82 protein-coding genes (2 of these 82 cut by a window edge) are annotated in these 115,343 nt (G+C 44.6%); 35 read left to right on the top strand and 47 right to left on the bottom strand.

Translation table 11 applies throughout. The annotated features are described in order from the left end of the window. Together GKS34_RS20390 and fucP are read left to right on the top strand one after the other, a co-directional pair. Positions 1 to 780, top strand: partial view of an aldo/keto reductase gene (locus tag GKS34_RS20390; protein WP_163386830.1) — the 3' portion only. It extends 264 nt beyond the left edge of the window; 780 of the gene's 1,044 nt are visible here — the last part of the coding sequence; its start codon lies beyond the left edge, outside the window; its stop codon occupies positions 778 to 780. Between the two features lie 21 nt (positions 781 to 801). Then, positions 802 to 2,103 (top strand): L-fucose:H+ symporter permease, encoded by a 1,302-nt coding sequence (gene fucP, locus GKS34_RS20385; protein WP_163386829.1) that lies wholly within the window; start codon positions 802 to 804, stop codon positions 2,101 to 2,103. A 72-nt stretch (positions 2,104 to 2,175) separates the two neighbouring features. On the opposite strand, the gene uxaC is transcribed toward fucP, so the two are convergent. Further along, complete coding sequence (uxaC, locus tag GKS34_RS20380; protein WP_163386828.1) at positions 2,176 to 3,612, bottom strand: glucuronate isomerase; 1,437 nt, start codon at positions 3,610 to 3,612, stop codon at positions 2,176 to 2,178. A gap of 248 nt (positions 3,613 to 3,860) precedes the next feature. On the opposite strand from uxaC, the gene GKS34_RS20375 reads away from it, so the two are divergent. Continuing rightward, the gene (locus tag GKS34_RS20375; protein ID WP_163386827.1) at positions 3,861 to 4,757 is read left to right on the top strand and encodes a sugar phosphate isomerase/epimerase family protein; all 897 of its coding nucleotides are present in this window, start codon (positions 3,861 to 3,863) and stop codon (positions 4,755 to 4,757) included. An 86-nt stretch (positions 4,758 to 4,843) separates the two neighbouring features. Here the strand turns inward: GKS34_RS20375 and GKS34_RS20370 are convergent, their stop codons facing one another. Then, positions 4,844 to 6,229 (bottom strand): 3-keto-disaccharide hydrolase, encoded by a 1,386-nt coding sequence (locus tag GKS34_RS20370; RefSeq protein ID WP_163386826.1) that lies wholly within the window; start codon positions 6,227 to 6,229, stop codon positions 4,844 to 4,846. A gap of 321 nt (positions 6,230 to 6,550) precedes the next feature. Between GKS34_RS20370 and GKS34_RS20365 the strand changes: the two genes are divergently transcribed. Continuing rightward, the gene (locus tag GKS34_RS20365; RefSeq protein ID WP_163386825.1) at positions 6,551 to 8,200 is read left to right on the top strand and encodes a Na/Pi cotransporter family protein; all 1,650 of its coding nucleotides are present in this window, start codon (positions 6,551 to 6,553) and stop codon (positions 8,198 to 8,200) included. A 610-nt stretch (positions 8,201 to 8,810) separates the two neighbouring features. Continuing rightward, positions 8,811 to 9,275, top strand: a complete 465-nt coding sequence (locus GKS34_RS20360) for a hypothetical protein (protein WP_163386824.1) — start codon at positions 8,811 to 8,813, stop codon at positions 9,273 to 9,275. A 251-nt stretch (positions 9,276 to 9,526) separates the two neighbouring features. Here GKS34_RS20360 and GKS34_RS20355 read toward each other — a convergent pair whose 3' ends face one another. From GKS34_RS20355 to ppgK, 4 genes are all read right to left on the bottom strand, one after another. After that, complete coding sequence (locus GKS34_RS20355; RefSeq protein ID WP_163386823.1) at positions 9,527 to 10,354, bottom strand: universal stress protein; 828 nt, start codon at positions 10,352 to 10,354, stop codon at positions 9,527 to 9,529. Positions 10,355 to 10,565: 211 nt separating this feature from the next. Then, positions 10,566 to 11,168, bottom strand: a complete 603-nt coding sequence (locus GKS34_RS20350; RefSeq protein WP_240459388.1) for a 3-keto-disaccharide hydrolase — start codon at positions 11,166 to 11,168, stop codon at positions 10,566 to 10,568. Positions 11,169 to 11,434: 266 nt separating this feature from the next. Beyond that, positions 11,435 to 12,451, bottom strand: a complete 1,017-nt coding sequence (locus GKS34_RS20345; RefSeq protein WP_163386822.1) for a phosphotriesterase family protein — start codon at positions 12,449 to 12,451, stop codon at positions 11,435 to 11,437. After that, entirely contained in the window at positions 12,448 to 13,203 is a 756-nt protein-coding gene (ppgK, locus tag GKS34_RS20340) for a polyphosphate--glucose phosphotransferase (protein WP_163386821.1), read from the bottom strand. The genes GKS34_RS20345 and ppgK overlap by 4 nt, the downstream gene beginning before the upstream one ends. A 192-nt stretch (positions 13,204 to 13,395) precedes the next feature. Here ppgK and GKS34_RS20335 point away from each other — a divergent pair, with 192 nt between their 5' ends. Continuing rightward, the gene (locus GKS34_RS20335; protein ID WP_240459387.1) at positions 13,396 to 14,265 is read left to right on the top strand and encodes a sugar phosphate isomerase/epimerase family protein; all 870 of its coding nucleotides are present in this window, start codon (positions 13,396 to 13,398) and stop codon (positions 14,263 to 14,265) included. A 42-nt stretch (positions 14,266 to 14,307) separates the two neighbouring features. Here the strand turns inward: GKS34_RS20335 and GKS34_RS20330 are convergent, their stop codons facing one another. Continuing rightward, complete coding sequence (locus tag GKS34_RS20330) at positions 14,308 to 15,321, bottom strand: pirin family protein (protein WP_163386820.1); 1,014 nt, start codon at positions 15,319 to 15,321, stop codon at positions 14,308 to 14,310. Positions 15,322 to 15,398: 77 nt separating this feature from the next. Beyond that, positions 15,399 to 16,118, bottom strand: coding sequence for an outer membrane beta-barrel protein (locus tag GKS34_RS20325; RefSeq protein ID WP_163386819.1), 720 nt, complete (start codon positions 16,116 to 16,118; stop codon positions 15,399 to 15,401). A 440-nt stretch (positions 16,119 to 16,558) separates the two neighbouring features. On the opposite strand from GKS34_RS20325, the gene rfbA reads away from it, so the two are divergent. After that, positions 16,559 to 17,434 carry a glucose-1-phosphate thymidylyltransferase RfbA gene (gene rfbA, locus GKS34_RS20320; protein ID WP_163386818.1) on the top strand — a complete coding sequence of 292 codons (876 nt, stop codon included), beginning with the start codon at positions 16,559 to 16,561 and terminating at the stop codon, positions 17,432 to 17,434. A 185-nt stretch (positions 17,435 to 17,619) separates the two neighbouring features. After that, positions 17,620 to 17,979 carry a response regulator gene (locus GKS34_RS20315; protein WP_163386817.1) on the top strand — a complete coding sequence of 120 codons (360 nt, stop codon included), beginning with the start codon at positions 17,620 to 17,622 and terminating at the stop codon, positions 17,977 to 17,979. A 292-nt stretch (positions 17,980 to 18,271) separates the two neighbouring features. Here GKS34_RS20315 and GKS34_RS20310 read toward each other — a convergent pair whose 3' ends face one another. Further along, positions 18,272 to 19,066, bottom strand: a complete 795-nt coding sequence (locus GKS34_RS20310; protein WP_163386816.1) for a helix-turn-helix domain-containing protein — start codon at positions 19,064 to 19,066, stop codon at positions 18,272 to 18,274. Between the two features lie 269 nt (positions 19,067 to 19,335). Between GKS34_RS20310 and GKS34_RS20305 the strand changes: the two genes are divergently transcribed. From GKS34_RS20305 to GKS34_RS20290, 4 genes are read left to right on the top strand one after another with little or no spacing between them, the layout of a single operon-like run. Continuing rightward, positions 19,336 to 19,914, top strand: a complete 579-nt coding sequence (locus GKS34_RS20305; protein WP_163386815.1) for a TetR/AcrR family transcriptional regulator — start codon at positions 19,336 to 19,338, stop codon at positions 19,912 to 19,914. A 24-nt stretch (positions 19,915 to 19,938) separates the two neighbouring features. Next, entirely contained in the window at positions 19,939 to 21,276 is a 1,338-nt protein-coding gene (locus GKS34_RS20300; RefSeq protein ID WP_163386814.1) for a TolC family protein, read from the top strand. A 7-nt stretch (positions 21,277 to 21,283) separates the two neighbouring features. After that, on the top strand, positions 21,284 to 22,390 hold the full coding sequence (locus GKS34_RS20295; protein ID WP_163386813.1) for an efflux RND transporter periplasmic adaptor subunit: 1,107 nt from the start codon (positions 21,284 to 21,286) through the stop codon (positions 22,388 to 22,390). 34 nt (positions 22,391 to 22,424) lie between these two features. Then, entirely contained in the window at positions 22,425 to 25,601 is a 3,177-nt protein-coding gene (locus GKS34_RS20290) for an efflux RND transporter permease subunit (RefSeq protein WP_163386812.1), read from the top strand. Positions 25,602 to 25,685: 84 nt separating this feature from the next. Here GKS34_RS20290 and GKS34_RS20285 read toward each other — a convergent pair whose 3' ends face one another. The 4 genes from GKS34_RS20285 to GKS34_RS20275 form a co-directional block, all read right to left on the bottom strand. Then, positions 25,686 to 26,603 (bottom strand): sulfatase-like hydrolase/transferase, encoded by a 918-nt coding sequence (locus GKS34_RS20285; RefSeq protein WP_205602118.1) that lies wholly within the window; start codon positions 26,601 to 26,603, stop codon positions 25,686 to 25,688. After that, on the bottom strand, positions 26,587 to 27,084 hold the full coding sequence (locus GKS34_RS23655) for a sulfatase-like hydrolase/transferase (RefSeq protein ID WP_205602117.1): 498 nt from the start codon (positions 27,082 to 27,084) through the stop codon (positions 26,587 to 26,589). The genes GKS34_RS20285 and GKS34_RS23655 overlap by 17 nt, the downstream gene beginning before the upstream one ends. 292 nt (positions 27,085 to 27,376) lie before the next feature. After that, complete coding sequence (locus tag GKS34_RS20280) at positions 27,377 to 29,344, bottom strand: hypothetical protein (RefSeq protein WP_163386811.1); 1,968 nt, start codon at positions 29,342 to 29,344, stop codon at positions 27,377 to 27,379. Beyond that, entirely contained in the window at positions 29,341 to 31,248 is a 1,908-nt protein-coding gene (locus GKS34_RS20275; protein ID WP_163386810.1) for a receptor L domain-containing protein, read from the bottom strand. Before GKS34_RS20275 ends, GKS34_RS20280 begins: the two co-directional genes overlap by 4 nt. A 454-nt stretch (positions 31,249 to 31,702) precedes the next feature. On the opposite strand from GKS34_RS20275, the gene katG reads away from it, so the two are divergent. From katG to GKS34_RS20245, 6 genes are all read left to right on the top strand, one after another. Continuing rightward, entirely contained in the window at positions 31,703 to 33,973 is a 2,271-nt protein-coding gene (katG, locus tag GKS34_RS20270; RefSeq protein ID WP_163386809.1) for a catalase/peroxidase HPI, read from the top strand. Between the two features lie 351 nt (positions 33,974 to 34,324). Then, positions 34,325 to 35,473: a hypothetical protein gene (locus GKS34_RS20265; RefSeq protein ID WP_163386808.1), complete on the top strand. Its 1,149-nt coding sequence runs from the start codon at positions 34,325 to 34,327 to the stop codon at positions 35,471 to 35,473. 81 nt (positions 35,474 to 35,554) lie between these two features. Next, positions 35,555 to 36,658 carry an imelysin family protein gene (locus GKS34_RS20260; protein ID WP_163386807.1) on the top strand — a complete coding sequence of 368 codons (1,104 nt, stop codon included), beginning with the start codon at positions 35,555 to 35,557 and terminating at the stop codon, positions 36,656 to 36,658. Between the two features lie 34 nt (positions 36,659 to 36,692). Beyond that, positions 36,693 to 38,039, top strand: coding sequence for an HTTM domain-containing protein (locus GKS34_RS20255; RefSeq protein WP_240459386.1), 1,347 nt, complete (start codon positions 36,693 to 36,695; stop codon positions 38,037 to 38,039). Next, positions 38,029 to 40,506, top strand: a complete 2,478-nt coding sequence (locus tag GKS34_RS20250; RefSeq protein ID WP_240459385.1) for a TonB-dependent receptor domain-containing protein — start codon at positions 38,029 to 38,031, stop codon at positions 40,504 to 40,506. The genes GKS34_RS20255 and GKS34_RS20250 overlap by 11 nt, the downstream gene beginning before the upstream one ends. A gap of 713 nt (positions 40,507 to 41,219) precedes the next feature. Further along, positions 41,220 to 41,756, top strand: a complete 537-nt coding sequence (locus GKS34_RS20245) for an MFS transporter (protein WP_240459384.1) — start codon at positions 41,220 to 41,222, stop codon at positions 41,754 to 41,756. Positions 41,757 to 42,344: 588 nt separating this feature from the next. Here the strand turns inward: GKS34_RS20245 and GKS34_RS20240 are convergent. Beyond that, positions 42,345 to 43,856 (bottom strand): ArnT family glycosyltransferase, encoded by a 1,512-nt coding sequence (locus GKS34_RS20240; RefSeq protein WP_163386806.1) that lies wholly within the window; start codon positions 43,854 to 43,856, stop codon positions 42,345 to 42,347. 259 nt (positions 43,857 to 44,115) lie between these two features. Between GKS34_RS20240 and GKS34_RS20235 the strand changes: the two genes are divergently transcribed. Continuing rightward, entirely contained in the window at positions 44,116 to 44,616 is a 501-nt protein-coding gene (locus GKS34_RS20235) for a LolA-like protein (RefSeq protein WP_163386805.1), read from the top strand. A 171-nt stretch (positions 44,617 to 44,787) separates the two neighbouring features. After that, positions 44,788 to 46,443 (top strand): glycoside hydrolase family 140 protein, encoded by a 1,656-nt coding sequence (locus GKS34_RS20230; protein ID WP_163386804.1) that lies wholly within the window; start codon positions 44,788 to 44,790, stop codon positions 46,441 to 46,443. Positions 46,444 to 46,639: 196 nt separating this feature from the next. Here the strand turns inward: GKS34_RS20230 and GKS34_RS20225 are convergent, their stop codons facing one another. After that, on the bottom strand, positions 46,640 to 47,701 hold the full coding sequence (locus GKS34_RS20225; protein WP_163386803.1) for a carbon-nitrogen hydrolase family protein: 1,062 nt from the start codon (positions 47,699 to 47,701) through the stop codon (positions 46,640 to 46,642). Positions 47,702 to 48,064: 363 nt separating this feature from the next. Here GKS34_RS20225 and GKS34_RS20220 point away from each other — a divergent pair, with 363 nt between their 5' ends. The 9 genes from GKS34_RS20220 (at position 48,065) to GKS34_RS20180 (ending at position 59,186) form a co-directional block, all read left to right on the top strand. Continuing rightward, entirely contained in the window at positions 48,065 to 48,838 is a 774-nt protein-coding gene (locus GKS34_RS20220; RefSeq protein ID WP_163386802.1) for a GntR family transcriptional regulator, read from the top strand. A gap of 309 nt (positions 48,839 to 49,147) precedes the next feature. Then, on the top strand, positions 49,148 to 50,401 hold the full coding sequence (locus GKS34_RS20215) for an MFS transporter (protein WP_163386801.1): 1,254 nt from the start codon (positions 49,148 to 49,150) through the stop codon (positions 50,399 to 50,401). Positions 50,402 to 50,447: 46 nt separating this feature from the next. Then, entirely contained in the window at positions 50,448 to 51,941 is a 1,494-nt protein-coding gene (locus GKS34_RS20210) for an L-fucose/L-arabinose isomerase family protein (RefSeq protein WP_163386800.1), read from the top strand. Between the two features lie 29 nt (positions 51,942 to 51,970). Then, the gene (locus GKS34_RS20205; protein ID WP_163386799.1) at positions 51,971 to 53,503 is read left to right on the top strand and encodes a sulfatase family protein; all 1,533 of its coding nucleotides are present in this window, start codon (positions 51,971 to 51,973) and stop codon (positions 53,501 to 53,503) included. A gap of 32 nt (positions 53,504 to 53,535) precedes the next feature. Next, positions 53,536 to 56,502 (top strand): glycosyl hydrolase, encoded by a 2,967-nt coding sequence (locus GKS34_RS20200; protein ID WP_163386798.1) that lies wholly within the window; start codon positions 53,536 to 53,538, stop codon positions 56,500 to 56,502. Between the two features lie 175 nt (positions 56,503 to 56,677). After that, positions 56,678 to 57,235, top strand: coding sequence for a Uma2 family endonuclease (locus GKS34_RS20195; RefSeq protein ID WP_163386797.1), 558 nt, complete (start codon positions 56,678 to 56,680; stop codon positions 57,233 to 57,235). 85 nt (positions 57,236 to 57,320) lie between these two features. Beyond that, the gene (locus GKS34_RS20190) at positions 57,321 to 58,337 is read left to right on the top strand and encodes a glycoside hydrolase family 43 protein (protein WP_163386796.1); all 1,017 of its coding nucleotides are present in this window, start codon (positions 57,321 to 57,323) and stop codon (positions 58,335 to 58,337) included. A 194-nt stretch (positions 58,338 to 58,531) separates the two neighbouring features. Continuing rightward, entirely contained in the window at positions 58,532 to 58,852 is a 321-nt protein-coding gene (locus GKS34_RS20185) for a DUF4847 domain-containing protein (RefSeq protein ID WP_163386795.1), read from the top strand. Between the two features lie 130 nt (positions 58,853 to 58,982). After that, the gene (locus GKS34_RS20180; RefSeq protein WP_163386794.1) at positions 58,983 to 59,186 is read left to right on the top strand and encodes a dodecin family protein; all 204 of its coding nucleotides are present in this window, start codon (positions 58,983 to 58,985) and stop codon (positions 59,184 to 59,186) included. Between the two features lie 49 nt (positions 59,187 to 59,235). On the opposite strand, the gene GKS34_RS20175 is transcribed toward GKS34_RS20180, so the two are convergent. From GKS34_RS20175 to GKS34_RS20165, 3 genes are all read right to left on the bottom strand, one after another. Continuing rightward, positions 59,236 to 61,605: an ABC transporter permease gene (locus GKS34_RS20175; protein WP_163386793.1), complete on the bottom strand. Its 2,370-nt coding sequence runs from the start codon at positions 61,603 to 61,605 to the stop codon at positions 59,236 to 59,238. A 12-nt stretch (positions 61,606 to 61,617) separates the two neighbouring features. Next, positions 61,618 to 62,316, bottom strand: coding sequence for an ABC transporter ATP-binding protein (locus tag GKS34_RS20170; RefSeq protein ID WP_163386792.1), 699 nt, complete (start codon positions 62,314 to 62,316; stop codon positions 61,618 to 61,620). Between the two features lie 89 nt (positions 62,317 to 62,405). After that, the gene (locus GKS34_RS20165) at positions 62,406 to 63,659 is read right to left on the bottom strand and encodes an efflux RND transporter periplasmic adaptor subunit (protein WP_163386791.1); all 1,254 of its coding nucleotides are present in this window, start codon (positions 63,657 to 63,659) and stop codon (positions 62,406 to 62,408) included. 320 nt (positions 63,660 to 63,979) lie between these two features. Between GKS34_RS20165 and GKS34_RS20160 the strand changes: the two genes are divergently transcribed. Together GKS34_RS20160 and GKS34_RS20155 are read left to right on the top strand one after the other, a co-directional pair. After that, entirely contained in the window at positions 63,980 to 65,368 is a 1,389-nt protein-coding gene (locus GKS34_RS20160; RefSeq protein ID WP_163386790.1) for a sigma-54-dependent transcriptional regulator, read from the top strand. Further along, entirely contained in the window at positions 65,358 to 66,728 is a 1,371-nt protein-coding gene (locus GKS34_RS20155) for a sensor histidine kinase (RefSeq protein ID WP_163386789.1), read from the top strand. The genes GKS34_RS20160 and GKS34_RS20155 overlap by 11 nt, the downstream gene beginning before the upstream one ends. A gap of 73 nt (positions 66,729 to 66,801) precedes the next feature. Here GKS34_RS20155 and GKS34_RS20150 read toward each other — a convergent pair whose 3' ends face one another. The 5 genes from GKS34_RS20150 to GKS34_RS20130 form a co-directional block, all read right to left on the bottom strand. Further along, complete coding sequence (locus GKS34_RS20150) at positions 66,802 to 68,139, bottom strand: TolC family protein (protein ID WP_163386788.1); 1,338 nt, start codon at positions 68,137 to 68,139, stop codon at positions 66,802 to 66,804. 1 nt (position 68,140) lies between these two features. Beyond that, complete coding sequence (locus GKS34_RS20145) at positions 68,141 to 68,815, bottom strand: ABC transporter ATP-binding protein (protein ID WP_163386787.1); 675 nt, start codon at positions 68,813 to 68,815, stop codon at positions 68,141 to 68,143. A 404-nt stretch (positions 68,816 to 69,219) separates the two neighbouring features. After that, positions 69,220 to 69,507, bottom strand: a complete 288-nt coding sequence (locus GKS34_RS20140; RefSeq protein ID WP_163386786.1) for a hypothetical protein — start codon at positions 69,505 to 69,507, stop codon at positions 69,220 to 69,222. Between the two features lie 213 nt (positions 69,508 to 69,720). Further along, entirely contained in the window at positions 69,721 to 72,147 is a 2,427-nt protein-coding gene (locus tag GKS34_RS20135; RefSeq protein WP_163386785.1) for an ABC transporter permease, read from the bottom strand. Between the two features lie 104 nt (positions 72,148 to 72,251). Further along, positions 72,252 to 74,678: an ABC transporter permease gene (locus tag GKS34_RS20130; RefSeq protein WP_163386784.1), complete on the bottom strand. Its 2,427-nt coding sequence runs from the start codon at positions 74,676 to 74,678 to the stop codon at positions 72,252 to 72,254. Between the two features lie 704 nt (positions 74,679 to 75,382). Here GKS34_RS20130 and GKS34_RS20125 point away from each other — a divergent pair. Both GKS34_RS20125 and GKS34_RS20120 read left to right on the top strand, forming a co-directional pair. After that, entirely contained in the window at positions 75,383 to 76,189 is an 807-nt protein-coding gene (locus GKS34_RS20125; protein ID WP_163386783.1) for an alpha/beta fold hydrolase, read from the top strand. After that, the gene (locus GKS34_RS20120) at positions 76,186 to 77,307 is read left to right on the top strand and encodes a sensor histidine kinase (RefSeq protein WP_163386782.1); all 1,122 of its coding nucleotides are present in this window, start codon (positions 76,186 to 76,188) and stop codon (positions 77,305 to 77,307) included. The genes GKS34_RS20125 and GKS34_RS20120 overlap by 4 nt, the downstream gene beginning before the upstream one ends. 199 nt (positions 77,308 to 77,506) lie before the next feature. On the opposite strand, the gene GKS34_RS20115 is transcribed toward GKS34_RS20120, so the two are convergent. From GKS34_RS20115 to GKS34_RS20015, 21 genes are all read right to left on the bottom strand, one after another. Then, positions 77,507 to 78,082, bottom strand: coding sequence for a DJ-1/PfpI family protein (locus GKS34_RS20115; RefSeq protein WP_163386781.1), 576 nt, complete (start codon positions 78,080 to 78,082; stop codon positions 77,507 to 77,509). 368 nt (positions 78,083 to 78,450) lie between these two features. Beyond that, positions 78,451 to 80,454: an OmpA family protein gene (locus tag GKS34_RS20110; RefSeq protein ID WP_163386780.1), complete on the bottom strand. Its 2,004-nt coding sequence runs from the start codon at positions 80,452 to 80,454 to the stop codon at positions 78,451 to 78,453. A 10-nt stretch (positions 80,455 to 80,464) separates the two neighbouring features. Beyond that, positions 80,465 to 83,152: an Ig-like domain-containing protein gene (locus tag GKS34_RS20105; protein WP_163386779.1), complete on the bottom strand. Its 2,688-nt coding sequence runs from the start codon at positions 83,150 to 83,152 to the stop codon at positions 80,465 to 80,467. Positions 83,153 to 83,508: 356 nt separating this feature from the next. Continuing rightward, a complete protein-coding gene (locus tag GKS34_RS20100) occupies positions 83,509 to 84,048 on the bottom strand; it encodes a helix-turn-helix domain-containing protein (protein ID WP_163386778.1) in 540 nt (179 codons plus the stop codon). 327 nt (positions 84,049 to 84,375) lie between these two features. Further along, on the bottom strand, positions 84,376 to 85,023 hold the full coding sequence (locus GKS34_RS20095) for a TetR/AcrR family transcriptional regulator (protein ID WP_163386777.1): 648 nt from the start codon (positions 85,021 to 85,023) through the stop codon (positions 84,376 to 84,378). A 141-nt stretch (positions 85,024 to 85,164) separates the two neighbouring features. Continuing rightward, complete coding sequence (locus tag GKS34_RS20090; RefSeq protein WP_163386776.1) at positions 85,165 to 87,882, bottom strand: sialate O-acetylesterase; 2,718 nt, start codon at positions 87,880 to 87,882, stop codon at positions 85,165 to 85,167. Between the two features lies 1 nt (position 87,883). Next, positions 87,884 to 90,196: a glycosyl hydrolase family 95 catalytic domain-containing protein gene (locus tag GKS34_RS20085; RefSeq protein WP_163386775.1), complete on the bottom strand. Its 2,313-nt coding sequence runs from the start codon at positions 90,194 to 90,196 to the stop codon at positions 87,884 to 87,886. Continuing rightward, a complete protein-coding gene (locus GKS34_RS20080; RefSeq protein ID WP_163386774.1) occupies positions 90,196 to 91,656 on the bottom strand; it encodes a sulfatase in 1,461 nt (486 codons plus the stop codon). Before GKS34_RS20080 ends, GKS34_RS20085 begins: the two co-directional genes overlap by 1 nt. A 1-nt stretch (position 91,657) precedes the next feature. Next, on the bottom strand, positions 91,658 to 93,091 hold the full coding sequence (locus tag GKS34_RS20075) for an alpha-L-fucosidase (protein ID WP_163386773.1): 1,434 nt from the start codon (positions 93,089 to 93,091) through the stop codon (positions 91,658 to 91,660). Positions 93,092 to 93,097: 6 nt separating this feature from the next. After that, positions 93,098 to 93,823, bottom strand: coding sequence for a DUF459 domain-containing protein (locus GKS34_RS20070; RefSeq protein WP_163386772.1), 726 nt, complete (start codon positions 93,821 to 93,823; stop codon positions 93,098 to 93,100). A gap of 68 nt (positions 93,824 to 93,891) precedes the next feature. After that, positions 93,892 to 94,968 (bottom strand): glycoside hydrolase family protein, encoded by a 1,077-nt coding sequence (locus tag GKS34_RS20065; RefSeq protein ID WP_240459383.1) that lies wholly within the window; start codon positions 94,966 to 94,968, stop codon positions 93,892 to 93,894. Between the two features lie 14 nt (positions 94,969 to 94,982). Then, positions 94,983 to 96,512, bottom strand: a complete 1,530-nt coding sequence (locus tag GKS34_RS20060) for a sulfatase (protein WP_163386771.1) — start codon at positions 96,510 to 96,512, stop codon at positions 94,983 to 94,985. Continuing rightward, positions 96,509 to 97,912 (bottom strand): alpha-L-fucosidase, encoded by a 1,404-nt coding sequence (locus GKS34_RS20055; RefSeq protein ID WP_163386770.1) that lies wholly within the window; start codon positions 97,910 to 97,912, stop codon positions 96,509 to 96,511. The genes GKS34_RS20060 and GKS34_RS20055 overlap by 4 nt, the downstream gene beginning before the upstream one ends. Positions 97,913 to 97,934: 22 nt before the next feature. After that, positions 97,935 to 98,951, bottom strand: coding sequence for a family 43 glycosylhydrolase (locus GKS34_RS20050; protein ID WP_163386769.1), 1,017 nt, complete (start codon positions 98,949 to 98,951; stop codon positions 97,935 to 97,937). Between the two features lie 93 nt (positions 98,952 to 99,044). Next, positions 99,045 to 100,817, bottom strand: coding sequence for a sialate O-acetylesterase (locus tag GKS34_RS20045; protein WP_163386768.1), 1,773 nt, complete (start codon positions 100,815 to 100,817; stop codon positions 99,045 to 99,047). Positions 100,818 to 100,973: 156 nt separating this feature from the next. Further along, positions 100,974 to 101,426, bottom strand: a complete 453-nt coding sequence (locus tag GKS34_RS20040; protein ID WP_163386767.1) for a DUF5018-related domain-containing protein — start codon at positions 101,424 to 101,426, stop codon at positions 100,974 to 100,976. Positions 101,427 to 101,556: 130 nt separating this feature from the next. Continuing rightward, positions 101,557 to 103,395 carry a RagB/SusD family nutrient uptake outer membrane protein gene (locus GKS34_RS20035; RefSeq protein ID WP_163386766.1) on the bottom strand — a complete coding sequence of 613 codons (1,839 nt, stop codon included), beginning with the start codon at positions 103,393 to 103,395 and terminating at the stop codon, positions 101,557 to 101,559. Between the two features lie 64 nt (positions 103,396 to 103,459). Beyond that, positions 103,460 to 106,672: a SusC/RagA family TonB-linked outer membrane protein gene (locus GKS34_RS20030; protein WP_163386765.1), complete on the bottom strand. Its 3,213-nt coding sequence runs from the start codon at positions 106,670 to 106,672 to the stop codon at positions 103,460 to 103,462. Between the two features lie 492 nt (positions 106,673 to 107,164). Further along, positions 107,165 to 108,430, bottom strand: a complete 1,266-nt coding sequence (locus GKS34_RS20025) for an enolase C-terminal domain-like protein (protein ID WP_163386764.1) — start codon at positions 108,428 to 108,430, stop codon at positions 107,165 to 107,167. An 83-nt stretch (positions 108,431 to 108,513) separates the two neighbouring features. Further along, entirely contained in the window at positions 108,514 to 109,581 is a 1,068-nt protein-coding gene (locus GKS34_RS20020) for a Gfo/Idh/MocA family protein (RefSeq protein ID WP_163386763.1), read from the bottom strand. A 48-nt stretch (positions 109,582 to 109,629) separates the two neighbouring features. After that, on the bottom strand, positions 109,630 to 111,228 hold the full coding sequence (locus tag GKS34_RS20015) for a sodium:solute symporter family transporter (RefSeq protein ID WP_163386762.1): 1,599 nt from the start codon (positions 111,226 to 111,228) through the stop codon (positions 109,630 to 109,632). 698 nt (positions 111,229 to 111,926) lie between these two features. Here GKS34_RS20015 and GKS34_RS20010 point away from each other — a divergent pair. Both GKS34_RS20010 and GKS34_RS20005 read left to right on the top strand, forming a co-directional pair. Beyond that, positions 111,927 to 112,271, top strand: a complete 345-nt coding sequence (locus GKS34_RS20010) for a putative quinol monooxygenase (RefSeq protein ID WP_163386761.1) — start codon at positions 111,927 to 111,929, stop codon at positions 112,269 to 112,271. A 300-nt stretch (positions 112,272 to 112,571) separates the two neighbouring features. Continuing rightward, positions 112,572 to 113,192 (top strand): HPP family protein, encoded by a 621-nt coding sequence (locus GKS34_RS20005; RefSeq protein WP_163386760.1) that lies wholly within the window; start codon positions 112,572 to 112,574, stop codon positions 113,190 to 113,192. Between the two features lie 79 nt (positions 113,193 to 113,271). On the opposite strand, the gene GKS34_RS20000 is transcribed toward GKS34_RS20005, so the two are convergent. The 3 genes from GKS34_RS20000 to GKS34_RS19990 all read right to left on the bottom strand — a co-directional run. Next, the gene (locus GKS34_RS20000) at positions 113,272 to 113,706 is read right to left on the bottom strand and encodes an FAD-binding oxidoreductase/lyase (RefSeq protein WP_163386759.1); all 435 of its coding nucleotides are present in this window, start codon (positions 113,704 to 113,706) and stop codon (positions 113,272 to 113,274) included. A 170-nt stretch (positions 113,707 to 113,876) separates the two neighbouring features. Continuing rightward, complete coding sequence (locus GKS34_RS19995; protein ID WP_163386758.1) at positions 113,877 to 114,794, bottom strand: endonuclease/exonuclease/phosphatase family protein; 918 nt, start codon at positions 114,792 to 114,794, stop codon at positions 113,877 to 113,879. 193 nt (positions 114,795 to 114,987) lie between these two features. Further along, a protein-coding gene (locus GKS34_RS19990) for a hypothetical protein (protein WP_163386757.1) crosses the window boundary here: on the bottom strand, positions 114,988 to 115,343 show its 3' end. 922 nt of this gene lie beyond the right edge of the window; 356 of the gene's 1,278 nt are visible here — the last part of the coding sequence; the start codon falls outside the window, past its right edge; its stop codon occupies positions 114,988 to 114,990.

The following is a 115,343-nucleotide window of genomic DNA, read 5'->3' as shown; positions in this document are numbered from 1 at the left end:
TGGGTGAGGGTGCCGTTGGAAGCCGTGGAACCTACTTTTGAACCTGGTATTTGGAAAGGTATCGAACATGACGCCGTCCAAAAAATTAGCTATACCGGAATGATGGAATGCTTCGAAAAGGATAATGCCCTGTTGCAGGGTTACAAACCCCAGTTGATTTCGCTGCACGATCCAGATGAATACCTGATGGCGGCGAAAGGAGAGCAGGAAAAGACCCATCGCTGGGGGCAAATCCTGGAAGCCTACAGGGCTTTGGAAGATTTAAAAAAGACCGGAAAAGTGTTGGGAATAGGAGTAGGGGCCAAGGACTGGACCATTATTCGAAGGATCTGCCAGGAGATATCGCTGGATTATGTCATGCTGGCGAATAGCCTGTCACCTTATTCACACCCTCCTGAACTGATGGAATTTGTGGAGTCATTGAGGAAAAAGGAAGTGGGAATCATCAACGCGGCCATTTTCCATTCCGGATTTCTGGTTGGTGAAGATTACTTTGACTACCGTAAAATCGATCCGAATAGCCCTGAAGGAAAAGAAAAATTTTCGTGGAGGCAACGGTTTTTTGAGACTTGCACGCAATATAAGGTAGCCCCTTATCATGCGTGTATTCAATTTTCTCTTGCCATTCCCGGAGTTGGTAGCATTGCACTCAGTATCAATCATCCCGATTGGATTCGGAAAAATATACAGGCTGTGAATGAAAAATTGCCAGCCTCCTTTTGGCAAGAATTAATAGATAAATCCTTAATTTCAAATTTCCCCTTTTTAACGTCAGAATAGATTCACCTTCAATTCAAACCCATGAGCTCACACGTTACTTCTGAAAAGGCCGAGCTGATTTCCAAAAAGAACTTTTGGCCTTTCTTATTGCTCACCACCCTTTTTATGCTTTGGGGGGTAGCGCATAACATGACCGATACCTTGCTGGCAGCTTTCAAAAGGATCATGAGCATGACTGACTTCCAGACCTCCTGGATACAGTTGGCCTTTTATGGTTCCTATTTTTGCCTGGCACTACCTGCGGCCATATTTATCAGAAAATATACCTATAAATCCGGCATATTGTTGGGTCTGGGTCTCTTTGCCTTAGGGTCACTACTTTTTTATCCCGCAGGCATGATGATGTCATACGGTTTTTTTCTGGCGGCCTTATACGTGCTGGCCGGGGGATTGTCCATTTTGGAAACGGCTGCAAATCCCTATGTTTTGGTGATTGGGCCTCCTGAAACAGCCACCCAAAGGCTTAACCTGGCGCAGTCTTTTAACCCTATTGGGTCGGTTATCGGAGTCTATTTGAGTAAAGTTTTCATCCTCTCTCAATTAAATACGGCTGAGGCGGCAGACCGAACGACAATGGATCCAGAAACCCTAAAGGCTATGCAAGCGGACGAACTCGCAGGTGTAGTTAGCACCTATGTTGGGGTGGCACTGTTCCTGGTGGTGGTGTGGTTTGTAATCCGGGCTGTGCGCATGCCGGTGGCTTCGGAGATTGTAGAAAAAGATGGCATTATCGCTGGCTTCAAAAGACTGTCCAAAAACAAAAATTACATGCGTGGCGTGATGGCTCAGTTTTTCTATGTAGGTGCTCAGATAGGGGTTTGGTCCTTCACAATTCGGTACGTTATGGTGGAACTTGATGTGATGGAAAGCGGAGCTTCGGATTATTACCTGATATCCTTGATTTTATTCGCTGGGAGCAGGTTTTTATTTACTGCATTGATGAAATATTTTAAGCCTTCATTATTGCTGGCTATTTCCTCCTTTGTTGCCATCCTATTGAGTCTAGTGGTGATTTATGGCAGCGGCATGCTGGCGGTGATCGCACTGGTTTTGATATCGGTTTGTATGTCTCTGATGTTCCCTACCATTTACGGACTATCTGCGGAAGGACTTGGAAACGATACCAAATTGGGAGGATCGGGGCTGATAATGGCCATTTTGGGAGGGGCTTTAATCACCGCTGCGCAGGGACAGGTTTCGGACATTAGCGGGAATATTCAGCTTTCCTATTACGTGCCATTGATTTGCTTTGGGGTTGTGATGTATTTTGGCTTATCCCATTACTTTCACAAGCCCGAGCCTAAGGCTGTCAAAACGATTTAACTCTCTAACGTACAGCACAAAAAAACACCCTCAGACCAGGATGCTTGAGGGTGTTTTTTTGATTACACATAACTAGTTTCTGTCGTAAAATCCAAAGTATTCCCGGGCATTGTTATAGCAAATATTCTCCACCATCTGGCCGAGCCATTTTTCATCCGCTGGCAGTTCTCCATTGACAACATCTTGCCCGATCAGGTTGCAAAGGATCCGTCTGAAATACTCGTGACGTGGAAAGGAAAGGAAACTCCGGCTATCGGTAAGCATACCGACAAAACAACTTAAGATGCCCATATTGGAAAGGGTATTCATTTGTTTTTCCATTCCGTCTTTTTGGTCCATGTACCACCAGCCAGAACCAAACTGGACTTTTCCTTTGACGGAGCCGTCGTTAAAGTTACCTACCATGGTGGCCATTACTTCGTTATCTGAGGGGTTTAGGTTGTACAAAATGGTTTTGGCCAGCTGATCCGTGCTATCCAAGTGGTTTAGATAACTCGCTAGAGCTACACTTTGGGGGAAATCTCCTATGGAATCGAAGCCCGTATCGGGGCCCAATACCCTTGCCATGCGTTCGTTCGTATTGCGTAAGGCACCGAGGTGGTATTGTTGGGTCCAGCCCTTTGCATGGTACATTTTGCTGAGAGCGGAAAGGGTTTTGAATTTAAAAAACCGGATTTCATTCGGTTCTAGCCCTTTTCCTGACAGAATCCTTGAGAAAAGTCCGGAAATATCGTGTTCGTTTTCTTTGAAAAAGTACAACTGTTCCAGTCCGTGATCGGCCAGGCGGCCTCCGTTTTCGTGAAAATAAGCTATGCGATTTTCCAATGCGGAAAGCAGGTCTTCATAAGATTTGATAGCTTGGCCACTAACGGCGGCAAGCTTTTCCAGGTATTGGGTGTATACTTTTGGGTTTTCTACGGCATAGGCTTTATCGGGCCGGAAAGCGGGCAATAGTTTAATGTCGAGTTTTTCTGCTTTGGCCTGCTGGTGGTACTCCAGGCTGTCTGTCGGATCATCGGTAGTACAGACCACTTCCACATTCATTTTGGATAAAAGGCCTCGGGTTCGGAATGAATCCTGCTGAAGAAGGTCTGTTGACTCTTCGTAAATCTGTTCTGCGGAAGATTCGTTAAGCAATTGCTCGATGCCGAAATACCGTAGGAGTTCCAGGTGCGTCCAGTGGTACAAGGGGTTTCTCATGGTATGAGGTACCGACTTTGCCCAGCTCATAAATTTTTCCTTGTCGGAAGTATCTCCGGTAATGTATTTTTCAGATACACCCAAGGTTCGCATTGCCCGCCACTTATAATGGTCTCCTTCCAACCAGATGTTAGTCATGTTGTTAAATTGACGGTTGGTAGCTATATCATGAGGAGAAAGGTGACAGTGGTAGTCGATGATAGGCATTTTTTTGGCGTGATCGTGGTACAATGCCCTGGCAAAATCACTTTTCAATAGAAAATCGTCGGTTAAAAAGGTGTCTTTGGTGGCTTTTATCGTATGCTCCATTTGCTTTGGTTTTTTTTAAACTTAGGTAATAATAAAAATTATTTTGCTCTTATTCCAGCATTTACCTGTATTTAGGCAATCGATTGCACAAATTAAATTAAAATTTCATAAAAACCCATTCTAAACGCTTTTTATTACTTACAATGAAGATTTTATGTTGCTAATATTTTTGTAAAACACTGGTATTGTTTTTTTTTTACTTGTTTTACCCTTATATTCCAAGTATCAATTATCCAATTCTCCTTTCCATGCATGTACTGAAACGAAGAAATTTCCTTAAAAGAGGGCTTCAGATGGCCGCGCTGCCTGCTATTAGTCCCATTTTTCATTATGAAAGCCCACAAAAAACATCTCAAAACCTGAAGTTGAGCCTTAACGCCTATTCTTTCAATGCTGCCTTGTCCAGTGGATCTCTCCAATTGGAGGATTTGTTTGATTATTGTGCCAAAGAAGGTTTTGCAGCCGTAGACCTTACCGCATACTACATTCCGGATTACCCTGAAGTCCCCTCGGATGAGCTGCTTTTTGGAATAAAAAAGAATGCCCATCACAGGGGTCTGCATATCAGCGGCACCGGAGTGAGAAACAATTTTACCTTAGGGGATACTGACTTGCGAAAGAGGGAAATAGCATTAGTAAAGCAGTGGGTGGTAGCAGCTGCCAAATTGGGAGCCCCTGTCCTGAGGGTCTTTGCTGGTCCGCGACTGAAAGCAGGGGAGAACTGGGAGGAAAAGGCGGCATTGGTGATAGCCGCTTGCAAGGAATGCGCCGGTTTTGCTGCCCAGCACGGAGTAATTGTTGCCATGCAAAATCACAACGAATTTGTTCAATCTGCCGAACAGGTGAATTACATTATGGATGGCGTAAATGAGGAATGGTTTGGCCTGGTCCTGGATATCGGCAGCTATTCCCAACACGATCCCTACGATGAAATCAGCAAAAACATCCAGCATGCGGTGAATTGGCAGCTCAAGGAAAATGTCAATCATTTTGGCACCCAAAAACCGGTGGATTTAAAGCGCTTAATGGCGGTTATTCGCGAAAGCGATTACCAGGGATATTTACCCATTGAGACCCTGGGGCCCGGAGATCCATTTGAAAAGGTGTCTACATTCCTTGCTCAGGTGCGGGGAGCGTTGGGATAAAGCGGAGTTTTCTTTGCTGAAAAGAATAAAAAAAGGCCTGAAATCTACTTTCAGGCCTTTTCGGGTCTCCATATTAGGAGCTGAAGTTATTCCAATTCTCTGATTTTGATATTTTTGAAGTGAACCTCATCGCCATGGTCCTGTAACAGAATATGGCCTTCTTCTGCTTCACCAAAATTTTCCCATTTCTGGTATTTGCTTTCGGCTACTAGTTCCCGGAAAGCATCGGAACCTCGGGTGTATTCCACTACTTTCAAGCCATTGATATAATGCTCGACGGTATTGTCTGGATGCACTACGATTCGGCCTTTGTTCCACTCGCCTATCGGTCGGACGAATCGGGACTGCTTATCTGCCTTGATCAGATCGTACAGAGATGCCAGTGTGCGGTTTCCGTCTTTTCCTTGTTTAGCATCGGGGTGTCTTTCGTCATCCAATATCTGGTATTCCAATCCGATAGCTGATCCGGAATTGTTTTCGTTGAGGGTAACAAAGTATTTCACACCGCTATTGGCACCTTCGGTTAGTTTAAAATCAAACGCCAGGTCAAAAGCACTATACTGATCCACCGTGACAATGTCTCCTGCATTGGCAGATTCCCTTCCATCGGCAGCCTCTATGGTGAGGACGCCATCATTGATGGTCCAGCCACCGTCAGGAAAGGTTTCTCCCCTGGCACTTCTCCAACCGTCGCTGCTAGTTCCGTCAAACAATAGTTTCCAGCCGATCTCCTTTTCATAGGAAGTCAGTTCGTTGTCCAGGGTACTTACTACGAAAACATCATTTTCGAAAGGAATGGGAGAAAGGTCTTCGGTTTTGATCCGGATATTTCGGAAGTACGTTTTCTTCCCGGCATTTTCAGGATTGTCACCAATGCCGTGAACCTGTAGTCCGATAAATCCTGACTGGTCCATATCGTCTACCAGGTAGGCCACTTCCTGTCCATTGACCCAGGTTTTAAGTGTATTATCGATGAATTCAATGCGATAGGTATTGAACTCCCCTAATTTAAAAGCACTTCGGGCATCGGGATTGTAGGAAAGTGGGTATAGCCATCCTCTTCTGGCCTCATCGTAGATACCGCCAGACCAGGCTCTTTCTTTGGGATCACATTCCACCTGATAGCCGAAAACCCTTCCTCTTCCGTCATTGGCATCGGGATTGTGTTGCCCTCTTACCATTACCCCGGAATTACTCGATTCATCGTCTACCCGGATTTCCAGTTCCAAGATGAAATCTTCATAAGTCTCGTCCGTTACCAGGAAGGTGTTAGGGGTGTTGGCCACAGCTGATCCTACGATCACCCCATCTTCTACGGTGAATTCAGCCTCTCCATCTAATTGGTGCCAACCGTCCAAGGTCTCCCCGTCAAATAGGTTAGTCCAGCCCTCTTTGGTCTCCACGGTGGGTTTTCCACAAGCAGCCAAAAGGAAAACGGCCAGGCTAAACAGGATTAGATTTTGTTTGTTCATAATTTGGGTTTGTTTACGTGTTCGTATGTTGTTTGCCCTAAAAGGCAGCTAAAGGTTTTTGATAGGTTTAAAGATAAACATTATCTTTCGAATATTTAAAAAAAATAAGCAATCGATTGCACAGTTGCCTTTAAGAAATTTGTAAAACTGCTTTCCATCCGGGTTATTTCATTTTTCCAGGCTAAATATTGCATCAAAAATCACTAATTTTAGCTGAGTAGATTATCTATTCCTATAACGCCCTATTTCTGGTCGCTGGAATTTGGCATTCGGGACTGTAAGTTCCAGGCATTTAGTAAAAATCTATTTTTATCTGCATCTATGCAAGGAGTATTCAATTATTGGGAGTTTCTCGCTGGGATAGGTTTATTTCTTTGGGGAATGAGCCAGCTGGAGTTGGCCATAAAGGAATTGGCAGGAAATTCCTTTAAGAATATCTTGCACACTTATACTGACAAAGCATGGAAAGGGATTTTGGTGGGCACTTTGATCACGGCCATTTTGCAAAGCAGCTCCCTGGTGACCCTAATGGTGCTGGCATTCCTCGGGGGAGGGATGCTCCATCTGCGAAATGCACTGGGAGTGGTACTGGGAGCTAACCTGGGAACCACCTTCACTGCCTGGATCGTCGCTACTTTTGGTTTCAAAATCAGCGTAGCCGATTTTGCTTTCCCCTTCCTGGCTATAGGCGTCATGACGTATTTTCTGAACAATAGCCGGCCCTTTCTCAAAAATACAGGCGTTTTTTTATTGGGTTTCGGCCTTTTGTTTCTGGGCCTGGATTACATGAAGCTGGCCATTGATACGTATGCTTCTGCAGTAGAGTTGAGTGCATTCCGGGAATACGGACTGTGGTGGTACCTGGTGTTGGGCGTTGTGGTTACTGCCATGATTCAATCCAGTTCGGCCATGATTGTCATTGTTTTGAGCGGAGTCAATGCTCAGGTAATCGGCACGGATCATGCCTTGTCCATGATCATAGGAGCCAATATCGGGACTACTTTCACACTGATACTGGGAGCTGTAGGGGGCACCGCAGATAAAAAAAGGTTGGCGCTGGCTAATTTTGGTTTTAACTTTTTGACGGGAATTTTCTGTTTTTTCTGGATCGATCAATTGATTTTTGCTACTATCTATGTTTTTGACTTGAGGGACCCTTTAATGGAATTGGTACTGCTGAATTCCCTGATAAACGGACTGATGATCCTTGGTTTTTTTCCCTTTTTATCTCCTTTGGAGGGTTGGTTGAAGCGAAGATTTCGCTCGGATATTCCCAAAGGTAGTTCCCGTTTTGTCAAAAACGTTCCCTTGGACCTGCCATCGGTGGCCCTGATTGCCCTTGAGAAAGAATTGGATGGGGTGTTAAAGGATACCCTCAAGTTGGTGTGGAAAATTATTCACAAGCACAAGGGCCCCAAAAAAGATGCTTCTGTCTGGCGAAAAATTACCTTTCAGCCTAAGAATCTGCTTCAGGATTACCAGCAACTTAAAGACCTGGAAGTGGAGCTTTTTCAGTTTGTACTGAGCCTGCAGGAGAAAAACCTAAGTCCCGAGGAGGCAAATCGCTTGTCCGAGATGACCCATACCCTGCGCTTACTGGTGGTTGGAGCCAAGGAATTCAAAGATGTCGTTCATAACCTGAAAGAAATGGAAGACGCAACCGAACCTTTTGTAGGGGAGGTGCTGGCGGACTTGCAGGGGGAGGTGAAAGATTTTTTGACTGTTTTTGAAGAATACCATCGATTGGAGAAAAAGGATGTGCTCATTCTAAAAACGGTGGAAGAAAAACTCAAATCCAATTATTCCGCTTTGATCCATTCTCTCTACAGCCACCTCAGGAACAAAAAGACCGATGTGAGCATTTCCACCCTGGCAAATGTGATCCAACAGGTTTTTTCCGGCTTGGGACTGATTTGGGAAGGCATCGGATCCATGCAGAAGATAGTGCCCGCAGAACTGGAGAAGCGATAATGGTGTGGCAGTAAAGAGATATAGGAGTTTTAGCGAGAATGGGATCGTACCATTCCCGACACCTCCCCAGCTTGACCCAGGAGGGCATTGAGGGACAAAAAGGAAGGCGGGGTATTTTTCTCTTTTCGTCTGCTTGGCTATTAACTGTGCCGTCCAGGACCCATCCACCTGTAGTACATTGTCCGTTCCCAATCCTGCTCCCCCATGGAGTGTGATCAGGATTGGATACTACTTCTCAGGATCAGGATTTAGGGGCTCATCCAGCGGTACCTCTCCAAATTTAGGATACTGTCTGGGTATTGCAGCGACCATGCAAAAGTTGAAAACAGGAATAGGTCGACTAGAAAAATTAAAATTCCCGAAATTTTAAGCCATTGACGGTTTGCTGCAAAGGATAACATTAAGCTTAATCCAGAAAAAATGTCTTATCCAAGCAGTAACAAAAAAGTTGCTGGAAAAAAGGTTACAGGTTCCCTCGACCATAGCATTTGGAATTATTCTAAAAGTGGTGAGATCAATTCCATATACGTTAGCTGGTTGGGAAGAACTTTTTCTCTACAAAAACGTCTTAAATAATTACACTGATTGGCGACCGTAACTTCATTGGATTATGAAAAAATTACTACTCCTCTTTTTTGGATTTACGTTTTGTTCGATTGGCTCATTTGGGCAGACCGTATTGGGATTCAGTCCTTTGCCCTACCTCTCCGGTAAGAAATATGCGTTGCCTTCTGCTCTTGATTTTCGTATTCCGGGATCAAAATGGATGTCTGACAGTTTGGTGATACCTGGTAAATTTCCATTATCAAAAAACTACCTGGCATCCGGATTAGATTATTCACGCAAACGTTCTGAAGCAAAGGTTGCAACATCCATTATTTCCGAGGAGTACAACATGCCCATTATAGATTTATCAAAAGGATTCTCCTCCAATTTACCGATAAAGAAATTCTCCGAGGATTTTCCTTCCAACATGCCTATCCTTGGAAAAAAACCAGTGCTTCCGGAGACGTTATTCGAGAACTTTAACGAGGATACGAATCCCAAATTCCTGTTTGATAGTGATAAACAGTAAGTAAAAAGGTTTTTTAAGGTTGAATTTCGTTGTGCTCAGCCCTCGGTTAAAATCGGCACTGCTCGTATGCTGGTTCTACAGAAATTTAGGTGGGATAAGGATTAAACCCTTGGAAGAACAAGAATGAAGGCTTGAAAGTCAGAGATGCCATAGGGTCTTTTGTTTTCTTTATTAGGTCCCCTAGAAAGGAAGTGAACCGAAAAAAAAAGATGCCAGGTTTTAATAAAATCCCTGGCATCTCTAAAAAGCATTTATTCAAACTTCACGCTCAAAACAGGAATGTCTGTTTTGAACAGCACCGTATCGGTAACGCCAATTTGATAGGAGGCGTTTGACTTTCGCACGTTAGAAGCAATGCCGATGATCCCGGCATTTTCTTCCTCTGCAAATGCCACGATTCCTTTTTCTGCCTCCTCGTGATTGTAGATATGTCGGTGGATGATCAGGTCTTCCTGACCGGTGGCATAGCTTCGCATCAGCTTTTCCGCTCTGGCACTGTCGGTAAACTTCGCTGGGGTATTGATGTATAGGAAATAAACCGAAGCGCCAATGGTTTTGATCAGGGGTTTCATTCGGGTAAAAGCCGGTCTGCTTGCCTCGTTGAAAAGGGAAGCAAAAACCATTTTTTTCATTGCCCTTCCATCTAGTACTTTCTTTACAGCAAGAACAGGACAGTTAGCCTGCCGCATTACCTTCTGGGTAGTCGATCCAATGAATTTGCCGTCTTCGTAACCTCTACCGTAAGCACCGATCACGATCAGGTCGGCTTTTTGTTTTTCGGCCAGATCCACCAGAACCTGCGCAGGTACTCCCACCTCTACAACAGCCTCAATGGGCGTGCTTTTTACTTTATGTTCAGTAATGAAGGACTTTAACTTGTCCTTTGCTTCTGCTTCCAGGTCCAGGATTTCCTGGTGTTTTGCCTTTTCGGTGGCAGAAAGGTTTTTCCAGTCTAATTCCGAGGTAATGGCGTTTACACAGGTGATGGAAGCATCTCCCCTGGCGGCAATTTTTGATGCCGTTAGAAAGGCGTTTTCGCTATAGGGAGAAAAATCTACGGGGACAATTATGCGTTTCATAATGATAGGATTTTTTTGTTAAAAGCTCGTTTAATTCTGATGGAAAAGCAGTTTCTTTTCCAGATGGAGAATTACGGTTTCCCGATCTCATCTGTTGTTTTTATACTGTATTTCAAAATAAACAAAATGCTTTTTAAAAAAACATGATGCATGTCAGTAGGAAACCTGATAGTTTCCATTGATCTGTCCAAGCTTGTTCCAGGTACCTGATTTATAATTTTCCCACCTGGATATTTTTAAAGGCGATGCTCATCTCGTTGTTGGGGTGGAGTTGTAGTCCGATAGGACCTTTTTCAGGCATGTTTTCAGAAGTATAGGTCATGACTTCCTCTCCATTTAGCCAGACCGTGTAGGTTTGGTCTACCACTTTTACTTTCATGGTGTTCCATGCGTCGGTTTTGAGAAGCTCTTTTACTCCCTCAGCTTCTACAGGATAGGATTTACCAGGAATGTAGGGAGATCCGGTCATGTCTCGCTGAAGGGATCCCGAGATGCCAATTTGGATCTGATCCTTGTCGGAGCGCAAGAAAATACCGGAATCTACGGTTCCTTTGCCCATAAGGAAATCCATCTGAACGACGAAATCACCATATTCTTTTTTTGTCCATAACGTGGAACCTGTTTTAGTGGGGTCGTTTTCTACCGAGATCATTCCGTTTTCCACGGTCCACCAAATATTGTCTTCTGGCTCAACGGTCCAACCTTTCAGACTTTTACCATTGAAGATTGATTTCATTTTTACTTCCTGTGCGTGGGTAACGTTGATCAGGAATAAGGCCATCAGCAGTCCTGGAAGAATGTTTCTGATTTTCATTTTGATTTGGGTTTATATGCTTAAATTGATTCTATTTAATTATTTGTGTTCGTGTTTTTTAACCTATTCTTTTTAAAGAAAGGCATTTGGATTGAAAGAAACAGCATGTTTCGTACCAAAGGTTTTCCGGCAGGGGAAATATTTCCTGAGCAGGTCCTATTTTATTTAACAGGCAGTAGTCATTTTTAAATAGTTAAACCATGAAAACTCGATTTGTATTTTAGTTCTTTTAAATTCATATGGCCTCGAATTTTTGCGTAGATGGTTCAATTACCAGTATAAGTTCTTTTTTGAATGGCAAAGGCATTTGCCGGATTTTTCACCAGTAACTGATCTATTTCTGCTTCGGTAAATCCATTTTTCAGGAGCAATGGAATGAATTGGGTGCTGATGGCGGAAAAGTCTCTAAAATCGCCCCCGTCTTCTTCTCCTGGCCGATACCAGCCTGCGTCGTGGGAAATCAATACCTGCTCCAGCCAGCCCTGTTCCTTGAGATAGCTGAGCTTCTCCAGGTAATCCTGAAGGTTCGATGGCTGTACACCATCCAGACTAATCCACGCTCCCTCAGCTGCAAGTAAGGAATAATTTTCCTTATTGCGTTCATTTTGGGCATGTACCCAGATAAAGGCACTTGGATGAACGCCGTTGGCCTTTAGTAATGCTACTTGTTGCTTTGCTGGTAGGAAAGGCCCGGTATGGGAAGCTATGGTTAGGCCGGTTTGCTTATGGGTCAAACCGGCAGCCAGTATTAGTTTTTGATGCAATTCCGACAGACTGTCGCTATTTACCCCGATTTTGATAAAACCCGGCTTTATACCGGTTTGTCCAATGCCGTTTTTCCATTCATCGGTCCAGATCCCGGCGAGAGTTTCTGCGGAGGATGAAAAAGCGTGCGCCGGCAAATAGGCATTGTCCACTGCTCCGTAATAGCCCGTGTTGGTCAAAATTTGTATGCCGGTTTGTTCCGAAATTTTTCGAAGCAATTCCGGATCCCTACCTAAATACGCTGGGGTGCAGGATACCAGGGTGCGAATCTTTAATTCCGGCAATGCAGCCACATATGGCTCTACTTTCTGCAGCACCGCTGCCTGATCCCACCGGGATGATGTGATTTTATCGGCACCTATGAAGTCTACCAATAAATGTTCGTGGATAAGACTTCTACCCATTTGATTGGCAGGAATGGGGCCCTTCACCGTCATAATCTCGAGGTTCTGACCAAAACCAGCCGGTATCCAGCCGGATAATGTAACAATGATCAGTAGAAGGAGCGGTTTTTTCATGAAGCCTGGTGATTTAATTTTAAATACGCCGCCATGGCTGCTCCGATGATTCCCGCCTCGTTTTTATTTTCCGCAACAATTACCGGAACATCTATGGTGATCTCATTTTCAAATTTATCGAGCTTTTTGCTTGCTCCTCCGCCCAATATAAACAAATCCGGAGAAATGATTCTTACGGTATGTTTCAGGAATTTATTAAAGCGCTTTCCCCAGGTTTTATAGCTTAGGTTTTCGTTCTTTCGGGCAGAATCAGCGGCAAAATATTCTATAATTTGTCCGTTTTTATAATAGATGCGTCCCAATTCGAAATTGGGGATCAATTGCCCATTATAAAATACCCCGGTCCCCAGGCCCGTTCCGATGGTAACGGTTACCACCAGCCCCATTTTTCCTTTGCCAGCCCCAAAGGTCATTTCAGCCAGCCCGGCAGCATCCGCATCATTGATCACAGCTACTGGCAGACCGGTTTTTTCGGAAAACAGCCGATCCACCTGAACCCCCACCCAGCTTTTGTGGATGTTGCTTTTGGTCATGCATCGACCGTTGTTCACTACCGTGGGAAATCCACAGCCTATGGGTCCTGTCCATTCGAAATGGTTTACCAATGTCTGCACGGCTTCCGCCACGCTTTCCGGTTTGGTAGGTATGGGTGTAGGGACCCTGAACCTGTCTGCTGTCAATTCCCCGGTTTCGATATTTACCGGGGCGGCTTTGATTCCAGACCCCCCTATATCCAATCCTAATATTTCCATTCAAAACTATTTAGTATCCAACAAAATTTTATTTTGGCGATTCAAGTTAGCAAAAATTAGGCTGATTACATTCCTTGCCGGGGTTAAAATCCGAAAACAAAAATATTCATTCCTTAAAACATAAATTCTAATTAGCTTTATCTCCTCTAAATAAGAAATAACCTAATTTGTAACTAAAGAGATCAAATAACCATGCAAACTACCTATCAGAGAAGATCTTTCATGAAAAAACTGGGCTTGCTCAGCCTCGCTACTGCCAGCAGTTCCCATTGGTTGGGGGCAGCCCCTACCGGCAAGCAAATCGGGCTGCAATTGTATTCGTTAAGAGAGGATATTAAAGGCAATGTATCGGGAATATTAAAGCAAGTCGCGGATATCGGCTTTAAAAAGTTGGAAGCAGCGAATTATGCTGACGGGGAGATCTATGGATATTCTCCGAAAGAAATAAGGAAGATGGTAACGGATCTAGGTATGCACATGCAAAGTGCCCACGTGGGTGGTCCCAGGGATTTTTCGGGAGCTAATCACGCGATAGCCATGGATTGGTGGAAGCAGGCTGCGGATGCTCATGCTGCTGTAGGAGCCGAATTCCTGATAAAACCATCCATGCCCAAACCGGATACCTTGAAGGAATTGGAAGCCTGGTGTACCTATTATAATCAGGTGGGGGCTATTGCTAAGGAATACGATCTCCAATTTGGATTTCATAACCACGCACGGGAGTTTGAAAAAATTGAGGGAAAAGTGATGTACGATTTTATGCTAGAAAACACTGATCCGGATCTTTTTTGTATGGAACTCGATGTTTACTGGGCTACCAAAGGAGGCTATGATCCGGTAGATTACCTGAAGAAATATTCCGGCAGATTTCCATTGCTGCACATCAAGGACGAGGAAGAAATCGGACAAAGCGGTACCATGGATTTTGAGCCAATATTCAAGGCCGCCTATGCCCAGGGAATGAAAGGGTTTTATGTGGAGGTGGAACGTTATAATTACGAACCAGTAAAAAGCGTGGCGATGAGCTACGAATACCTGAACAACTCAACGTACGTGAAATAAAAAAATCCGGCGGAGTTATTCGCCGGATTTTTATAACATTTTTTATTTTGTTTCCTCTCTTCCATCAGCATGAATGGCAAAGCGCCCTCTTTCCTTGGGATGGGTATGTTCATGACTTTCCCATGGCCATCCTCCAAATTGCGTCCGTTGGAATTCGTATACGGCTTCCTGGATTTCCTGGTTACTGTTCATGACAAAAGGGCCGTGCTGAACCACTTTCTCGCCCAGAGGTTTCCCCTGCAAATAGAGAAAATAGCCCGTTTTGTTGCCATTATGTATTTCCAGAGCTTTTCCCCCGGCCAAATCGATGGAGTGCTCCTCCGAAATGCTTTCTCCTGCCGTTTCAATGTGATCTCCAGCATAGAAGAAGAGACTTCTATTGGTTCCTTCTCCTACTTCCGGAAGCGTGAATCGGGCTCCTGCTTCTGCCGAAATTAGCCAGATGGCCACTTCGTTGGCAGGATCGGCAGCATACGAATCCGGTGCCGGTGCCAAAGCCTTCAACGCACCGAATTGACCAGCGATTAACTTAAAATGGCTGGTCTTTCCTTGCTCATCCTTGACGATTTTGACGGGTATATCCTCTTTCCACATCATTTTAAAATGAGCTGGTACGTTTTTCTTTGCCTGGGGAAGATTAAGCCAGATCTGAAAGAGGTGCAAAGGATTTTTATTCTGCTCGTTCAGCAGGGGAAACATCTCCGAGTGCATGACTCCCTTTCCGGCTGTCATCCACTGGGTATCTCCATTGCCAAATCTTCCGGCAGCTCCCAGAGAATCGGAATGGTCTACCAGACCTTCCTCTACAATGGTAACGGTTTCAAAACCTTTGTGAGGATGGGCAGGAAAGCCGGGAACCTTGCTTCCATGGTACATGCTCCAACCATCTTGTCCAGAAAAATCCTGACCGATCTGTCTCCCATTCAGCCCAGTCAGTGGGGACATGTCCGGCTTTCCCTCCGGAAACACATCCAGGTGATGTGCACAGAATAGAAAGGGATCCTGTGTTTGCCAGTGAAATCCCAATGGTCGGATAGCTTTAAGTATTGCAGTCATAGTCGGATTATTTTATGTGTATATACATGTAATAATCCATATTTTAGTATATTAGTTCCCTCTTGGAAAAATAATTGTTAATCGTACCCCTTGAGAGGATTGATGTAGTGCCTGAAAACAATTTGCCCGGCAACCGGATGGTCATTGAAACGGTTAAACCCTTCATTGCCGTCAAGTTTGTCTGAAAAAGTCAACAGAATGCTGCCTTCGAAGGCGATATCGGTATACAGATTTAGTTTGTAGCTGAGGCCTCCCCTGACGGGGATATACCCTACCACCATGCTATTGTTGCTGGTTTCGGGTCCATTAGATTCGAGTCGGGTTTCCTGATTCAAGTTGAGCAGCATGCCGAAACCTGTTCCCATGTACAAATTAATTCGTTTTCGTTGGGTATGGTTTTCGGACCCAATAATATGAAGGGTGGGCATCAGGTCCAAATAGACCTGGTTGTTTTTGCTGGCTAAGGCTTGTCCCGAAGTCCTCCAGGCCTCAATGACCTGGGTGCTAAAATAGTCTTGATCCTGGCTTTGGGTTCGTTGGTAGCCGAGGTTGCCCCGCAGGTCAATGTGCGAATGTATTTTTCTCCCATAGGTAAAGGAAACGGAGGGGCCGGTCTTGACTTCCACTCTCCGAATTCGTCCGGAATTGTCTGCATACATGGCACCCAGCCCTAAGCCGACCTGATAATACTGGTTTCTGGAAACCTTTTCTTTGTAAAAATTTTGACTTGAAACCGTAAGTGGGAAAAGCAGAGCTGCGGCAAGCAGGAAAGGAATTGTAGAAAGGATTTTTTTCATCGTCGGCATTAATGTTGATTGGGTACAGGTACTAACGGGTAAAATTATCATTTCTTACGGATAAATGGAATTTAAGCATAAAAAATGGAAGAATTAAGGATGAAATTTTAGTAGATAAGAAATAATACCTACTTTAGAATCGTACAAGTTTTAGAATCGGTACAGCCGGATTTCTTGCGGATTTTCACCTGCACCTACTACTTTTGATTTTCCCTTTGGGTTGATTCAGTATGATTTTGAGTTAAATTTAATGTTTTTATGAAATCTAGCATGACGAAAACGTCAATGGTAGGGATGATTATCAATCATGCGAGACTCCATTTGGCCGCTTAAAGACAATTATAAACATATGAAATCGAGCATGACGCAAGCGACCCACGGAGGGATGATTATCAACCATGCGAGATTCCATGTGATCACTGAGAAACAATTATAAACACATGAAAGGAATAATTTTAGCCGGGGGATCAGGGACCCGCCTTTACCCCCTGACTATTGCTGTCAGTAAGCAGTTGATGCCAATTTACGACAAGCCTATGATTTATTACCCCTTGTCTGTGCTGATGATGGCCGGAATTCGGGAAATTCTAATTATAACCACACCGGAAGATCATGATGCTTTTCGGAAATTGCTCGGGGATGGCAGTCAGGTAGGCTGCGATTTTCAGTTCGCCATTCAGCCCAAGCCCGAAGGACTGGCCCAGGCCTTTATCATTGGTGAGAAGTTTATCGGTGATGACAAGGTGGCGTTGATTTTGGGAGACAATATTTTCTATGGGACGGGTTTGTACCGTACCTTAAAAGAGCATACGGATCCCGATGGTGGCGTAGTATTTGCGTACCATGTCAACGACCCTCAGCGTTACGGGGTGGTGGAATTCGATGCGGATTACAAAGTACTTAGTATCGAAGAAAAGCCAGCCTCTCCAAAATCGAATTTTGCAGTGCCCGGTTTGTATTTCTACGACAATGAAGTGGTAGAAATAGCCAAAAATATCCGGCCCAGCAGCAGGGGGGAGCTGGAAATCACCGATATTAACAATGTGTACCTGAAGAAAGACAAACTTAACGTGGGCATTCTGAATCGAGGTACGGCCTGGTTAGACACGGGCACTCATCAGTCCTTGCTACAGGCAGCCCAATTTGTGGAAGTCATAGAAGAAAGGCAAGGTTTGAAAATTGGCTGCATCGAGGAAATAGCATATCGAAATGGGTTTATTAATCAGGAAAAATTGCTAAAATCAGCAGAAAAACTCGGGAAAAGTGGCTATGGTGAATACCTCAAAAAATTAGTAAATCAGAATTTAAATTTTTAGAAATCCATTTGCTTTCGGGCCTTTAAGGGATTTTTTTAACCCTTTATATTTTTTTAAATACAAAAAACAATATTTGAAACGCAAAAAAAATAATAAAAAAATTCCTCAATCTTTGGAGGTACTCTATTTTTATTTTATGTTTGTACTAGTCATAATGTTTTTTATAGCGTGATAATTGTATTTCGATGGTAGATATTGTATTGGTTGATGATGACAAGGTAAGCACGTATGTCACGGAAAAATTCATTCGAAAAAGTTTGAATGTCCCCTACCGGATCCACACTTTTAATTGTGCCACAGAGGCCTTGAATAAGATACAGGAAATCCGCCCACGGTACTTGTTTTTGGATCTGTTCATGCCTCAGATGAGTGGGTGGGATTTTTTGGATAAATTTAATCCTCTTGGGGAGGATTCTGAAGTTTACATATTAAGTGGGTCTCTGGATAAGAAAGATCAAGAGAAAGCCAATTCAAATGATAAGGTAAAAAAATTCCTTTCCAAACTGTCTGTTAGGGAAAGCATTCCGGAAATATTCCGGAATTGACGTCTTTTTGTAGGGTTTAAGATTAATTTTTGATCGAAAGCGCATAGGTCCCGGGCATTGTCCGGGACCTATGTTTTTTAAGCTGCTTTCAACGTACCCGTTAAAATTTTGGGTGAAATCATTCTATTTCCAGAGAAAAATCTACTTTTAACTTAATTTAATGGATTCATAAATTGAAATACCTGATCATGCCAATCCGAATAGCAGTAACCTGTGTAGTTGTTTGCTTCCTCTTTTTTCTATTAATCAAGCCAGAAATAGTACAGTAGCGACTCGTCGTCCGTTTTTTGTCTTAAAAGGAGACTGTCTTTAACGGAGAAAACGGAGGGTTTTTCAACCATTTTATCCCCCAAACCATCAATGCGATTTGTCCCAATTCAAATAAGGTCAGCGGGACCAAACCCAGGATCACGCCAATCCCGGAAAAAAGAAATATACCGGCAATCAATCCAAGGGCGCCGATCACTTTTGCCATGGAACCCCATGGAGCTCCATATCCCAAATACCCTGCTCCCAGGAACGCATAGGCTGCTCCAAACCCCATTACTTTAACCAGGTAATAGGATTCCATGGTTAGCTGCCGGGAAAAGATGGCAAACAGGTCAAGGCAGTACCAGATCAAATTACTACCAATCATCACCCATAAGGCAATCCTCAGGATGAAATTTGGAAAGTGTTTTTCCAAAATTAGCCAGCCTAAGATGAATCCGGTGTAAGTTAGAAATGTAAAAACTTTAATCAGCACCAGCGGGTACGAAACGGTTTTTTCATCGGTTCCCATCCATTCGATTTCCATGGCGATATCAAAATAGGCCAGGAAGAAATATAGTATTCCAGAAGCCATTCCCAGGTAAATATAAATTGGAGAAACGGTTTCGGAATTAGCCTTAGTTGCCTCTTCCTCCCAGGAATGGTCCAGGGCCTCAAATAGTGCTTTGATGGTATGTAGTCTGGGTTGTACTTCTCCCGCTTCGATTCGCTGGAGGGTTCGTACGTTTAAATTACAACGTTCGACCAATTCCTCCTGAGTAATGCCCTTGGCCTTCCTTAATCCGGCGATTTTTATTCCTAATGATGGCTGTTTCATCTGTTTATATGTTTTTTTTCAGCGGTCAGATGGAATCTCGCATGATCGATAATCATCCCACTGTGTGACGTTTTCGTCATGCTCGATTTCATGGCAAAGCTTTTTTTTGTAGGGGCAATTTCAGCGAAAAAAGGCAATACTTAAGCGAATTAGGGTCGGAATTTACCCGGCATTTGCCCGACATTTAGTTAAAGTTGCAAAAAAATCCCCATATCCAGGAACCTTCTTCCTTCAAAAATGATTGAACGTTCATTCATAAGCTAATCAAAATGGAACCGATTCAAGATAAGAAAACCATGTTATTTGAAAGTGCACTGGAGCTGATCCGGGAGCACGGGTTTCATGGTACGCCTGTAAGCAGGGTCGCAAGGCATGCAGGTGTGGCTTCCGGAACCGTATATACCTATTTTAAAAGTAAAGATGAAATGATCCTGGAATTATACAAATACGTAAAGATCAAGGTCATGGCCGAGGTATCCGCTAAAGACAGTCCGGAGCTTCCTTTTCAGCATCGTTTTTTTGCCTTTTGGGATAACCTTACCTCACTTTACCTTACCAAGCCTGCTTTTCAAAGTTTTATGGAGCAGTTTGTCAGCAGTCCTTATAATACGCCCGAACTTCAACGGTCTACAGATCTTTGGGGAGCCTGGTTAGGGAAGTTTTTTGGGGAGGGAGTAAAAGAAGGCGCGCTTCGACCCCTTAGCCCCCAAATTCTGGCTGTGATGGTGATTGGAAATGTCATTTCACTTGTTCGGTACCTTACCTATTTCAAATCCCAAACCCAATCCATGAAAGGGGAGCTAAAGCAAATCCCTCAAATGGTTTGGGATGGCATCAAAAACCAATAATATTTTTAACCCCAATTAGTATCGATGAACTATTACCTCCACCTATTCTTCCTCTTGTGTCTGGGGATTTCTTCGAGAGTGAATGCTCAGACAGACCCAATTCAGACGACTGGTTTAAGTTTGCCCGAGTTGGTCGATTTTGCCTTGCAAAATAGTCCCGGAGTCCGGCAATCCGAGTTAGATCAGCAGATCGGGGATCGGCAGATTAAATCAAGTCTATCGGGTTGGCTTCCTCAGATCAGTGCCAATTATCAACTAACCAACAATCTCAAACTTCAGACGCAGCCCATCGGAGATGAGTTGATTACCTTTGGTCAGCCGTTTGCCAGTAACCTGAATTTCTCTGCTACCCAGACCTTGTTTGACAGGGATCAGTTTTTCGCATACCGGGGTGCCGGGTTGGTAAAAGAGGAATTGAGTCAGTCCCTGGAAACCAACCGTATCAATACGGTGGTGATTGTTTCCAAGGCCTATTACGATATCCTACTGACATACGAGCAAATACAGATCTTGGATGAAAACCTGGCCCGACAGGAAAAGCAATACCAAGATGCGAGAAGCAGGTACGAAGCAGGATTGGTAGACAAAACCGATTTCCAACGGGCCAGAATCAGCCTGGCCAACTTGAAAAGTGACCGGAACAGAGTGAATGCATCGCTCAGAGCCAAGTATGCTTACCTCAAGGAACTAGCTGGATTTTCTCAGGGCGAGGAATTGACGTTGAATTATGCCTATGAATCCCTGGAGCAAAAGGCCAATTTGGAGGAGGGCTTAGATTTTAATTTGGAGCAACGGGTGGAATACCAATTGGCCAAGACACAATTCGCTACCACTGAGCTGAATACCAAGTATGCCCAATGGGCCTTTATTCCGTCCCTAAACGGGTTTTACAATTATAATTTTCTGTTTTTTAACCGGGAGTTTTCCGAACTTTACAGTCAGTCGTTTCCCACTTCCTCGGTAGGCCTTACCATTGCTATTCCTCTATTTCAGGGGGGTAAGCGAGTGCAAGACGTCAAGATTGCCCGGCTTCAGCAGGACCGTGCGGAACTCGGCCTTCGGGATTTTGAAAGGCAACTTTACACCGAATACGAGCGCGCGCTAGCCAACTACCACTCCAGCTTTTATGAATGGGAAACACTGCAGTCGAATCGGGAATTGGCCGAGGAGGTTTACGAAACCATCAAACTACAATATGACGAAGGAGTCAAAGCTTACGTAGACCTTATAGTAGCGGAAACCGAACTTCGTACAGCCCAATTGAACCATTACCAAGCACTTTTCACGGTGCTTTCCAGCAAGCTTGACTTGATGCGAGCCTTGGGTCAGATTAATCCATCATCCATTGATACCTCACTTTGATACAAAAATGAAAAAAGTAATACGCAATTCATTTGTTCCGTTATTTGCCCTGGCGACATTGATTTCTGGCTGTGGTGGTTCTGGCAGTCAAACCCCGGCAGCACCACCGCCTGCTTCGGTGAGCAGCTACGAGGTAATTTCAAAGCCTGTAACTGGTCTGGATACCTATCCGGCCACATTGGTGGCGGTGAAAGAGGTAGAGATCCGACCTCAGGTAAGTGGCTATATTACTCAAATTTTTGCAAAAGACGGGCAGAAAGTAAGCAGGGGACAAAAGCTGTACGAGATAGACCGGAGCAAGTACCTGGCCGCCAGAAATCAAGCGGAAGCCTCACTGGCGTCGGCGAAGGCAAACCTGGCACGGGTAGAAAAAGACGTAGACCGGTATCAGCGGTTGGATCAAGAAGAAGCTATTGCCAGGCAGGTGCTGGATAATGCCAGAGCGGAACTTTTGACGGCGGAGGCCCAGGTTCAGGCGGCTGAAGCCCAGGTAGCATCCACTGGTACTGATTTGAAATACACGGTAATTAGGGCTCCCTTTGACGGACAGGTAGGTATCTCGCAAGTAAGAGTGGGAGGGCAGGTTTCTCCGGGGCAACCATTACTGAATACCATCTCTTCTTCCGGGCCTATACAGGTGGATTTTGTGATTAATGAAAAGGAAATTCCCCGTTTTAACCGGCTGATGAATTCGGAAAGTAGTCCCGATTCACTTTTTACGCTGAGGTTGGGAGATGAATCGGTTTATCCCTATACGGGAAAATTGGTTGCTATGGACCGGGCAGTAGGAAGGCAGTCCGGGACGCTGAATGTGCGCGTGGAGTTTCCCAATCCGGAGGGTATGCTTGTTCCCGGGATGACCACTACTCTTCAGGTGCTCAACCAGGATTATGGAAACCAGCTTGTGATTCCTTATAAGTCCGTGACCGAGCAAATGGGGGAATATTTTGTCTATGTGATTGCGTCGGATAGTACGGTGTCCCAACAAACGCTCCAGCTAGGGACTGTGATAGGTCCCGAAGTAGTGGTTCGGGAAGGCCTGGATACCGGGCAAACTATCGTAGTAGAGGGTATTCAAAAGCTTCGGCAAGGAGCAAAAGTCCGGATTCAGTAATTCTCAGGCAGTTTTTTTATAAAAAATCAAGTTCATGATCTCAGAAGTATTTATAAAACGGCCGGTTTTGGCCATGGTGATCTCTATCGTGATCGTGCTGGTAGGGATATTGGCAGCCCTCAATCTTCCGGTGACGCAATATCCGGATATCACCCCCCCGGTGGTTTCTGTTTCTGCCAATTACGTGGGCTCAAACGCCCAGACAGTGGAACAAACCGTGGCGACTCCTATCGAGACGCAGGTCAATGGAACTCCCGGAATGGCTTATATCAGTTCCAACAATACCAGTACCGGCCAAATGCAGATGAATGTTACTTTTGAAGTAGGGACGGACATTGACATTGCCACTCTTGATGTGCAAAACCGGGTGAGTATCGCCGAGCCTACACTTCCTGAGGCGGTAAGGAGATTAGGGGTGGTGGTGCGAAAGCGAAACCCCAGCATCATGATGGTGATCAGTATTTTCTCGCCGGAAGGCACCCATGATCCCAAATTCCTCTCCAACTATACCAATATCTTTATAAAAGATGCATTGCTACGGGTCAATGGAGTAGGGGATATCAATGCCATTGGGCAGGATTTTTCCATGAGGATATGGTTGCGGCCGGATAAGATGTCTCAGTATGGGGTCTCGACGGCCCAGGTAAACCAGGCCATTCAGGAGCAAAACCTGCAGGTGGCAGCCGGTACGGTGGGAGGCATGCCCCAATTTTCCTCCCAGGCTTTTGAGTATCCCATAACCGTGAATGGTCGCCTGGAGGATGAGGCAGAATTTGAAGATATAATTGTACGTAGCAATCCGGAAGATGGATCGTTGATATATCTTAAAGACATTGCCCGGGTGGAATTAGGGCAATTTGATTATAGCCGGTATTCAACCGTAAACGGGAAAGAAGCAGCCATTCTTTTGGTCTATCAGGCTCCCGGAAGCAATGCGGTAGAAACAGCAGAGGGTATTTACGAAGCCCTTGGAAACCTTAAGGCAACGTTTCCGGCAGATGTAGATTATATCGTACCTTTTGAATCGGTATCGGTTGTGGAGGTTTCGATCAATGAAGTCATCAAAACCTTTGCCGAGGCACTGCTTCTGGTTATCGTTGTGGTTTTTTTATTCTTGCAGAGCTGGAGAGCTACACTGGTTCCGATTTTGGCCATACCGGTTTCCATAATCGGTACCTTTATTTTCTTTATACCGCTGGGATTTACCATCAATACCCTGACCATGTTTGGTTTTGTGTTGGCCATAGGAATTGTGGTGGATGATGCGATCGTAGTCGTGGAAGCAGCGCAGCATTACATCGATCGGTTTAAGCTTACTGCCAGGGAGGCTACCCGGAAAGCCATGCGGGATATTACTGCTCCGGTAATTGCCATTGCCTTGATTTTGGCGGCGGTTTTTATACCAGTAGGATTTATTCCGGGTATCGTGGGTAGGATGTACCAGCAGTTTGCAATCACCATCGCTATTTCGGTATTGATTTCCGCTTTTGTGGCGTTGACACTTACTCCAGCACTTTGCAGCTTGCTTTTAAAGCCTTCTCCCGTGCATGAAAAGAGTAGGGGACTCAACCGTTTTTTTTATTGGTTCAATAATTGGTTTGCCCGGGTCACCGAAAAGTACACCGGAGGGGTGAATAGCTGGATTAAAAAGACGCCGCTGGCTCTTGTGATGTTGGTTGTAATAATCGTTGGTACGTTTGGATTATTTCAGAACAAACCAACGGGGTTTTTGCCTACAGAAGATGAAGGAAGGCTATTTGTTTCAGTGGAGTTGCCTGAGGGGGCATCCTCCAGCCGTACCCGGGAAGTAATGGATGAAATGACCGAATTGATCCAATCGACCGATGGCATAAACAACCTCACAGGAATAGGGGGCTTAAATGCCATCAATTTCTCTTTCAAACCCAACTCAGCTACCTTCTTTGTACAGATGGACCCCTGGGATGAACGAAAGGATCCTTCGATGCAATTATTTGGCTTGATGGGTACCTTAAATCAGAAGTTTCAGGCTATCAATGAGGCCAATATAGTGGTGGTTCCCCCTCCCGCCATCCCCGGTTTGGGGCAGACAGGTGGTTTTAGCTTTATGTTAGAACAACGTGCGGGTGGAGACGTGAAAGAATTGGAGCAGGTAATGGGGCAATTTCTTCAGGAGGCCAATGCCCGACCGGAAATTGCAAGGGCTTTTAGCTTTTTTACGGCCAAGACTCCAGGGTACCATGTGGAGGTGGACCGGGAAAAGGTGAAAAAGCTGGGAGTCTCCCTTACGGATGTATTTGGTACCATGTCCGGTTTGATGGGTTCCTCTTATGTTAACGATTTCACGAAATACGGCCGGAATTTTCGGGTGGTTACCCAGGCGGATACTGCATATAGGGCAGGAATGGATGACTTGGAACAATATTACGTATTGAATCGGCAGGGTGCGTCGGTACCACTATCGGCACTTGTGAATTATGAGGTGGTGGAAAGTTCGCCCGTGATTTCTCATTACAACTTGTTCCGTTCTACAGAAATCAACGGAAATGCGGCACCGGGCTACAGTTCAGGGGAGGCTATTGAGGCTTTGCAGGAAGTAGCAGCGGAGGTGTTGCCCGAGGGTTATGGGTACGACTTTTCCGGCTTGAGCCGGGAAGAGATGGCAGCTGGGAACAGTACCATTTTGATATTTTCTTTGGCCATTATTCTTGTTTCCCTACTTTTGGCGGCCTTGTATGAGAGTTGGTCTGTTCCCTTTTCCGTATTATTCGCTTTGCCATTAGGTGCTTTTGGCGCCATTTTGGCATTGACGTTTTTACCGCACCTGGATAATAATGTGTATGCCCAGATTGGATTGATCACCCTGATAGGACTGGCTGCCAAAAACGCCATTTTGATCGTTGAGTTTGCCAAGGATCGGGTGGACCGGGGGATGCCCCTGATCAGGGCCACCTTGGAAGCGGTGAAGCTTCGTTTGCGTCCGATTATCATGACTTCGCTCGCATTTATTCTTGGAGTAGTGCCTTTGGCATTATCCAATGGAGCCGGTGCAGTGGCACGGCAAACCATCGGCTGGACGGTGATTGGAGGGATGTTGGCGGCGACCTTTTTAGCAATTTTCTTTGTACCGGTGCTTTACGTGGCGATTACCCGTGTAGCCTACGGGAAAAAGGAATTGAAACGCCTGGAAGATAATGCCGATACCGAATGGATTGAAAGTCATCATAGCTGAGGACAATTTGCATAGTATTTAATACGCTTCAGGGAATTTGAATTTCCCCTGGAGCGTTTTTTCAACGAAAAAAGTAAATTCGGCTTACCAGTTTTTTTTCCAGATGGGGCCGCCCTGGTATTTTACCCCAACTGGATATCTTGGCGAAGGAGCTACCTCTGTTTCCATGAGCCGTTCTGTTTTTTCGACCAGCTCCGGGTGATCTCCGGCCAGGTTATTGGCTTCAGCGATATCCTTACTTAGATCGTAGAGTTCAATCGGCTGGTCTTTTCCATTCCGAATGCCTTTCCAGTCACCCAGCCGTATGGCCTGATCGTACCGATCTCGGGTGTGGCCAAAATCCCAATAAAGTACGCGACCATTTGGAGGAAGCGCGTTTCCTTTTAATGCGCCAATGACCGATATTCCGTCCGTTTCTCCTGGTAAGGTAGTATTGGCCAACGTAGCGAACGTGGGAAGCATATCCTGAAAGGCGATAACCTCATTTGATACCTGGCCAGCAGGAATGACTCCTGGCCAGGAAGCGATAAAGGGCACTCGTATGCCTCCTTCATACAAGTCCCGCTTATACCCTTTAAGCCTTCCGTTGGTTTTAAATCCTTTCCAGGTGGCGCTATGGCCGCCGTTATCGGACGTGAAAATGACCAGGGTGTTTTGACGGATCCCCATTGCCTCGAGGAGCGTGATGATTTTCCCGACATCTTTGTCCAGCCGGTCAATCATGGCGGCGTATTTTTTGGCTTTTTCTGGCCAACCTTTCTCCATGTAAGGGGCAGTAGTTGGCACCGTAAGGCCATGCTCGTCTTCTTCTTTCGCTGAAAAATGAGGCAATGTATACGCTGCATACAGAAAGAAAGGTTCCTCTTTTGGCTCTCTGATAAAGTTAAGGGCGGCATTGGTCAGGATATCATGGCTGTAGTGATTTCTCAGAATGGGGTTATCTGGCAGGTGAATTTTCCGTTCGTCATGATCCAGATAGGTAGGGTTAATAATAGTGGGCATGGTCCTGGTTCAGGTAACCGGTCCAGGTATCAAATCCCATATTTGTAGCCCGGCCCTCCGTCTGAGCATCGCCAAGGGACCACTTTCCTACGCCCCCCGTCCGGTAACCAGCGTCTTTTAATACCTGCGCTAAAGTGATATCGTCAGTATGCAGGTAAGTTGGATAATGGGGCACATTGTCTCTGGCAACCGTATGACCATTATGCAAACCAGTCAATAGCACACTCCTTGACGAGGTACAAACTGGCCCTCCAGCATATGCCTGTGTAAACCTGATTCCTTGTTCGGCAAGCGCGTCAATATTCGGCGTTTTAATAAGCTCTTGTCCATATACGCCTATATCTCCGTACCCCAAATCATCCGCCATGATGAAAATGATATTGGGCTTTGTTTCTGTACTGGATTCCTGAGCAAATGTTGCCGCTGTCGTTAATGAAAATAGCCAAGATGAAGCCAGAAAGATTTTAGAGAGAATTGGCATTTTTATTTTGGGTTTAAAAGGGTAATTGCTGCTTTATATTTTGCACCAGCGGGTTGCCTTTACCGGCGACCGACGCAGACCGTGTCGTTTACTGCCATAATTGTAGGGGAAATCGATCTGCTTATTCCTGCCGGTCAGATAAGGCGATGGCTGCATTATGACGAAAAACCGTAGCAGGACATAAAAAAAGAAATAAATTGGGATTTTACCTCAAAAGAGAATCATTTTTTTTAATCCGGAGCCAAATGGGCTAACAAGGAGTTGGTAAAACCATTCGTTACGAATCCCTGCCTCACCAATCGGGACCATTTAGCTTTGCAATAATGGAATAGTCGCCTATACAATCGCCAGAAAGGATATCCGCTGCTTTGGGATCGTAATAATTACCACCTGTTACGAGCTTATAAAAAGAGCCGGTTTCCAGCAATTTGGTTAATTCACAGAAATTTGCCAAAAAATCATTGTTTTGGATGACCAAAGGGTACTGGAGAGCGTTTTCAGAACCGTCTCCGACACCAACAGATACGAGGTTTTCCAGGCCCGATAAGGTCTTAAGCTTGTAATTGCCTTCGATGGTAAATCTACGATCAACATGCGTGAGTGCCGCTAATTCATCCAGGTTCTCCAGGGAATAATTGTCCCGAATTTGAATGTCAAACCTGACTTTTGGGGCAATTCCCAATCCCTTAAGCGTCTGAAGTGAAGTGCTTTGTAAATTCAATCGGCTATCCACTTTTCCGGAAGGTGAAAATAGTCCCTCCAGGGTTTTTATTCCGCTCATTGTTGAAAGGGAAAGGCTATTTAGCGTTTCTATTCCATTTTGGAACGCTTCAAAAGAACTAATTCTAGATTGATTACTTATTTCGAGAAGCCCTATCTCTCGCAGCCCGGACAAGCCTTCAAAGGATTCCAGATTTTCGTTATCTGATAGAATTAGTTTGTCAACTCGGGATAATTGTTCCAGACCGCGGAAGTTTTTTATTTGATTGTTTGAAGTGATCTCGATCCAATTACCTACGACCATTTGGTTAAGGCCCTCCAAATTTATTAGGGAGTGGTTTTCCTTTATGAAAATGATCGGAGGTGGGGTGGTCAGATCCGGCAAGCCGTTTAATGTTTCCAGCCTGGGGTTATTGGAAATGTCCAGCAAGCTCGGGATATTTTTAATATTTCCTAAACCTTCCAGGGATACTAACTTTGGATTATTTCGTATGGTCAGGGCTCCATCCAAGGATTGCAAAACTTCCAGGGGGCTGAGGTCTATTATGGCATCATTGCCAACGGTACTTTCAATAATCAGGTCGCCTTTGATTCCATCGTAGCAGCTTACCGGCCATTCGTTTACCTGGGTCTGACTTTGGAGAATTATATTCCCTGAGACGCTGCCTCCCGGGCACTCCCTTTCCGTGCCTTCCATTTTGATAATTAAAGGGTTTGAACTGTAAAGCAGCAATTCTTCCAGTGAAAACGTTTTCGAGTAGTCCTTCCAGTCCGTGCTGCTTACCGTGAGGGTATATTTATCCGCAAGGGGTAATGGGATGCTTGGATTAATTCCCGGTGATAGTTCCCACTTGAGGGTATCTTCCAATACGCTGACTTCCACTGTACCGGGCAGGAAGTCCATCAGTCTAAGATCCGACACCAACGCCACATAAAAAGAAATGGGACCTACTACTTCCAAGGAAAAGGACTGCAGGCCAAAATCTGCCGGGCTTTTACCCTGGGTAGAAATTACCTCCAGGGAAAGCTGGGTTACTGGTTCTTCTTCAGATTCGACCGATACGATGTCAAATGCGAGTGGCAGCGCCAGATTCGATTCCTTACCAAGGGGAGAAGTCTTTTGTGGAGCGGCCTCTGCCACTGAATTACCTTCACCCATAACGTAAAAGGAGATCACCTCATAGGCTCCTTCCGGGAGAAATATTTTCTCTGTCAGGTAGTGACCTTCTTTTTCCTCTACCTGGATTACCGTTGATTTGTAGGCGGTTTCAGATCCGTCCGTACCGCGAATGGTGATGGTTGCTTGCTTTAGCTGCTGTGCGCTGAGCCGGGCATGTGGCGAGGTACCTACGTTCCGATAGAGTCGCAAAACGATGGATGATATCTTTAGTTCACCTTGCGGGGTCTCCGGATGGGGTTTTTGGCCCGCCCCCGGAGATGGTTGGGCAATGGGATCCGGCGTTTCCAGGCCTTCACAGCTCCACCATGCCCCCGCCAGACCTATCCAAAGAAGCCATATGATTGCGTTCCTGTTTTTCATAGCTCTTCTTCGTTACAGTCCCCATTGATAAAATCCTCCAACGATGGGTTGTACCCATTGTTTTCTATTACGGAAAAACCGGCCCCAAATTCAATTATCTGATCTGCAAAGCCGCAAAAATCCGTCAGAGAGGCATTGTCGGTGAAGGTAAATAACTCGGGATTTATGGGGTAGGGCATGGCATCGGGTTCTATAGTCGGGTAGTAAACAACCTGATTGATGTTATGCAAGCCATCCAGGCTTTGAATTTTTGGATTATTTACCAGCGTTATGCTGGAAAAAAGTACGGTTAGTGGAGAAAAAGGTAAGAGATCCTGTAGGGATTCGTTGTTTTGAATGGTGATTTTAGAAAAGTATTCATAAAATGCCAGGTCATGCAGCGTCTCGATTTTTGGATGGTTACTAAACTCAAAGTGCTTCATAACCATTCCCTCAGGTGCCAGTAGTCCTTTCAGATTCTCCAGGTTTTTATTGTTTTGAAGCATTAACCGGTTAATCTGCGTGAAGCCAGCAGATGAGGGGCCGCCAAAGTTCAACAAACCGGGATTATCTGAAATTTGGATGATCCCTATCTTTTCTTGAAGGAAATTGAAACTTAATTGCGTCAGATTTGGATTGGCTGTAATGGTGATCTCCCCCATCTGCCGGAAACGGCCCAATTGATCCAGGGAGGTAAAGTGTTCCATAGCTTCGATATGCAGTTTTGCGATGGATGGTGTGGAAGCTTGCAGGCCCTCAAAGTTGCGTAGGTTGGGATTTTGAATCAGTCTTAATTCCCTTAGGTAGCTCAATCTGAATAAATCCGCTAATGACTCCAGGAATTCGTTACCCTGGATGGTAAGGGTGCCGGAAATAACCTGCAACTGATGCAGGCCCATAACCGACTTTAAAGATGGGTTTTCTATCAGGCTTAGGTTGCCCTGGATTTCCTGAATGGTGCTCAGCCCCCGGAGATCTGTTACCGGATCCGATTCATTTGGTGCAGATTGACCCAGTATCAGGTCTCCGTGAATGGTATCATAGCCTTTTCGTGAAAAGGAATCCACCTGTGCCTGCGTAGCTAAAGCGATTGATCCTTCGAATACCCCGCCAATAAATTCAGCATCGCTACGTTCTTTCTTCATTTCTAAAATAAGGGGACGCTCAGCAAATTGAAGCAGGGTATCGTACGAAAGGGTTTGTTTTAGGGATTGGTAGGTTTCACTTTCAACGAGCAATACATAAGCTTCCGCGCCCTTCGGAAGGACAATTCGGTTGAAGCTTCTTCCAAGCGGCTGAGTTCGGGAATTATCGTCAATGCTTACGGTGAGTTTACCAGGTAAATAGTCCAGGTAGTCGTCCGTTCCTTCTTCGCTCAGTGTTAAGAAGAAGAAAAACGTCTCCTTAAATCCTTCCAGATCGGAAGGAAAACCGAAGTTTTCAGGAGAGGTATTGGCGGTGGAAATGACTTCCATTTGTATTTCAGCAGACCCTGTAGCACGCATTTGAAAGTCCAGCGGAAGGGGCTGGTTTAAAGATGCTGCAAAAGGCGATCCTTCCATGGGACTGGCATAGAGGATGGTTTCAAGGCTATCCGTGAGGTAAAAATCCGTAATTTGATAGCTTCCCGGAGGTAGACTTATCTCCTCAATTAAAATTTCGTCTTGAAACTTCATCAGGGGAATGCGTTTAGAGGAGTAGGCTGTTTCTGCACCATTTTCCTGGAGGATGGTAATTACCAAATGGCTGACTCCTTGTATGGGAACCTGTTGAAGGCGACTGCCTTCATTGCCTGCAAGGCCTTGTTTCAATTGGATTGAAAGCTTGCCTTCTGCTGCGCGTGGTTTCTCCTCTACTGTTTCACAAGCCCCAAAAATCAGCCCACAAAAAAGCAGGAGATACGGGCCAAAAATCCGTACTGTCATAGCAATAAATTAAAAATCTTATTACAAAATTAGTATTTATTTTAAATACATCAAAATGCAATTTAAATAAATAAATATGCTGTTTAGTTATTATTCAATTGTTTTACAATACCAGGGCAAAGGGATAGGAGTTATTTTGTTTGCTAGGCCAGGCCGTTGTTTTCCGGAATTGATTCATTTCTAACGGAGGTGTTTCTTTTTTCTAATTCCTTCTTCATGAGTAACATTGCGATAGTGCAAGATCAAGAAAAATAGGCTGAATGGGCAATTACAAATACCGATTACAGCCAACAAGTAATGGCTTACTTTTAATTCGGTGGTACCCCAAAATTCCAAGCATCATTTTAGCTAGTTATTGATTTTTTCAAACAAATATTGATAAAATCAATGAAAAAAATTAAATGATAGATATTATATTTGATTCCCAAGTAAGAATAAAAACCAGTCAAAACGTATGAAAAACTCAATTGTATTTAGTTGGCTTCTGATAATAGGCGCACTTTTTTCAGGATGTCAAAACAACAAAAGTCAGGAAGCTGAGGCAGATGGGTACACCGGCGCTACCCAAAAAAGCAATTCCAATCGAATAGCCACCAGTAATAGTGATTGGTGGCCCAATCAGTTGAATTTAAGTATTCTTCGCCACAATTCTTCTCTCTCTAATCCAATGGGTGAAGACTTTAATTATGTAGAAGAATTTAACAGCTTGGATTACGAAGCTTTGAAAAAAGACATTGAGGCGGTGATGACTGAATCTCAGGACTGGTGGCCTGCAGATTATGGGCACTACGGTGGTTTGTTTATTCGAATGGCCTGGCATAGTGCCGGTACTTACCGGACCGGTGATGGTCGAGGTGGCTCCCGTTCCGGACAACAGCGGTTTGCGCCACTCAATAGCTGGCCCGATAATGCCAACCTGGACAAAGCCAGGCGTTTGCTTTGGCCGGTAAAACAAAAATATGGAGATAAAATCTCCTGGGCAGATTTAATGGTGCTTACAGGAAATGTAGCCCTGGAATCCATGGGATTTAAAACCTTCGGCTTTGCCGGGGGCAGGGAAGATGTGTACGAACCAGAATTGGATGTTTACTGGGGAGCCGAAAACAAATGGTTAGGTGATGAGAAACGCTATTCAGGAGAACGAGAATTGGAAAATCCACTCGCTGCGGTACAAATGGGATTGATCTATGTAAATCCAGAAGGTCCCAATGGTAATCCTGACCCAGTACTTGCCGCTCATGACATTCGTGAAACTTTTGGAAGAATGGGAATGAATGATGAGGAAACCGTCGCCTTGATTGCCGGCGGCCACACATTGGGAAAAACTCACGGTGCAGGTGATGCCTCGAATGTAGGACCTGAGCCAGAAGCGGAGAGCATAGAAGCGCAAGGTCTGGGATGGAAAAGTTCCTATAAATCAGGTAAAGGCGCCGATGCCATTACTTCCGGATTGGAGGTAATCTGGACATCCACTCCTGCAAAATGGAGTCATTTATTCTTTTTCAATTTGTTTGAAAACGAATGGGAACTGACCAAAAGCCCCGCAGGAGCTCATCAGTGGGTAGCGGTAGACCCAAAAATGATGGTTCCGGATGCCTTTGATCCGGAAAAAGAGCACAAACCTACCATGCTGACCACCGATTTATCCTTGCGATTTGACCCGGTGTATGAAAAGATCTCCAGAGACTTTTATGAGAATCCGGAAAAATTTAACGATGCCTTCGCCAGGGCCTGGTTTAAACTTACCCATAGAGATATGGGGCCTAAGACCACCTATTTGGGCCCGGAAGCCCCTACAGAAGATTTGATCTGGCAGGACCCCATTCCGGAAGTAAATCATACGCTGGTCAATGATCAGGATATCGACGCTTTGAAATCTAGCCTTCTGAATTCCGGTTTGTCGATCAGCGAGATGGTGGGAACTGCCTGGGCATCCGCTTCGACCTACCGTGGTTCGGACAGAAGGGGAGGAGCCAATGGTGCTCGAATCCGTTTGGCCCCACAAAAAGACTGGGAGGTAAACAATCCGGAACAATTGGAGAAGGTTTTGGGTGTATTGGAAGCCATCCAGGCCGAATTCAACGAGAAATCCGGTGCCAAAAAAGTATCCATGGCAGACCTAATTGTTCTGGCGGGCAATGCTGGAATAGAAAAAGCGGCTGCTAATGCAGGATTTCCCGTAAAGGTGCCATTTATACCTGGCCGTATGGATGCCACGCAGGAACAAACGGATGTGGAATCCTTTGCTTTACTTGAGCCCATGGCAGATGGTTTTCGCAATTACTTGAAAACCCAATACACGATTTCTACGGAAGAGTTGCTGTTGGACAAAGCGCAATTACTTACCCTTACCGCCCCCGAAATGACGGTGTTGGTAGGAGGCATGCGTGCACTCAATGCCAATTACGACGGATCCGAACATGGTATCTTTTCAAGCAAAAAGGATGCACTTACCAATGATTTCTTTGTGCATCTGTTGGATATGAGTACCGAATGGAAAGCTAGTTCGGATACCAAAGAAACGTTTGAGGGCAGGGATAGAAAGACAGGTGATTTGAAGTGGACAGCTACCCGTGCGGACCTGATTTTTGGATCAAATTCCGAATTGAGGGCTTTGGCAGAAGTATATGCAAGCGAAACGTCCAAAGAAAAATTTGTTACCGACTTCGTTGCGGCCTGGGATAAGGTAATGAAATTGGATCGATTTGACCTGATTTACCAATAAAACCGAGGAAATTTTCTAATAAAGAAAAGGGTTGAAACAACCCGATAGAAAGCCAGGTCCATGGACCTGGCTTTTTGTGTGCAGCTAGTCTACTTCTGTGGGAGGTCTGCCTTAGTTTTTTGAGATCTGTGTTTTTCACATTCAAACAGGATAGGCTTTGTCCCTCAGTGGGTTGTAGCTGCTTTAAACGGAGCATTCACTGGCTTGTAAAATACAGAGACTTCTTTTTTCTGATTTTTATTTAGAATTAGTTTAAATAAACGAAAATTTCCTATATTTGTCATCGGAAAACGCAGGAAAGCGTTTCCGAAATCGGAAATGATCGTAGTAAACTATTAAATTAATCGCTTAATGAAACGTTTGTTTGATAACCGGTACCTTACTCTTATTGCCCTTTTTGTACTGGGGCTTGCTTTTTTTTCTTGCGACAACGAGGAAGATCCCACGCCTCCGGAATTGCAGATACCTACAGCTTATGATGGTACGGACTTCTCCTCTGCCACCGCCACAGAGGCAGCAGTTTTAACCCAGCTTTCGGCATTGGCGGCCGAGGCGCAACGAGGGCGTCAAGGCCAAACGGTTTCCCTTGAGACATTGGAAAGTCTGTATGCGGCTGGAAATCCAAGTGTAGAAGACATATCGACCACCTATTACGCGCAGCGACTAACTGGAACAGGTGGATGGTTGGATGAATTAGCCAAGGCTAGTGGAGGCAGCGTTTATACGCCCGGGGAACCCCAGGGACAAGGAGGAACATTAGGAGGCTATCTTTTTGATGAGAATGGTCTTGAGATGGAACAAATTGCCGAGAAGGGCTTGTTCGGTGCCGCTCTATACAATCATGCCACAACACTGCTTTCCGGCCAAATGACCTCTGAGAATGTAGATCAGGTACTGGCTGTTTTTGGTGCAACCCCCGCCTTTTCCAACTCGGGATCTTCCAATGTGGCATCGGGCGAACGCGATCGTTTTATGGCCAATTATGCTGCCCGTCGCGACAAAAATGACGGCAATGGACTGTATTCCCAAATGAAAGCTGCTTTTCTAAAACTGCAAGCGGCTACCAAAGCGGGACAGGAGTATCAGGAGGGAAAAGAGGAGGCTATTTCTGAAGTGAAGTTGCTTTGGGAAAAAGCCAATGCCGCCACGATCATTAACTACTGCCATGCTACCATTAGCAGATTGAGTGCTACCAATCCTTCGTCGGAGGACATGGGAGCAGCCCTTCATGCCTACAGCGAAGCGGTGGGTTTTTTGCACGGCTGGCGCACCATCTCTGAGGTAGATAAACGCATCAGCGATGCTCAAATTGACCAATTATTGGTTTTATTCAACGCCCCTCAGGACGGAGTGCCCACTTCTTACAAATTTGCGACTGACCCTGTAAATGAATTACCAAAACTTACCCTGGTAATCGAGCAGTTAAAGTCATTGTATGAATTTAGTACCCAGGATATAGAGGATTTCAAGAAAAATTGGGTTAGCGAGCAGGGCCGATAGGTTTCCCTGCAGCACGACTCACCAACAAAAATGGTTGGCGGGTTGTTTTTGAGTTCTTATGTAGACAAAATCAAAAAATCTATGAACCGACGTTTATACCCAACTGCAGTCATATTAGCTATATTGGTTGGTGTCATTTCTTGCGAAGAAAGTGATGCTCCAATACAAGACAGCTTCGACAGGAGCGAGATGTTGGAAAATATGGCTCAAAACCTAATCATCCCTGCTTATACCGAGTTGCAGACCGCTGTCAATGCACTGGAGAGCAGGGCAGAAGAATTCACCCAAAACCCCGATTTGAACTCGTTAGACGCCCTACATGAAGCATGGGGGGCAGCCTATTCCTCCTGGCAATATGCCAATGCCTACAATTTTGGTCCGGCAGGGGAGGACGGTATCCGCAGGTCCTTGCTAGAGGAGGTGGGTACGTTTCCTGTTTCCGTGGAGAAAATCGAAACCGCCATCATCGGCTCTCCGAATTTTAACGATTTTAACCGCGATGCACGGGGCTTTCTGGCTGTAGAATACCTGATTTTTGGCACTGAAAACACAGATGAAGCAGTGGTTGAGACCTTTTCTTCCCAAAACAGAAAGGATTATCTGTTGGGAGCCGTATCCGACATTAACCGAAGAATAGGTGAGGTGCTTTCGGCTTGGAACGGAGGCTACACCTCCGAATTTATTCAAAATGACGGAACGGATGTGGGCAGTAGTACCTCCATGCTGTACAATGAATTTGTAAAAAGTTTTGAAAGCGCAAAAAATTTCAAACTGGGTTTGCCATTGGGCAGACGGCCGGGACAAACCCAAGCGGAACCCCAGTTGGTAGAGGCCTATTATTCTGGTAAATCGACAGAAATGTTGGGTCTGCACTTGACCGCTATTGAAAATAGTTGGCATGGGCGCAGCCGGCAAGGGCAGAATGGCCTCGGCTTTCGGGAATACCTGGAATCGGTAGAAGGGGGGCAGGCACTTATTGAAGCTACGGAAGCGCAGATGGCCGAGGTGAAAGCAGCATTGGAAGACCTGCCGGAGACTCCACCCCTTGCCGAGCTAATTCAAATTTCTCCGGCACCCGCCGATAGGCTTCACACCGAACTCCAGAAACAAACCCGGTTTTTCAAAAGTGATATGTCCTCCCTGCTAGGGATTTCCATTACGTTTAGTAGTGGAGACGGAGATTAAAAATCCATCTAGAGCTGTTAATTGATTGCGCCTTGTGCTGAAAAGTACTTTTCTTTCTAACTTACTGGCTTCTATACGTATTGAAGCCCTCTCGACTACACTGAGGGAGCGCGTCCGGGCGACTCCCTTTTCTGTGTTTCGGGGAGTTTTTGGCTTGCTTATGGCTGTTGGTACGGCGCGTTTTATGTGGCTCGGCTGGATAGAAGACCACTATACCACACCGATCGTTCATTTTCACTATTGGGGGTTTGAGTGGATCGAACCTTTTTCAACGGGCACTCTGTACGTCCTTCACTGGCTGATGTTGCTGGCAGCCTTCGGCGTAATGCTTGGTACAAGGTGGTTGTATCGCCTTTCGGCGGTGACTTTATTCCTGACCTTTACATACACAGAACTTATTGACCTTACCTATTACCTAAATCATTACTATTATGTAAGTATCGTTTGTGCCTTCCTTTGCATCGTTCCCTCACCTCCTCCGATATGGGATACCGAAGCACGGGTTCCTCGGTGGGTATTGGTCATCTTCAAACTCCAGATTGCCATCGTGTACATCTACGCAGGACTAGCCAAAATCAATTACGACTGGCTGATACTTGCTTTGCCGCTCAAAATATGGCTTCCTGCCCATGACAACATTCCAATCCTTGGCCCCCTTTTCACCTGGTCCGTAACCCCCTATATTTTTTCCTGGTTTGGCATGTTGTACGATTGCCTCATCGTTTTCTTTCTGCTTTACAGGCGCACAAGGGTCTGGGCCTATGTCACCGTCATTATCTTTCATTCACTTACTGGTCTTCTTTTTCAGATTGGTATTTTCCCACTCGTCATGATGGGAGGCACCCTTATTTTCTTTGATTTTGGTACGAGGAAAAGTCCTGCCACTTTGCCCAAAGGTCCGCCTAAGACCAAAGAACGGATCCTGGCAGCGGTGCTGCTTATTCATTTTACGTTTCAATTGCTTTTTCCATGGAGGTATTTGCTATACGAGGGCAATGTATCCTGGACCGAACAAGGGTACCGGTTTGGCTGGCGGGTCATGCTTATGGAAAAAGCCGGCACCGCCACCTTTTATGTAAAAGATAGCCAAACTGGTCGCGAAGGGGTGGTCGATAACCGGGAGTTTTTGAACCCGCATCAGGAAAAACAAATGGCCATGCAACCCGACATGATTCTTCAGTTTGCCCATTTTCTCGGAGCGTACTATGCTGAAAAAGGGGTGCACTCCCCGCAAGTACGCGCCGAAGTATATGTTACGCTCAATGGACGTCCCAGTCAGTTACTAATTGATCCGACTGTTAACCTTATGAAGGAAACCGACTCCTTCGGGCCGAAAAAATGGATCGTGCCTTACGAAAAAGACGCAAAAAATGCCTTATAACAGTAACGAAAACGAAACAACAAGGAAATGGAATGGAGTGGCTACGGCGCTGCTTCTAGGGCTGATGTTGTTGGCCTGGGTTGGCGTTTCTTTTCAGGCCCAGGCACAGTCCTTTGCTGTCTCCGGAACGGTCCTCATAAAAGGAGAACCGTGCATGGGAACTCCCAAAATTGTGTTGCGTGGCAGCAGTCTGGTGGCAGAGGTAAACTCAGACGGGAACTTTACTCTTTTGGGCATTCCAGCCGGTGAACAGACCTTGGTGGCATTCTGCTTGGGCAAAAAGATGGTAGCAAAGGTTCTTGAGATCAATCAGGATATTGACAGACTGGAATTTGTGTTGGCTGACATCGAAAATGAATTGGAAGACGTTCAGGTTGACGGCAGAAAGGTTGAGGATTTTGCCGCTACCCGCTTGCAGTCCGTAGAGAATTTTGGCGTCTATGATGGGCGAAAAAGTGAGGTAATCGTACTCAAAGAAATGGTAGCCAATACTGCCACCAACAATGCAAGGCAGGTATATTCGCGGATTACCGGGTTAAACATCTGGGAAAGCGACCAAACCGGGCTCCAACTGGGAATCGGCGGCAGGGGACTTAGCCCCAATCGAACTTCCAATTTCAACGTACGCCAAAATGGTTATGACATTTCCGCAGATGCGCTGGGTTATCCAGAGTCTTATTATACGCCTCCTGTAGAGGCGTTGGAGCGAATAGAGGTTGTGCGGGGCGCGGCCTCTTTGCAATACGGCACCCAGTTTGGCGGCATGCTTAATTTTCGTTTCCGGAGAGGAACCGAAGATGCCAAAATTCGCCTGACCAGCCGACAGTCTGGCGGGTCCTGGGGCTTTTTTGGCTCTTTTAACAGCCTGGAAGGTAAGGTTGGAAACCTTCGCTATTATACCTATTATCAACACAAAAGCGGCAACGGCTACCGCCCCAATTCGGGTTTTAAGGCACATAACTTTTACACGTCCCTTGACTATACGTTCAGCGAAAAATTTTCGGGTAGCCTGGAATTAACCAAAATGAATTACCTGACGCAACAAGCAGGAGGCTTGACCGACCGCCAATTTCAGGAAAATCCGCGCCGGTCCTTTCGCGACCGTAATTGGTTTAACGTGGATTGGAACCTCGGTGCTCTGACATTTACCTATAATTTTTCGGATCAAACAAAGCTCAACACGCGTAATTTCGCTTTACTGGCGTCACGGCAATCCATAGGCAATCTTGAGCGCATTAATGTCGCCGACTTTGGAGAGGAACGCACCCTTATTTCAGGTGATTTTCGCAATTTTGGCAATGAAACCCGGCTGTTGCATTGGTACCGGCTTGGAAAGGAAACCCAGACCTTCCTGGTCGGTACACGGGCCTATCACGGCACAACCACCGCAAAACAGGGCTGGGGAAGCCGGGGGAGCGATGCCGATTTTCGGTACCTTAACCCCGATGATTTGGAAGACTCGGATTACGCTTTTCCGAACCGGAATTATGCTGTTTTTGCCGAGAACATTATCAACCTCAGCCCTAAACTCAGCCTCACCCCGGGAGTACGTCTGGAAAATATCCAAACCTTTGCGGATGGTTATTACAAACAATATGTGTATGATGGTGCCGGCAATGTCCTGGTCGAAAATCGCTTCGATGAGGAACTCGAGCGTCGCCGTAGCTTCCTGCTTTTTGGCCTGGGTTCGAGTTACCGGAAAAACGAAGCGGTGGAGTTTTATGCGAACGTGTCACAGAATTACCGCGCCATCAATTTCACCGATTTGCGGATAAACAACCCGAATCTACGTGTAGACCCCAATATTACCGATGAGCGTGGATATACAGCGGATTTGGGTATAAAGGGAAGTAAGGAAGAACTATTTACCTATGAAGTCACCTTATTTTACCTTCGGTATTTTGGGAAAATCGGGCAGGTGCTTCGCACCGATTCGGTGCTTTTCAACGATTACCGGTACCGCACCAATATCGCGGATGCCCGTAATCTGGGAGTTGAGGCATTTGGCGAATTCTCCCTGCTCAACCTTCTTCGAAAGGACGAGAATCAGGTTAAATGGACGGTTTTCGGGAATTTTTCCGTAATTGATGCCCGCTACATTCGCACCGAAGACACGGCCATCCGCAACCGGAAAGTAGAGATGGTACCACCGGTAACCCTCAAGCTGGGAAGTACTTTTCGCTACAAAGGCTTTTCTGTATCGGGACAGTATTCCTACGTGGACGCCCATTTTTCAGATGCTTCGAATGCAGTCCGAACGGCGACGGCGGTAGAAGGGCTGATCCCTTCTTATTCCGTAGCGGATATTTCCGCCATCTACCGTTGGAAATCGTTTGCCCTGGAAATGAGCATCAACAATCTTTTTAACGAGCAGTACTTTACCCGTCGCGCCGATGCTTATCCGGGACCGGGCATCATTCCGGCGGATGGGAGGGGTTTTTATGCCACTTTTGAGATGAAGTTTTAAGTAAATAAAGCATAGGTGAAGGGCCAGGACAAGGACTAGTATTGCAGCAGGTAAGCTGGACCGGGGGAAAAATGAGTACGGCATGAACTGAATCGAATCCGGCTTATCCAAAGCCAAATACTCGATGTATTGGCTATCTTCTTAGCGAACAGGCATCGAAGTGGTGTCCGGATAGGCCGAAAAAAATTCGGTAAAGATTCCTTTTCTAACAAGAATTTCCTGATTCGCTTTAATTGTTTTTGTTGTGGTTTTCATAAAAATTTACCTTTGGTAAATTATTCCCGCTAATTTATGTAATAGTGATTTTTTAGGGTATAAAACATAGCAATGCATCGAACAAACCTAACGAATACAGGGGGAATGGATTAGGTCAAATTTTCTAAAAACTACTGCAGATGTTCCATAGGTAAAGAAAACGTTCTACCTCTCGCCCAATCAAGGTGATATAGGAGAGATCTTTGTGCCGATAGTTTTAGGGTAAGATTTTCTGACTTTATTAGTTTAAGTCAGGAAATAGGGCGCTAGCTGGCCAGTCTTCGCTTCGCCTGGCCAAAATGAAACTGCCGTTTTACAAAGGACGCTCGGTTCAGATGGTTGACAGGAACTTTAGAAGTTGGGGGGCAGTAAAAATCGATAAATGTAAACCACTAAAACGCTTGTATTACGGGATTTATGTTGATATTATTGTTTTAAAGTCCCGAGCGTTTCCTACAATGAACCCAAAAATCAGCTGGTACATATTGGCATTGGTATTCCTCGCCACAGGTTTGAATTTTCTGGACCGGCAGGTATTGTCCATGACGATAATAAAAATTCAGGAGGAGCTGTCCATTTCGGATGTGGAGTATGGCTGGGTTAATACCGGATTTTTGATCAGTTATGCCTTAATGTTTACGGTTGGTGGGCGCTTGATTGACAAGGTAGGCGGAAAACTAGGGTTGGGCTTGTCTGTAGGCGTTTGGTCAGTTGCCAGTGCGCTTCATGGTGTAATGAGTAATTTCTACCATTTGTTGGGGTTTCGGTTTCTATTGGGCATGGGAGAGGGAGGCTGGTTTCCCTGCGCTGCGAAAACCGTTTACGAAAGGTGGGATATAAAGGAAAGGGCCTTGGCCAATGGCCTTTTTGGCTACCTCCCCAATCCAGAACAATACAAACCGGGGGCTACGAAATCTGATTGTCCACCAATAGGATGGAAGAAGCAGTCTCCGACAAAATCGTCGCTCATTTATTGGAATTATTTGGTGGTTTGAAATAGAAAAACACAAAATTTTCTTTGTTAAATAACAGCCAGACTTATTTTAATTGCAATCATTGGATTTGGTTCGCCCGGTTTTGGCTGGAAACATAGGCGATGAATACCTGTTGTCTAATTAAATTTTGATAAATGCCTGCACGCAATAACAGCGGTCTCATGTTGCAGGAATAGGAGGTGGAAATTGTATGCTGAACGCTAAGGTCCGATACAGATCTTCGGCCCATTTTTTACAAGAACGATAATTCAAAAACGCTTTACCTCCGACTTCGTAAACTGGCTTACAGAAAGGTACTTACAGTAAGACACTACCTGAAGTAAAATGGCAAAAAAAGTTGATGGGGTAATAGAAAAGCGCAGAATACCCAAAAATAGATCGCCACACCAGGTACCGAGGCCTGAGGCAGAGCGCTTTCCCTGTCCGACAATTCCTATTGATCAACTACAATTTAAGGAAGGTTTTTAACATCCTTCAGACCAGCCCCTGGCCTTTTAACCAATGAAAAATTGCAACTCACCAACTTAAAACAAAAAAAAAGAACGTAAAGATTATCAATTAGGTATAAGCAATTAGCTGCAATTTGGACTAGTAGGAGGAAGGAATATTCGGTCTGTATTCCAATAAGTTTTTCCATATTTGAATCTTCACCGCCCGTCTTGGAATACCATGGTAGGTCGAAAGAAAAGATTCTTCGTGAATTAATTGTTGAAAGATGGCCCCCCCCTCCATTGAGTCAAAATTCCAGCTTACAAAGATTCCGGTATTTTTTTGTCCGATAAATTTTTCCATTCCATTCCACAGATCAAATTGGTTTTTACGAGACCCCATATTCAGCACATAGGTTTGCGGATGTCCCGAAAGGTAAAACGAGAGCTCTGAAGCTGTATGGTAAGAATCAGAAAAAATAAAGTCTTTTTGAATAGCGAGACTATCTTTTAGGTAATCGATTCTTTCTGCTAAATTTCGATGACCAAGTAATCTAACGATCACCTTTTGTTCCTTTATTCGGAAAAGCTTATTTGACTTTATTTTTGCGAAATCCGGAAGTAAGAAAATAGCAGGTAAACCAATACTAAGGAAGATACCCCATTTGCTGATTACTTTCCAGCTCTTGGTTTGCAGTTCCATCCATTTCCCCAGAGCGATTGCAAATCCACAATAGGCAAATGCTGGCCAGTTAATATTTACCTCGTCAATTAAGCTCAGGCATGCAAACAACCAAAATGCTGATATACCAGGTGTAACGAGAAACGCCATAACAGCATTCTTTCTTTTTAAAATAAAATATATCATTCCCAGCCAGGACGGTAGTAATAGTAAAGATATAATAGCCAATTGCTCGTTCGAATAGATGATAAATCGATTTACGGCGTCAGTTATTTTAAACTGTTTTAGGTCGATACCATCAGCCCCGGCTAATGCTGCTAAATGTTTGAAAGTATCGAAATGGTTTTGCCAGTTCCAGATTACTAAAGGGACCAAGCCCAAACTGCTTATCGCAAAAAAAATAAGAAAATTTATTTTTTGAGAATTCCATTTTTTATTGTAAAATAAAAACAACAAAAGCGATGGGTATATCAGTGCCATCACCAATTTTGCCATTAACCCCACAGCAGTAGCAATACCAGCAGCAACCCACCATCCCTTTTTTTCTTCCTTAATTCCTCTATAAGAAAAATAGATAGTCAAAATCCAAAAAAAGGTAAGGGATGAATCCGTCACATGAAATGTGGAGGCCAGCCACCAGAATGGCATGCCTTGAATGACTGCTGCAGACCAGAAGCCAACTTTCTTTGAATAAAGGTAAGATCCAAAAAGAAACGTAATCCATGCGACTCCTATACCACTTAGAATAGCATTGATACGAACAGCAATCTCCGTATGACCCATAAGAGAGGTACTAAGTAAATTTAGAAGCGCTACTAAAGGGGGTTTCGAATAATAATGCCATGCCATATTACGCGACCATAACCAATAGTGCGCTTCTTCGGTAAATAAGTTTATTTCCGGTCGAAGCGTAAACAGGATTTTGGTTACAGCCAGACCTAAAGTCAATAGCCAAAAGTGCAAGGAATATTTTGCTTGGTCTGTAGCCATTGAAAATTGACTCAATAATGGAGGCTAAACTAATCTTGGATTATAAAGGTGAACTACATAATCTTTAAGATTAAGGTAGCTCAATAATGTGACTTTTCAAATGTTTTCAATTCAGGGTTTAATCTTTTGTTTTTTTTATTTGTTATTCTGGTGTCATATGAATTATTAATTAGAATTAAAGGGATGGTTTACCGATATTGGCAACTTTTATTGCTGATCTAAAAGTAATATTACCCGGGCCCGACCCAATAAACAGCGGGTGGAGGTAGACTTTCAGGGTCAGTCCATGATTCAGGCCTTTGATGGAGAAGATGCCTGGTGGTTGTTTCCTATGCATACCGGCCCCGATCCACAGTCCATGCCAACCGAAATGGCGGAAAGTATGGTAAAAAGCAATATTGAAGGCGATTTCATCGACTATGCAAAAAATGGGCATACCCTTGAATTGTTAGGTAGCAGTGAAGTAGAGGGTACACCCACCTATGAGATCAGGCTGACAAAAGAAAATGGGGAAGTAGTCTATTACTACTTTGACAAAAAATATTTCGTGCCTGTCATGCAGAAGTCAGAAGTTGAGACGGGCCCGATGAAGGGACAATTTTTCGAAACTTATCTGAGTGATTATCAGGAAGTGGATGGCATCATGATTCCTTATTTTACAGTAGTGAAAGTAAATGGTCAAACTGTCCAAAGCATCACTTTCCAAGAGGTGGAATTGAACCCGGAAGTGGACGAACTGATTTTCTCCCGTCCAAAATAAGAGTAAATCATTTAGCGACGTATCTTTCCTGATTCAGACATATTTCGAAATTAACCTGACTGGGAATAGATAAGTCCTGATTTAGGAAAATTTGGTGAATTTGTTTTAATTCGATATTGCATTGGCCAATCCAGTTGAAGTATCTATGTGTTTAATCAGGCAGGTATTCCCATGAGACCAGTAATCGCTTTTCATTTATTGATCGCTATTTTCTTTTCGTATGCCATCCATTGTGCGGGCCAAAACGTCATGGAAAGAGATTCGAAACAGGCACTTCAATATGGTGTGTACGAATTGAGTTTCCACACTTCCGAAAAGGGGAAAGATCCCTTCTATGAATTGGACCTGAAACTTGTTTTTACCTTACCGGGAGGTAGTAGCGTTACGGTAGACGGGTTTAATGATGGCGGATCATTGTTTAAGGCAAGAGCCTATTGCAAGGAAACAGGAATCTGGACCTGGGAATCCGAGTCCAATGACCCTGCCATGGACGGCTTGTCCGGATCATTTGAAGTACTGCCCTCTAAGCTGAAAGGGAAGCTGACTGTTCATCCCAGGGATCCGTATCAATTCGCATATCATAACGGAGATTGGTTTCTGCATATCGGTGATACCGGCTACAGATTTGTCGTAGCTTCAGAACCGTTTTGGAAGGAATACATCGACCAGGCAAGTGAAATGGGCGCAACGAAAATCCGAACCTGGTTTGCTATGGAACGGTCTGCAGTAAGTGATCTTTTTGAGGGAGATGGCAAAACCATCGCCCTCAATTATTGGCGGGAAATAGAACGCCGGATCATATACACCCTGGAAAATCACCCCCATATCGTATTGCAATTGATTCCCTATGCGGAGGATGCCGATCTTATCAACAGCTATGCATCGGGAAATCCAGCCGCCCTCAAAGTCGCCCAGTATGCCCAGGCCCGCTGGTCTTCCTTTCCCAACATCCAATGGACCATGTCAAACGACATGGTCATCGTAACTAAGGATAGTTTATCCGGAAGAGAGGTTCATTTTGAAACCATTAATTTAATGGGCAGAGACATGGCTGCCAGAGAACCCTGGGGAACCTTGCTTACCAATCACCAGTCACGGTTTAAAGGCTATGATTTTGCACAGGAGCCCTGGTCTGATTTTGTAACGCTGGAGGATCTGGATCAGGTAGCTGGATTAAAAATTCTGGAGTACCGCGAAAAAATCAGGCAACCCATTGTTAATGATGAGGACCGGTACGAACTGTATCGCCCTGCTGCTCACAGACGTTATTTTTTCAGAAGGCTGATGTGGGCTTCCCTTCTTTCAGGAGGGCATGCCACCTATGGGGGGTTGAGGACCTATGAGGCGTATGGTGGACACAATATTGGGCCCCGTGGCCAGATGAGTAACGATTACATTTCATTTGAAGGGATGGAAAAGGGCGTTTCCGGATATTTTGACGCCAATAAAAGGGGGATTCTTTCTCAGGGCGCGCATGATTTCCGGCATATCCATCAATTCTTTTCTACAGCAGGGATTGATCTGGCAGGGATGCAGCCTGATGATGCCCTTGTGGGCAATGAGCCTTTTAAATACAAAGTTATTCGGGACAGGGAGAATATGATTATTTATCTGGCAAATCCATCGGGAGAAAACCCGGGGACGGATTTCCCCGCTGGAAAGGTTCCTGAGGTTGAATTTTTACTGGAGAATGGTACTTTTCAAATACTTTGGTTTGATCCGGATACTGGTACCTGGGTTAGAACTGGTGGGATAACCGGGGGGCAACAAAAATTTGTAGCTCCTTCTATTGAAGACTGGGTCCTTCTGATAAGGAAAGTGGACTAGCATTTTAATAAATTGGTCATTTTAGTGCGTTTTAGAATGTCTTTTTCTGGTTCTATTTTAAATTCGGAATGGCAGACCAAAGAAACACCACCTTATTGGTGGGTAAAAAACAAACCAATGCGAGGGAAAACGCCTCTTTATGATACACTCCAAGATTCATTTTTCGGAATGTTTACAGGGAAGATGGTTACACAGATCAGTTTACTTTTTTCAATGTCATTGAATTTCTGGCTTTGATTTGGGCCATTTCAGAATCATGCCGGTGTTGGTCGTAGGTTTTCAGGTTAAATTCTTTCAGGATATCGGCAATTAAAATTTCCGGGGATAAACTTTCAATTACCGACCACTCTTCTTCGTGAAAGTTAGTAATGCGAATTTTCCGCCCATATTTTTCCTTGATTTCATTAAAATGCTGGACAAAAGGCCAGGTATGTAAAAATGCTTTTTCCAGGTTTACCGGGGCACAATACCAATTTTTTTCCCAGAACCCGGTTTGCGCCAATTCGCTACCTTCAATATCCCAGAGTTTGGAACTGCCCTTTCGGGTGCTGGTGGCGAGTACATAACGATGTTGCAAGGCTTTCGCCTTCAGACTCTGTCCACCCCCATAGGCAGAAGGCCAAAATACGATTTCAGCACCCTTATCCTTCAGCTTTTTCCATCCATCATCCCACATCACATCAAAGCAGATTTGTATGCCGACTTTACCGAAATCAGTCTGGAAAACCGGCGGATCTAGGGGGCCGGGTGTAAGTCCGTTGTTTATTTCATTTTCGGTCAGGTGGATCTTACGGTATTCACCAACCCGAAACCCATTTCTATCTAATAGAACGGCCGAATTAAATATGTTGCCGTTTTCCTCTGTATTTACAGCAACCACCAGGTAACAACGGTTAGCTTTAGCAAAAGCCGCCATGCGGGGCATGACTTTTTTGGAAAGAGCCAATTTCTCTGAAAGGGTGTATTTTTTTGCTACGTTTGAGGTATGAAATACCTCGGGTAAGCAGATGATGTCGGGTTGGTTTACCAATGCCCTATCCATCAGGTCAAAAATCCGGTCAAACATCTCTTCTGCGGTATTCTCCCTAATATCGGTTTGAGAAATACCGGCGACCCATACTTCCCGGGGCAATTTCTCAGAAGCTTCTGATCCCTGGAAAGGTTGGCTTCGGGCAGGCAAGATACCCACCGATGATACACCGGCAGTTAAGGCTGCTGTCTTCAAAAATTTTCTTCGGGGATTGGGTTTCTTATCCATGGTGTGTCGATTTAATTTTGTCTTATGTATATCATGTAAACGAAATGGTTGCAGAATTGGTAATTTACCGAACCTTTTCCATTGGTTACAGAAAATATTTAAGTTTTTGGCGGGTGCAGGTAAGATTTTAGTATAATCCTTAAGTTTGAAATATTGTATGTTTAGAACTGCATTTACCAGTTGGTTTCAAAAACAATAAGCCTACCGCTCCCGGGATGTTTTTTTGGTTCAGAATAGGGTTTATATCAATTTGATTTAATTTTGGGACTTTAATGGGTAAAAAGCTATTGGTGAGCCTGGAATAATCATACGCACTCGGCGGCTAAGGAAATCCCGCTATAAAATGGAAAAAATCTGAAATAAATGAAGCCAAAATTCGTCAAGATTAGCGATTGGATAATTGAAAAGATTCGGTCCGGGGAATGGTTGCCCGGAGATAAGGTTCCATCAGAAAACGAATTGATCCATACTTTTGGTGTCAGCAATACCACTGCCCGGAAAAGCCTTCAACTTATCGAGACAAAAGGCTATGCACAACGCATAAAGGGGAAGGGGACTTTTGTGTTAAACAAGACGGAAGACCATCATTTGCTGCGGGTTTTAGGTTCCATTGATGCCACAAGGCGAGGGTTTGATGAAGGACTGAAGGTGGAAGGTTTCCAACCAAAGACTGTTGTGTTAGAGAAGACCATACTGGATCATGGTATTTCGACGGAGATAAGTGGAAAACACTACATTATGGAAGGACCGGTATTGAAAGTACATCAATTAAGGTACGCCGATGATTTATTGCTGAAAGATGAAACCAAGTATATATCCATTAAGCTATGCCCCCGGATCAACATGCTTTCAACGGATCTTTCTTATTTTAAGGTGTATGAAGACAAGTACAATCATAAAATTTCAGATATCAAGCAAAACCTGAGTACCATTATCCTTCCCCCGGATGATCAGGCCAACAATTTTGAAGTCAGGGAAGCTTTGCCGGTTTTCGTCTTGGATAGTGTGGTTTTGTGCCAACCAGGGACTGTCCTTGAATTGGAAAAATCAATGTACCGGGGCGATAAATATAAATTTGCCATTATTGCCCATCCTGAATACAATGAGATCGTTAATTCTGGCACAAAAAAGGTTTGATCCACCTATTAAGCCATTTTTATTTCCACCAATTTTTTTCTCTGGCTTGTTGCATGATCTTTTTTTGATTTTCTAGCTGCTAAACCTGATCCTGAGGTAATTATTTTCCTGTTTAACAAAAACCTATTTTATTTTTGATTCCTTTTTTTGACATAGTGCGTTAGGAGGTGTTTTGATATGATGCTAATCAAAGACTAATATTAGGTTGAATACGCAATTTTCACAATAAAATTGTTAAAATGCCATTTCCTCTTGTTTTTTTAAGTCAAAGGATATATAATTGTTTTTATAACTTAGAGCGTTAAGTAAATGAACCCAAAAATCCGCTGGTACATATTGATTCTGGTGTTTATAGCCACGGGTCTGAATTTTCTGGACCGGCAGGTATTGTCCATGACCATTATAAAAATTCAGGAGGAGCTGTCCATTTCGGATGTGGAGTATGGCTGGGTTAATACCGGATTTTTGATCAGTTATGCCTTAATGTTTACGGTTGGTGGGCGCTTGATTGATAAGGTTGGCGGCAAGTTAGGGTTGGGTTTGTCTGTGGGACTATGGTCTGTTGCCAGTGCACTTCACGGTATCATGAGTAATTTTTACCATTTGCTTGGATTTCGGTTTTTACTGGGTATGGGAGAGGGGGGCTGTTTTCCCGGAGCAGCCAAAACCGTCTACGAATGGTTTGATAAAAAAGAAAGGGCCCTGGCCAATGGAGTTGCCATTGGCGGAGCGGCTATAGGTGCTGTCGTAGCTCCTCCGCTGACCATAGTGATATCCGGACAATATGGATGGCGTTGGGCTTTTATCATTCCGGGAATCATTGGGGTGGTTTGGGTAATTGCCTGGTTTATTCCCTCCTGGAAAAAAAGCCTGCACGCAGTTTCACAAAGGGCAAAAAAGAAAGATGCAAGCCCACTTCAGGTTCCCTTGCTCCAATTGCTAAAAAACCGAACCGTACAAGCCTTCATACTTATCCGGTTTTTATTGGACCCGGTATTTTATTTTTTGATGTTTTGGGTACCCAAATACCTCAATCAGGAACGGAACCTTTCCTTTGAGAGGATTGGAGAACTGTTTTGGATTCCTTTTCTGGCCCTCGGACTGTCCAACATCCTGGGCGGCTGGTGTTCGGATAAATTAATCGCCAGAAACCTTAGTATCAATGCCGCTAGAAAATGGGTCATGGGCTTTGCTGCTGCGCTCACGCTGGTGGCACCTTTTATTTCCACCGTTTCATCCGTCGAGGTGGCCATATTGCTTATGTCATTAATGATGCTGGCCCATGGCTTTTGGATCACCAATTACATCACGGCAATTGGAGATGTATTCGGGAATTATGCCACTTCCACGGTGGTGGGGCTTTCAGGAACGGCAGGAGCAGTATCCGGGATGATCATCAATCCTGTGATTGGATGGGTGGCCCAAAACCATTCCTATGGTCCCTTGTGGTTGGTATCCGGGATGATGTACCCGTTGGCATTTATAATTCTACTGGTATTTATTCCGAAGATTAGGTTATTCGAATTTAAAAATGGGGGAATTTCTAAAGAGTTAAACGGATAAACGAGGTTTATCGTTCGGGACAAAAGCATTTTAAAAAATAAATAACATGAAGACACCCAAAAAGAGAAACACCCAGAATGGGGGGAAACAACAAATTGTAAGAAGGGAGGAAACCTTGCCAAGAATAGGTGTGTTTGGCGTCGGGTATTTTAAATACTGGTCACAGTTCGATGGTTTATTGGAAGCTCTTCTTGAAAAGCAACAGGTGCTGATTGAAAAGATCAATACAAATCAAGTGGAAGTGGTAGATTTTGGCCTGGTGGACGACGCCCAAACTGCTTATGATTTGGTGCCTCGGCTTAAGGCTGCCAATCTGGATTTGATTTTTTGTGATATGCTTACGTATGCTACCTCCAGCACCTTTGGAGTAATCATCAAAAACTGTGAAACCCCCATTGTATTGGTCGCTTTGCAGCCGGATAAAGCGATGGATTATTCCCGGGCATCGACCTACATGCAATTGTATAACGATGATATCTGCTCCCTTCCGGAATTTGCCGGGGTGGCGGTAAGATTGGGAAAGGAGGTTCCGGAAGTCATTATCGGAACCCTTTACGATGATCCGGAGGCAGAAGCGTTGATTGGAGAATATTGCCGGATTGCAAAGGTTTTGCATGGGCTAAAAACAGCAAGAATAGGGCATATCGGGCATCCCATAGAAGCCATGCTGGATATGCATACCGATGCGACCATGCTTACGGCTCATTTTGGTGTACATGTGGTACAGTGTGAGGCCAATCAAATTGTTAACCAGTACGTCAATCAGGTGACCGAGGCAGAGGTAGCGCAGGAAGAAAAGCGCATCCTTTCATTTTTTGACACGCCGGACCCGGTTTCCGACCCCATTTCGGAAAAATTAAAGCCTGCCGACTTAAGCGTGGCCGCAAAGGCCTCCCTGGCCCTGAAGAAATTCGTAACTGCCGAAGATCTGGATGGTTTGGCTTACTATTACAATGGGGAAGCCAATAGCCCTACCGAACTGGTCATGTCCAACCTGATCGTGGGCAATTCCCTGCTAACCAGTTCTGGTTTTCCCATGTGTGGGGAATCTGACCTTAAGACCTGCCTGGCCATGTTTATCATGGACCGCCTGGGGATCGGTGGCAGTTTTGCGGAGTTTCATCCCGTGGATTTTAAGGAAAATTTTGTACTGGTAGGACATGATGGACCACACAATATTTCCATAGCCCAGGGGAAGCCGGTCCTGCGGAGTTTAAAGAAATACCATGGCAAGCCCGGCTTTGGTGCAGGCGTGGAATTCAAGATCAAGGAAGGGCCCATTACCATGTTAAGCATTGGCTCTACCTTCGAAGGAAAATTCAAATTTGTAATTGCCGAGGGGGAATCGGTCGCGGGCCCCATCCCGCCGACGGGCAACACCAACACACGGGGCTTTTTCAAGCCGGATGTACGGACCTTTCTCACGAAATGGATCAAGGAAGGCCCTACCCATCATTTTGCGTTGGGTATTGGGCATCATGCCAGCAGTATTCAAAAAATCAGCAATTACCTAACTATTGAATCGGTAATCGTGTCTTAAACCAGGTAGAATACCAAAACATTATGAAAATGGCTATTAATCTAGGGTTATTGATGATCAAAACAAAATGGAAGCAGGCCTGCAACTATCTGGCAGCACCGTTTGACCACTACTTTTTAAATCTTCTTCCGAAGAAGGCAATTAAGCCAGCCTTTCAGATTTCGATTTTAGCTGCCATGCTGTTTTTTATGGGCTGCTCCCAAAAAGGGGAAGAAAACGCAACCCCAAATATCCTGATCATACTAACCGATCAGCAAACCAATGATGCCATCAGTTATTTGGGAAATCCAAATTTACATACGCCTGCGATGGATCAGCTGGCAGCTGAAGGCACCTATTTTACAGCATCTTACTGTACCAGTCCGGTATGCGGCCCTGCCAGAAGCAGCCTGATTACCGGAAGGATGCCCCATAAGACGGGGGTGGTATGGAATTCCACAAACATCGATCCCTCCGTACCCACGATTGGTCATCTTTTTCAAGATGCAGGATATCAGACAGCCTGGGTAGGTAAATGGCACCTGCCTCAATCCTACCCTGCAAAAGACAAAATGGATTCTGTGTCTGGGTTTAAAGTAATTCCCTTTCAATCCCTGGATGAGGCCTGGGATCTCGGTGAGGACACTGATGGTCCCATTGCAGATGCAGCGGTAAATTATATTCAGGAGTATAACAGTGAAAATCCCTTTCTTCTGGCCGTTTCCCTTCACAATCCACATGACATTTGCCATGTACCGAGAAGGCCTGGAGAATATGCTGGGCCAGATGAGTTGGATACCCTGCCTCCTTTGCCCCCCAATTTTGAAATTGCCGAAGATGAGCCGGAATTCCTTGACGAGAAGCGGTTGATGGACCATTATGGAGATGAATTGCTGTTAACCAAAGACTATACCCCCGAAGACTGGAGGGCCTACCTGTACCATTATTACCTGTTTACGGAGATGGTAGACAAAGAAATAGGAAAAATAATGGACGCACTTAAATCCGCGGGGCTGGATGAAAATACGATTGTGGTCCTGACCAGCGAACATGGGGATGGTGCCGCTGCGCACCGCTGGGCAGCTAAGTTGAGTCTATATGAAGAGGCAACTACGGTTCCCTTTATTATCCGTTGGAAAGGGCATATTCCGTCCGGAAATATTAACCGGGAGCAGTTGGTCTCGGGAGTAGACCTGGCGCCAACTTTATTGGATTATGCCAACGTCGGAGATAATGTTCAATTTACTGGTAAAAGCCTGAAACCGGTGTTGGAAGATCCCCGGAAGAATTTAAGGGACTATTTAGTCGTGCAGTTGGCCGATGATAAACTGGATTCCAGCAGGCATGCAAGAATGATTCGGAACAGGCGCTTTAAATATAACCTGTATAATCAGGGAGAACGAAACGAGCAGTTGTTCGATTTGTGGAAGGATCCGGGCGAAACAACCAATCTGGCCTATGAAGAAAATTACCTGTCTGTCAAAAACACCATGAAGGCAGCATTATCAGCATGGATCAGGGAGAGCGGTGATCCGTTTCTGGAATGGCATCCGCTACCGGAACGCAGCTCGCTTACCCAATAGTAACGAATTTTAAACCCCATAATCTCCAGACCATGAATACAAAATTCGAATACATCCTTATCCTGGCGGGTCTTTTTGCCGGGCTTATTTTGCCGGGGTTTGGACAAAATAGCCCGGAATATGAAAAGTTTCAAAGCGGGTTTCAAACCCCGCCTTCCTATGCTTACCCTAACGTTTACCACTGGTGGCTGGGAGGGCATGTAGACAGCCTGCGGTTAAAGGAAGAAATTCATGCATTCAAGGAAGCCGGGGTATCTGGTTTTACCATATTCGAAATCGGCTCCAGGGATACCGTTCTGGTGGGAACAGGCCCGGAATTTTTGGGGGAGGAATCCCTGAAAACCATTCAATTTGCGGTAGAGGAAGCCGGGAAACTGGGATTGGAAGTAGGCTTGAATACGGCCAGTAGCTGGAATGCGGGAGGTAACTGGCTTACTCCGGAGCATGCAGCCAAATCCATCTACCAGTCAAAAGTTAATCTGAGTGGAGGTAAAAACCTAAAAGTCACCATTCCTTTTCCCGAAATACCGGAAACGGATCCCAGAGGAAGAAAGCGGATGATCGAATTCGGAGCGGATGGTAAACCGGTTTATGCAGCCGAAATCGCCCTGCTGGCGATTCCAGAATTTTCCGGAGAAAGTCTGGCAGATACCAGCCAAATCAGGGATATTTCCGAATTTTTCAATCCGGAAACGGAGATTTTGGATTGGGAGGCTCCGGAAGGGGAATGGAAAATTATAAGGTACGTTTGTTCCAATTCAGGCGAAAACCTGATTTTGCCCAGCAAATATTCTGCAGGTCCTATCGTGGACCATTACGACGCCGAGGCAACAGCCTTCCATTTTAATTACATCATCGACCGGTTGCAATCGGTATTAGGAGACCTGAGGCAAACTGCCCTGAAAAGCCTTTATATGGCTAGTTATGAGGCAAGAGGCTTTACCTGGACCCCCACGCTACCGGAGATATTCAAGGCGATCAACGGATATGAAGTCAAAAAACTCCTGCCCATCCTATTTGAAGAAGCGGAATTTTCAGCAGAAACAACAGCCAATTTCCGGGCTGATTTTCAGCGAACCTTATCGGAACTGATGATCCAAAATTTTTACATGAAATCCAAAGAAGTCTGCCATGCGCATGGCCTCAAAAACAACAGTGAGGCCGGAGGACCCGGTCTTCCCCTTCACAACGTTCCCGTGGAACCGTTAAAAGCCTTGGGCAAAGGGCTGGACATTCCCAGGGGTGAATTCTGGATCAATCACGGCCGGTACAATGAAGAGGGGATGGATATTTTGCGTGTAGTAAAAGAGGTCTCCTCGGCCGCTCACATCTATGGTCTGGGAATTGTTGAAATGGAAGCCTTTACTTCATTCCAACACTGGCAGGAAGGCCCCTTTGAAATGAAGCCAATCGGAGATCGGGCCTTTGCGGAAGGCATGAATAAGGTGGTTGTTCATGGCTCTACCCATAACCCTGAAGGAACCGGTTTTCCCGGCATTGTCTATCATGCCGGCACCCACTATAACGACAAACGGGTATGGTGGCCTAAAATCAGGCCTTTCAATGAATACCTGGCCAGGATTTCTTTTATCCTCCAGGAAGCCGATTTTAAAGCTGATTTCCTTTACTATTATGGGGACACCATTCCCAATTATGGAGGACACAAACAGGGTCGGTTCTCCCCGGGGGCAGGTTATGATTATGAATTGGTCAATTCGGAAATTCTTCTGGGACTGGAAGTGCAGGATGGAGAGATCGTAAATCCCAGAAATGGAGCAAAGTTTAGGGTGTTGGCGATGGCGGACGAGTATGAAATTCATCCGGAAGTTTTGATTAAACTGAAGGAGTTGGCAGAAAATGGGGCTGTAATTATGGGCCCCAAGCCGTATGAAATAGCCCAAAGAAAAATCAAGCCAGGCATGCCGAATATGGAGGGATGGCTGGATGATTTATGGCAACCCTTTAATTCTCAAAATTTTGAATCCGGAGGCCCGGCTATTTATAATAACGCCGATCCCTCCGAACTATTGGAGTCTATGGATCTGGTGCCGGATTTTGATTACGAAGACAAGGGATTTTATAAGCTGGATTATACGCATTATCAAAAAGAGGGGTTGGATTTCTATTTTGTGGTCAATACCCGGGAAGAATGGGTTTCCCGAAGTGTGACTTTTCGCCAACAGGGGAAGGTGCCAGAAATCTGGGATCCGGTGTCGGGGCAGGTAGTCGCTGCAAGCGTCTACGAACAAAAAGAGCAGGGCATCGTTCTCCCGCTGACATTGGCTCCCTACGAAAGTAAATTCGTTGTATTTCGGCCCGGAAGCGAGCGAGACCATTTTGCGCAGGTGTTGGGAGCGGGTTTTCATCCGCCGAAAATGGGTTTTTTGCAGGAAGGCCTTGCGATATGGGAAGAGGGGATTTTCTTTTTACAAGACGCCGAAGGGGCGCGGGAAATTCACAACAGCCTCCTGCAAACCGAGCTGGACGGTGCCTGGGAGGTGTTTTTTCCCCAAGGTTGGGGTGCTCCCGAAAAAGCTGTGTTTCCGGAACTGACATCCTGGACGGATTCTGAGGTGGAAGGAATCCGGTACTTTTCTGGTACCGCTCTCTATGAAAAGCAGTTCGTACATGCCATGTATCCTACTGATCACCCCGAGGCCAGAACCTACCTTGACCTGGGTGACCTCTCTCATGTGGCGGAAGTGTGGTTAAATGGAGAGCGATTGGGCATCACCTGGACCAAGCCTTACCGCTTTGATGTGACCGATCAGCTTTTGCCAGGCATCAACACTTTAAAGGTGGAGGTAGCCAACACCTGGTCCAATCGAATTACCGGCGATGCCTTAACGGGCGCGAACTACACACAAACGCATATCGGGGAGACGAACATAAAAGGGATCAGCCATATCCGGGTGCCTTGGGAGGAGGCGCCCTTGATCCCGTCGGGATTGTTTGGGCCGGTTACGCTTCGTACCCTTTTACCGATAGCCTTGCCTTGACCGATCGGATTTTCACTAGGAAGAAATTGGTTGGGTAGCGTTCACCAGGTATACGAGCAATCCCGGGAGTTTACACGAATGGGCGGATCGAAAATGTGGTTTTTCTAAGATAAAAAGCCCACTGGCATTTGACACCCAAATTGATTATCTTTAAGAACAGAAAATGTGGAATAGTATGGCAACTGAAGTAGTAAAACGGTTGATCAATGTAGCCGAATACCACAAAATGGCGGAGATGGGTATTCTAAAGCCGGATGACCGTTTGGAACTGATACACGGTGAGATATACGAGATGAGCCCCATTGGAAGTAGACATGCAGCAGTGGTAGATCATCTGGCGATGATCATGCATCAACTTGCAAAGGGAAAGTTTATCGTTCGGGTTCAAAATCCTGTTCAAATCGATGGTAGGAATGAGCCCGAACCGGACATTTCCCTGTTAAAACACAGCACGGATTTTTATGCATCCGCTCATCCGAAGCCTGCCGATGTACTGGCCATCATCGAAGTTGCCGATGCTTCTATCAAGTTTGATAAGGAAATAAAGCTGCCCCTCTATGCCTCACACGGCATTCAGGAATATTGGATTATCGATTTGGGTACCAATTTGATTGAAGTCCATACGAATCCGAAAAAAGGAACCTATGCCAGCATCCAACGATACCTGCCCGGTGAGGAGATTTCCCTGATGGACCAAAAGCTTTCTGTAAAGGATGTGCTCATTAAAGACTGAGTTTGGTTCCCCTGCTGCATAGGAAAAGCCAATCGGCAATTTCGTTTTTCGCTGCTTTGCATTTCAAACTAACCGACTCAATCCCATGAAACAGTTAATTGCCGTATTACTTTTTATCCTGGCCCTACAGCCACTTACCTTTTCTCAAAGCAGGCTGGCTGAAATCAGGGAAAACATTCCTTTGGATTCCATCCGGCTAAGCGATCCCTGTATTTTGGCGGACTCCGAAACTTCCATGTATTACATGACCGGAACGGGAGGCCTGCTATGGAAAAGCAAAGACCTGAGCCATTGGACCGGGCCTTTTCAGGTGGTAGAAACCGACCCGGATACATGGATGGGCCCCCGCCCGATGGTCTGGGCTGCCGAACTGCATCAGTATAAAGACAAGTATTATAACTTTGCCACCTTTACCAACCGGGAGGTAAAAATCGATACGGTAAAAGGGAATGTGATCGAACGCAGGGCCTCTCATATTTTGGTCAGCGACAAGGTGGAAGGACCTTACCGGCCCATGGAAGACCCTATCTACCTGCCAGCCGATAAACCGACCCTGGACGGGACTTTTTGGGTGGACGAAGACGGGAAGCCCTATATGGTTTATTGCTATGAATGGTTGCAAAACTGGAACGGAACCATCGAAAAAATCGAATTGAAACCGGATCTGAGTGGCTCGGTGGGAGAAAGCGAGCTGCTTTTTAAAGCCAGTGAGTCCCCTTGGAGCCGTGAGATCAATGATGCAGGGGATACCATTCCCAACAAGGTCACGGACGGGCCCTGGTTGTTTAAAACCCAAACCGGAAAGCTGGGCATGATCTGGACCAGTTGGGTGTTTGGTGATTATACCCAAGGGGTGGCCTATTCGGAGAGCGGAACCTTGGATGGCCCCTGGATACATGAAGAAGAACCCATCACTCCCCCTAATCATGGTCATGGAATGCTATTCAGGACATTGGAGGGACAATTACTTATGGCGGTCCACAGTCACCGGGTAGGGGAGAATGGCCGGTACATACGTATCCCCAAACTTTTTGAAGTGGATGATTCGGGAGATATATTGGTCCTGGGACAGCTATTTAATGGAAATTGGGAGGTATATTAAAACCCCCTGACTAATCGTTCCTTAGTTAAATAAGGTTCCCGATGATTTGAAATACTGCCTTTCTTGCTTTATTGATGCTTGTGTTTTCGTGTTCTAAGGATATCCCCTCACCTGGCGAGCCGGACGATAGGGAAGAGACAGTGGAAGTTGATGAGGCGGCTGAGGATCCGGCCTATCCCGTTTGAGGATTTGAGTTGGATCAGGAATGGGCTGAGGAAGATGAAGCATGTCAGGGAAGGTTTAAACTGGAAACCAAGACCCATCTGGGGGTGCTTCATTCCTGCTTTTCTTACGATGAACAAGGAGCGATTGGATTTGAAGTTGGCTTGCCCTATTGGGATTTTCCGGAAAATGGCACCATTATTTTTCCGGAGGAAAGCCACCATATCGCCTACACGGAGGGTCTTGAGAAGGCTGTTTCCTACGAAATTGATGCCAACCGGTTGTACGTGTACTACGGTAGCGAGGACTACCGAATGGTTTTTTTAGCATTGGAGGAAAATGAACCAAGTTAACGGATAACTGATTTTTAAGGATTAATTAATTGTCTAATTATAAGCAGATTAAGGCATAGTGTTTGCTCAATTCTATCTTAGAATGAAGGCCAGGTTGGCTTTCGGTATCTAATTTTAAACCCGAAACGCTATGGGAATTGTAAAAGTAATAGAAGTTATCGCCAGTTCTGAAAAAAGTTTTGATGACGCCACAAAAAATGCGTTGATAGAAGCTTCAAAGTCGGTCAAAAACATCAAATCCATCTACGTCAAGCATTTTAACGCCAATGTGGAAAACAACAAAATTGTTTCCTATGGGGTTAATGCAAAAATTTCATTTGAAATTAACCAATAATAAGCCCAAAATACCAAAGAAAGGTTAATACACCTTCTTTGGTATTTTTTTACTCCGTTTTCAAAGCATGGACTGCCTTGGTTCCTGTCGCACGCAGGGCCTGCAAGGTCACCGTAAGAAAGGCAATTGAAAAGATTACCAGGGCCGACAAAGGAACAATCCACCATTCAAAATCGATCCGATAGGCATATCCAGACAGCCATTTTTTCATTATCAAAAAGGCCAGTCCCGAACCCAGCAAAATGGAAAGGGCCACGATAAATATAAACTCCCGGTTGATCACATTCAAAATCGAAAGCGTGGAAGCTCCCAGGATTTTTCGAATGCCAATTTCTTTGGTTTTTTGCTCCGCAATATGAGCAGACAGACCCAGGAGGCCCAGACAAGAAATGAGGATGGCCAAAAGGCTGAAATACTTTGCCAGCTCCCTGATTCTCACGTCGTCATTGTATAGTTTAGCATAGTTTTCGTCCATGAAATTGTATTGGAAGGGATAATCCGGATTCAATGTTTCAGCAATGGATTGAATAGCGGCAATGGTATGTTGCATATCGTCAGCTTCCACCCTGACAAAACCCTTGGATGCATATTCAGGATCAAGTAAAATAATTGCGGGTTCTATTTGCTCCCGGAAACTTTGAAAGTGAAAATTTTCCACCACGCCTGTGATTTCCCGTATATCCTCCCCAATTTTGAAGGTCGAAGCTTGAGGATTATTTTGAGTAATCAAATCATAAGCCCTTTGGTTGATAATAGCTCCCTGTATGGAATCGGCACCTTTTTCCGTAGAAAAGCTTTCTCCCCTGACCAGGTTCATACCCAGCGTTTCAATGAAATTGTAATCCACTTCGATAATTTCGAAAAGGGCCGTAAAATCAGGATCTTTCCCTTCCCAGTTGATATTTCCTGTATTCCTGTTCCTTCCCATCAGGGAATGGTTGGACCTGCTTGACTCTTTTACCGACGGAAGTCGCTCAAGCTGGTTTTTAAATACCTGAAAATTATCACTCAATTTTCCCTCCAAGGGCACTACCAGCAACTGCTCCTTGTTGTAGCCCAGATTATGGTTCAAGGCAAAGTTGATTTGTTTGTAAACCACTATGGTAGAAATAATAAGGATGGTGGCCAAAATAAACTGAAACAATACCAGCCCCTTCCTGGCCCTGACCACACTTTTTCCCGCATTGGAATGGTTTTTAAATACGGCCACCACCTTGGTGGCAGTCAGGTAAAACGCAGGGTAACTGCCGGCCAACAGTCCAGTGAACAGTATTACGGCCAACATTTGAATCCAAAAAAACCATTCCCCATAAGGTACTGACATGGTCTTTCCTGAAAGTTCGTTAAAAACCGGCAGGGAAATTTCCACTAGTAAAAGGGCCATAAGGGCTGCAAAAAAGGTAAGAAAGATAGATTCGGTTAGGAACTGAACCATCAAAGTACCGTTTTCTGCGCCTACCACTTTCCTCACCCCTACTTCCCTGGCCCGCTTCTGAGACTTGGCAGTAGAGAGGTTCATAAAATTGATACAAGCAATCAGTAATATAAAAAAACCGATCAGGGCAAACAACTTCACATACGAGAACCTTCCTGCCACCTGCTCGCCTTCCTTAAACTGCCCATGTAAGTAAAGGTCCTCTTGGGGGAAGGCAAAAAGCTGTACTGAACTTCCTTCATTCCGTTCTTTGATAAAGTTTTCTATCTTTTGGGAAAATTTTCCAGGATCGGCTTCCTTACTTAGTTTCACCAGGCTGCTGGGCCCATTGCTACCCCAATCTTTTAACCAGTCATTAATAGGTTTGTCAAATAGGATCTCGTAGGGTAAAATGTAGTCATAGTGTTCGCTACGGGTGGGAGGAAGGCTCGCCAGCACACCCTGAACGATAAAGGGAACCTGCTTTATACCATCATTCATCAGAACCGTTTCTCCCGCTACATCCTTTCGGCCAAAAAGTTTCATGGCAGATTCCTCGGTCAAAACAATATGACTTTTGTCCATCAACAACTTATCCCTGTCTCCGTACAGCAAATCAAACATTTGTATTTGCAGGTAATCCGGTTCTGCATAAAAACCGTTCAGCCTTATCTTTTTATCGGCATATTGAAAAAGGTGTTCCTCCATCCAGGAATAATTAGCTGCCTTTTCCACCTCGGGATAAACCTCCTTCAGCTCCCTGGCCAGAATGCCTGGTGTGGAAGTGGTGGTGAATACCTCTGTGCCGTAGGTTTGGTGTTCCATGATCCGGTATACCTGTTTGGAATCTTCCAAATCCCTGTCTATGGCATACTCATGCTGTACCCATAATCCTATTAAAATGGCTGCCCAAAGTCCCAGGCCCAGGCCAATCAGGTTAATGAAGAAGGTAAGTTTGTGCTGGACAAAGCCCCTTATCGCAATTTTAAAATGGTTTTTGAACATAAGAAGGCCTTCCTAAATATGAAATTGTTCCCGGATATTTTCAGTCACCACCTTGCCATCAAAAAGGTTGATGATTCGGTGGGCGTAGTTGGCATCATGGGGGGAGTGGGTGACCATGACAATGGTGGTCCCTTCATTGTTCAATTCTTCCAAAAGGCGCATTACCTCTTCTCCATTAGCGGAGTCCAGGTTTCCTGTAGGCTCATCGGCCAGGATTACTGCCGGCTTGGCCACAATGGCCCTGGCGATGGCCACCCGCTGTTGTTGACCACCGGAAAGCTGTTGGGGAAAATGGTTCTTCCGGTGCATGATGTTCATCCTGGTCAATACTTCTTCCACCTTCTTTTTCCGTTCGTCAGAAGGTATTTTAAGGTACAGGAGGGGTAATTCCACATTTTCAAAGCAGGTGAGTTCGTCGATCAGGTTAAAACTCTGAAAGACGAACCCGATATTTCCCTTTCTGAGTTGAGAACGTTGCCTTTCCGAAAATTTGGCCACTTCTTTTTCCAGGAAGTAATATTCTCCTTCGTCGGGATTGTCTAAAAGGCCAATGATATTCAGCAGGGTAGACTTGCCACATCCGGAAGGTCCCATGATGGCGACAAACTCTCCTTTTTTTATTTCGATTTGGATATCGTCCAGGGCGGTGGTTTCTACCTCTTCCGTAGTGTACCGCTTTTTCAATTGATTGGTTTTGATGATGTTTAGCATATTTCAAATTTTTGTTTGTCCCTTTAAAGTACCGTTTCTATCTTTCCCAAAGCGGGGGTCGCCATTGTCTACCGTCCGGTCGAGATTGGTTAACGGCTCAGGTTCAGAACCTCATTTTTTCCGAAGTTTTCATATCCACTGACAATCACTTTTTCTCCTTCGCCGAGGCCCTCGATCACTTCGTAATATTCTGGGTTTTTCCGGCCCAGGCGGATATTCCTTTTTTCTGCTTTTCCTGTCTCTTCGTTGACCACGAATACCCAGTTGCCTCCGGTATCTTTGTAAAACCCACCGGTGGGCAGCAATACCGCCTGTTCGCTCTCTCCCAATTCCAATCGAATCCGGACAGTCTGTCCCCGACGAATGCCGGTAGGGGCGTCATCGTTGAACACCATATCGACCTCAAATCTCCCTCCGGTCACACTGGGATAAATCTTTGCGATTTCAAGCTCATAGGTTTCGCCTGAAAAAGTGAACGTACCTTTCAGACCAGTATTAATTCTTGGCAGGTAAAGTTCATCAATTTGTACCCGGGCTTTGAATTTATCGATGATATCGATTTGCCCGTAGCGTTCCCCTGCATTTATAGATTGGCCCACCTCAATCTGTTCGGTGGTCAATTGCCCATCGATGGGGGCTTTTACTACCAGGTTATCCAATATGTGTCCAACGCCGTTTAGGGATTGATTCATCCTCGCCTCTGATTCCCTCAACTGCCTTTTCTGGATGGAGCGGGCTATTGAGTCATTCCTATAGGATTCATAGGTCAGCTTTTGCCTTTTTAAATTATATTCGTACTCCTCTTTTACCTCCTCAAGCTCCCGGTCGGAGATCAGCTTTTTTCCATGCAGTTCCATGAACCGTTCATACTGGGGCTTAAGCAAGTTAATTTGGTAATCGATTTCCGCCAATTGAGCCTGTTGGCTAAGGTCGTTTTGGTCTAAAAGCAGTCGGGTTTGTCTCAGGTTATTGATCTGAAAATAGAGGTCGGTTTCCCTTTGCATCACATCCAATTGGAGGTTGGAATTGGTCAATTTCAAAATCGTATCTCCTTTTTCTACCATAGAGCCCGATTCCCGGATGATTTCCTGGATATTTCCCCTCTCGATGGCATCCAGGTAGAAAACCTCTCCCGGCTCTATAGTACCACTGACCGGGATATAATCTGTAAACTCTCCCTTATTGACAGTTGCAACGGTGATTCGGTCCCTGTTGACGTTCATACTGGACCTGCTGTCTGCGAATAATAATTGATAGAGCACCAGGGCTAGCAACAAAGTGCCTCCTGACAGCATCGCAATCAATTTCGGGGTCCAAGTCTTTTTCTCTAATTTTCTGTCCATTTCCGGCAGCTATTTTTTATTTCTCCCTTACCTAGCCAATTAACATGCCATCAGTAAACCCATTAAAAAATAACATTCAAGGCGGTTTGTAAAGCAATCTGAATTTTTTTTCCGAACATATTTGTCCGCCAGCGACCAAAATTGTATGGTATAAGTACACGGTATCAGCCCGATTCCAGTTTGTTCTAAAATAGAAGAATTAAAAAAATTGGCTTAAATTTCATTGATTGCCCGATTTTGGGAGAAGATTGTCCGCTGTATTAATCCGGTACAGCTTTTGGGTTTCTTCAGTAAGCGATTAGATCTTCAACAAAACACATATGATAGAGCAAAAGGCCGGTAAAATACTGATCATCGATGATAATGAAGATTTGCTGAAAGCAGCGAAAATCTTTTTGAAAAGGCATTTCGGACAAGTCGATACGGAAACCAATCCGGGTTTGTTACCGATCTTGATGGTGAACGAGCAGTACGATGTGGTGCTCCTCGATATGAATTTTACCAAAGATGTAAGTAGTGGGCAGGAAGGGTTCTATTGGCTTGACAGGATCCTGGAACTGGACTCTTCTGCCGTGGTGGTGCTGATCACCGCTTATGGCGATGTAAATACCGCTGTAAAGGCCATCAAGGAAGGTGCTACCGATTTTGTACTTAAACCCTGGGAAAACGAAAAATTACTGGCTACCCTGAATGCCGCCGTGCAACTCAGGCAGTCGAAACTCGAAATTTCCCAGTTGAAGGACCAGCAGCAGCAGTTTTTTAAGGACATGGACAATAAATACAAAGACATCATTGGTCTAAGCCCTTCCATGATAAAGGTCTTTGAAACCATCGATCGGGTGGCGGCCACCGATGCCAACGTCTTGATTTTGGGAGAAAACGGCACCGGAAAAGAACTGGTCGCAAGGGCCATCCACAGGAACTCCAAGCGACACCGAGAGGCTTTCGTAGGAGTGGATTTGGGGGCGATCACCGATACGTTGTTTGAAAGCGAGCTGTTCGGCCATAAAAGGGGCGCCTTTACAGATGCCAAGGAAGATCGGGCAGGGCGCTTTGAGCAGGCTCACAAAGGTACCCTCTTTCTGGATGAGATCGGCAATCTCCCCTTGCCGCTCCAATCCAAATTGCTGGCTGCCCTTCAAAACCGGGAGGTTACCCGTGTAGGATCCAATAAGGCCATTCCCGTCAATATTCGCTTGATATCTGCCACCAATATGGCCATCCACAACATGGTTTACGACAACAGTTTCCGGCAAGACCTCCTTTATCGCATCAACACCATTGAAATTACCCTTCCCCCACTTCGGGAGCGGCTGGAAGACATCATGCCGCTGGCCAACCATTTTATCGGCATCTATTCCAAAAAATACAATAAAGATATCCGAAAAGCCGGGGAGGCCCTGATCAAAAGGATGCAAAAGTATTCCTGGCCGGGAAATATCAGGGAACTACAACACAGTATAGAGCGCGCCGTGATCATGACCGACCGCAGCGTGCTCCAACCGGAAGACCTGTTTATGCAAAAGCAAATGGAGCCAGAAAAACTGGAGGAGACCATTAACCTGGACCACCTTAATATCGAAGATGTAGAGAAAATCCTGATCCGAAAGGCATTGCAAAAACACAACGGGCATATCACCCGAGCTGCAGAAGAACTGGGGCTAACCCGATCGTCCCTTTACCGAAGACTTGAGCGCTATGGGCTTTAAATCCTTTGCAATAGGAATCGTATTCCGAGTACTGCTCATTGTTTGTTCCGTTTATATTGGCATGCTTTTTTATTTTCGAGATCATTCCCTTTTGCCCGGTATCCTCTGCTCCCTGGTTCTTGTTTTTCAGACCATAAACCTGATTACTTTTGCCAATACCACCAATAGAAAAATCACCCGATTCCTGGATTCTATCCGCTATTCGGATTTTTCATCTTCTTTTACCAAAGACAGCAGGTTGGGAAAGTCTTTCAGGGAGATGAACCTTTCATTTAACGAAGTAATTGCAGCTTTTAAAAAAACCCGGGCGGAAAAGGAGGAGCAGGTGCTTTTCCTTCAGATTATGATTCAGCATATCAATACCGGTATTCTATCTTTTGAAAGCGGCGGCAAAATCGGCGTGATCAACGGTGCCGCCAAACAATTACTGCAGATTCCCCAGTTTAAAGATATCAATGACCTGGGGAAACTATCCAGAGAACTTTTGAAAAAAGTGCTTACCTTGAATCCGGGGGGATCGTTTTCAATAAGGATCAATGGCGACCTACACCTCAATGTACAATCTGCCGCATTCAAAATGGACGGCATGAGCTGGACCCTCCTATCTTTTCAAAACATAAAAACGGAGCTACAGAAAAACGAATTGAAAGCCTGGCAAAACCTAACGAAAGTCCTTAGGCATGAAATCATGAACTCCATGACTCCCATTGCCAGCCTTGCCAATTCCCTGGGCACCATAGTGGAGGAAGATGTAGAAGAAATACCGCAAGGGTTAGTTCTTAAAAAAGACAGTTACCTGGACCTATCTGAAGGACTGGCCACCATCTCCCGGAGGAGTATTGGTCTTGTGGATTTTGTAAACGCTTATCGAGATTATACCAATATTCCACAACCTAAACTAAAATTGTTTAAGGTGAGTGCACTCTTCGAGCACATTTGTGTACTCATGAAAGAGGATCTTTCTGCTTCCCGGATTTCCTTAAAGGCCCAATGCGATCCAATTGATTTAAGTGTGCGCGCTGACCGTGAGATGATCCAGATGATCTTGATCAACCTGATAAAAAATGCCAAAGAAGCCATGGAAAAGGCTACCAACCGCACTATTGAATTGAGAGCCGGAAAGAACAGCCACGCGATCCCGATGATACAGGTTACTGACTTTGGAGAAGGCATAGTACCCGAAGCTATCGAGAGAATCTTCGTACCTTTTTACACCACTAAAAAATCCGGAAGTGGTATAGGGCTGGCCATTTCCCGCCAAATCATGCACCTTCACCAAGGTAGTCTGGAAGTAACCTCCTCACCCCTGGAAATGACAACATTTACCTTGCTTTTTGGACCCGCAAAAGGGGGAGATTGATGCATTTAATGTAATAGGTGATTCCCAGGGGTAGTTTACTATTTTATTTTAAGAATCTCCATTAGCAAAGCCCTCATAGCTGTAAATCCTCCGCCAACAGGCCTATCGCATAGTTCATTATGATTTTTTGAAAGAATAGCGTGTATGCGGCCTGAATATGATCGGCTTGGGCGGTGACCAATTGTTCATTCGCCTGTGCCAGGTCCACAAAATTACTTACACCCAAGCTGAACCTTTCTGAAATTGCTTTCTGAGCTTCCTGAGCCGCTTTGAGCTGCAGTTCGGTGGAAGTCTTGGTTTGAATGGCAGCTTTAAAATTTTCCAGGGCAAGCTTCACTTCCTGGAAGATTTTTCTTTCCATGGCCGTTTTTTCCAATTTTTGGTTCATCATTTCCACCCTTGCACGGGTGATAGCGGTTTTATTGTTGAAATTGTTAAAGACAGGGATACTTAGGGAAAAACCGAAGATTCTTTGAGGGTATACCATGAGTAATTGATCGCTAATGGTCCTTTCATCCAGAGAAGTAAAAAAGGTGTTGTAGTTAAAAAAAGCAGAGAGTTGCGGATACAAAGATCCTTTTGCAGCCGCTAGCAGCCGCTGGTTTCCTTGTGCCAGGAGCTCCTGCTCTTTCAAATCACGGCGATGCTGTATCGCCAGATCATAGATTTCCTGTATCCCCATCTCCAACCATTCGCTGTGGTTTTGGTCAAGGACCACTGGTGCCGGCAACGGCAAACTATTTGGTTCGAGTTGCAGTGTTTCGGCCAGGGCCCAGAGATCAGTCTCCCACTGGATTTTCGCATTCAGGGCCACCGTTTCCAACCTGGCCACTTCAGACTGTTGATTGTACTGATCGGAAAGGGTCCGCAGTCCAACCTCCACAAAACCTTCGATTTGCTCCAGTTGATTTTTTTGATTCTCCAGGTTTTCCATGGCGATGGCATACAACTGCTCGTCTAGTAGCACCTGAAGGTATTGCTGGGCAATGGTAAAACTCACCTCTTCTTTCGCCCGGGCTAAGGCATTTTCTCCAGCCTCCTCCAAGAAACCAGCAGCCTTGGTTTCATTTAGGCGTTGAAAACCATAGAAAATGGGGATTCTGGCATTGAGTCCTGAAGATATGATGTCATTGATCTGGTTAGTTACGATCAACTGCCCCTCTACCTGCTGAAATTGCTGCCCTACTTGTCGGTTAAAATTACTATTGATATTGACAGAGGGTAGATGACGTAAACGGGCATTTATCCTGGACATGGACAATACCTCCTGTTGATTTTTTCTGGTTTTATATTCCAGGTTCTGCTCCAGTCCGATGGACACTGCTTCGGTAAAGGTGAGGGGGAGGGTATCCTGGCCCCATACGGGTACCCCTAGGACACAGAGTACAAATGCAATCATCAAATTTTTCATATCAAAGCCTGGTATCTTGAGCAATTTTCCCATCCAACATATCAATCAGCCGGCTGCCGTACTCCGCATTTTCTCTGGCATGGGTCGCCTGGATGATGGTGGTACCTTCTCTGTTTAGTTCCTGAAACACTTCCATGATTTCTCTTGCCTGAGCAGAATGGAGATTTCCGGTAGGCTCGTCTGCCAAAAGCACCCGGGGTTTACCGGCAATGGCCCTTGCCACGCCTACAAGTTGCTGTTGTCCACCGGATAGCTGCTCCGGAAACAGGTCTTTTTTTGCTACCATATTGAATCGATCCAGCAGGCCCGCTACGATGCTTTTCCTTTCAGAGGAGGAGACATTTCTGTAAAGTAAAGGCGTCTCTATGTTCTCATAAACAGTCAACTCATCAATCAGGTGATATGCCTGGAAAATGTATCCAAATTCGGATTTATGAAGCGCAGTCCGTTGCTTGTCTTTCATGGAAGCGATGGCATTGCCGTCAAAAAAATAGGATCCCTCATAATCATCGTCCAGAAGACCAATTATGTTTAGCAAAGTGGACTTTCCTACCCCGGAAGGCCCCATTAGGGTGATAAATTCGCCTTGCTCAACGTGTAAGTGAATCCCTTTTAATATAAAAACCCGTTGGAACCGGGATTCTATAAATTTGTCAATTTCTTTTAATTCTATCATGAATTTAGTTTGATGGCCTTGGTAAATATATCCGATGGTAAAGTTTGTTTCCACTTCCATGCCATAAAAAATGGCCTTGTATAGGCCAAAAATAGGGTATTGCGTCCACCTAAGCCTCACTTCAGCCGAACACCTTTGTCCGCTGGCGAACAAAACGATGGTCTGGTTATTTGATGATGGGATGGTTTGATTAACGGAATCAGGGTGAAAATTGAGACTAAATAGCCAAATAAAAATTCTGTTGATGAGCCGATACCATTCTATATTCAAATAATCAGGGTGGGCATTCCTGTACCAGTGAGCGGCTGGCAGGTGAAAAGTGGTTTTTTTTAAGTAAAAAAAAAACAGCCTTTAATGTTAGTGGCTGTTTTTGGTAATTAATCTTTTAACGTTGAATTGGTTACTTAATCATCTTTTGAACTTAATCCTTCCTCCTTATCCAATCCGTGTTTCATTTCGAATTGGTTCCTTTTGATTTCAAAGCGCTCCAATTCAGTATCAATAATATCCAAGGACTCATTAAATGTGGAGAATAGATTTCCCATATTTTTTTCCATTTCTGAGAAATTGAATTCCATTGCGTCCAACTGAAGTTTTGAAGACTTTTCCACCATGGCAACCTGACTATTCTTAAGGTCTTCTAACATCCTTAAAGCCCGATCCATTTTTTCTAGTTTTTCCCTGTTATCCATTTCTTTTTATTTTTTTTATTGAATTAGTGCAAAAACTGTTCCGTATAGTAATTTGCTGACATAAAATGGGATCCCGAAGGTTTAATGATAGAATGGTCTGATGGTTCGATTGTTTGATTCGCTGATGAATCGATGTGCTGACCAAATTCAATCAATTAATCTGTGCAAAAAAGAAAACACATACCTACGGATACGGAATCTCAACCTATCCATTCATTCATTTCTAAGGTTAGTAACCGGATTAGTTCTGGCTGCTTGCAGGGCAAGATACCCGGTGGTGAGAAAAGCTACAATTGCGGCAATCATGCCTGCCCCCAGGTAGGTCCAAGGTCCAATGGCAATCCGGTAAGCGAAACCTTCCAGCCAGGCTCCCATGACCCAAGCTGAAATTGGGAAGGCACAAATCGCTGCAATCCCAACCAGTTTAAGAAAATCTCCGGAAAGCATCAGGACTATCCCTGCGATCTCGGCTCCGAGCACCTTTCGAATGCCAATTTCCTTGGTTCTTTGTTTGGTCGTAAAAGTGGCCAGTCCAAACAAACCCATAGAGGCAATAAACACCGTTAGACCAGAAAAAATGGTGACCACTTTTCCCATTTTCCTTTCGGTAGCGTAGGTTTGGTAAAACCTGTCATCCAGAAAACTGTATGTAAAGGGTTCATTCCCTGCCATTGAGGTCCATTTGTCTTTTATAGACTCCAATAGCTCGGTTACCTGGTCGGTGTTTATTTTTGCGATCACCGCTCCATTGCCGCTGCCCAGCGTCATCACTAATGGAGCAATGCGTTCGTGCATGGACCGGAAATGAAAATCCTTAACGACACCAATGATGCGATAGCTTGTTCTTTCACCCTCATTATTGGAATGGGACAGGTGCTTACCAAGCGCATCGTTTTCCCAACCCAATGCTATGGCAGCTGTTTCATTGATCAGCATTGCAGCATCATCCGAACCGTATTCAATTGAAAAATTCCTACCTGTAATCAATTCCAAGCCCAGGGTGGGAACGTACTCCTCGTCCACATCATACCGAAGGGTTTTGATCTGTAGGGAAGGGTCGTCTTCGGGAAAAACGAAATAATTGTTGTTATAGCTGGGCCCGGAAGGAAGGTAGCCGGAAATACTTACATGAACCACCCTTTCATCCTGAAGCAGTTGCTGACGGAAGGCTTCCGCATTATTTCCCAGCTGCCCAACATCCGGAAGAATCAAAACCTGCTCTTTTTCATAGCCCAGGTCTTTGTTTTGAATATAGCCCAATTGGCGGTATACAACCATGGAGCCCATGATCAATATAATGGATATACAAAATTGGAAGACCACCAAACCACTTCTTAAACTTACCTTTCCTTTACCAGGATGGCCTGTGGGTGCGCTTTTCAATACACTTACGGTACTAAAAGAGGATAAAAAGAAGGCCGGATAGGCTCCTGCCAATACACCTATACTCAATCCAAATAACAGGAGGAAAGGGAGTAGCCAACCATTTTCGCTTAATGAGAAACTAAGTTGAACTTCCGAAAAGTCATTAAAAAATGGCAATGTCAGCTGCAGCAGTGCAAGTGCCAGCAAGAGTGCTAAACCGCTGAGCAGGATGGATTCTGCCAGAAACTGCCCCCTCAACTGCCGTTGTGCAGCGCCCAGGACTTTGCGAACCCCCACCTCTCTGGCCCGTCTGCTGCCACTTGCCGTTGATAAATTGATGAAATTGATACAGGCGATGAGCAACATAAAAACGGCGATGGCAATGAAAATATACACATACCGGATATCTCCACCCGATCCTAATTCACCCATCAGATCGGAGTGCAGGTGAATGTCTGTTAGTGGTTGAAGGTAAAGCCCAATTTTGTTTCCCGCTGCTTGAAATGCTTCTAGACTAATGCCCATTCCGGTTTGAAGCTGGGGACCGATGTATTTTTGGGTCACCTGTGGCATCTTTGCTTCCAGTTTCCTGTAATCATATTGCTCCGGTAAAACCAGGTAGGTGTAGAATTCAGAAACCATAAAGGAAGGGTTGCTGGCTTCCGGAAAGGTGGACATGGATGCCAGCATGTCAAATCGGAAATGGGATTGCTGTGGCATGTCGGCCATCACCCCGGTAATGGTAAAGCCCTCCTTTCCATCGTTCATCCAGATGACTTTTCCCAGGGGGTCCTGACCCCCAAAATACGTTTCGGCTACGGATTGGGAAAGTACCAGACTGTTGGGTTCGATCAAGGCCTTTTCAGGATTTCCTTTTAGAAGAGGAAAGGTAAACACTTCAAAAAAATTGGCATCCACAAATGCTGCGTGGTGATTTCTGAATTGGTCTTCATCCACCGTGATTGTAGGTGAGCCCATTAACCGTATCCGGGTTGCGGCCAATACCTCCGGGTAATCAGCAAGCAAGGCCTCTGCCACAGGAGGCATCACATGAGCCTCCTTTAGGACTTCCCCTTGGATATTGCCCTGGAAAACAACCCTGAAAATGCGATCAGATTTTTTATGAAAACGGTCGTAGCTCCATTCATTTTTCACAAATAATAGGCAAATCAAACAGGAAGCGATGCCTATAGACAGCCCCAAAATGTTTATGGTCGAAAAGATTTTATGCCGTAACAGGCTCCGGTAAGCGATCTTAAAGTAGTTTTTCAGCATAATCAATTTCTGGTCTGCAATTTAGAGAACTGGAAGTATCATTTTCGAGTAAAATTGTTTTGGAAAAAAGCCTCATTTTTATGAAATATAGAGGCAACAGCAAATTACTCTTTCTTAAACGTTTCCACAGGATTGACCAAAGCTGCCCGGTAAGACTGGGAACTGACCGTTGCAGCAGCAATCAATACTGCCAGGCAACCTGAAATAGCAATGATCATCCAGGAAACGGTTATACTGTACGCGAAATTTTCTAACCACTTACTCATACCAATCCATGCTAATGGAACAGCGATAATGAATCCTATAATCACTAGCTTCAAAAAATCCTTTCCCAAAAGAGAAACGATATTCAAGCTGCTAGCCCCCAGCACCTTCCTAATCCCAATTTCCTTGAGTCTTTGTTCGGTAGCATATGCGGAAAGGCCAAACAGTCCCAAAACAGAAATAAGTATGGCCAAACCCGCGAAAAAACCAAAGATTGCACCCACTTTCTCTTCTGCTTCATATTGCTCATCAAATTTATCAGCCACGAAAGAAATCTCTAAGGGATAGTCAGGGCGTGTGGCCAACCATTCATCACGTAGGTAAGCCAATGCCTCTTCCCTGCCTGTTGGGCTTAGTTTAATGGCCACCTGATTGATTCGGGTGTCTGGTATCATAAATACCATTGGACTAATGGGTTGGTGCAGCGATTCAAAATGAAAATCCTTCACCACTCCTACGACTTGTCCTCTTCTGTTGCCATATATGAATGGCTTGTCAATGGCGGCTTCTGGTGAAGCCCAACCTATCGCCCTTACTGCCGATTCATTGAGAATGAAAGATTCACTGGAATCACTCGCAAGAAGAATGTCAAAATCCCTACCTTCGATGATCTCCATGCCAAATGCTTGGAAAAACGAATGGCTGATATGAACATCGGCTATTCTGGTGTTGATAGAAGTCATTTCACCATCCACTTCTGCCTGGGTTCCCTGGGAATCTAAGAGCCGCCCTGATGGTATCCTGCTTGCGAGGGCGACATCTTCAATTCCGGGATGCTGCATCCACCTTTCTCTCAAGAAGGAAATATTATTGGAAAATTCCTCAAATGCCGGGAGGATGGCAATTTCTTTTTTTTCAAAACCCAGGTCTTTATTTTTCATGTATTCCAACTGATTAATCACCACCAATACTGCTACGATCAATCCAATAGAAATTGCAAATTGGCCAACTACCAAAAATGACCTTAGTTTTTCATGAATGGATCCGATTTTATAGGTTCCTTTTAATACACTCGCAGGCTGAAATCCGGAAAGAAACAGTGATGGGTAGCTTCCTGCGATCAAACCAACCAAGATCACCATTCCCACAAAACCTGCCAGGTATTCGGGATGATCGATCAGGTTTAGGCTCAAATCCTTTCCGGTAAAATTATTGAAATAGGGCAATGCAAACCAGGCAAGCAGCATGGCGATCACCAGTGCCGCCACTGTCATAAAAATGGTTTCTCCCATAAATTGCTTGACCAAAAGCTGTCGGTCTGCTCCCATCACTTTCCTAAGACCTACTTCCATTGCTCTTTTGGCAGAACGCGCAGTGGCCAGGTTCATAAAATTGATACAAGCAATCAACAGAATAAAAAGAGCGATGGCTCCATATATGTATACATACTCAATGTTACTATTGGGTTCCAACTCAGAGTCGAGGTTGGAATACAGATGGATATCCGTCAATGGCCACAAAAAGAGTTGGGTCCCTTTGGAGGCTGGTATTCCCTGGCCGCTGGCAGCAATGTGGCGATCGATAAAGTCAGGTAATTGTCCACCTATTTCATCAGGATCCACACCTTCCTCGAGTAGTAGGTAGGTTGCAAAATTATTGCTTCCGAAATTGGCCATCATTGCCTCATACCCACCATAGAAATCAACCACAGGCTCCATGGAAGCAAAAAAATCAGCCTGGAAATGGGAATTGTCGGGGATATCTTCCATGACCCCCCGGACTTGGCCATTGTATAGTTCGGACCCGATCCTTAATTCAAGGGCTCTACCCATAGGATCCTTGTCTCCAAAGTATTTTTTTGCCATGGACGCACTGATCACCAAACCATCTGGAAATGAAAGGGCATCCGCTGGATTGCCCTTCAGCAACTTCCAGGTAAAAACCTTAAACAACTCAGGATCGGCAAAAAAGAAGCGCTCTTCTTTAAACACTTTCTCTTCATCACGCATGATTACCGTAGTATTCATTACCCTGACAGCTTCCTCGATCTGGTCCTCAAAATCAGATTTAAGCAGTGGAGCAAAAGGGGGAGCTGCATGGCCAAGGTGCAGGCTTATCGCCCCATCCTGATTATACCAAGCCCTCGATACCCTGAATATCCGATCAGCTTTTTCGTGGTATTGGTCATAACTGCGTTCATGTTGTACAAACATGAATATCAAAATGCTGGAAGCCATGCCTACAGCCAATCCGAAAATATTGATCAGGGAATAAGTGGGTTGCTTTCTAAGGTTTCGGAAAAATATTTTGAAGTAATTCTTGATCATCTTTTTTGGCTTTACTCAGTTAATCTGTAATTTCGATGTGTCGTTCCTATCGCATTACGGAGTATTCTATATTTATGCCAATTGGAAATACGCGCTGAGGCCACCTGGTAAGGTTGTTTGTTACGGCTACCATTCATAGTACGGACACTTTTGTTCGGTGGCGGTCAAAATTGCTTCAGGTAAAATGAAATGTGAAAGTCTGGCCAATTTATGCGTATGTTGATTTCTTGTCAGCTTTCTTGCTGTATAATTTTAGTTTTGCAGCAGGGCTTAAATATAACCTGGCTTGTGGATAACTTACTTGGTTTAGGCCCGTCAATTCAGGAGTGAAGCCAGTGCAAGGCGTCCGCCTGAGAAAAAACACGCGATCGATTAACCGGCAGGTTAAGGCACTATGCCTTTCCCTGTTCCTCCTTTTCTTTTCAGGGTTTGTTGTTAACCAATAAAAGGCAGGACACAACTTTGGTTTACAATTCCACGTTGGAAAGAATAAGGGAATATAAGGTATTGTTTAATCTCCCCTTGCAGCGTCTAAGAAACCAATCCAAACCCGTTAAACAGGAAGTCAGAGTTTCCTAATCCTCATGAAGTTATGTTTTTTGACGGGAAACTATTTTCTTGAATTGGAAAATTTGGGTTTTCGACAGATCTTAAGAAATTTTAATACTTATAGGTAATATAAATAAGTCAACACCTTATTGATAATGAATAAAGAAATAATAGTTAGAAATAATATTAAAATTTCAGGAAATGGGGTTCAGCCGATGGTTTTTGCCCATGGGTTCGGTTGCGACCAACAAATGTGGCGGTACATCACGCCTTCTTTTGAAAGAGAGTACCAGATTATTTTGTTTGACCATGTAGGTTCGGGAAAATCAGATCAAAGTGCGTACGATTTTGAAAAATACAATTCTCTTAACGGGTATGCTGAAGATCTCATTGAAATTTGTGATGAACTGGATCTTCAGAACGTAATTTTTGTAGGGCATTCAGTCAGCAGCATAATTGGAGCACTTGCCTCCATTAAACGGCCCGATCTGTTTGAAAAGCTAATAATGATAGGGCCTTCTCCATGCTACATCAATAAGGAGGGCTATTTTGGGGGCTTTTCAAGTGAGGATATTGATGAATTGGTAGAAACACTAGAAAGTAATTATTTGGGCTGGTCCAGCCATATTACTCCTGTGATAGTTGGAAATCCGGAAATGCCCGAATATTCTGAAGAACTCAGAAACAGTTTTTGCAATATGAATCCTGAAATCGCCAAGCATTTTGCCAAGGTGACTTTTCTGGGTGACAATAGAGAAGATTTATCCCAGGTTTTGACCCCATCGTTGATTATTCAATGTCATCCGGATATAATCGCCCCGGTGAAGGTTGGCGAATATGTTCACAAAAAGATGCCTGAAAGCAAGTATTTCCTTTTGTCTGCATCCGGTCATTGTCCTCACCTCACTGCTCCAGATCAAGTAATTTCTAGTATCCAAAACTTTCTAACTACCGGCCATTGAATTCCCAGCCATTCATAGAAGACGCAGAAGATCTTTACCAAAATGCTCCTTTTGGGTACCTGTCCATGCGCGAGGACGGGCTTATAGTCAAAATAAATAACACACTGCTGGGTTGGTTAGGCTATGCCTGGAATGAAATTGTCCTAGAAAAATCGTTTCAGGATTTATTAGGCGTTGGAGGAAAAATTTATTTTGAAACACATCTGATGCCCTTACTGCAAATGCAAGGAGAAGTTTCTGAAATAAACATCGAGCTTAAAACAAAAGGATTAACCAAATTACCGACATTGGTCAATGCCATGCGTATTCCTGGACGTTCAGGTCTCCAGCCGGTTTATCGGTTTTCCGTGCTGGATATCACTCAGCGTAAACTTTATGAGTTGGAATTAAAGAAAGCCAGAGAGAAGGCGGAGCAATCTGTGCAGCGGTTAAAGCAAGTCAATCAGGAACTGGAAGAATTCGCTTATACTGCCTCCCATGATTTACAGGCTCCCTTGAATACCATATCAGGATTGATCAGTTTGTTGGAACAAAATGGGCATTTTCCCGCTGAAAGCCAGGATAGCAAGTATTTTACACTTATTAAAGGTAATGCCCAGCGGATGAAACTGATGATCAAAGACCTGCTCGAGTACTCCAAAATTGACGGGAATGAGATTGAATTTGCAGAGGTTTCTTTAAATGAAGTGTGTGAATATGCTTTGGATATGATGCAGGATCAGGTAACAAAAAGCAAGGCTAGATTCGAAATTGCTGCCTTGCCAGTAATTCGAGGAGATAAGATTAAATTGGTGCGGCTTTTTCAGAATCTTTTTGGCAATGCACTAAAATACCAATCCAAAGCGGATCCACTTGTAACGATAGATTTTGAAGATCATGGCGATGAAATAATTGTTTTTGTCAAAGACAATGGGATTGGTTTTAAAATGGAATATGCCGAAAAAATATTTGGATTTATGAAAAGACTTCATTCACATGACCGTATTTCAGGTACAGGGATTGGTCTTTCGGCATGCAGGCGAATCCTTGAAATCCATGGAGGAACCATCGGCGCAAATTCAGAACCCGGTAAGGGAAGCACCTTTTATTTCACGCTGCCAAAAAATCCACGTAACTAATTGATTGAGATCCTTTTATTAACTCTGGCCCGGGTACTTTCAATACCAAGCACCATAATGACAGAATGCATGCTGCCCTCCTGTTTCAAAGGTTAGTAATCATCCCCCTGTGATGTAAAATCAACTGGGGATGATCCTAAAGATTATAAACAAATACCCGCTTTGAATGATAATGGATCGGTAAATGAGGTAGAACAAACTATAATTCAATTTTTGATCCCATAATTTTCATGAATTCCCTAATGAAAGCGGCATGGGCAGGCCAGGCAGGAGAGGTAACCAGGTTACCATCTACAAAGGCTTTGTCAACAGGAATATCTTGAAATTCTCCCCCTGCAGTGGTAACTTCCGGTCCTACCGCTGGATAGGCAGTGAGTTTCCTGCCTTTAACAACACCCGCGGTGGTTAAGATCTGGATACCGTGGCAGATGGCAGCAACAGGTTTATTTTCTGCGAAAAAATGGTTTACTATTTCAAGCACTTTTTTATTTAATCTCAGGTATTCAGGTGCTCTTCCTCCTGGTATGACCAGACCGTCATAATCATTAACCTTCACATCGTCAAAGCTGTAATTTAATTTAAAAAGATGTCCGGGCTTTTCAGTATAGGTCTGGTCACCTTCAAAATCGTGAATGGCCGTTTTGACCGTATCGCCTTTTTTCTTGTCGGGGCAAACGGCATGAACCGTATAGCCTATTAGTTCCAGCATTTGAAAAGGAACCATCGTTTCATAATCTTCTGTAAAATCGCCAGTTAAAAACAATACTTTTTTCATCTCTTGAAATTTAGATTGTGATTTAAAATTTATTTTATCAGTCATTTTTTAAAGAACAATATCAGCTGACGAAGAGTGCCATTCTATTATAAAAGCAACATGCGGCTGAAACATCATGGTGTATACCTTCTATAAAGGTATATGATTGGTCTGTTACCATACTGAACTATAATGACCAGCACATGTGCAAAGAGTTGCTGAAACTCAAACTATTCATAGGTACTTCTCAAAATGCGGTAAGGAAACTAATTTGACCAAAATGAAACAAGGGGCCAAATTAAGCCCCCTGTCTTTCATTCCATTTAAGTAACGCCATCTAAATTTTTCGGTTGACAGATCCTTATGGAACTGCAACTGATTTATAAGTATTATTTTCCAGGCATTACGTCAATGATCACTGTACGGTTATAAGCCCGTTCCTCGGGATAATGATTTTTAAAGGGAGAAATCTTTTCATCCTCACCCATCCCCTGTATATCAAATTTTACATTGTTTGTTCCTGAATTTAGCAGGCTTTTCTCAAGTATACTTTTGACGTCATTGGCTCTTGCAAGGGATAATCCCCTATTGTATGCTTCTTCTCCAATCAGGTCTGTATGGCCACAAATGATAACGGATGCACCGTGGCTAATTTTGGGTGAGACGGTTTCAGTCAGGTATTTTTCATACGAAGAAATGGCTTTTGCGTCATTGAATTCATAAATCACACTGAATCTCATCGCCTCTTCACTGCTAGGAGGGGTCCATTGTACTATATTGGTAGTGGCTTCCTTTCTTACAATATGACCACTTTCAGTCAGGCCTTCCATAGTAATAAGGTAATTACCCTCCGGTTTATCTCCCAAAATCAACTTACCAGGAATACGTACCTTTTCTTCTGTATAAGGCCCAAATGTTTGCACATTTCCCTGATCATCTTTGAATTCAAGACTCCATGAACGGAATGCGTCTACGGCACCTTCAACTTCAAACGTTACGTAACTTTCTTCTGGTGCGTCCATCGTAAGAGGCTTGTCCAATCCACCTTTAAATTCCTTTAATAAGCCAGGAGAACTGCTTTCGATGGACACCCTGCGGTCTCCATCAATCAGCAGCTCACGTTCAGAGGAATTAGCGAGGGTATTGGCAGATTTCCTGGGCGCTGTGACTCCCTCAGTTGCGATTCGTGATGCAGCGATGCCCCAGGTGCCTACCAAATACTGTTTAACGGATTCAGCCATTTTGGCGCCTTCCAGGGCTCCTGTCTCAGAAGACCCAATCAGGTTGATCGATGCAGATGGATTTTTCACCAATCGGTACCCTACAATATTCAGGACATTGTAGTAGACCGTCATTTGTCGGTCAGACCGGCCTGAAAGGTCTTTGGGAGCAAACACTTCCAACTGGTTAAAATCCAGTACTTGCCCTTTATCCAGCCTCGCATAGCGATTGGGGATTTCAGTGGATCCATGATTAAAATATACATGATTCCGAAGAGGGAAGGTTTCAGTAATTCGCTTTTCCAAAGGAAGGTTTTCAGGAGAGTTAACTGTAAACCCTACAGTTGGCTCCACATAAGCAGCCGGTTGAGGAGTGACAGGAGGAATTGCACGCCCTTTTCCAAACTTCAATGCCGCTCCTATCCTAATGGTAGTCAATGTCCATGATTCCGAAGACCTTGGATTCTGACCAAAATAGGGTTGAAAAGAAACGAAGGGAGAAAGTACAGCTTGCAATTTTCTGCTTTGAGAAGAAAGCGGAATATCATGTCCAGCCCCTACCTGCATTGAAATTAGGTTTTTATTGGTATTGCTGAACTCACCGTTGACCTCAGGACTGAGCGCCTGATCCGGAAATTCCGGATTGATTCCCAACTGATAGGTAAATTCATTCGATAAATTTAAGGCAATTCTCGGGCCTGCATACAAGTAAAAGTTGGACCTGAACGGGGCAAATCGTAGGCTGGGTTCTACCGTCAAATAACTAAGGTTAGTTGACAAGTCCGCTGGGCAATTGCAGGGAGTGAGTATTTGCTCGAAAGTACTTCTCCGGGAATCGTATCCTGTCTGAAGCATCATTCCCCATCTTGATTCCGGACGGTAATACTCCAAGAGTGGTGCAATATACAGCCCCACACCATTGCCCTTGTTGAATGCGGCGGGTATGGTCAAATTCGAATTCAATTGCTGGGTCGTTCCGTGACTGAAATTGATATTGGCACCGGCAGCGGCACCAAACCACCAGGATGGTTTGGTAAACTGGGCTTCTTGTGCCACAAGAGGTGCCTGAATGCCCATAAAAATCAAGCCACCGAAAAGGATGCTTTTATTGATAGGGTTAAATGGGGACCACGCCTTGCGCGATCCCATTTTATTGTTTAATGTTAATTTCATTTTTTTAAGATTAAGGTCTTTCGATGGTGTTTGTATCGGTCATTACCACGGCGCCATTTAGGACCAGTAATCTGCCTACTATGGTTGCACCGGAATTCATGGTGATGGAGGTGCGTGCCAATACATTTCCATGGAATTTGGTGTTATCGCCAATGGTAGCGGAACTTCCGATTTGCCAAAAGATATTTTTGGCTTGAGCACCGCCACTCAATATGATGTTTCCACCTGCTCCGCCTACAGTCGTGAAACCGGATGCAATCTGAAAAATCCAAACCGCATTGGGATTACCCTGTGCATCAAGTGTCAAATCACCATTTTGAATCAAAAGGGTAGAAGTGGATTTGTAAATCCCCGGTGCAAGGGTTTTGCCTCCCTGGTCGCCTTCTACTGTTGCCGGTGCAGGGGTAGTTGCTCCTTCAGCAAATAAATAAGCCGCTGTCAGGTCTAGTTTTGCCTTTGATAGCATCGCTGCCACGCCGGAAGGTGATACATCATCCGAAGCGAAAATGGCTCCGTTTTCCACGATTGCCGGTGGGAATCCGGTTACCGAGGTGCGGACACCCGGTGAGATACCCACATCTAAATTTCGGATCTCGCTGAAGCCTGCATTGTTACTGACTCCGGTGGCAGCAAAAATACCAAACCTTTCTGCAGTATTAAGGTCTACAAAATAAGGAGAGACTGGATTTTCAATGTTGAAATTCCAGACATAATCACTTTCCAGCGCTACACCTTCCTCACTTTTTGCCCCTGTTGAAATGGTGGCAGTGTAGGATAGATTAGGCGAAAGCAAACTGGCTGGAGTAAACGAAGCGGTAGTTCCACTATAAGAAACGCTTCCGGAAACATTTTCTGTACCTTGTTGAAGGGTAAATGTCATTCCGGAGATCGACGCCGGATCCATGGCCTTACTGAATGTTGCCCTTACCACCTTGTTTTGAGGAACATTTTCCGCATTATTCATAGGATCAGTTGAAAGAACCTCAGGGGTCGTTGGAGGCACCATCGTGAACGTCCAAACATATTCTTCTGCCAGGCCTGTTCCGGCAACATTCTCTGCTCCCGTAGTGATGGTACCTGTGTAGGTAAGATTGTAAGAAAGTGGGTTAGTAGGCGTAAATGACGCTGTAGTACCACTATAGGATACCGTTCCAGCTACTGTTGTATTCCCTTGGGTTAACGTAAAAGTGTTTCCTGTGATGGTTGCGGGTGCCATTCCTTCACTGAAAGTAGCTTTCACAACTTTATTGAGGGCTACATTGGTTGCATTGTTCATTGGATCGGTAGAAAGTACCGCTGGAACACCCATCGCTACCGTGGTGAACGTCCAAACATAATCTTCTGCCAGGCCTGCTCCGGCAGCATTCATGGCCCCGGTAGTGATGGTTCCCGTGTAAGTAAGATTGGCTGAAAGGGCGCTGGTAGGCTTAAATGACGCCGTTGCTCCACTATAGGATACCGTTCCGGCTACAGCTGTATTCCCTTGCGTTAACGTAAAAGTGCTTTCTGTAATGGTTGCATGATCCATTGCTTCACTGAAAGTGGCCATGACTGCTTTATTCAGTGCAACGCTAGTTGCATTGTCCGCAGGATCGGTAGTGGTCACTTCTGGAATGGAAGAATTGCCGGTGGTGAATTTGCTTTCAAAATCCTGGGCCATCGAAACTTCAGTGGAATTTTTCGCCAATTTATTGATACTTACTGAATAAGTGGTATTGACCAGTAAGCTCTCGGCTGGAGTGAAAACCGCTGTAGATTCAGAATAAGTGACGGTACCGGACACTGGTGTTGAACCATTGCTCACAGTGAAGGAAGCAGCGGTAATCGTGGCAGGTTCCATCGGCTCACTGAAGGTGACTTTGATGATCTTATTTATAGAAACACCTGTAGCCAGGTCAAGGGGATCAATAGCCAAAACTCTCGGAGCAGTTCCAGTGTCGAAGGTCCAGTTATATGCTATAGCCATTGGGATTCCATCTTTGGTTTTAGCCTCCATGGTAATGGTGCCTGTATAGGTTGTTGCGGCCAACAAGTCGTTTTCCGGGTCAAAGCTTGCCGTGTTATCTGAATAGGTCACCTCGCCTGTAACCACCGTGGTACCTGCCATTAATTTATAGCTAGCCGCAGTGATGGTTGATGCATCCATTTCTGTACTAAAGGTAGCTGTGATCGTTTGGTCAAGGGGGACTCCGTTGGCCTGATTGGCAGGGCTTGTGGAGGTTACGGCAGGTGAAACGCCAGTAGTGAAGTTCCACTCATAGGCAGCTTGCAACACATTTCCCATTTTATCTGCTACAACCGGTTCCACCCTTCCGGTATAGGTAGTGTTAGGAAGAAGATCCACATCAGGTTTAAAACTCATTTTGTTAGTTTCTTCCTCGAAAGTTAATTCTCCGGTAATTTCCTCAGGTGCCTCGGAAGCGATTGCCATCCTGCCGGAAGCAGAAGCATTGACCACTTTTAGACTAAAAACACCCGGCGAGATGCTTGCGGGATTCATGGCTTCATTAAAGGTGACGCTAATTTCGTTGTTCAATTGAATGCCAACAGCATCCTTATCAGGATTCGTAGATTCAACTTCCGGGCAAATGCCCAATACTTCTTCAAACTCATCTTTGCATCCTCCAAACAAGGCGCCTATGGATACGGCTGCCAGAGCGGTCAGCCATAATCTCGTTTTGTAATTTTTCCTTTTCATACTGTATAATTTTTCCATTACCACAAAATTAGGCTATGCTCAGCCCGGTAAACTATACTCTTTTCTTCATTTATGTTATAAATCTCACATATTCCAAATATTAATTTGTGTTTTATCCACAATAGTATAGTTTTATTTGTTATTTGGATAAATGAAAATGCTTTTCAGAAAACTGAAATTAAAATTTGAGGAAAATCCGGTCTTTTACTGGGTCGATTTTAAGGGTGAATGTCCCTTTTTTGACAAAAATGAATTACAAATGACCTATAATGCAGTAAAAAAAATGATGCATCATATTCCCTGACTTTCTAGATGTGCTGTGAGCTGATTGTGGAGAATAAAACCCAGTACGGGGTTTAAAGGTTTTCGAGATTGTCTGCCCGGTTCATCTTCAAGTCTTTAAAAATGGAAGGGGTTACTCCCGTAATTTTCTTGAATTGCTTTGATAAATGGGAGGCACTACTATAATGCATTTTATATGCGATTTCGGAGAGGTTGAGCTCATTGTGAAGGATAAGCTCTTTTACCTTTTCTATCTTGATGATGATAATGTATTGCTGTATAGTGATTCCTTTTACTTCTGTAAAAATGTTAGAAAGGTAAGTATAGTCGTACCCTAGTTTACGACTCAAAAAAATAGAATGACTCACTTTTGGGATAGCTTCCGAGTAATGGATGATTTCTATAATGGTATTTTTGATTTTTTCGACAAGAATATCCTTCTTGTCGTCCAGCAGATCCAATCCATAGATCATTATATTTTCCTTAAGCAGTTGTCTCTGCTCAGTAGAGATGGGATTCTCCAATTCTACCACGCCCAGTTCCAAGGAAATGTATTGGATTCCCAGCTTAGATAATTCATCCTTGACTACCATTTTGCTGCAGAGGCTTGCCATGGATTTAATATACAGTTTCAATAAGGGGTGGGCATAAAGAAGATATTAAGAGGAAAAGATTTCACAGGTCTAATAAAAAAATAATAATAATTAATTAATTTATTCAAATTTAGTCATTTTAAATTAAAATAAATAAATTATAACTTATTAAAAATATAGTATTTAGTTGGTCCTTATAGTCTCTACTGTTATTTCCTGACAATAAACCAGACAACAGCGTAACCATCAGCCTGGTCCCTTGGCTGCCGCTACCCATCAGGTCTGGGAAATACTATAAATGGAAGGGTATCGGTGTTTGAACCAAGGGTAGTGTCGATCGGCTATAGGCTAATTGCTAACCGCTGACTTAGCAACAAGGCTGTCGTATAAAAGCTGCCCATTTTCCGTCATATAGGGCAAAAGAAGCTGCCAGATATGCCCTGACATGCCACTGTCATTTTTTTTAGATTCAGCATCCGAAAGCAATTCTTCCTGCGAAAGCCAGAAGGTGATAATGATCCGGATGGACAAAAGAAGCTGTCCGATGTTTTCTTCCGTACTTTTTATAAAAAAACCATCGGCAATGGCCTGTTTAAGCATATCAGCCATTTGTTCTTTCCGGATCCTGAAGGTGTTTTTTAGAAGCCGGTTGATTTTTGGGTAGGAACGGGATATTTCTAAAACATCCAAATTAAAAAATCGAAACTTATATTGAAAGGATTCTAAGTGCAGCAAAAGCCGGTGAATCTGCTCAAAACTACCGGTAGTCGGGTCCGCTGAAGTGTAAGAATCGGACATCTCGTCCCTCATTTGCTTGTAAATTGCCAGCAAGAGTGCTTCTTTATTCTTATAATGATAGTCTAAGTTGCCGTAGCTAATCCCCATCTCCGTAGCAATATGCCTACTGGTGATATTTTGTATCCCGTTTTTATTAAACAAGTCTATCGCAGTATCGATTATCCGCTGCTTGGTATTGGTTTTGCTTTTTTTCTTCATCTTCACTGCTTAACAGGCTGTTTGGCCAAATAACCGTTCATCCCGACAAAAGTAAAAAAACTCAGGTACTAACACTAAATTTACAGTCCGTTACTTTACCAACCTATCGTTAATTTTTCTGTTTTTAGAATCAAAGAATAATTAGTTGACAAAGAAATACCTTATTCGGCACACGTTACCGCTACTTTGCGGGTTTTTTTCTCCTGCTATTCGAATATGCAAGACATGTTCACCCTCTACCAATCCTGCCGCCAGCGTGTAATACCAGGGGAGATGCAAGTTAAAGCTCCAGCGGGTGAAAAGGTCCTGCGTTTGCCAGTCATTGTTATCGATTTTGTATTCGATAATGCCTGCATCAGGTCCCGCGGCGACAGCTATGCCAACCGCATTTCCGTTAAAAGTAAATTCCAGAATGTCACCTATATGTTGGCCTATAAGCATGGGCACATCCACATAATTGGTCCGTGTTCCCTTTCCATCCTCCGGTTTCCAGTTTTCAACCATCTTCCAGCCACAAAGAATTAGGGCTTCTTGTGATCCAATTAGTGCTCCGTTGTCATAATTTGCCGAGTCAATCGGTTCAGGCAAAACGTAGCCCTCAATTTTGTCTTCTTCCGCTACTGTTCCAGCCCAGGCTTTTTCGAGAAAAGTTTTTATAGAACCGAAATAAACCCCCTGTCCAAAGGGTGAGGGATGGAGATTTTTAAAATCACCCTTCCAGGAAAATTCACCCGCATCGATGCGTTCGGTCACTTCTTTTGCCAAATTAATGGTTGCCACACGGTAGTGAGCGGCTACTTTTTCATGATTTTGAATTACTTCCGGCACCTGTCCTAAGCGGTAATCTTCTATTTTTTGAGGATCCACAAAATGCATGATAACAATATCTGTAGCGGAATTATTCCGGCGAACATGCCGAACAATTCCCTCCATTGCCCTGACCTGTTCCTGACTGCTTCTGCCGTTCGATGGATCGTTTACAGCAGCCTCCAGGAAGAGCAAATCTACTGAACCACCAGCAAGTACATCCCGTTCAAGCCTAAAAGCAGCCGGAGTGGATCCCATGGAAGGGATACCCGCTTCAATAAATTCGAATTCAGTATCAGGGAAACGTTCCTGAAGATAGTTCGAAATACTGTCTCGCCAGCCACTATTATAGGTAATAGATCCCCCGAGGAAAGCAACCCTTCCTCTTTTCTCCTTTTGAAACTTTATAAGACTGTTTCGGATCCCATGCCGCGGATTGTGATAGTTTTCGGAATGAAGAAGTTGATCAGGCAATTCCGTATGATACCTGATAAAATCAGCACCTTGTCGGGGTGTTTCAATAGGGAAGTGGTGCCCAAATAAATCCTGCTTCCCTACTGTGCACGGAATAACCGTTGCCGGGCCGCCGAGTTTTATATACCGGTCAATAAGCACATACGTATTTTCCTGTGGTGGAACCACCTCGTCGTGAAGTCCAATCATGTGCAAAACAGGCACTTTTGCCAATGCCAGTGCTTCGAGATTATCAATCGGGTTATTCCTATATGCCCGGGCTTCCTCGTCCGATGAAAAACCATATTCTTTTTTCAGCTGTTCCCAATCAGGTTCGCTCGCTCTACCTCCTCCAAAACCAGCTGGCCAGCTTTTAAAATCGCATACCGGGGCTTCTGCGTAAATGCAACTCACCTTTTCCGGATTTCGTTTGGCCCAGTTGTAAATGAATAAGCCCCCGCGACTTACCCCTTCCAACGCAACTTTAGGATGGAGCTTCCATTCGGTTGTCAGGTAATTGTAAAAGCGGTCCCAAACCGCAACAGCAGCCGGACTGCCATACATATTATTTGTGTTGATAAAAGCTTCATGAAAACCTTCGGAAAGCAGTAGACTATCCATTTCCGTGTGCCATCCCGGAAAACGTGCCCGCCAGACCCATGGATTACCTCTAAGGGCCTTTTCCGGTAAGGTGACATGCGCATCCCTGCCTTCGAATCGAAAGGTATACCGCACAAACCCGTTCCAATCCGTTTTTTCTCCCGGAAAGGCCGTAAGTTGCATTTTTTCGTTTTCGGTAAGGAGCGATAGATACGCGTCAAAAATTCGTTTTCCATGCGCTACCAACCCCTCCGGCGTGAGGTGAGTTGCGTCGGCCTTCGAAAGACCTTTCATACTGGTAAATGCAATAGTTGAATCTTCAGCGGCTAATTTCTTCTGAGCTTCTACTACCACCGGACGTTCTTTCACAAAGGGATGCTGTTCATCCACTCCAAGAATGATTTTCAGATTGGGCTCATTTATTACGTTCCGGCGCAAATCATTAATCATTTCCCTCAGGTTAGCATGATATTCCTTGGCCGTATTTTCATTGCCAGCATCGGTTTCACCCTGAATCCAGATAAACCCTCTCACGTTGACCTTAAAATTCTCTTCTTCAAGTAGTTTTATAGCGGACTTCAAATCTTCGGTCATCCGATCATAGATACCGCCGTCTCCGGGAGATTTCCAGTCGCGAGCAAGGCCGGTAGCACCCTTGGTATACTTGAATATGGCAGGATTGTACCCCGCTTTTTTGAGTTCACGGCCAAAACGTGCCTCCGGCCCGAAATGGCCTTTGGGAAACCTTCCCTCCTGAGGTTGCATCTTAACCCAGTTACCACCGGAACTTTGGTTGTCCACAAAAGTCCAGTTTAATAAAATCGATTCATCCAATTCCTGCCCTTGTTCCGGGTAGCTGGCAGCATCACCCATCCACCCCTGTGCATTTGACTGGCCGGCCCAAATAAAAAGATCCAAGGCCTTCTGTGCAGGTGCATCGATCGGAAGCAAAACCAGAAGATGCAGGAAAATACCGGTGATTGCGCTGAAACACTTCATGCTAATGCCCCTCTTTTTCGCGGTTAAAAACTACTTGTTCTCCTTCAGCTAACGTAAGTTTTATAAACTGATCGTCCTTTAAATATTCTTTATCAGATGAAAATTCATCATTGCCAAACGGATTTTCAAAAATTATTTCTCCTCCCTTTTCAGAGGTAATCTCCACGTTGTCTACTTTTCCATTCCCCATAGTTGCAGAAACAAGGAATGCACCTTGGGTCCTCAGGGTTGTAAAAGAAACATCTTGCCAGTCTGCAGGAATGGCTGGAAACAACTTTACCACGCCAGTGTGACTTTGTATCAGCATTTCTTGAATCCCCGCAGCAAAGGCAAAATTTCCTTCCAGGGTAAAGGGGCGGTAGGTAAAGCTCGACTTACCTGTTCCCGATTGGTCTCCATTGACGTGGAAACTATTGGGCAATACAAAGGAAGAAGCAAAATCCCTTAAGGCCCTGGCGGCACCCTCTCCATCTCCTGCCCTCGCCTTAAGGTTTCCCAGCCAGGCAAAGGAATAGCCGGTCCAGTTGGATGATCCCATTTCATCTAAATGGGCAATGGTATTTTCTATGATTTCACGGTCTTTTTCCCCATTGGAAGGGTCTATCAGGTTTAGGGGATGAATGGCCATAATATGGGAAAAATGCCGGTGGGATTCCTGTAGTGGATTGCCGGGAGCTACCATTAGTCCTGTTTCGTCGGTAGCATAATCGGGCCATTCGGCGAGCATGGAATTCCATGCTTCGGCGTCATCGGTATATCCAAGTTCCCTTGCCAGTTCGGCGGCAGTGGTATAGGTCCAACGTACCAGCGCAAGATCATAATTGGTCATTTGGTCAAACCATGCCCTGGCATCGTTATTATGGATTTCGGGGCTGGAAGATAAGGGAAGTTTTCTTTTCCCATCTTCATCCAGAACGGAAACCTCGTTCAAAAAAATAGCGACGTCCCGAATCCAGGGATACCCATCCTTTTCCAAAAATTCCCTATCCATCGAATATCTCCAGTGAAGGTAATAGTGGTGCCCCAACCAGGCACTTACGGTGGGGCCAAAAGCATACTGTATCCAGCCGCCCATGGGATCTCCCTCCAGAGTGGTTACCCCAGGAACGTTCAATCCACTCGTTCCAAAATATTCTCTGGTGTATTTTTTAAAGGTGGTTTGATGTTGATTGAGCCAGTCTATGAAGCCTTGTTCAAGCTTCAGGTGGTTACCTGAATAAGTGGGCCAATAGCTTAATTGGGTATTGAGGTCGTGGTGGAAATCACCTTTCCAAGGGGGCAGCTTTCCGTTATCCGCGGTCCAGATGCTTTGCAGGGAAATGGGGGGCGCTCCTTGTCTGGCAACCGCGCCCAGTTTATACATATCCATGTAATATTGCCGCTGCAGAAGGGTATCGGGAAGGTGTATGGCGGAAGACTTCCAGAACTCATCCCACCAGGTAAGATGATCCTCCTGGAATTCATCCATGCCTTTTGCAAAGGCATCTTCGGTTATCTCGGATGCTGTGTTGACTGTCTCCTCATCTTTCTTCTTTGAACTGATGCTCCAGGATCCCTCCAGACGGTCCCCATTTTCTTCCCACCTTGTATTTACTTGAAACCGGAACTCGTCCCATCCTTCTTGTTCATAGGTAATGGTGTTTTCTCCTTTCGAAACCTTTCCCGCGCGATATCCCAGCCTTCGCAGGTCTTGCCCGCTGACCGGATTCTGGACTCCTACGGCACCTTCTCCAACATAGGGAGGAGGGACAATCGTTGGTAGAAGTGTTCTTTCAAGATTTTCAAAACGGTACCAGCCAATAGGTTCCGTGGCATGGACGAAGGTTCGTAGAACCGTACCGTTTCGCCATCGGACTACACAAGTGGCTTTTTGCAGGTCCAATTTAACGGATTCCACTTCTCCTAGTCCGGAAATATCAAGTTCAAGTGCGCCACCGGGGATTTTGGAAGGGCCGGATAGGGTATCGTAGGGGACATCAAATTGCCTTTGAACAGCACCGTACTCATTCGCTTCCCATTGATCTTTCACCCAATTGAAATCGTATTTTTCAAAGTCCAGGTTTTCCATTTTTCGCAGGTCCCAAAGATCTGCCCGATCCAATGAAAACCGCAGTTTACCTTCTTTTTCCCAAATAAGTGCTCCAAGTGTAGCGTTACCCAGTGGAATGGCTTCATCCCAGGTCTGGGCCAGATCAGGGAAAGCGCTTTCCATATAATAAGGTGGTGTCTGCTGTTCTTGCTTTTCATTACAAGCAGCCATGATAAACAAACAAAATAGGGTAGATGTAAGGCCAGGAAGTTTTTTGAATTCCATTATTTTTCAGGTTGATAGGATGGGTTTGGATACGGCAACTGTACCGCGATTTCCTCCATCCAGTTTTGGAGTTTTTTGTTTAATCGGTTTCTTTTTTTCGGAAATTTCTCGCTTAGGTCGGTGTCTTCCTCCCTATCGCTTTCCATATTATATAATTCACTTCGGTTGGATTCAAAAAAGTAAATAAGTTTATAATTCCCCTCCCTGATTGCTGCGGAAGGTCGGCCTCCTAGTCCGCCACTGTAATGGGGGTAATACCAAAACAAGGGACGATTGTCCAATTTTTCGCCAAGTAGCAGGGGTTTCAAACTGATCCCGTCCTGGTGTTGCTCTGGCAGGGTTTTTAGACCGGTCATGTCTAGAATGGTGGGATAAAAATCGGTTCCGGTTGCCGGGTACGCAGAGCTGCTGCCCGGTTCTATTTTTTCCGGCCAGCGAAAGATCAGGGGAACACGGATGCCTCCTTCGTACAAATAACCTTTTCCTGTGCGCAGGGGGGCATTGGAAGTGGGTATCTGTTTGGCAAGGTTGCTGGTAGCCATGCCTCCATTATCCGAGGTGAAAATTACCAGGGTGTTTTGGTCAAGCCCGGTTTGGGAAAGGGCTTGCATGAGCCGTCCAATATTCTCATCCAGTCTTTCCACCATGGCGGCATAGGGAGGGTTGTTCTGATGATTTTTGATATAGGTTTCATCTTGCTGCTCATATTCTTCCCCCTCATACTGCATATCATCGCGCTTGTCTCTGTATTTTTCTACTTTTTCAGGTTTTCCCTGCAGAGGCAAATGAACCGTGTAATATGACAGGAAGGCAAAAAACGGTTGCTCCCTTTTTTGTGTAATAAATGTTATGGTTTCATCCGTTAGCCGATCCGTCAGGTACTCTCCTTCCGGTCCATCAGGTAATTGAGGATTATTATAGGGTGAAAAATAGCCACCAGCAGGGTGCCCGGTATGGTTCCCTCCCTTATTGATATCAAAACCATGATTTTCCGGATAATGCATCTTTTTCTCCCCCAAATGCCACTTTCCGGCAAAAAAGGTGGTATAGCCATTGGATTTAAACGCTTCTGCCATCGTGGTTTCCTTTGGATCCAGAAATAACTTAAAGGGATGAGAAGCCAGTTTTTGGTCCGGATGGGGGCCGTAATGGCGGTTGCCGGGGATGTAGTCTGTCAGATTTATCCTGGCCGGGTATTTTCCGGTCAGAATGGCTGCCCTGGAGGGGGAGCAAATGGGGCTGGCTGCATAGGCTTGGGTGAATACCATACCTTCATTGGCAAGTTTGTCAATATGTGGAGTTTCATAAAAGCGGCTCCCGGTGTAGCCCAGATCATGATAACCCAAATCATCAACAAGGATAAAAAGAACGTTTGGAGTCACATTTTTGCGTTCCTGTGCCTGGATCCCTGTGGGGAGCAGCGACAAACAAAACGCGATTCGAAGCAAAGATAAAATCATGTTATCGTAGTGGGTCAATTTTGTATACTGACAGGGATTTTAGTTGTGGTTCACCTACTGAGGACAAGGTTACAAACCGGATTTTATCTGTATGTACGGTATCTATGGGTACAATATGTTTATGTCCAATGGAAGAACCCTTGTAAATTTCTGTCCATTTTCCGTTCATTTCTGCCTCCAGTATGAATTCCCGTACCCGCTCTCCTTTTGATATATCTTCCTCTAAAACGATGTGATTCATGGATACAGGTTTTTCCAGGGCGAGGGTAATGTTGTTTCCCGTGCCTGACGTCCGAGCCAGGGGATTGGAAAATCTCCGATGGATTTCATCTCCGAATTCTTTAAGCCGTTTTACATCAGGTTCCGGCATCAAGCCATCAGCATTGGGCGTCACGCCCAGGATCAATGTCGAATTGTGACCTACTGAGTTATAATACATTTTCACCAGGTTTTCAAGCGGATAAATAATATGTTCACGATTTGGCTCCCAAAACCAATCGTGGCCGCCATGTCCACGTAATGGGGCATCGCTCATGGCAGGCATGTAATAGCTGCCGTTGGGGTCTCCGGTTTTTAAAAGCTCAAAATTATTGGCTCCAATTTCCTTTTTGGCACTTTCACCGGCACCAATCGCCGGGTAGGGAAAAGTCCCCCAGCTAGGGTAAGGCACGGTTCCGGTTTCACTTCCACCCCAGCGAATATCCGCCCGTTGGAGGTTGTGATAAAAAATACTGTTGGGTTGGTGTTCTTCAAAAATGGACAATACATCCGGCCCTCCCTGTTCGGGTCCATGTGCCCCCCCGTCAAACCAGACAATTGCCCAATCACCGTAATTGGTGAATATCTCGGCAACGATTTTTTCAATCATTCCATTATAGTGTTCCTGCCTGTTGCGTCCAAATTCATTTTCGCCCTGGACTTTAAAGTCATAAACGCCATAATAGGCGTTCCAGCGTGTGCCGATATATACGCCAGGGAGTATATCGTATTTTTCACAAGCTGCTTTGAAATCCCGAAGGATGTCCCCTTGTCCATTCTGCCATTTCAAGGCCTTCATGGAATAGGGGGTAGCGTTGCTTTGGTGAAAAAAGAAGCCGGTCTCATGGCTTACGGTAAAAATGGCAATTTTAAATCCGGCATCTTTTAACGACCGGATCCACTGGTCCATATCGTAGTTTTGTGGATTGAAGGAGTTGTAATCCTTTACCGGGGTGATTCTTGCTTTTGGTTGCACATAGAATTCGCCATCAAAAACATGCATGTCCCAACAAACCAATGCCGCCAGTTCGGCATTCTGCCATTGCAATTGGGCTGGAGTTGGAATAGGAACCTGTTGCTGCGCAACGTTATTCAAACAAAGGGCGAAGAATAAACTCAGGGTAAGTGAATTCCTTTTTTTGAAAAGGTTACCGCAATTAGATAAAAATTGTAACATATTATTCTAATTAATTTGGTCTACCAGTTTCTTTCCTACCAATTCCGCAATAGCCCTGTAACCATCCTTATTTGGGTGTACGCCATCGCTTTCCGTAAATAGTTCCGGCCGGTGATCCAAAGGTCCATTCAGGTCAATAAAATGGACGTTTTTCTCGGCTGCAACCCTTTTTGTCATGCCAATAAGTTCCTGAAGTCTGGGCTTTCGGATAGTTAGTCCGGCTATGCGTTCACTATCGAGGCCGGGAGTTTCCAGCACCATTGGCGATGGAGCGCAGAGGTAAATTTGTGGCCTGGAGGATAATTTTGATAATTCATCAACAAGATCCCGATAATCGCTTTCAAATTCATCCTTGTATTCCCAGCACTTTCGGTCCCCACAGGTACCCATGCCGCAGGTATCGTTGGTGCCAAGACTGATGATAATTATGTCGGGGTTTGCCGCCTTTATTTTTGGTAATTCGTTCCAAACGGTAGGAATACCTTTTCTAATCAGGGTACAGCCACCCACTCCGAAATTTTCCACGGAATAATTTTCTCCCAAAAACTCTTGCAATTGGGCTGGATAAGAATGCTGGTCCCGGTCATCCAGGCGGGCTCCGTAGGTAATGCTATCTCCGACGCATGCCACTTTTACTTTACTCGGGATAAGTACAGCACTGGTAACCAGTACAAAGACCAGTGTGCCGCAAAACAGAAGTTGGGGGCTGCGGTAGGTTGTTTTCTTTTTCATAGGTTTACTTTTTTAGATAAATAACATCACCTTTATACATGGAAGGTTTTCCTGATATTTTGATCCACTCATGGCCTATTCGGATTCTGCTGCACTGGTACAAAAACAATGTACGCCTCATCGCCCATTTTTATTGCCATACTCAACACTTTTGGCTCACCCGCTTCCTGATATAGAAATGGACGCTCCATCCGGTCGGGAATCAAGGCTGGACCATCCACAATTGGTATCCGCTTTTTCTGAATCTCAAAGGGGGTAGCCTCGCTCCAGTTGATTCCATCGGTGGATTGAATCATGCCTATAAAACTGTGGGCATGGAATATACCGTAAAACCGATTTCGCCGGTGATCGTACCAGACCGACATGTCTTCCGTGTCCATGTCGTCGATCACTGCAGTCGACTGAATTTCAAAAGGCCCAGTTGGTGAATCGGCTATCGCGACCGCCTGATTGCGGGTAAATCCGGAATCGTTGGGTTTATCGCCTTTCACGATCAGGTAGTATTTCCCGTCTTCCCCTTGCGCAATGGCCGGATTTACGGTCAACGTAGAGATAGGCCCGGACGGCTCAAGGAGAGGTTGGTCCATTCGTGTCCAGGGCCCGTTTAGCGATTTGGCCACAGCCACCCCGGTTCGCTGGTTGGGTCGAAGGTGCTCTTTCCAGTTGGGGTGGCTGTATCCCACCCTGGCGGTTTCAATCAATTCTTCGTCGGTGTACGTTTTGTCCCCGAGATTCGTGGAGATATAATACAGGTAGTAGGTATCCCCGAATTTTTTGATTTTGGGATTGTGCGCGGTGATCGCATCCCAGTGGCCTGGTCCCCGGCTTTTCAGTACCGTTTCTTTGTATTCCCAGGGTCCGGAAGGATTGTCGGCTATTGCGTGGGCAACTTCGGAATGAGTCAGCCAGCTTAAAAAAGTGTATTTTTTCGGCCATCGCGAATAAAACAGGTGATATTTCCCGTCCTCTCCTTTTATAATTGATGAGCACCAGTTAAAGTAGTCATCCGTTTTAAAAATGTTTTTTTCAGTAAGTGGCTGCAGCCGGTCTTTGAGAATCAATGGATTCTTTTGGGTTTGTGCCGAAACATGCATTCCCATCAATATGCCTGCTATAGCACTGAAAATAAACAGCTTCTTATTCATGGTTCTCAAATTTATCATTCTAATTCATCAGGCCACGGCACCGGTTGCCCTGTCTCTATAAACGAGGGCCGCTGGGCGGCTACATTTCTCAGGTATTCTCCCAGTTTCACAGTAAGTTCCTTCACTTTACCAGGATTTCTTTCAGCCAGATTATTTTGCTCGCCGATATCTTCCGGAATATTGAAAAGTTCGAAATGCTGATTGTGGTAATAATAAATCAGTTTCCAGTCGCCGCTGCGGATGGTGCTGGTAGCGCCGATTCCTGGGCCGGTAGGGCCCCAGTTATTGGGAAAATGCCAGAACAAATCCCGGGCTTTCGTTTCTTTTTCTGGATTTAAAAGCAATGAAACAAAACTTTTGCCGTCAATGGTTTGAACTGTTTCATACTCTTTTACTCCGGCCATTTCAAGTATCGTCGGAAAGAAATCCTCTATAATTAACATTTCATCACTTACTGAACCGTCTTTCACTGTATCAGGCCATTTCACAATCATAGGTACCCGAATGCCCCCTTCGTAAACCGAGCCCTTGCCGCTGTTCAACGGTTGATTGTGCGTGTGTGGCTCGCCTGCTCTGTGAGAAGCGCTCAAGCCTCCATTGTCTGACATAAATATAATAATGGTATTATCAGTCAACTCTTTTTCATTAAGGTAATTCATTAGATCCCCAAGGCTTTTGTCCATCCCTTCCAGCATCGATGCGTATTTAGCTTCCGATTCGGGTAAGCCTTTATCAAGATATTTCTGATAAAAACGCGGGTCGGCATTCAAAGGAATATGAACCGCATAGTGTGACATGTACAGATAAAATGGCTTGTTTGCAGCCAATGCTTTATCCATCGCTTTCGTAGCCTCTATGGTAAGAGCCTCTGTTAAAAATATCGAGTCGCCGTGGTATTTTTCCATCCCTGGTACTCCCCAGGGCAATGTGTGTTCTCCTTTTTGCTTATTTCCAAAGTTTTCAGTTCCGAGATAACTACCCAGACCTCCTGCAGCATGCCCGGCAATGTTCACATCAAAGCCGCAGTTTTCGGGATTGGCTGCCGGGGTATTCATTGCTCCAAAATGAGCCTTGCCGGTGTGAATCGTGAAATAGCCATTATCTTTCAAAATCTGAGGCAATAGGGTGGCATGAACTGAACGCTCAATGCTATCGACCGGCTGAACGCCATTTACATTCCAGTCAGGAAAGCTAAGTATTTTGTGTGGAGCATCAACGGATGCGTTTCGGCGCAGCGTCCAGTTAGTTACCCTGTGGCGTGCTGCGTTCATACCACTCATCAGACTGACGCGGGTGGGTGAACAAACCGGAGTGGCATAGGCCTGTGTGAACACCATTCCGTCGGCAGCCAGTCGCTCCATTCCGGGCGTATGGTAACGTTGATTGAACTTGGTTTCTTCTTTCCAAAAAGGGACCGAAGTATCCTGCCAACCCATGTCATCGACCAAAAAGAGGATGATATTAGGCTGTTTCTCTTTATCACCGTTTGTATACCCTGTGCAGGATGTCAGGATAAAAAAAAGCAAGAAATACTTTATTTTCATTTGCTTGATGATTTTTGCTCAACATTATAAACGTTGAAGGTTTTGATTTGAGCTTCTCCTTTTGATTCAGAGATTTTAAGCCGAACAGCGTTCACTTCCATTTCATCAAGCTTGTGGATAAATTTATGCCCAATAACCGAACCTTCAAAAATGGTTTGCCAGCCATTTTTGGTTTTTCCCTCCAGGACAAACTCCCTGACCCTTTCCCCTTGGGCTATATCTTCCTGCAATATGATGTGATTTATCTGGGACCTTTCCTTTAATTTTAGGGTAAATTTTTTGCCTTTTCCGGAAGTTGCTGCCAATGGACTGCTAAACCTTCGTTTTATTTCATCTCCCCATTCCTTCAAACGCTGTACATCTGCCTGGGGCAGCAATCCATCTGGATTGGGCGTCAAGCCCATAATCAGGCTGGTATTGTGTCCCACACTTCTGTAATACATGTCCATGAGCTGCTCGAGTGGATAGATATGCTCTTCATCATCCGGTTCCCAGAACCATTCGTGGCCTCCATTGTACCCACGCAAGGGGGCATCACTCATGGCCGGCATGTAGTACTTTCCGTCGGGATCTCCTTCCTTGAGCAACTGAAAATCATTTTTATATACAACCTCTCCATTGGCTGCATGGGAATAAGGAAAGGGATAAGTTCCCCAGCTGGGGTAGGGGACCGTTCCACTTTCACTGCCTCCCCAGCGGATGTCGGCGCGTTGGGTATTGTGGTAGAAAATACCATTGGGTTGGTTCTTTTCAAAGATGGACAGTACGTCTGGTCCTCCTTTTTCAGGGCCATGTGCCCCTCCATCAAACCAAATGATGGCCAGGTCACCATAGCGGGAGGTCAATTCGTCTACCATTCCCTCGCCCATCTTATTGTAATAGGCCTGTCTGTTTTTTGCAAATTCGTTATCCCCATTCACTTTGAAATCATGTACTCCAAAAAAGGAATTCCAGCGGATCCCGATGTAAATGCCAGGGGCAATACCGTATTTGCGGCAGGAATTTACAAAGTCCCTGACAATATCTCCTTTGCCTTCTCTCCATTTGACTGCTTTCAATGAATACGGATTGACGTCGCTTTGGTAGAGCGCAAAGCCTGTTTCATGGGTGGCCGTTAAGATGGCCATCTTAAAGCCGGCATCTTTGGCAGCTTTGATCCACTGGTCAGTATCCAGATTAACGGGATTAAAAATGTTGTAATCTGGAATAGGGGTAATCCTGTTTTTTGCCTGGTTGTAGGGCTTCCCGTCAAAGACATGTAGATCATAATGGAAAACGGCCACTAGTTCAGCATTTTGCCAGTCTAGCTGGGCTTGGGTCGGAATGGGGACTTCTGCCTGCCCCCAACTCTTTAATCCATAGACTAAAAAGCACATTACCATTATCAATCTCAATTTCATAAATCTTTTTATTTGCATTTTTTTATTTTGACGTTAACTCGAATCGGACCAGGTAGCATTCGTGTTTGTTTGGAATCATGGATATACCCCATTTTAATCCTTCTCCTACAACCACAGGATCGGTTATGTCAGGTCGAAAACCTCCCGGAGCAACCGCACGTTCTTTTACCTTTGCATTAAGTTTGTTTGACATAAAATCAATTCCATCAGGTGCATATTCAAACGTTTCCGATAAGGAAGCAAAGGCAGCAACACCGGTGCCTTGGGGCCAAATGAATACTTCATGGCTTCTTTCAAGGATTTCTTTTCCGAATTTGGTATAAGGGCCTTCCGGATACTTTGAATAGGCCACGCCCATGGCTGTGTGTGCCGGTCCGCCCTGTCCGCCAAGCAAGGACCGGCCTTTGTAATACATCCAGTACAATCCATTTCGGTAAAGCAAGGAAGCATCGTCCACCCGGTAACTATCAAATTTTTCTGGCTCCACACTTACTTTTAAAATGGGTTCCTGGTTTATCCGCTTAAAGGGACCGGTTGGCGAATCGGATACCGCCACACCGATCGCTGTAATGTCACTGATGTTGTTGTTCTCAAATTCTCCCCCGGCATTACCGGGTGTTGGCTTTACTCCAGTATAGTACAGGTAGTATTTGCCGTCGGCAAAAAATATGTTTGGCGTGAAAACGGCTTGTGAATCCCATTTTCCAGTTTCTCCTACGTCCAGCATTTGCCCTACCTCTGTCCATGTAAATCCCTCATCCTCAGATTTGGCACACCAAACGCTTGCTCCCCAATACCCTGCGCCCCAATATTCCGGCTGGGCATCAGGTATTTTGGTGTAATACACATAATACGTCTGGTCTACTTTAATCACATCGCTGGGATCCCGGCGTGTAACTCCTGCTTCATATCCAATGCCTGAAACATCGGAAAATGTAAATTCACCACCTGAAAAACCGGTATTGGCTTCCTGGGCAATGATCGAATTGGTGGAAAGGAGAAAGAGGAGGAGCAGACTGCTATAATAATTTTTTTTCATTTTATAAACGGCTTAAATTAAGCTAATTAGGTATACGTTTTTCAAGGCAATATCAGTACTTTAAAAAGAAAGCCTGGATTCCTTAGACCATTTCTATTTGTATTTGAAAATATAACTGACAGGTGCTTCTCCTCCAAACCAGTTATATCCTGATGCGACATATAAGTATCGGGGCTTCCCATCTGCCATCAATAGTTGAGGACGCTCGAATTTAATTATATCCCCGGCATAGTGGTTGACCGCATTCTCCAATTTTTCCTTGCCCAAATAGCCTTCGGTTGGATAAAATCCCTGTTCATTTTGGCCGAAAGTGATTCCGTCTTTGGATTTCCAGAGAATACCCCCTCCTTTTTCAATAAGTCCATGATTGTCGGTCGTTAATAGACAAAAAGTATCGTTCATCATGAAGGCATAACCATCCTCTATGGCTTGATCGTTTTTCGTAACAGGAAAAGGCATTTGCACGTATGGTCCGGTTAAATCCTCCGCAATGGCAAGCCCCATTCTTCCTTTTTCAGATTTAAAATAGAGGTAAAATCCACCGGCCGGATGTTGTAATAGCGCAGGATTGTTGACACCGTTACTTGCTTTATAGTTCCAGTAATTCCTATGATTAGGAATGTCCAACAGGAGTCCGTCCCCATTCACTTTCTCCCAGGGACCGTAGGGCGATTCCGAGATAGCCATTCCTATCCTTTGATTGGAAGGATGTGGAGGCTGCTGGAAATTGTTATTAGCGATGTACAACAGCACGTATTCATTGTTTATTTTATGAATGGTTGGATTATGCATGCCGTACCGATCCCAGGTTTCCCTATCCGTTCCTTGAAGGGCCACATCCGAGAATTGAAAAGGACCTTCCGGATTGTCCCCTACATAATGGGCAATTTCACTTTTGGAGCGCCAGCCTGGCTCCACGGAATTCCCTGGCCAACGGGCAGCAAACAGGTGTGTTTTTGCATCATCCCCCAGGACAGGTGAAGTGCCCCACACAACATACCCTGGTTCTTCAATAGCAATCCCGATGTACTCCCACCTATCGGCAAAGGTTTGTTCATTTGAATTAAAATGCCTCGTGTCCGCTACTACCTTATAAGCTTTAAAGATCCGATGACCATGTGTTACCAATCCCGAAGGCGTTAAATGGGTAACATCTGCCTTTGGCAGGCCGTGCATGGTCGTATAGATACTATTTGTATCCCTTTGAGCGATTTTTTGTTGGGCTTCAAGAACAATTGGCCGCTCTACAACAAAATAGTGTTGCTCATCTACCCCCAAAATAACCTTAAGGGCATCGTTTTTCACAACTTCAGACCGCAAATGGGCAATCAGTTGGCTTAAATTTTTTTCATAATTTTTGGCTGCTTCATCATCTCCGGCATCCGTTTCGCCCTGTATCCAAATAAAGCCCCTGATGTTAACCTGATGCCCACTCTCCTCCATATTTTCCACGGCTTTTTTTAAATCTGTGACCATGGCATCATAGATGCCCCCTTCTCCGGGTGATTTCCAATCCCTTTTCAACCCGGTTCCACCCTGGGTATATTTGAAAATGGCAGGATGGTACCCGGCTTTTTTCAATTCCCTGGCAAAGCTCACTTCCGGGCCAAAATGGCCGGAAGGAAACCTCCCTTTTTGGGCTTGCATGGGTATCCAATCACCATTCGAACTTTCTTTTCCCGATACAGTATAGTTTAATAAAATGTCATTATCCAATGCTTCCTCATCTTCCGGGTATTCCGTTGCATCACCCATATAGCCCTGCGCATTGGATTGTCCGGCCCAGATAAAAAGATCAACGGTTTCCTGGGCAGCAAGCCAGGAGGGAAGCAGTAAAATAAATAGTGCTATTTTAAGGGTGTTCATAGGTTATGTTTAGGGCAATTAAATCTGTGATTTTTGTGAAGTTGTATATTTTTCTTTACGGCAATAATTTGAATGTTAAGCATAAATCAAGCAGCCAAGATACACTTGACTGCTTGAATTGCTTTTTATTTGAGTACTTGTTTTAAATTTCAGGACTTATTGTCCATCCACAATCCTGATCACCCAATCGTGTGTTGTACCATCGGCTGAAACAAGTTTATACACAAAGTTTTTTTCAGATAAGTCAGAAATAATACCCGCAACTGGGGTGTCACCAACAGGTTCTACCCGCATGCTTTGGTGATTAATGATGATACCGGCCCTGGAAAGGTCTGCAGATGCTGGTACCGTAACCGTAGCAGTGAAATTTTCATCTTCAATCACCGCATTACCGGTTGAAATAATGAGTCTTCTGCGCGCCGGTGTCAACTCTTCATTCTCATAAAATTCCTGAAGCTCATGCTCATCCGCTTGTAAGGTAAATATATTTACATTGGTGATAAAGGCAGTGTCTCCCCATTGTCCTTCATCAAAGTCAATCCTGGGTTCGCAGGCAGATAGCACTCCGGCAATAACCAAGGTATATAGTATTAAAATATTCTTTTTCATGTGTTTATAATTTGTTTTAAATAGGCCACATGGAATCTTTGACGATTAAAATAATCATTACCCTGTGTGTTTAATGATTATTTTAATCGTATCGATTTCATATCATTCATTTTTTGAAAGTCAATTTGATTTAGAACCATCCGGGATTTTGAGTCAATTCATATCCCGCATCGCTATAGACTTCAATTTCATTTCTTGGGATAGGGGAAAGGTATACACGGCCTGGTTCAACGAAATAACCCTCTCCAGAAGATCTGAAATCTGGATTTCGGAAAAATGGATTAATGTGCCCATCACTGAAGATATCAAAATCTTCGCCCATCGTCAAGGCCCAAATACCCGTATTGCCCGGATTAACACCGTCTGCTTCTAATATTGATGGATTATTGTAATAATCCACGAACTCCTGGTATTGGGCACCTTTTGGCTTCCAATCATTGATTACCTGATGAAAGACAGCCCACCTTTTCAAGTCATTCTGCCGATGTCCTTCAAAAGCAAGTTCTACCAATCGTTCCCTTCGGATTTCATTCACAATATTTGCTTCGGATGGCTCAAAGCCATTTTCTGCCGAATACGTAATGGGCCAGGAATTTACCTCAGCCAGTGAAAGAGGTGTCATACCTACCCGTTCACGAAGTAGATTCACTGTTTTGTCCAAATCTCCTTGATTGATCGTACCCAATATGGCTTTTGCTTCTGCCAGCGCCAATAAACCTTCTGCATAGCGAATCAATACTTCGTCTGTTGAGCCATTTCGCCATTCATTGTTGTCTAATATAGCTCCTTTCCACCTGCGAAGTCCGGTAGAGGTATAGTTTGCCGAGAACACATTGTTAAGCTGCGGATACCTTAGGGGTAGCGGAGTAGGTGTTGTCCCGTAACCAGGTATTTGCTGGTGAGGTCCTCTGTCAGGAGTCCAGATAGACTGTCTGAAACGCGGATCCAGGTTCTCTCCCAGGTTATTCAAACTTGCATAATCCAGGGGCAAAGCAGATAGTTCTTGCGGAATCCCCTCTTTATCCAGGTAACTGCCAACCAATTTCCAGGTTACCGCCTGCGGATTATCTACTACCAAATCGTAGAAATTATGTCCTACTATTTCATTCACATCATAGATGCGGTATAGAAATACGCCCGCAGATGAAGAGGCATCCTGTTGGGAAAAGAGTTGATTATAGGCTTCATTAAAGGGTCCTCCATTGGTAAATAAATTGGTGCCCTGATGGTCAATCAATTGCTGTATGGTAGGTTCTACCATTTGTAAAAATTCACTTCCATCCCTGCCTTCGACCGCAAATGGGGTGTTTTTCGATCCATGGTAACGCTCCCAGCTGCCTTCAAATAAAGCCGCACGTGCTTTCATCACCAGGGCAGCTTCTTTTGTTACCCGTCCAGGGGTTGCGAAAGTGGAATTTTTCCAGCCCATGTTCGCAATAGCGGAGTCAAGGTCCTGAATGATAAATTTAGCTACATCATACCTGGAATCTCTCGCTTTATACAATTTTTCACTATCCGTATCCAGTACTTCTGTGTAAATGGGAACATCTCCATACCGCTCCAACATGTTCAAATAGACCCAGGCCCTAAAAAAATAGGCTTCTCCAGTATATTGATTGGCTTCAACACTTGCATCAACGCGTCTTGCGTTGTTTATCAAATAATTTATTTGTCTTATCCAGTTAAAATTGCCGTTCCAGCTACCATCTGTTGCTGGTGCCTGGCCAGAAGCCCCTCTTTGAAATAAAAACCCCGAAGGACCGGTTCCCACCTGTATGTCGGTATTGGCATCCAGGTGGTTGTTTTGGGCACCATTGCCTCGTCCTTGAAAATGATATCTTGGTAAAAGCCTGTAAAAGCCATTCGCCATTACTTTCAAATCATTTGCAGAAGTAAAGTAGGTCGCATCGGTCATTGCATCTAAGGGATATCTTTCCAGAAAATCCTCTACGCAGCTATAAAATGACATTGTAAATAGGATTAACAACGTCCTTATATATTTCAGATTAAATTTCATAGTTAATTTTTTTATATTAAATACCTACGTTTACACCAAAAGAGATTTGACGCTGTGGAGGATAGCCATTTCCACCATATCTGGACAGGATTTCAGGTTCATACCTGAAATTTGACTTGTAATAAATCATGCCCAGGTTTTCAGCACTCGTATAGATATATACTTTTCTCAACTTCGCCCTGTCCAACAGCTTTTTAGGTAGATTGTATCCCAGACGTAAATTTTGAACCCTGAGATGTGCCAGGTTTTCCACATATTGGTCGTTTGCCCCATAGGTTTTGAAGGAATGTCTGGGGAAATAATTATCCGGTGTTTCTGGAGACCATGTGCCTAATTCTCTGTGACTTGTAAACCATTTTGAATTCCAAATATTAATCCCAGCCGGAATTACGTGAAAATTGTTGGTATAGGTAATCCATTTTGGAACCCCCGTAAAGGTTACCGAAAGGTCAAAGCCATTCCAGTTGGCTTGCAAATTCATACCATATCGGTAACGCCCATAGTTATAGCCGGCCATGACCTGGTCTCCCCTGGCATACCACCTGCCTCCTTCTCCGGCATTGATCTGCCCATCGCCATTTAAATCCTTCATCATCAGATCTCCCGGATAATACCAACCGCCTCCCTGAGGGACGTTTGCTTCCACATCGGCTACATTCTGTGCCACACCATTGGACTCATACATCCATATCTGCCCAAATACCTCGCCCGGAGTCCAGGTGCCATTTCTTTGACCGTTGATGTTTTCGTCGTATTCTACCACATAACCTATATAATCGGCAATGTTAAACCTTGCAGAATAGTTAAATGGTCTGCCGGCTAACCTGCCGGTATTTCTCCACTTCATCGAAAACTCCCAGCCTCTGGTCTCACTCACTGCGTTATTGATACTTGGCAAACCGGTTCCAATGGTTTCTGGTAAAATTTTAGCAGGGCCGGGTTGATTATAAATGGTGCGCTGGTACCAATCGTAAGTCAACTCAAGCCTGTTTTCTATAGCAACCACATCAAGACCAAACCCAAGTGTTTGTGGTGAGGACCAGGTTAAATCGGAACTTACCAATGGTGGCATAAAGACCATGTTTGGTTTCACTCCGCCAAGCAATACATCCCCATTTCCAATACCGGTACCCATGGTTGGAAGGTACAGGTAATTACCAGATCCGGGGTCGCCGGAAGAGGTATAGGCGGCTCTTATTTTAAAGGCATCTACTTTGTTGACAGACCAGAAATTTTCTTTTGCTATATTCCAGGCTCCGGAAACGGAGGGGAAAAAGGACCATCTTATGTCTGCCGGAAATTTTGAATGCGCATCATAACGACCGTTAAATTCTATGAAGTATTTTTCTGCATAATTGTAGGCCATCCTGCCAAAAACACCCTGTGTCGCCCAATGGGTTAACATGTCATTCACCGTTGGATTAGGGTTGAAGGTGGTACTAATACTGGGCACCGAATTGGTATATAGATCCCTACCTACACCGGCTAAACGGGAAAAATTGTTGTATTCTTCCTGGTAACCTACCAATGCATTTATGGAGTGATTCCCAATCTGCGTATTGTAATCGGCAACGATATCCGCGGTGTGGTAATTGGTGAAATTCATTTGCCGGATTACACTACTTTGTTGTGCAGACCTTGCGGAGTTTCGGATGCTTCCATCTGCCTCTTCCACAAAAATCACAAATGTGTTGCGCTCAAGGTGGGAAGTTAGGTTTCTCCAGGTATAATTTCCCCGAATGTCAAGCCCTTTAAATGGTTTTACTGTAAACCCACCGGTAAGCGTGGTTTCGTTTCTTTCATTGGTTTGGGTTCCGCCTTCTCCGCGCAATGAGGGGCCACTACTTAGAAAAGAGGGACTCCCATTCGGATTTAAATCATTCCAATTGGGGAGTGATGCGGATGCATTCTGCCAAATGTCACCGTAATTTGGTCCTCCTCCCCGATAATTGGGTGCTGTTTCATCTGTTCTTACATAGTTCATGCTCATCCTGAGGCTAAGCCAATCCGTAACATCTGAATTTACTTTTAAGAGCGCATTGTACCTGTTCAACCTGTCATCAGAACCTTTTATGAGCCCCATGGATTCATTGTACCCAAGGCCCACGTAATAACCCGTGTTGTTGCTTCCTCCTGAAACGCTGGCATTGTGTTGTTGACTTGGAACAACACTTTTATACATGATGTCAAACCAGTCACTGTTTCCATTCATGTCCCAGTGTGCACCATAGGTGCCATTTTCGGTTATTATGTTATTGGGGATTAATCCGGCACCATAATCCCTCATTCTTTGGATGGCCTCTTCTGTATAAATGGGCGCTTGTAATGAGTTTCTGTATTGCTCGTTTATTTTTTCTGCATATTCCCAGGAATTGGCCCATTGGGGCATTCCTATGGGCGATCCTATACTGTAATTACCACTGTAATTGACCTGTATTTTTTCTCCTTTTGAACCTGATTTAGTGGTGATTAGAATTACTCCGGAAGGAGCTCTCGATCCATAAATGGCAGACGCAGCAGCATCTTTCAACACCGTAACCGATTCTACATCGTTTGGATTTACATCGCTCATGGTTCGCTCGATTCCGTCCACTAAAACAAGAGGTCCGCCTTTCTGGCCAAATCCCGTATACCCGCGAATGTTGAAATTTGACTCTTGCGCAGGGCCGCCATTAACAGGGGTCACATACAAGCCTGCCACAGCACCCTGAAGGGCTTCTGATAACCTGTTAATGGGCCGGTTTTCTATCAACTCACTACCAATTTGTTCCACGGCTGCGGTAAGGTGCGATTTCTTTTGGGTACCAAAACCAACCACAACCACCTCATCCATTTGAGCAATATCTTCAATGAGCGTGATTTCAAAATCAGTCCGATTTCCCACTTCAATTTCCTGAGTGGCAAAGCCCAAAAAGGAAACCACAATAACCGCGTCTTCATCTACCTCAAGTGAAAAGTTCCCATCGATGTCGGTCGACGTACCCGATGTGGTGCCTTTTACAAGGATAGCTGCTCCCGGGATAGGATTTCCGTCCTCATCCACTACTTTTCCTTCTACCAAAACATCTGCAACAATATTACCGACGGATTTCGTTTGAAGTGCATCGCTTTTGTCTTTTTCGTTGACCCCGAATGCTACTACCTCCTGGAATAGTAGCAACTGTATAGCCAGGCCATAAATGAAATACCGGGCCAGTATTGGGCCCTTTTTTAGTAATTTTACTAGCATAATTTTGTCTGTTAGGTTTATAATAATTGAATGCAGGGTCTTGCTAATCAGCTGTACTATTTGACTGATATCAGGAATTTTTACCCTGCAACCATCCGGGTTTCCCATCGGATTCTCATGAGGTGTTCGGGTTTTTTACTGCCATCGCTTAAAATTTATGTGTGATTCGATAATATTTATAGGCTATTCAACACTTTGACCCTGGTTTCTCCGGATTAGATTCCTTGGAATTTAAATTTTCAAAAAGGGGGTCCGGATACTTGAGGTTTTTCTTTTTTCCATTCTATGTGGGGCACACCTGGCCCAGGATTTATTGGTGAATGATCATCCAATTAATTGATAATGGATGCCCTAAAAAACACATTAACAGGCGATTGCAATTTACATAACTTAGGGCATCTGCCCCAATATTAGGAAGATTAGGTCAAACGACCTAATAATTGATAAAATATAAATCACAAAATTTTGCAGATCTGACTGTTATTGGAAAAATCAATGGGAAAGGACCGTTTTCTCCTTTACAAAATCCTTAAAATCGGAACTTAAGCCCGGTTCCTGAGGTGTTTTATACTTTCCTCCCTCCACTTGAGCAGGAAATTTAAAATAGTCTTTTAAATGAGGGATGTATTCCAGCAGAATTGCCGGATGGCCAAGCGAAATATGATTAAAAAGAACCAGGTGCTGGTGAATCTGTCCCATATCCCCTACGTGAGGCACTACCGGAATGGAATATTTCCTCGACAGGAGGCTGATCAGGATAAATTCGGATACGCCACCCACTCTAACGGCATCCACCTGATTAAAAGACATGCAGCCTGACTGAATAAAATTTTTGAACATTATTTTGTTCGGCACATGCTCTCCAAGGGCGATTGGAATCGGTACCTCCTTTGAGAGGGTAATGTGGGCCTGAATATCATCGGGATGGGTAGGCTCTTCTATCCAGAAGGGGTCTATCACCATTAGTTTCTTGCAGGTAGCTACCGCTTTCGGAAGGTGCCATTGCTGATTGGCATCCAGCATGATGGTCGCTTTTGCTCCCGCAGCCTTGCGAACCAGTTCTGCCCTGCGAAAATCCCTTTCCTCATTAATGGAACCGACTTTTAATTTTATGGCTGTAAAGCCCTGATCAATCGATTTTTTAATATTAGTGGTCAGCTGCTCATCAGAATAATTAAACCAGCCGATGGACGTGTCATACCCCGGATAACCGTTTTTAAGTATGCCCATCCGGCTACTCTTCCCAGCCTCTTGGTTTTTCATTAGCCGGATGGCTTCCTCTTTGGTTAGGATGTCTTCGTAATAGGAGAAATCCAGCGTATTGATCAACTCTTCCGGAGATAGGTCTACCAGCAATTGCCACAGCGGCTGGCTCCTGGATTTAGCCCAAAGGTCATAACAAGCATTTACCACCGAGGCCAGGGCCAGGTGAATCACTCCTTTGTGCGGCCCCAGCCACCTGAGGTTGGGGTCGTCGGCCATCTTTTTGTAGGTGGATCCAAAATCAGCCATAAGCTCATTTATTTCCCGGCCTTCAACGTGCCGAACCAAATAATCAATGGCGCCACATACCAGCCTGTTCCCGGCACCCAGCGTAAAGGCCAGCCCAACTCCCTCCAACGAAGTATCCGTTTGTAATTTGCATACCGCATAGGCATAGGTGGGCGTAGAATGAACCGCATCCGAACCGGCACCATTTTCCAAAGCAAACTGGACATCCTGAGATTTGCCGGTTTTAATAAGAATTGATTTCTTCATTGATTTTGCATGTTAAGGTTGCTGCCCGGTAGTCGGTAAACGAAACTAAAGAGCCTGCAACGAATAGTTATTTTCAGCCCCGTTTAGTCGAAGGCCAATCCACTTTGTTCACTCGATTCATATAATTTTTCGACCAAACGCATGGTTTGGAAGGCATCTTCCACCGCATTTGGAAAAGCTGCGGAAGGGTTTTTTAGGTGGTTTTGTAACGATGCCATGGGGCCAATAAATGCCTGTGGAAACCAGTCTCCAGTCAAAGGAAGCTCCTGCCAACCCTTCTCTTTAGCCTTTTTGCTGTAATATTCGAATTTCGAAGGTCTGCCTTTTGGATAATCAAAGGAGACCCCGATTTGTATCTTAATGGCACCCTCGGTTCCTTCTATTTTTAGATAAGATTCCTGGTGTTTCGATCCGTAATCGTGCCCATGATTGGTCAGGATACGGGCTTGTCTAAACCTGTCGTAGTCCAGAACGATCGTGCTTCTGGTTGCCGCTAATGAGGTACTATTCGGGTGTTTGATCGTATTGGCATACACCTGAGCAGGATCGCCAAAAAAGTCCCTGACCGTATCCACGTAATGGATGCTATGATATAAAATCTCCAGCCTTGGTTTGTTTTTCAGGAATTCCCATAATTCCCAGGGGGTATATACACATACTTTAAACTCCATATCAAACACTTCCCCGATCAGCCCCTGACGAATCACATCTTTTGCAGCTAACATAAATGGCGCATGCCGAAGTTGAAAATTGATAGCTGCCACAAGAGATTTTTTTCGACAGAGGTCCCGAATTTCGCCGGCCTCCTTCAGGTTCTCACCCATGGGTTTCTGTATCAACACCGCCGATCCATCGGGTAACTGCGGTAACATTTCCAGGATTTGGTCGGCGGGAACTGCCAGATCAAACACAGCTCCCACTTCCCGGGCCTTCCGGAGTAGCAAATCCAGCGAATCAAATGCACCCTGCACCATACCAAAGGTCTCCGCCAGTGATTTCGCTTTGCCTGGACTTAAATCATAGATGCCGGCGACAGGGAACTGCGCCATAGCATAGGCAGGCAGGTGGGCATCGCGCACAATTCCGCCTGCTCCTATGATGACAATGGGAAGCGGGTTCTCAGGAATTACCGGGCTTTGGTTAAGTTGCATTTTTTAGAATAATATTATTTTTTTCAGCTACAGGATTTATTTTTTTATTTAATAGAAAGTCCAGTACAGGATCAACATGGAGAGTATTAAAACGACACTCAGCCAATTAACAAGGGTGGAAGGACTGCGGACTTTTAAGTAAAACCCAGGGAAAATGACCTGGTCTTTTTTATCAAAATAGGAAATAGCGGCATAGAGCAAGGAAGAGAAAATGAAGAAAAGATAGGTTTGCTTTAGCCAGTTGATGCCCATGCCATCCGGACTGGATATGTAATTCGAAATCCCTCCGATGGGTAGGTACTTTTCTACAATAAAAACCGAAGCAGCGAACAAACTGCCGATCAACAGGGTGTAAAACGCAGCATTTGCCGTTCCCCTGGAAGATAGTATTCCCAACAGGAAAACGGCTACGATGGAGGGTGCAAGTATGGAAAACATTTGGTTGATCAATTCAAATATGGTCCCCAAATTCCCCAGGAAAGGCGACCAAATCACGGCTGAAAGTAAGACCACCACTCCCGTAACCCTTCCGATAAAGATTTTTCTCCTGTCAGGTAGGTTGGGATTAAGTTTATTGAATACGTCATATACAATCAGCGTGGAGCAACTATTGATAGCCGCAGCCACACTGCTCATGACTGCAGCCAGGAGGGCCGCCACCATGAGCCCTTTCAGTCCGATCGGCATTAAATGGGTTATCATTACTGGCAGGACACTTTTGGTGTCATTCCCAATTTCTTGTCGGAATAAAGCAAAGGCTAAAATTCCGGGAATGACCATGATGAATACGGGAAGTATTTTTAGGAAGCCGGCAAATAATGCGCCTAGCTTTGCCTGCTTTTCTGAGCGGGCGCCTAATACACGCTGCACGATGGTCTGATCCGTGCACCAATACCAGATCCCCAAAATCAGGTGTCCGAATAGCATGTCGGTAAAAGAAAACCCCGTTTTTGCGGTGTCGAAACTTACAATTTTAAAGCGATTGGGGTCTACAGCCATTTTTAACTCCTCATAAGAAGTAATGCCGATCTCTGGCAACCGGTAGATGGCCAGTAGGGTAATGGTAAATGAACCGGCAATTAAAATGACTGTCTGAACCGCTTCCGTAATTACCACGGAAGTCAATCCTCCAACAATCGTATATACCCCAGTCGCCAGAGCTATGATGACAATCGAAACCGGAATGCTTAGTCCGAATACATTCTCAAACACGACGGCACCGGCATATAAACTTACCCCAATGTGCATAAAAAGCGCCGCAAGGATACTGAATATGGCCAACACCACTCGGGATCGGGAATCATAGCGTTTTTCCAGAAACTGGGGCAGGGTGGTGATTTTGGTGCGCAAGTAAAAGGGAATGAATACAAAGGCAAGAATGAGGAGTTCGATTCCAGAAAACCACTCAAAATTCCCCCAAACGATGCCATCCGTAAATCCGGATTCCGCCAGGCCTACGAGGTGCACGGTAGAAATATTGGAGGCAAAGAGAGAAGCACCGATAACAGCCCATGACAATGACTTGCCCGCCAAAAAATAGCCCTCGCTCGTTTGTTTCTTTTTCCGAACGGAAAAAAGCCCGATACCGACGATGCCTAGCAGGTAGCCTACGATGACCAAAAGGTCTACTAATTCAATTGAATTCATAGCATACAGTTTGTTTCACGGAGCAACCTAACCTGAATAGAAAGCCGGTTGGTGAATTTATCTTCCGAGCTCCCGATCTGGTTAATAAGACCTATCCTTCCAAAGGCCATTCGGATGCCTACCTGCATTTTTTTTAAAACTAATCCGGCCAAAAATATATAATCTAGGGCAAAGGACCTAAAAATACTTTTAGAATTCTTCTGAGGCGATAACCCTGGAGGATTAGGTCTGGTGGAAAAAACGCTAAGATTGATGCAATCGTCTATCCCCAACCTTTTACAGAGTAGTTAACTAGTGTTCCCTAGTGGGCTTACCTTCTACGATAAACACCTATCAAGTTTTAATGATCAGAGGTTTGATGGATTCGGTTTTCAAAAAAAGGGGTGTGTGAAAAAATCTATAAGTTTATAATATTAAAACCTTAGATATAAAATATTGATTTTACCTTATTTCCATATATAAAAAACCGTGTATAAGCTGTTTTATAAACCAAAATATTTTGCTATCTTTATTTGACATTTTGTTGGATGGGTGCGCTTGATTATGATTGGTGAGGTTTTATCAATGCAGATTGATTTTAAAAGGAAGAATGGGCTTAGGAAATCCATCTAAATTGCGAGGGTTTGTGAGGAAAAAGCTGTAACAATAAAACCTTTGTCAACATTGGTTTTCTATTATACATCTAAACAATACTACTTATGAGCAATTTACAAATTAGTGCACGATTTCAAATCCATAATGGAAAATTAGAAGCGTTTAAAAAGCTCGCAAAAGAATGTCTCTCTGTCGTAAAAACAAAGGACAAGGATACGCTTCAATATGACTGGTACTTTGACAAGGAGCAAACCGAATGTGTTCTCAGGGAAACGTACCCCGACTCCAATGCCTTACTAGCGCACCTGGGTAATTTAGGAGACTTGTTTGGAAAAATTCTTTCACTAGGTGAATTTTCCGCTGAGGTATACGGGCAACCTTCTGAAGAACTTCTAAATGCAACAAGTGGCCTAAAAATAAAGATTTATACCTTTTATCAAGGTTTATAATTCGGTGGCATCTTGCATTCTACAATTAGACAGGTACTGTGCAATAGCGCATTTAAGGAGCCGGATCAATTTGGAAAAACACATTATCAATAAAAAGGTCGCTTCCCCGAAACGGAGAAAGTCTACGAAATCCAATTCTTGATAAAAAGCCCTGCGGGGCTTTTTTTTGTTCACATTTCCAGGGTAAACGGTCTATCCAACTTTAAAAGACCTCAAAACCTAAAATTATAAACCTTCAGTCTAACCACCTTTTTTCATCTTTCGTTTTTATTTAAGTTTGAAATTCCATAATTCAGACAGATGGCTTCCAAAAAATTTAAAAAAAGATTAAGAAAAGCTCGTTATATCATTTATAAAGAAACCAGCCACAATCCGATTGATAATCTGTGGGCTTTTTTTGGATCTTTGCTAGCACTTAGCGGAATTGGTTTGTTACAAATTTTATTTAGCAATGATGAAAATCAAGATTTCTTATTCCTGATCGGCGCATTCGGAGCGACTTCTGTTTTACTTTTTGGAGCCCCAAATAGTCCACTCGCCCAACCCAGAAATATGATATTTGGAAGTCTTATTTCAGCGATTATTGGCGTAACGGTTTACAGATTATTTGATTCAAGTGATGTTATCTGGTTGACCCCGGCACTGGCTGTATCTCTGTCGATTTTAGCCATGCAGTATACGAAAACATTACATCCTCCTGGTGGCGCAATCGCCTTAATAGCAAATATAGGTTCCTCGGAAATCAGAGAGATGGGCTATTTCTACGTTATCAACCCCGTTTTGACAGGTGTTATGATCCTCTTCATTGTAGCCTTAATTTTCAATAATATTTCCAAAAATAGGATTTATCCCTACAGAAATGTCACTATCCGAAAACTAGGGTATTTTCAAAAAATACTCTATTGGAGACCGCATTCCTAGAAAAGTAAATTCAGATTAAGTTGTGGCCTTTAATAACTGAATCGGTTTTTAGATAAGTGATGCCAACATGAGCATCACATCAGGCACCTGGCTTTGATCTGGATTTGGATCGCACAATATTAAAGGATTGCTCATTTTTGAGTTGGCTCAATTCCGTGTTGCTGTCGTAGAAAGGGTAATCCTTCAGTAATTCCTTACCAACTTGAAAATTTTCCTTTATAATTGTTTTTGCCGAAACGACCGGCGTAAACCTTTTTGAATTATATAGCTTCGCCCACCGATTCTCCTTGCCATTAATCAGATCACTGATAATTGAACCTGCCGCAGTGCCGCACACCAATCCATCTGCAGCAAAACCGGTCGCAATGTATACATTGCTGTCACCGACACTTGTACCGATATAGGGTAGATGATCGGCGGGACGGTAATTTTGTGTTGCCCAAATACGATCAATACGATCTATATCGAAATGTGTACGAAGGTATACTTCAAGTCCTTGGTAACTGGACTTCATTTGATCTTCCTTGCCTACCGAATCGTTGCCTAAAAGGTACCTGATATTCCTTTAGGTAAGATCATGCTTCACTAGTTGATAGCCGTACGGAGCTTTTTTCTGTAAACAAACCTGCCCCTATCGCCAGGACACCAAAAATGACATGTGGCCAAAAAACCAAATCTGCAAAATCATTCATCCCAGGTAAAGGATGCGACGACCGGATAGTGATCGGATAGCCGATCCGGTGTTCCTGTGTTGACCACTTCAGCTTGCGTACATCTGAATTCAAAATAAGGACTAACCAGGATGTAATCAATTCGTTGCTGGTAGCTAGCACGTTGTTCAGCGGATAGATCTTGCGTGATTAATGGAGTCGGGAAGGATGTCTTCTGATTTTCTTCGGTATGGGTTTGGACCACGTCTATCAAGGGAAGCGATAAAAACCGGGACATGACGCTGTAGTCAAAGGTGCCGTTACGTAGTGTCTGGAATGCTTCCGCACCCTTTTCTGCGAATCGCAGGCTATCCCCTTCCCGATTGCGTCGAAGGGTTTCCGGATGGGCCCGGTCAAATCCCGCGTCAAAAGGAGAATGGGCATTAAAATCCCCGACAACCATATACTTGTCCTGCTGGTTTTTGACCAGAACATTTTCGATATAGGTTGAAACAATCTCTGCTTCCGATCGCCGGAATTGCCAATCCTGGGGACTGAGGTGGACCACCAGAAAGTCGATGTCACGGGTTTTGGCGTGCAGCATCCCATGCCAAAACCCTCCCAGCATACGGCTTTTAAGTTCCAGTGGTGTCTTCGAAGTAATGCCTATCGGATACCCATCTTCTTTTAAAAGCAGGGAATAGGGGTGGCCCCACTCAAGGGCCATCTGCGCTAGCTTCTCAGGAGTAAAGGCATTGAGCTCCTGAAACCCGATTACATCCGGGTCCTGTTCCTGAATCCACTGAACCATGGCCTTTTCCCGTTCCGCATCCTTACCCCAGTCAAATCCATTCCAGATATTGTAACTGATGACTTTTAACGATTGATTTTGGGCGGATGCGTTTCCCTGAAGAAAAACGAGCGTTGCCAGGATAAGAAAAAGCCGGTTCATTCGATGGGGGTTTGGTTGGTTAAAAATAGCAAATTTTCAACGAAAGCTCCTAATGGAGCGTGTTTCAACCATAGTCCGCAAGAAACTGACCCCTAATTTGGTTTTGATTAAAATGACCTGTTCCGTTTTCACCGAATTGAAATAGGCTCCTACATAGTACCTTGCTTTTGTCCAGCCTTAAATTGCAAAAACATTAAAGTCTGGTGTTCACGACACTGTTATACATGGATCCAAAACTATAGGCGACTCCAAATGTTACCGAGACCCCATAGTCGGTAGCCAGCTGCCGCTGCTGTAACAAAATGTCTTCTACTGATATATCTCCTGCAGGCAGGGATAACTGGTCCCGCACGATGTCAATTTCAGACCTTAAGTTGACCGACAACCCTTTATAGATTCTCCAGGAAAGGTCACTTTCAAAAGAAAGCCGGTTTTTGCTCATATCATGTAAGAACTGAGATCCTTCAAGCTCCACCCGTAACGAACCCCATGGTTGTCGGATTCTCACGCCAAATTCCAGTGCATGATTGGGAAGGGTTTCTGCAAGTT

It is taken from the genome of Cyclobacterium jeungdonense, from assembly GCF_010994275.1.
GTDB lineage: Bacteria > Bacteroidota > Bacteroidia > Cytophagales > Cyclobacteriaceae > Cyclobacterium > Cyclobacterium jeungdonense.
This window is presented reverse-complemented; position numbering and strand designations above follow the sequence as displayed.

Coding starts and splice junctions, on each gene's coding strand:
- GKS34_RS20000 (WP_163386759.1), bottom strand. CDS start 113,706: ATGAAGTCCAGTTACCAAGGACTTGAAGTATACCTTCGTACACATTTC.
- GKS34_RS20265 (WP_163386808.1), top strand. CDS start 34,325: ATGAAACGTTTGTTTGATAACCGGTACCTTACTCTTATTGCCCTTTTT.
- GKS34_RS20140 (WP_163386786.1), bottom strand. CDS start 69,507: ATGGATAACAGGGAAAAACTAGAAAAAATGGATCGGGCTTTAAGGATG.
- GKS34_RS20365 (WP_163386825.1), top strand. CDS start 6,551: ATGCAAGGAGTATTCAATTATTGGGAGTTTCTCGCTGGGATAGGTTTA.
- GKS34_RS20045 (WP_163386768.1), bottom strand. CDS start 100,817: ATGAACACCCTTAAAATAGCACTATTTATTTTACTGCTTCCCTCCTGG.
- GKS34_RS20295 (WP_163386813.1), top strand. CDS start 21,284: ATGAAAAAAGTAATACGCAATTCATTTGTTCCGTTATTTGCCCTGGCG.
- GKS34_RS20100 (WP_163386778.1), bottom strand. CDS start 84,048: ATGGCAAGCCTCTGCAGCAAAATGGTAGTCAAGGATGAATTATCTAAG.
- uxaC (WP_163386828.1), bottom strand. CDS start 3,612: ATGGAGCATACGATAAAAGCCACCAAAGACACCTTTTTAACCGACGAT.
- GKS34_RS20170 (WP_163386792.1), bottom strand. CDS start 62,316: ATGCTAAACATCATCAAAACCAATCAATTGAAAAAGCGGTACACTACG.
- GKS34_RS20090 (WP_163386776.1), bottom strand. CDS start 87,882: ATGAAGTGTTTCAGCGCAATCACCGGTATTTTCCTGCATCTTCTGGTT.
- rfbA (WP_163386818.1), top strand. CDS start 16,559: ATGAAAGGAATAATTTTAGCCGGGGGATCAGGGACCCGCCTTTACCCC.
- GKS34_RS20200 (WP_163386798.1), top strand. CDS start 53,536: ATGAATACAAAATTCGAATACATCCTTATCCTGGCGGGTCTTTTTGCC.
- GKS34_RS20130 (WP_163386784.1), bottom strand. CDS start 74,678: ATGATCAAGAATTACTTCAAAATATTTTTCCGAAACCTTAGAAAGCAA.
- GKS34_RS20115 (WP_163386781.1), bottom strand. CDS start 78,082: ATGAAAAAAGTATTGTTTTTAACTGGCGATTTTACAGAAGATTATGAA.
- GKS34_RS20180 (WP_163386794.1), top strand. CDS start 58,983: ATGGGAATTGTAAAAGTAATAGAAGTTATCGCCAGTTCTGAAAAAAGT.
- GKS34_RS20290 (WP_163386812.1), top strand. CDS start 22,425: ATGATCTCAGAAGTATTTATAAAACGGCCGGTTTTGGCCATGGTGATC.
- GKS34_RS20195 (WP_163386797.1), top strand. CDS start 56,678: ATGGCAACTGAAGTAGTAAAACGGTTGATCAATGTAGCCGAATACCAC.
- GKS34_RS20005 (WP_163386760.1), top strand. CDS start 112,572: ATGGCTTCCAAAAAATTTAAAAAAAGATTAAGAAAAGCTCGTTATATC.
- GKS34_RS20055 (WP_163386770.1), bottom strand. CDS start 97,912: ATGAAATTGAGATTGATAATGGTAATGTGCTTTTTAGTCTATGGATTA.
- GKS34_RS20210 (WP_163386800.1), top strand. CDS start 50,448: ATGAAGACACCCAAAAAGAGAAACACCCAGAATGGGGGGAAACAACAA.
- GKS34_RS20110 (WP_163386780.1), bottom strand. CDS start 80,454: ATGAAATTAACATTAAACAATAAAATGGGATCGCGCAAGGCGTGGTCC.
- GKS34_RS20010 (WP_163386761.1), top strand. CDS start 111,927: ATGAGCAATTTACAAATTAGTGCACGATTTCAAATCCATAATGGAAAA.
- GKS34_RS20300 (WP_163386814.1), top strand. CDS start 19,939: ATGAACTATTACCTCCACCTATTCTTCCTCTTGTGTCTGGGGATTTCT.
- GKS34_RS20260 (WP_163386807.1), top strand. CDS start 35,555: ATGAACCGACGTTTATACCCAACTGCAGTCATATTAGCTATATTGGTT.
- GKS34_RS20280 (WP_163386811.1), bottom strand. CDS start 29,344: ATGAAAAACAGGAACGCAATCATATGGCTTCTTTGGATAGGTCTGGCG.
- GKS34_RS20025 (WP_163386764.1), bottom strand. CDS start 108,430: ATGAAGAAATCAATTCTTATTAAAACCGGCAAATCTCAGGATGTCCAG.
- GKS34_RS20020 (WP_163386763.1), bottom strand. CDS start 109,581: ATGCAACTTAACCAAAGCCCGGTAATTCCTGAGAACCCGCTTCCCATT.
- GKS34_RS20360 (WP_163386824.1), top strand. CDS start 8,811: ATGAAAAAATTACTACTCCTCTTTTTTGGATTTACGTTTTGTTCGATT.
- GKS34_RS20230 (WP_163386804.1), top strand. CDS start 44,788: ATGAGACCAGTAATCGCTTTTCATTTATTGATCGCTATTTTCTTTTCG.
- GKS34_RS20345 (WP_163386822.1), bottom strand. CDS start 12,451: ATGAAAAAACCGCTCCTTCTACTGATCATTGTTACATTATCCGGCTGG.
- GKS34_RS20135 (WP_163386785.1), bottom strand. CDS start 72,147: ATGCTGAAAAACTACTTTAAGATCGCTTACCGGAGCCTGTTACGGCAT.
- GKS34_RS20070 (WP_163386772.1), bottom strand. CDS start 93,823: ATGAAAAAGAAAACAACCTACCGCAGCCCCCAACTTCTGTTTTGCGGC.
- katG (WP_163386809.1), top strand. CDS start 31,703: ATGAAAAACTCAATTGTATTTAGTTGGCTTCTGATAATAGGCGCACTT.
- GKS34_RS20040 (WP_163386767.1), bottom strand. CDS start 101,426: ATGAAAAAGAATATTTTAATACTATATACCTTGGTTATTGCCGGAGTG.
- GKS34_RS20370 (WP_163386826.1), bottom strand. CDS start 6,229: ATGAACAAACAAAATCTAATCCTGTTTAGCCTGGCCGTTTTCCTTTTG.
- GKS34_RS20165 (WP_163386791.1), bottom strand. CDS start 63,659: ATGGACAGAAAATTAGAGAAAAAGACTTGGACCCCGAAATTGATTGCG.
- GKS34_RS20215 (WP_163386801.1), top strand. CDS start 49,148: ATGAACCCAAAAATCCGCTGGTACATATTGATTCTGGTGTTTATAGCC.
- GKS34_RS20240 (WP_163386806.1), bottom strand. CDS start 43,856: ATGGCTACAGACCAAGCAAAATATTCCTTGCACTTTTGGCTATTGACT.
- GKS34_RS20080 (WP_163386774.1), bottom strand. CDS start 91,656: ATGATTTTATCTTTGCTTCGAATCGCGTTTTGTTTGTCGCTGCTCCCC.
- GKS34_RS20315 (WP_163386817.1), top strand. CDS start 17,620: ATGGTAGATATTGTATTGGTTGATGATGACAAGGTAAGCACGTATGTC.
- GKS34_RS20350 (WP_240459388.1), bottom strand. CDS start 11,168: ATGAAAATCAGAAACATTCTTCCAGGACTGCTGATGGCCTTATTCCTG.
- GKS34_RS20145 (WP_163386787.1), bottom strand. CDS start 68,815: ATGATAGAATTAAAAGAAATTGACAAATTTATAGAATCCCGGTTCCAA.
- GKS34_RS20205 (WP_163386799.1), top strand. CDS start 51,971: ATGGCTATTAATCTAGGGTTATTGATGATCAAAACAAAATGGAAGCAG.
- GKS34_RS20095 (WP_163386777.1), bottom strand. CDS start 85,023: ATGAAGAAAAAAAGCAAAACCAATACCAAGCAGCGGATAATCGATACT.
- GKS34_RS20335 (WP_240459387.1), top strand. CDS start 13,396: ATGCAAACTACCTATCAGAGAAGATCTTTCATGAAAAAACTGGGCTTG.
- GKS34_RS20250 (WP_240459385.1), top strand. CDS start 38,029: ATGCCTTATAACAGTAACGAAAACGAAACAACAAGGAAATGGAATGGA.
- GKS34_RS20220 (WP_163386802.1), top strand. CDS start 48,065: ATGAAGCCAAAATTCGTCAAGATTAGCGATTGGATAATTGAAAAGATT.
- GKS34_RS20275 (WP_163386810.1), bottom strand. CDS start 31,248: ATGACAGTACGGATTTTTGGCCCGTATCTCCTGCTTTTTTGTGGGCTG.
- GKS34_RS20105 (WP_163386779.1), bottom strand. CDS start 83,152: ATGAAAAGGAAAAATTACAAAACGAGATTATGGCTGACCGCTCTGGCA.
- GKS34_RS20050 (WP_163386769.1), bottom strand. CDS start 98,951: ATGAAAAAAAATTATTATAGCAGTCTGCTCCTCCTCTTTCTCCTTTCC.
- GKS34_RS20155 (WP_163386789.1), top strand. CDS start 65,358: ATGGGCTTTAAATCCTTTGCAATAGGAATCGTATTCCGAGTACTGCTC.
- GKS34_RS20285 (WP_205602118.1), bottom strand. CDS start 26,603: ATGCCCACTATTATTAACCCTACCTATCTGGATCATGACGAACGGAAA.
- GKS34_RS20060 (WP_163386771.1), bottom strand. CDS start 96,512: ATGAAAATAAAGTATTTCTTGCTTTTTTTTATCCTGACATCCTGCACA.
- GKS34_RS20325 (WP_163386819.1), bottom strand. CDS start 16,118: ATGAAAAAAATCCTTTCTACAATTCCTTTCCTGCTTGCCGCAGCTCTG.
- GKS34_RS20035 (WP_163386766.1), bottom strand. CDS start 103,395: ATGTCATTTTATAGCTGCGTAGAGGATTTTCTGGAAAGATATCCCTTA.
- fucP (WP_163386829.1), top strand. CDS start 802: ATGAGCTCACACGTTACTTCTGAAAAGGCCGAGCTGATTTCCAAAAAG.
- GKS34_RS20375 (WP_163386827.1), top strand. CDS start 3,861: ATGCATGTACTGAAACGAAGAAATTTCCTTAAAAGAGGGCTTCAGATG.
- GKS34_RS20065 (WP_240459383.1), bottom strand. CDS start 94,968: ATGAATAAGAAGCTGTTTATTTTCAGTGCTATAGCAGGCATATTGATG.
- GKS34_RS19995 (WP_163386758.1), bottom strand. CDS start 114,794: ATGAACCGGCTTTTTCTTATCCTGGCAACGCTCGTTTTTCTTCAGGGA.
- GKS34_RS23655 (WP_205602117.1), bottom strand. CDS start 27,084: ATGCCAATTCTCTCTAAAATCTTTCTGGCTTCATCTTGGCTATTTTCA.
- GKS34_RS20225 (WP_163386803.1), bottom strand. CDS start 47,701: ATGGATAAGAAACCCAATCCCCGAAGAAAATTTTTGAAGACAGCAGCC.
- GKS34_RS20160 (WP_163386790.1), top strand. CDS start 63,980: ATGATAGAGCAAAAGGCCGGTAAAATACTGATCATCGATGATAATGAA.
- GKS34_RS20245 (WP_240459384.1), top strand. CDS start 41,220: ATGAACCCAAAAATCAGCTGGTACATATTGGCATTGGTATTCCTCGCC.
- GKS34_RS20190 (WP_163386796.1), top strand. CDS start 57,321: ATGAAACAGTTAATTGCCGTATTACTTTTTATCCTGGCCCTACAGCCA.
- GKS34_RS20305 (WP_163386815.1), top strand. CDS start 19,336: ATGGAACCGATTCAAGATAAGAAAACCATGTTATTTGAAAGTGCACTG.
- GKS34_RS20085 (WP_163386775.1), bottom strand. CDS start 90,196: ATGGAATTCAAAAAACTTCCTGGCCTTACATCTACCCTATTTTGTTTG.
- GKS34_RS20075 (WP_163386773.1), bottom strand. CDS start 93,091: ATGTTACAATTTTTATCTAATTGCGGTAACCTTTTCAAAAAAAGGAAT.
- GKS34_RS20150 (WP_163386788.1), bottom strand. CDS start 68,139: ATGAAAAATTTGATGATTGCATTTGTACTCTGTGTCCTAGGGGTACCC.
- GKS34_RS20330 (WP_163386820.1), bottom strand. CDS start 15,321: ATGACTGCAATACTTAAAGCTATCCGACCATTGGGATTTCACTGGCAA.
- GKS34_RS20125 (WP_163386783.1), top strand. CDS start 75,383: ATGAATAAAGAAATAATAGTTAGAAATAATATTAAAATTTCAGGAAAT.
- ppgK (WP_163386821.1), bottom strand. CDS start 13,203: ATGGAAATATTAGGATTGGATATAGGGGGGTCTGGAATCAAAGCCGCC.
- GKS34_RS20175 (WP_163386793.1), bottom strand. CDS start 61,605: ATGTTCAAAAACCATTTTAAAATTGCGATAAGGGGCTTTGTCCAGCAC.
- GKS34_RS20015 (WP_163386762.1), bottom strand. CDS start 111,228: ATGAATTCAATTGAATTAGTAGACCTTTTGGTCATCGTAGGCTACCTG.
- GKS34_RS20355 (WP_163386823.1), bottom strand. CDS start 10,354: ATGAAACGCATAATTGTCCCCGTAGATTTTTCTCCCTATAGCGAAAAC.
- GKS34_RS20030 (WP_163386765.1), bottom strand. CDS start 106,672: ATGCTAGTAAAATTACTAAAAAAGGGCCCAATACTGGCCCGGTATTTC.
- GKS34_RS20310 (WP_163386816.1), bottom strand. CDS start 19,066: ATGAAACAGCCATCATTAGGAATAAAAATCGCCGGATTAAGGAAGGCC.